This window comes from Streptomyces sp. NPDC031479, from assembly GCF_055581065.1.
On sequence record NZ_JBVIKC010000006.1, the window covers coordinates 112,676 to 219,464 of the forward strand.

Here is a 106,789-nt window from a genome sequence, read left to right on the forward strand (position 1 = left end):
CGGGATCAAGCTCAGCGCCTACCTGCTGGAGCGGGACCAGGCGGAACGCATCGCGGCCGCTTCCTCCGGCGTGGCCGCCACGATGAAGGCGATATCCCGGGAGATCGACGGCGGCCGGGTCATCCGCCAGCTGGTGGAGATGGACGACCGGTACCTCTGCGTCGTCGGGTGCGGTGAAGGCAGCACTCTCATCGTGGTGACCTCCCGCAAGGCACGGCTCGGCGAACTGGGCGGCGAGGCCGTACGGACCGCCCAGGCGCTCGGCGAGTGGCTGGGAACACCCGAGCGCACGTCCGCACCGACGTCGTAATGCCGGACGAGCCGCAGCGCCGGAGCCCGCGCAGGACACGGCTGTACGCGCTGACCGACGGCCGCACGGCCGCCGCTCCGCAGACCGTCCTCACCATGGACACCACCATCGTGGCGGCGGTCGCCGGGGACGACGCCCACACCGGCCTGGCCACCGAATGGCGGGCCGTCCTCACCATGTGCGCGCCGCCGGGCGGACTGGCGGTCGCCGAGATCGCGGCCCGCATGCACATGCGCCTCACGCCGATGAAACTCCTGCTGGGCGAACTCGCGGAACGCGGGCTGATCCACCACCGGCCGCCGCTGGACGGCGCCGGGACCACCAATGTCCACCTGCTCATGAAAATCAGGGACAACCTTGCCCGGATATGACACCCCCGACGCCCCCGCCGCCCAGGGAGCGTCCCCCGTCAAGATCCTCATCGCGGGGGGATTCGGAGTCGGCAAGACGACCCTGGTCGAGGCGGTCTCCGAGATCGAGCCGCTGCGTACGGAGGAGCGGCTCACGTCCGCGGGAATCGGTGTGGACGACCTCGACGGGATCGAGTCCAAGACGCTGACCACCGTCGCGATGGACTTCGGCCGGATCACCCTCGCCGACGCCGGAGTCGTCCTCTACCTGTTCGGCACACCGGGCCAGGAACGCTTCTGGTTCATGTGGGACGACCTGCTGAACGGCGCCCTGGGGGCGCTCGTGCTCGTCGACACGCGCCGCCTGGACCGGGGCTTCCCGGCGATCGACTTCTTCGAGAGCCGCGGTCTGCCCTTCGTGGTCGGCGCGAACTGCTTCCACGGCGAACAGTCCTACACCGCCGAGGAGATCGCCGCGGCGCTGCGGCTGAGGGACCCCGCCACCCCCGTGCTCCTGCTGGACGCCCGCTCCCGCAGGGAAGCGCGCGACTGCCTGCTGGCCCTGCTCGACGTGGTCATCGCACAGGCGGGAGCCCCGGCCGGACGCGCCCGCGCCTGAGGCGACGCCGGAGCCGTCAGCTCCGCCGGAACACCACCTCGGGGTCGGCGGCCGTCGGCCCGTCCAGGCGCGGCGCGGGCAGGCCCTTGAGGTGCCGGCCGAAGAAGTCGCCCGTGCAGGCGCGGGTGATCTGCCAGGGCGTCCCGGCGGCTCGGGTCACCCGCGGCGGCGCAGCACACCGGGGAGCCGGCCGCCGCGCCCTCGCCGGAGCCGGGAGTGGCGGTCCAGTTCCTCCATGAGCCGGTGGGACCGCTTGTCCACGTCGAGTTCGTCCAGCACGCGGTCCACATCGGCGAGCAGGGCGCCGTGCAGCTGCCATTGCGCGGGCGCGGTGCGCAGCTGCTCCAGCAGCAGGCTCGCCAGCAGGTCCCGGGATTCCCGTGCCATGCCCAGCTCCCGCGTGAGCCGTTCCTCCTGCTCCTCGGCGTTCGTGGTGACCTGTGCGGTGATCAGCCGGGAGAAGCTGTGGACGGCCAGCGCCATGTGCCCGAACAGGTCCTGAAGGGACCGGGTCACCGCGGGTGAGAACAGCGGCTCGTCCTCGCGCGCCTTCGCCAGGTCCGTGAGTGCCCGGGCCGAGACGCGCAGCACGACGGCGCAGATCTCCAGGGTGTCCAGGCCCGTGCGCAGGACCAGCCGGAACATCAGCCCTTCCCGTACGCGGGGGTTCATGCGCAGGCTGTCCTCCGCCTGGCGCAGTGCGGCGTCGACCCCGGCGATGTCGTTGTCGAGCCGGCGTGCCTCGTGCAGCTGGGTCACGGCTCCCGCGACGGTGGCGTGCCCGGTGAGCCCGTCGGCCATGCCGGTCATCAGCGTGGCCATGCGGGCCGCGAGGTCGTCGATCGCCCGGCTGGCGGGTTCCACCCAGACGGGCGGGGCGAACAGCAGGTTGAAGGCCAGTCCGACCACCGCGCCGATCAGCGTCTCCAGCACTCTGTCCCAGGCGGTGTCGGCCACCCGGGTGACGCCGAGGACCAGCATCGCGCTGATGGCCACCTCCGGGACGAACTCGTCCACCCGGACCAGGTGCCCGACCACCAGTGAGGCCAGGATGACGAGCCCCAGGCTCCACCAGGTCAGGCCCACGAGCGCGCTGAAGCCGATCGCGACCAGGACCCCGGCCACGACCGAGTTCACCCGGCGCACCCCGGTGGTGAGCGTGGAGTACAGGGTGACCTGGACCACCAGGAGGGCCGTGAGCGGGGCCGTCAGCGGAGCGGGCTCGTCGCTGAGCCGGAGCGCGATGACGTACGACACCACCGCGGCTCCGGTGGACCGTACGCTCTGCACTACTACGGGGTCCCGCCGCCTGGACAGCAGCTGACGCAGGAGGCGGGGGAGGAGAGGGGCGGGGGGATGTGCGACGTGCGGCATACCCTCGCCTGTTCCCCGTCGGCCGCCGCGATCACACCCCGAGGGCGCCGACTCCCCGCCCGGGCGGGGTGCCCCCGTATCAGGCGGCCGGGTTGCCCGGGGCGCGGTCGCGGACCTCGACCAGACGGGCAACGGCGTCGACCACGGCCGCACGATGGCCGGAGCGGTGCTCTTCGGCGCCCCCGCCACCACTGGTCGTGGTGTACCAGGCCTGGGCCAGGCCGAGGACCAGGATGAGCAGGTCGGCCGGGTCGTGTGTGGGGTCGACCCGCCCGTCGCGCTGGGCCGCGGCCAGGGAGGCCGCCTTGCGTGCGTACGCCTCCGCCTCCAGGGCGGTGGCCTCCGGGCGCTCCAGCCGCTTCCACATCACCAGCCGCACGAGCCGCGGGTCGGCCGTGAGGTGGTCGAAAATGGCGCCGGCGTAGCGGGGCAGGTTCCCCGCGTCGAAGGGGACCGATTCCGCGCCCTGCTCCACGGCCTGCAGGAGCACCTGGTCGAACAGGCCTTCCTTGTTGCCGTAGTAGACGTAGATCATCCGCTTGTTCGCCCCGGCCGTGTCGGCGATGCGGTCGACCCGGGCCCCGGCGATACCGTACGCGGCGAACTCGTCGAAGGCGGCCGCGAGGATACGGGCCTTCGTTGCGCTGGAATCACGTGCCATGACCCCCAGGCTAGCAAGTAACTATCTGGTTATTGACATGTGGGCCAGGGTTCGTGCATCGTGTAGATAACCAGTTAGTTACTTCCTGGCTGGACCAGTCACTTCCCCTCAAGGAGAACACCATGGAACTGCGCGCACTCGGCTCCCAGGGTCTGCAGGTCGGCGCCGAAGGCCTCGGCTGCATGGGCATGAGCGCCTTCTACGGGGCCACCGACGAAACCGAATCGCTCGCCACCATCGACCGGGCGCTGGAGCTGGGCGTCACCCTGCTGGACACCGCCGAGGGCTACGGCCCCTTCGTCAACGAGCAGCTGGTCGGCAAGGCCATCGCCGGTCGCCGCGACCAGGTGGTCATCGCCACCAAGACCGGCATCGAGATCGACGACGACGGCGCCGTCCGGGGCCACAACGGCCGCCGCTCCTACATCCACCGTGCCGCCGACCGCTCGCTGCGCCACCTGGGCACCGACCACATCGACCTGTACTACCTGCACCGCGTCGACCCGGACGTGCCGATCGAGGAGAGCATCGGCGCCATGGCGGAGCTGGTCACGGCGGGCAAGGTCCGCTACCTCGGCATCAGCGAGGCCGCCGCCGCCACCATCCGGCGCGCGCACGCCGTCCACCCCCTGACGGCCGTGCAGACCGAGTACTCCCTGTTCGAGCGGGGCCTGGAGGACAACGGGGTGCAGGCCACCCTCGACGAACTCGGCATCGGCCTGGTCGCCTACTCCCCGCTGGGCCGCGGCTTCCTGTCCGGCGCCATCACCAGCCCCGACGACTTCGCCGAGGACGACTTCCGCCGGACGGACCCCCGCTTCCAGGGGGAGAACTTCGCCCGCAACCTCGCGGTCGTCGACGCCGTACGGCGCCTCGCGGAGGCCAAGAAGGTCACCCCCTCCCAGCTGGCCCTCGCCTGGGTGCTGCGCCGGGGCGCGGTGCCGATCCCGGGGACGAAGCGGCGCGGCTACCTGGAGGAGAACATCGCCGCCACCGGCGTGACGATCACCGATGAGGACATCGCCGCGATCGAAGCCGTCGCCCCCCGGGGCATCGCCTCCGGCGACCGCTACGCCGCGGAGTACATGCACAACCTCAACGGCTGATGGACACCCCGGCCCTGCCGCGCCGTACGGAGGCGCCCTCAGGGACCCGGCCGCCCCGTGCGGCGGGGCGTGCGGCGGGGCCCGCGGCCGGGCAGTGCGGGCATCCGTAGCGACAGGGGAGGGGCCGGGGAGGGGAGCCGGGGCGCACTCCACGGCACGCGGCCCTCTGGCGCAACGGCGGCGCGGTCGGGCACCATCGCGGTGCCCGACCCGCACGGGCACGGCCCCCACCGCTCGTGTTCACCCAGCAGGAGGCTTCCCACGTGAAGACCCGATCCGTCGTCACCGCACTCCTACTCGTCCTCGGCGCGCTGTTCGTACCGGGCTTCGGAGCATTGGCAGGTACGACACAGGCCCACGCGGCGACCAAGATCAGCCATGCGACGGCGACCTCGATGTTCCGCCAGGCCGGGATCGCATGGTCCTCGTCGGGCAACTGCTCGGACCGCAACAACCCGACCTGCACGTCCTTCGACCAGCTCAACCTCGCCACGGCCCAGGGCGCCCAGACGCTGAAGAGCGCCACCGGCTGCGCCCTGACCATCACCGGCGGCACGGAGACGGGCCACGCGAGCGGCACGTACTCCCACTGGAACGGCTACAAGCTCGACTACGCGAAGGCCTCGTGCCTCACCAACTACGTCAAGAACACGTTCTCCTACATCGGCCTGCGCGGCGACGGAGCTCCCATGTGGCAGTCCGGCTCGGGCAACGTCTACGCGGACGAGGGCAACCACTGGGACGTCCTCTACTACAACTGCGGAGGCTGCTGAGCCGGGACGCAACGGTGGCCGACGGGCGGGCGTCGGCCACCCCCGGGCCCCGGGGCATATCCACCAAGCTCCGCTCGGGGCCCGGCCCGACCCCAGCCGATTCCGTGTCGCCGGCAGCCCGAATCACCGGGCCCTTCCGGCGCGGCAGCTGTGCGTGTCCACACCGCGTGGCCGAGGCCGACCAGGACCCCCGGTCAGACGAAGCGGTGACGTACTGCGTGCCCGGTGCACGGCCCTCACGCACCCGTGTCCGGATCGCACCCCACATCCGTACGTCGCGGACCCGCGTTCCGGCGAGGCGCGCGGACAGGGTCGTCCACAACGGTGTGCGCGATGACCGCGCGGGCGATCGTCTCCCAGTCGGCCCGGTCGACCCCGTGGCCCGCACCTTCCAGGGCCAACAGCCCGGCGCCGGGGATCGCTTCGGCGAGCGCCTCGCCGTGCCCGAAGGGGAACATCGGGTCCGCCGTCCCGTGGATCACCAGCGTGGGCACGGAGATCGACGACAGGGGCCGCCGCGGTCGCTCGCCCTCGGGCAGCGAGTCGTGGTTCCGCACGGCGGCGAAGTGGTGTGCACGCTCGACGTCCCGACGGACGAGGTCGCGGACGGCGGTCTCGTCGAACCGGCGCCGGCTTCCCGCGAGCACGCGCGCGTACTCGACCAGGTAATCGATCACCGAAGCGGTGTGCGACCAATCGGCCTCTGCGGACGATACGAAGCGCAGGAACTCCCCGGTCGGCGGGGGCAGCTCTCGGCCGCCGGGCACGGCGCGGGACGTGCTGATCAGAACGAGCGAGAGGACCCGGTCGGGGCGGTCGAGTGCGATCAGCTGGGCGAGCGCGCCACCGGCGGAGACGCCCACCACGTGTGCGGCCGGGATCCCGTAGGCGTCGAGCACTCCGACGGCGTCGCCGGCCAGATCCGCGCCGGTGTACCCGGACCTGCCGCGCTCGCGGGTGACCGATCGACCGGTGTCGCGATGGTCGTAGCGGATCACGAACCGCCCGCCCCCGGCGAGCATCCGGCAGAAGCCCTCCTCCCACCAGAGCATCGAAGCGCCGGTGCCCATGACGAGCAGGACCGGAGGGTCCGACCGGTCTCCGAAGGGCTCGGTGCACAGTTCGACACCATCCACGTCAACCATGCGTTCAGCCATCGTCACCTCGCCTCACCGGGCCCATTGTGCATCCGCCCGGCCCCGGGCGAAGGCCGCCCCGGCGCGCCGGGGCCATCGGGACGCCGGCACCCCCCGCAGGGGCGGAATCCCCGGGCAGGCGGCCGGACGTCGGCTTGAGGTGGGCCGGTCCGGGTACCCGGGGGGCGACCGTTCCCTGAAGACAGGAGGAACCCCCGGTGCTCTTCCTCGTAGGCGCACTGCTCGTCCTGGGTGTCGTACTCGGAGCCGTGGCCCATGTGCCGGTGCCGGTCAGTGTGGCCGGCGGCTTCGCGATCGCCTTCTGGCTGCTGCTCTTCGCCGCGCGCGAACGGCTGTCGCGGCACCGTCCCGAACGGCGTCGGGAGGGTCTGTGATGCGCCCCCGGACCGGCGTGAGGGCTCCGGCCCGTACGCGTACCCGCACCCGCGACGCCGACGCGATGGCCGTCGTCGCGTTCGTCCTCGGCCTGGTCGGGCTGCTGGTGATGAACCTGCTGCTCGGCCCCATCGCCATCGGCCTCGGCACCCTCGCCCTGTGGCAGCGCACGGCCCGGCCCGGCCGAGCCCGCCTCGCCATCGCCCTGGGCGTGGCCGACATCGTGGTCCTCGCCTGCCTCGTCACCGCCGACGGCACGTGGTCGTGGGGACTGACCTGAGCCGAGGCCGACGCGGACCCCGCGCACGGGGGCCGGATGGACCCGGTCGCCGGAGAGGTGGTGCGTTGAGGAGGTGGACGGGCTGACGACGCCCCGGGCCCGTCATGTGCCGATGCGCCGACCAGGGCCGCCCCCGGTATGGCGCCCGGTCAAGCACTTGTCCATGAGGAAGCCGTGGAGGTGGTCCACGCTGGGCGCGGAGACGTGCACGATCATGTCGTCGCCTCCGGTGACGACGTACACCGTGCTGACCTCGGGCAGGCCGGCGGCGTAGGTCTTGAACGCCTCGATGACCGCCCGGCTCAGGGGCCGGATCTGGAAGTGGATGAGCGCTTGGACGCGGCGGTTCAGGGCGGCCGGGTCGACCGCCGCGTGGTAGCCGGTGATGACTCCGCGGGCGCGCAACGAGCGGACGCGTTCGAGACAGGTCGACGGGGCGATGCCGAGGGTGCGGGCGAGGTCGCGGTTGGTCTGCCGCGCATCGCGCTGCAGATGGCCGACTATCGCCGAATCAAGTTCGTCCATGCGGCGATTGTGGCCTCCGCCCCGAATTCTGTTCGGCCAACGCTCGCAACCTCCGCCGGAGCACCTAGCTTCACGGCATGACATCCGTACTCAACGACGCCATGGCCCTCAACGCCCCCGATCCCGCACATGAGTTGGTACAGATCGTGCGCGGCCGCCGCAGCGGCCTCGTGATCACCATCGCGATCCACTCGACCGCTCTCGGCCCGGCCGCCGGCGGGTGCCGGATCGCCCACTACCCCGACCCCGCCGCCGCGAACGCGGACGCGCTGCGCCTGGCGGCGGCGATGACCGCGAAGAACGCGCTGGCCGTTCTGCCGCACGGCGGCGCCAAGGCGGTCGTCGCCCTCCCCACCGCCGCCCGGCCGGCCGGTGCCGAGCGCACGGCGCTGCTCCACGACCTCGGCGACGTGATCGAAACGCTCGGTGGCCGCTACACCGTGGGCCCGGACGTGGGAAGCAGCCCGGCCGACATTCCGTGATCGCCGAACGCACCACGCACGTGTGCTGCCGGCCCGTCGAGGACGGTGGCAGTGGCGACTCCTCCTTCCACACCGCGCGCGGCACCTCGCGGCACTGGGCGCCGTGGCCGAGGAGAGCTTCGGGTCACCGGAGCTCGCCGGCCGGACCTTCGGCGTGATCGGGCTGGGTGCGGTCGGCAGCCATGTGGCCCGGCTCCGGAGGGTGTGATCGTGGCCGGCCCCATCGCGGAACACCGGGAAGGCAGCCGGTGCGGGTCACTCGTTTGATATCCGCACATACGTTTCTTCCTAGACCGGACGAGTGGGTCACCGCATCACCGCAGAGGAGCAGGGGAGTCCAGGAGTGTCCCGAACTCCGTTGCCCCAAGGAAGGCCGTCATGAAGCCGATCCGCCCCCTTGCCCTGGCTGTCGTAGCCACCGCTGTGCTCGTCGTCACGGGTTCGACCACCGCGACGGCGGGGGCCTCCAGTGACGATCCGCCGAAGCCTGCTCCGCCCGCCGGGCCCGGAGTCGCGGCGCCGTTGTCCCAGCACTTCCAGATTTCCGGCCCGCGGGTGACGATCCCCGCAGGTGGCTTCGCTTTCGCCACGGCGAACTGTCCCTCCGGTTTGGTACCGACCGGAGGAGGGGGCCGGACCAGCAGCACGTCCACGTTCATCACCGACTCGGCCCCGACGGCGGCGGGTTGGGAGGTCGGAGTGAGGAACACCTCCGCCGGCGAGGCCTCGGCGTACGCCTACGTCGTGTGCACCGCCCCCTAGCGGCATCGAAGCGTCACGATCCATCACAAGCGTGACGTGAAGGTGACGGCTGCCCTGTAGGACCGGGCGGTCCTGCCGTACCTGTGGGGGATCCCGCCCCACTGGTCGGGGCCGGGGCGAATCGCCACGATCCGGCCCCGACCCTTCGCGAACGCGGAACGCGAAACGCGTAGCGCACTCAGCGCTTGCGCCGCCCGACGGGAGGCGGCCGTCCGCCGTACTGCTCTCAGCGAGCGAACTTCTCGATGGCGGCCGGCGTGACCGGGGTGAAGAAGTTGACGAGGTTGCCGTCGGGGTCGCGGAAGAGGAGGGAGCGGTTGCCCCAGGGCATCGTGGTGGGCTCGTTGACGAAGTCCTCCACGAAACCGCTCAGGTTCTCGTGCACGCCGTCCACGTCGTCGACGAGGAATTCGAGGATGACGCTGTGGTTGTCGGCCGGGCGGGCGGAGCCGGGGGCGAAGAGGGGGACCGTACGGGTGCTGCCGATCGCGAGAGTGGCCGAGGCGGTCCTGAGCTCCGCGAAGTCTTCGTTGGCCCAGGTGGCGGACACCTTGGTGGCGCGCTCGTAGAAGTCGACGAGGCGGGCGATGTCGCCCGTGATGATGCGGATGGAGGCGAAGTCCACGGATGTTCTCCTCTGGCTGGTCGGTGCTGATGACCGCACGCTACGACCAATACCGGACGGAACCCGCCCGGTATCTGCGGGAGACTTCTCGGTATGCCCCGCCCCCTCGCCCGTGTCCTGACCTTGCTGGAGCTTCTCCAGTCGGGCGGTATCCGTACCGTGCCCGAACTCGCCGATCGGCTGGCCGTCGACGAACGCACCGTACGGCGCTACGCACAGCAGCTCGTCGACCTCGACGTGCCCGTCGAGTCGGTGCGCGGCCGTTACGGCGGCTACCGGCTCGCCCCCGGATACCGCATGCCCCCGCTCATGCTGAGCGACGACGAAGCGCTCGCCGTGCTGCTCGGCCTGGTCGCCGCTCGCCGATCGGGCCTGACGACGGCCACGGACACGGCGAGCGAGACGGCTGCGGCGAAGATCCGGCGAGTACTGCCCGAACGGCTGCGCCGCAGGCTCGATGCCGTGCTCGCCTCGCTCGCCTTCGCGGATCCGCCCGGCAGGGCGGGCGCGGCCCCGGAACCCGCCGTCCTCCTCCCGGTGGCCGATGCCGTGCACCACCACCGGCCGGTCTCGATCCGGTACACCGCGGGCGACGGCCGGCGCAGCGAGCGCACCCTGCACCCGTACGGGGTCGTCGCCCACTCGGGCCGGTGGTACGTGACGGCAGCGGACCTCTCGGCGGGTGAGGACCGGACCTTCAGGCTGGATCGCATCACCAGCGCGAGGATCTTGCCCGGTTCGTTCGAACCGCCCGCCGGAATCGATCCGGCCGAGCGCGTCCTGACAGCGCTCGCCACGGTTCCGTACCGGCATGAGGTGATCCTGCGCGTCCAGGGGACGAACGCGCAGGTCCACCCCCGACTGCCCGTCGGCATCGCCCTCGTGACGGAACTCCCTTCCCCGGCCGGCGCAGGCCCGGGGACCGAGGCCTGGTGCCGTGTCGAACTGCGCGTGGAACGGCTCGACTGGCTGCCCGCCGTACTCTCCTCGATGGACCGGCCCTTCGTCATCGAACGCCCGCAGGAGCTCCGCGGCCTCGTCGAGGCCTTCGCCGAACGGCTCGCGGACTCCGCCCGGCGAAACCCGGGGTGATGCACGGCAGAGCCCGTGGGGCGTCAGCAGGAAGGCCGCCGAACCGAAATCGCGGTGCCGGGACGTCGGTGCCTGGTCATACTGGGCCGATGATCAAACTGCCTGCCGCCGCGCTCGACTCGTTGTCCGGTCTCGCCTTCGGTGATGCCTTCGGCGACCGCTGGTTCGGGATCCTGCGCCGCGAGGGCCTGGCGGCCCTGGAGGCACGGATCCTGCCCCCGGAGGCGCTGTGGGAGTGGACTGACGACACCGCCCAGGCGCTCGTACTCCTGCGGGAACTCGCCGGGGGCGGCGGGGCCGTCGACCAGGACCGCTTCGCCCTGCGGCTCGCCGAGGCTTACACCGACGACACGCACCGCGGCTACGGAGCCTCGATGCACGACGTGCTCCGCCGGATCGGCGCGGGCGAAGCCTGGCAGGAAGTGGTCGCCGGTCAGTTCGGCGGCCAGGGCTCCTGGGGCAACGGTTCCGCCATGCGCGTGGCCCCCCTCGGTGCCTGGCTCGCCGAAGACCTGGAGGCCGTTGCCGAGCAGGCGGCCCGGCAGAGCGAGGTCTCACACCACCACCCGGAAGCCGTCGCCGGCGCGGTGGCGGTCGCCGTGGCCGCGGCGCTGGCCACCCGCAGCCGGGGCGGGGCCGCCCCGGCGAGGCCGGACTTCCTCTGGTCCGTCGCCGAACGGATCCCCGTCGGTGACGTCCGCTCCGGGGTCCGGACGGCGGCCCGGATGCCGCAGCACACATCGGTCCGGCACGCGGCGGAGGTTCTCGGCTCCGGTTACCGGATGTCCGCTCCCGACACCGTCCCCTACGCCCTCTGGTGCGCGGCGGGCCACCTCGACGACCTGCACGAGGGCCTGTGGTCCACCGTCACCGGACGCGGCGACATCGACACCACCTGCGCCATCGCGGGCGGGGTCATCGCGGCGCGCACGGGCGTCGCGTCCCTTCCGGCGGCCTGGCACGAAGCCCGCGAACCGCTGCCCCCGATCGTGTACGCATAGCAACTCGTCCGGTGGGACCGGCGCCGTGTGCACTGGGCCCCACACCGCCCACCGGGCCCACACCCCGATCAAGACCCCTTCTCCCCGCGCGCCGACGCCCCTCTGAGGGCCGCGCCCTCGCGGGGGCGGTGGCTGGTGTCGCACCAGGGGTAGGCACGGCTGCGGCGGCAGGTGCACACGGCGACCATGAACCGGTCCGACCGGGCGATGGTTCCGTCGTCCAGGACGATCTCGACCGGGCCCTCCACCAACACCGGTCCGGCGCGGTCCACGGACACCCGCCGGGCGCATGGAGCGCTGTCGGCGGGCACCCGAGGTGCGCGGCCGGGTTCAGAGGTACCGGGTTCAGAGATGCCGGGTTCAGAGATGCCGGGTTCAGAGGTGCCGGGCACGGACGACCACCAGCTCTTCCCGTTCGTCGCCGTCGTCCCGTGTCAGGCCCTGCTCCCGGAGCCAGGCCCGGCGGGAACGCAGCACGGGCCCCCAGGGCACCCATGCCCGCTCCGTGACCTCGGCGGACAGTCCCTGCCGTGCCAGGAGCTCAAGGGTCTCCCACACCCCGCACATCCCCGAGTGCACCATCAGGAGGACCCCTCCGGGGCGCAGCAGGGCCGGTGCCGCGGTGCAGATCCGGTCGATGACAGCCCGTCCGTCCCTGCCCGCGTCCCAGGCGCGCCGGGCCCCGCCGGTCGGCACCCGCGCGTCCGGGCAGGGGACGTAGGGCGGGTTGGCCAGGACCAGGTCGAAACGCCGGCCCCGGGTCCGGGCGGCGAAGTCGCCGTGCAGGACGCGCAGCCGCAGCCGCCAGCGCCATCCGTTCAGCCGGGCGGCCAGCACGGCGGGCCATGCCACGTCGACCGCGGTGACCTCGGCGCCCCTGACCGCCGCGTGCAGGGCGATCGCGCCGGTTCCCGTACCGATCTCGATGACTTCCGCACCCGAGCGCAGCGGCTCCCGAGCGAGGGCGCCGGCGAGCAGCGCGGTGTCGGCCTGCGGCCGGTACACGCCCGGAAGCGCGATCAGGCGGGGCAGGGGATCGCTGTACGTCAAGGCAGTGCTCGGCACGGGGTTCCTCCTGACCGGCCCCGGAAACGGCGGGCCGCGAGGGGCTGAGAGGCGATCACGGGCGGCGCCTACCCACGATCCCGTCGGCGTGAACATCGGGGTCCGCGGGCCGCCCCCGCGGCAAAAGGCCCTCCGTTCCCGGTTCGGCCGCACCGAGGGGGGCAGGCGCCGAAGGGAACGCAGGACCTCGGCGGCGACAGACGGTGAGGAGACGTGATGAGGGCACTTACCTGGCACGGCAAGCGGGACGTACGCGTCGACACCGTCCCGGACCCCGCCGTCCGCGCTGCCGACGACGTGGTCATCAGGGTGACGACCACCGGCCTGTGCGGCTCCGACCTGCATCTCTACGAGGTACTCGGCGCCTTCCTCGACGCCGGTGACATCCTCGGCCACGAACCGATGGGCGTCGTGGTGGAGGCCGGCCCCGCCGTCACGGGCCTCGGACCGGGCGACCGCGTCGTGATCCCCTTCAACATCTCGTGCGGAACGTGCTTCATGTGCGAACGGGGCCTGCACTCGCAGTGCGAGACCACGCAGGTCCACGAGCACGGCACCGGCGCCTCGCTCTTCGGCTACACGAAGCTCTACGGCCAAGTGCCGGGCGGCCAGGCCCAGTACCTGCGCGTCCCGTTCGGGAACACCCTCCCCATCCCGGTGCCGGAAGGGCCGTCCGACGACCGCTTCGTCTACCTGTCCGACGTCCTGCCCACCGCGTGGCAGGCGGTCGAGTACGCGGACGTCCCGCCCGGCGGCAGCGTCGCCGTACTGGGCCTCGGCCCCATCGGGGACATGAGCTGCCGCATCGCCGCCCACCGCGGCGCGGGAACCGTCATCGGCGTCGACCTCGTCCCCGAACGACTGGAGCGGGCCCGTGGACGCGGCGTCCACACCCTCGACGTCCAGGAGTGCGGCGACGACCTGACCGACGCGGTGCGCGCGCTCACCTGCGGACGGGGCCCCGACGCCGTCATCGACGCCGTGGGGATGGAAGCGCACGGCAGCCGCTTCGCCGCCGTGGCGCAGGGAATGACCACGTTCCTGCCGGACAGGCTCGCCGCCGCGCTGACGATGCGCGTCGGAGTCGACCGGCTCGCCGCGCTCCACACCGCGATCGGCCTCGTCCGGCGCGGCGGCACCGTCTCCGTGTCGGGCGTGTACGGCGGCGCGGCCGACCCCCTGCCCCTGCTCACCATGTTCGACAAGCAGCTCCGACTGCGCATGGGCCAGGCCAACGTCCACCGCTGGGTCGGCGACATCCTCCCCCTCCTCACCGACGGGGACCCCCTCGGCGTGGACGACTTCGCCACGCACCGCATGCCGCTCGAAGAGGCGCCGGCCGCCTACGAGATGTTCCAGAAGAAGCACGACGGCGTCGTCAAGGTGCTCTTCACCCCCTGATGGACACGCCACCCCCCGATGGACACGGCGCGTGAACGAACACGGCGCCCACCCGGACTGCCCCTGGGAGGAACGATGACGACAGGAAACTCCGAAGCGACGCCCGAAACGCCCGACGGCGGCCCCCCGGCGCGGGGCGGCGGCCACCTGACGACGGCGCAGGGGGCTCGGCTGTACGAGAGCGACCACGCGCTGAAGGCCGGTGCACGCGGACCGGTGCTGATCCAGGACCACCATCTGCGCGAGAAGATCACCCACTTCGACCACGAACGGATCCCGGAACGGGTGGTGCACGCGCGTGGCGCCGCCGCCCACGGCGTCTTCCAGGGGTACGGAACCGCCGGCGAGGTCTGCAAGGCCGCCTTCCTGGCGAAGGACGCCGAGACACCGGTGTTCGTCCGCTTCTCCACCGTCCTCGGATCCCGGGGCTCGGCGGACACCGTACGCGACACCCGCGGGTTCGCCACCAAGTTCTACACCGGCGAGGGCACCTTCGACCTGGTGGGCAACAACATCCCGGTGTTCTTCATCCAGGACGCGCTCAAGTTCCCCGACGTCGTCCACGCGGCCAAGCCGCACCCGGACCGGGAGGTCCCGCAGGCGCAGAGCGCCCACGACACCTTCTGGGACTTCGTGTCCCTGCACACCGAGGCCACCCACCACACCCTGTGGAACATGTCCGACCGCGGCATCCCCCGTTCCTACCGGATGATGGAGGGCTTCGGCGTCCACACCTTCCGCCTGGTCAACACCGCCGGTGAGACCGCGCTGGTGAAGTTCCACTGGAAGCCCAGGCTGGGCGTGCACTCGCTGGTCTGGGAGGAGGCCCAGCTGATCTGCGGCATGGACCCGGACTTCCACCGCCGGGACCTCGCCGAGGCCATCGACGCGGGCGCCTTCCCGCAGTGGGAGCTGGGCATCCAGGTCTTCCCCGACACCCCGGACCAGACGTTCGAAGGCGTGGACCTCCTGGACCCCACCAAGATCGTTCCGGAGGAACGGGCCCCGGTGCAGCCCATCGGCCTGCTGACCCTGAACGCCAACCCGGACAACTACTTCGCGGAGACCGAGCAGGTGGCCTTCCACCCCGGCCACCTCGTTCCGGGCATCGACGTCACTGACGACCCGCTGCTCGCGGGGCGGCTCTTCTCCTACCTCGACACCCAGATCAGCCGGCTCGGCGGCCCGAACTTCGGTCAGCTCCCGGTCAACCGGCCGCACGCCCCCGTCGACGACATGCTCCGTGACGGCATGCACCAGAGCGCCGTGCACACCGGAGTGGCACCGTACCGGCCCAACAGCCTGGACGGCGGCTGCCCCTTCCTGGCCGGAGCCGACACGGGTGCGTACATCGAGGCGCCCGTCCGGGTGCCCGAGGCGAGCAAGGTCCGTGAGGCGTCCGCCTCCTTCTCGGACCACTTCACACAGCCGCGGCTCTTCTGGCTGAGCATGACCCCGACGGAGCGCGAACACATCATCGCCGCGTACACCTTCGAACTGAACAAGTGCGTCGAGCAGCCGGTCAAGGAGCGCGCTCTCGCCGTGCTGGCGAACATCGATCCCCGGTTGTGCCGGCACGTCGCCGAGGGCCTCGGCCTGCCGGTGCCGGAGGCGACCGTTCCACTCGTCGCCGCGGACGCCAGTCCGGCGCTGTCGCAGATGGGCGGAAGCTGGCCGACGGACGGCCGTGTGGTCGGGATCGTCGCCGACGGGAGCACCGACCCGGACGGGGTACGCGCCGCCCGGCAGGCCGTCCTGGACGCGGACATGGTGCCGCTGATCATCGCACCGGCGGGTGGCACGCTCGACGCGGACGGCGATCCCGTCGAGGTCCAGCGGACCTTCGCCACGGCCCGGTCCGTCGAGTTCGACGCCGTCCTGACCGCCGGGGCACCCGCACCGGCCGCCGACGCCCACGGGGCCCGGGACGCCAAGGCCGGGAACACCGGCAACACGGGCGGCGCCGGGAAGGCGGCCCCCGACCCGAGGGTCGTGCTCCTGCTCGCCGAGGCCTACCGGCACGGCAAGGCGGTCGGCGGATGGAGCGGCGCGGAGACCGTACTCGAAGCCGCGGGCATCGCACCGCCGGAGGGGCCGGGCGTCATCGTGAGCGACAGCGCTACGGAGGCGGTGCGGGAGGCCGCCGAGGCCCTGGCGGGACACCGGGCCTGGGACAGGTTCCCGCCCGCGCCCTGACGGCCCACGCCCGGCCGGGCGGGCCTGCGCCGACGGCCCGAACAGCGGCCCGCACACCTGACCCGTACGGCGAAGGCCCCGGCTCGCGGGGCCTTCGCCGTCGATCGCCCACCAGTGGCGCCCGTGAGCTTGAGGACCGGCCGGTCGGCCGGTCCTCAGTCGGGCTCGCTCGCGATGCGCAGGGCCAGCTCCTGCAGGACCTCCTCGGTGGACGTCTCGGGGCCCATCTCCTCATAGGCGTCCGCCAGCACCTCGAACGCCAGGATGAAGCCGTTGATCAGCGAATTGACAGGTCCCGACACCTGTTGCAGCACGGACAGGCCGATCTCCGCCGCGTCCGCCTCGACGGGCACCGTGAACCGGTCGGGCGTGACCTCGCCCAGCAGCTCGGAGACGTAGTCCGCCCCGACGCCGCCGCGCAGGCCCACCAGCGCCGCGATCGCCTTCAACCTCGCGTCGTCCCCCGTCATGGCGCGGACCCGTTTCGCCCGGCCGGTCGGTCGTCAGTCATGGGTGGGCACCTGCCCGGCTTCCCCGGTTTCATGCCGTCCCCAGGGAACCCGCCCGATCCCCGGGTTTGTACCGGGTGTCCGGGGGCACGCGCCAACCGAACCCCGGAGGACCCAGGGCAGGGCCCCCAAGGGCGGTCCGGCCTGACGTCCACGCGGCCATCCGGCCGACAGTCCCCCCGGGCGGCACACGAGGTCACGACGGAGCGGCACACGAGGTCACGACGGAAGAGCCCCGCGGGGCCATGGCGCACGACCCAGCGCTGCACGACCGGGCCTGCACGAGCGGGCCCGGTCCGAGCAGGACACCGTTCCCGCCGCGCAACCGCTGCCGGCCACCTAGCGGATCGGACATGCCATGAACACCCACACCATCGGCTCGCGAGTACGAGCGCGCACCCTTTCCCCGCCGGACCCGCACCGCCTCGTGGCGATCTATCTCAACGACCACCTCGCGGGCGCCGGAAGCGGTGTCTCTCTGATCCGCCGCATGGCCAGGACGCACCGACGCACGCCCGCGGGGCCGCCCCTGGCCGAGCTCGCCCAGGAGATCGCCGAGGACCGGGAGAGCCTGCGCGAGTTCATGACCGCCCTCGACGTGCCCGCGCAGTGGCCGAGGGTCGCAGCGGGCCGCATGGGAGAGAAGGCGGCCAGGCTCAAGCTCAACGGGAGACTGGTGAAGCGGTCACCCCTGAGCGACGTCCTCGAACTGGAAGCCATGCGTCTCGGGGTGGAAGGCAAGGCGTCGATGTGGCGCTCGCTCAGGGTCCTCGCGGTCACGGACCCCCGTCTGGACCTGGCCGCCTTCGACCGGCTCCTGGCTCGCGCGGGGCGGCAGTCGTCCGTACTGGAGGCCCTGCGGGTCGAGGCGGCCGGGCGCACCTTCACCACCCCGGACCCGGCCCCCGCCCGGGGGAGGTCATTCCGCCACGGCGTGGGCGGAAGGGCCCGGTGGGCGTCATGAGGGTCGTCGTCACCGGAGCCACCGGCAACGCGGGCATCAGCGTGGTCCGCGCCCTGGCCGCCGACCGTACGGTCACCGACGTGCTCGGCGTCGCCCGCCGGCTGCCGCACCTCCGCATCCCCGGCGTGCGCTGGGCCGCCGCGGACGTCGACCCCGGCCACGACGGGCTGACCGAGCTCTTCGCGGGCGCGGACGCCCTCGTCCACCTCGCCTGGAAGTTCCAGCCCACCCACGATCCCGTCGCGACCTGGCAGACCAACGTGCTCGGCAGCATCAGGGTCTTCGAGGCCTGCGCCCGGGCCGGGGTGCGGGTGCTGGTGCACGCCTCGTCGGTGGGCGCGTACTCGCCGGGCCCCGCCGACGGACGCCCCGTCGACGAGTCCTGGCCCACCCACGGCTGGCCGGGCGCCGCCTACACCCGCGAGAAGGCCTACCTGGAGCGCTACCTGGACGGTTTCCAGCTCGCCCACCCCGGCATGCGGCTGGTGCGGATGCGGCCGGCGTTCCTCTTCCAGGAGGAGTCGGCGAGCGAGCAGCGCCGGATCTTCGCCGGGCCGCTCCTGCCGTGGCGCCTCATCCGGCCGGGCCTGCTGCCCGCGCTCCCCGCCGTGTCCGGCCTGCGTTTCCAGGCCCTGCACACCGACGACGCCGCCGAGGCCTACCGCGCAGCCGTCGTACGCCCGGTCCACGGCCCGTTCAACCTGGTGGCCGACCCCGTGCTGGACACCGCCGCCATCGCCGACATCCTGCACACCCGCACGGTGCCGCTGCCCGCGGGCGCCGCCCGCGCCGCACTCGCCGCGGCCTGGCGCATGCACCTGGTACCGGCCGCCCCCGGACTCCTCGACGCCGTGCTGCGGCTGCCCCTGCTCGACGCCGGGCGGGCCCGCGAGGAACTGGGCTGGGCTCCGGCGGCGACCGCCACCGAGGCCGTCGCGGAGTTCTTCGAAGGCCTCCACCGGGGAGCCGGGACCGGCACCCCGCCCCTGGCCCCCGCGGGAGCGGGCGCGGGCGGAGGCGGGGGAGCGGGCGGAGGCGGCAGATCCGCCCCTCCGGGGAGGTGAGCCGTGAGTCATCGACGCCCCCGAGGACTGGCTGATCAAGGGCCGTGACGGCGAGGAGGAGATCGACCTCATCCTGGACCTCGCCGGCAGACCCGTCGCCCGGGAGCTCCTCCAGCGCGCGGACGTCCGCGCCGTGGACTCCGTACACATGCCGGTCCTCGCCCCGACCGACCTCATGGACAGCCGCCTGACCGCCCTGTGCGAGCACTACTGCGACTTCGCCGAACTGCTCCCCATGGCCCGTATGCTCCGCGAACGCATCGACTGGGGCCTCCTCGACCGCCGCCACCGCGACCAGCCCCTGCCCGACGCCTTCCTCTACCTCCTCGAACGCCTGCGGGTGATCGAGCCCCGAAAGCAGGCACGCCATGACGACGCACCACCCCACGCAGCCCGAGTACCGGGCCCAGCACCTACGTGACCGGCTCGCGCACGAGGACATCGCCGAACTCGGGGTCCGCGTCGAGCTGCGCGGCCACACGGTCCTCGTCTGGGGACCGGTCTCCACCCCGGACTGCCGCGAGACGGTCCTGCGGATGGCCGCCGAGGCCCTGCACCCGCTGGCGTGGCGCCATGACCTGACCGTCGTCAGCGCACGTCCGCCCGACCGCGAGGAGGACCTGCCGTGATCCGCGTGGCGGCCGTGGGGGACATCCACCTGGCGCCGGGCGGCGAGGGGACCCTGCGACCCGCCTTCGAGACCCTCGGTGACCACGCGGACCTGCTCCTCCTCGCCGGTGACCTCACCCGCCACGGGTCCCCGCAGGAGGCCGCTGTCGTCGCCGGTGAGGTCTGCGGCCTGCCCGTGCCCGTCCTGGCCGTCCTCGGCAACCACGACCACCACGGCGACCGGCCGCGGGAGGTCACCGCCGTCCTCGCCGCGGCCGGGGTCACCGTCCTCGAAGGCGAAGCTGCCATCCTCGACCTCCACGGCACCACCGTGGGCGTGGCGGGGGCCAAGGGGTTCGGCGGAGGGTACGCCGGCCGCTGCGGCAGCGACTTCGGCGAACCGGAGATGAAGGCCTTCATGAGGCACTCCCGTACGTGTGCCGACGGGCTGCGCCGCGCGCTCACCGACCTGGCCCAGGCCGGCACCGCCCTGCGGATCGCCCTGACCCACTACTCGCCGGTCCCGGACACCCTGGCCGGAGAGCCCCCCGAGATCCACCCGTTCCTCGGCAGCTACCTCCTGGCCGAGGCCATCGACGAGATCGGCGCCGACCTCGCCGTCCACGGACACGCCCACCTGGGCACCGAGCACGGGATGACGGCCGGCGGGGTCAGGGTCCGCAACGTGGCCATGCCCGTCATCGACCGGGCGTACGCCGTGTACCACCTCACTCCCCGGCCGCCCGGGCCGCAGGGAGCCCCGTTCCACGAGATCCGTGAGGAGCAGTTGCCATGAAGGGTATGGAACACAAGCGCCAGGAGCCCGGCATCGGCCGCGAGGAGCAGGTGCAGGAGCACCCCGGCCCGGACCCGGTACACCCCGAGGCCGGCAAGCCGGTGCCCGGCAGGACCCCCGAGGAGCTGCGGCGGAGGCAGGAGCGGGCCATGACCCACGAGGACGACGTCGACGCGGAATGACGGCCGAGCCCCCCCCGCACCAACGGGCCTACGCCTACATGGGATCCATGGTCCCGCTGCCCGGGCCGTTCTGCTGCTCGCTCTTCTCACGGATGCGCAGGGCCTTGTCCCTCAGCCGCTGCCGCTCCGCGGGATCCGTCGCGCGCTGGGCCGCCTGCTCCAGTTCCTGGGCCTTGTCGCGCATCTCCCGGGCTCGTTCGCTCGGCATGCTGTCCTTGCTCATGACCGTCCTCGGGTGGGGTGGGGGAAAGGGTGGACCCCCCAAGCCAAACAGCGCAGGGCCGCGCCCGCCACCGTAGCCGGACCGGTCAGGGAGGCCTCAGCCGTCCTGGTCCGCGGGGCTCGCCCGGCGCAGCAGCTCCTCGTGCAGCAGCCTGCCGACGAGTGCGCCGCCGAACACGACCACGCCGACGCCGAGGAGCCAGGACTGGACCACGAGGACGGTGCCGAACGGGCCGTAGGTGACGGCGCTGGACGCGATCAGCGGGGAGAAGACGAGACGGGAGAAGATCCGCAGACCGAGCAGTCCGAGCATGGTGGCCACCGCGCCGGGCAGCAGGGCCGCCCAGGGAATCCGGCCGGCCAGCAGCAGGCGCTGGGACCACCAGAAGAACAGGATGCCGATCGCGACGGTGACGAACCCGCGGGCGGGGGAGTCGCGCCAGGGCGGGGAGATCGCCGACAGGTAGAGCACCCCGATCAGGACGCCGAGCCACAGCACGTGCCGCCATCTGGCCCACCAACGTGACGGGGGCAGGTCCCAGATGCTCTCGTAGCCGCTCTGCAGAACGGTGCCGAAGGACAGGCCGAACACGGTCAGCAGCGCCAGCCCGAACGCCGTCGTGGTCCGCCAGACCTGCCCGGGCTGGGCGAAGAGCCGCTCGATCTCCAGCCGGGCGGCCGCCGACACGCCGAGCCCGTCCCCGAGCCACTGCGCGAATCCCTGCCCGTTGGCTGTGTCCGCCGCCGAGACGACGATCAGCAGCGGCACCAGCGTCAGGAAGCCGAGGGCGGCGAACCCGAGGGAGCGCTGCCACAGTGCCAGTTCCCGCACGCGCACCCAGCGGCGCCCCGCCCGCGTACGACGGACCACGCTGCGTGCCCGCCCGACGGGTGCCGGCCACCGGTGACCCCCGTGGCCGCTGGAGCTGCTCATGCCTGGCGGCTGTCCCGCACCGGCCGCCCCAAACCCCCGCGGACCCGCGAGCCCCGCGTCGCGCCGAACGAGCGGCGGCCCGGCGGCTGCCCGCCGAGCCCGCCCCTCGCCCGCACCGGCATGGAGCCCGCAGGACCCGGCAGGCGCGGGTCCGGAGGTGGAAACCATGATTGCTCTGCTGCTCGTCCTTCTCCTCGTGCTGCTGCTGTTCGGCGCCGGCTTCGCCATCAAGATCCTGTGGTGGGTCGCCATCGCCGTTCTGGTCATCTGGCTGATCGGGTTCGTCGCGCGCCCCAGCGGCGGCGGTGGCCACTGGTACCGCTGGTAGCGGGACTCCGGGGTCCTACGACCCCGGGTGAGCCCCTCCGCGCAGCCGCGGAGCCCACCCGGATCCTCCCGACACGAAGGACGTGAGTACGGTGCGCATCGCATTCCTGACGGCGATCGAAGGCGTCGAGGAAGTCGAACTGACCGGGCCTTGGAAGGCGGTCCTCGGGGCCGGCTGGACCCCGCGGCTGGTCTCGACGGAGCCGGGTGAGGTCCAGACGATGCGCCACCTGGACAAAGCCGGTACGTACCCGGTCGATCGGGTCCTCACCGGCCGTACGGACGAGAGCTTCGACGCCCTCGTCCTGCCGGGGGGAGTGGCGAATCCCGACGCGCTGCGGATGAACGGCGCCGCCGTCGGCTTCACGCGCGGCTTCTTCGAGGCGGGCCGGCCGGTGGCGGCGATCTGCCATGCGCCCTGGCTGCTGGTGGAGGCCGACGCCGTCCGGGGCCGCACGCTCACGTCCTGGCCCAGCCTGGCCACCGACATCCGCAACGCGGGCGGCACCTGGGTGGACGAGCCGGTCCACGTCTGCCGGGCGGGCGCCGGCACCCTGGTCACCAGCCGCAAGCCGGACGATCTGGAAGCGTTCTGCGAGGCGTTCATGAACGTCTTCGGCGGCTGAAACCGCGCTACCGCGCCACGAGGCCACGCGTGCCGCCCGCCGCCACACGTGACCCGTCACATCGGGGGCGTGCGCAGGGCCGACCGGCCCTCGTCCCAGGCCGTGCGGATGTGGGCGGCCAGCCGGTCCTCCAGCAGGAGCGTCGCCGCGCAGCCGAAGGCGATGTCCGGCTCCAGCGCGGGCTCGTCGGCCAGCAACCCGCCGATGACCTCGTGGCGCACGACCTGTTCGTGGACGGCGTCCGCCTCCACGTGCTCGGCGTAGAAATGTTCGGCGGCCGGGCCCGCCCCGCACCGGCGCATGGCCTTGGCCAGGCGGCGGGACCCGGGGGAGGAGGTGACCTCGACGCACGCGAAGTGACCGACGAGAGCCCCGCGCAACGCACGGTGCAGCCCCAGCAGAGACATCAGGTTGACCGTGGCGAGCAGGGGCGCCGGAGCCCGGTCGAGATAGTGGCCGTAGCCGGGGTCCAGACCGAGGTCGCCCATCAGGTCGGCGAAGAGCCGGGCGTGGATCCGGTCGGCGTGGCCCGCGCCGAACTCGTCGTACTCGATGGCGACCATCGCGGCCTTGGCGCGCCCGGTCAGGCGGGGGATGACCCATGCGTGCGGGTCGGCCTCCCGGAGGTGGTACAGCGACCGCAGGGCCGCGTACTCGCGCAACTGCCACAGCTCGCCCTCCGTCTCCAGGCGGTGACTCAGGCTGCCGCTCGGGTCCACGGGCTCCACGAGGAGCGGGGCGAAGGCCTCCTCCACCGAGCGGGGGGCGTCGGCCAGCTCGCCGCGCAGGGCGTGGAGGAACCGGGTCTCCAGGGCGTTGCGCAGGCGGAGCAGGTCCGGGTCCCATTCGAGGTCGTCGGCGACGCCCTCGAAGCCCCGGTAGTGCAGTTCGTACAAGAGGTGGAGGCCCAGCTGCAGATCCTCGCCCCACGGATCGGCCCGCAGGACGGCGGCGGGCGCGTAGACGGGCGCCCGGCCGGTGCGCAGGGCCTTGACCACGGCCGAGGAAAGCACGCCGCGGCCCTCTACGAGAGCGGGCCCGGATGCCGTGTCTTGCGGACTGCGCAGTGAAGGGATCATGCGCTGCGCCTACCCCGTACCGGAAGCCGTGCACACGCCATTGCCCACCGACATCCGCCCGGTTCGCGTCCCGCCGGCGCCTGGACGACGTCTACGCCTGTGTCAGCCGCGCGATGGACTGCGCACCCGCGACGCGCTGCGACGCCTGCCCGTCGGGTCGGGGGGATCTCAAGCGGTTCCGGGGCCCGCAGGGGTCCGTGTTTCACGGACACGAACGCGGCAAGACGCTACACATGGTGCGAATCGGATGCGCGGTGATGACCGGGCAGCACACCCGGCCCCAGGACGCCGCCGAAGCCGCCCGCCGCGCCGACGACGTGGACGCCGCCGCCGTACAGGCCGTACGCACCCACCCGCAGGCCGGATCCACCGAGGCCGCCCGTCCGGATCGGCGGCGGCCACCAGGGGGAGGGCCCTTCCCCGACCCGCCACCCACGGAGGAGCCGCCGCCATGAACCGCGCCGCACTTTTCGACGTCGACGGTACCCTCACGGACACCAACCACCTCCACATCGCATCCTGGTGGGAAGCGCTGCGCCAGTCCGGGCACCGGGTGGCCACGCACGACATCCACCGGGCGATCGGCCTGCCCGGCGAGGACCTCCTCGACCACCTCCTCGGAGAGGACCGCGACCGCTCGGGCGACGACCGCCTGACCGCCGCCCACGACACGCTGTACGCCACCTACTTCGATCGGCTGCCCGCCCTGGACTCGGCGGCCGACCTGCTGCGGGCGCTGTCGCGGGCCGGCTGGAAGGTGCTGCTGGTCACCTCCGCGAAGGACAGCGAACTGGGCGCCCTGCGCCGGGCCGTCGACGCCGAGGACGCCATCACCGACACCGCCACCTCCGACGACGTGGAACGGGGCAAGCCCGCGCCCGATCCCGTACACCACGCCCTCGAACTGGCCGGGACGCCGTCCGGGCGCGCGGTGTTCGTCGGCGACACGGTATGGGACATGAAGGCTGCCGTCCGGGCCGGTGTGACCGCGGTCGGCCTGCTGTGCGGCGGGATCCCCCGCGGCGACCTGGAGGACGCGGGGGCCGCCGCCGTCTACCGTGACCCGGCCGACCTCCTGGCCGGTCTGGACGACAGCCCGTTCTCCGCGATACGCGCCGCGTGAACGCCTCCGGCAAGGTGCCGCAGAGGGGTTGAGGAGGGAAATGCGGGTCCGGGGCGCGTCGCCGGGTCAGACGGGGGTGTCGGCGAGTTGCGTGAACCCGGGCGCACAGGCGGCGGCGAGGTTGGCGGGGGTGAAGGGGGCACCGCTGGAGGAGGTGCAGACGGCCTGGTGCAGGGTGCCGTTACTGGCGAGGACGGTGACGAAGAGATGGCCGGGGTTTTCCTCGGTTACGGACACGGCGGTGTCGTAGACGCACTGGGGTGCGCCGGGGAGCAGGGCGAGGTTGATCCAGACACCGGGGTTGCGGCTGTCGTTGAGGAAGGCGTGCCCCCGATCGTCGGTCGCGGAGCGGAACACCGTCTCGAACAGCCCGGAGCCGGAGTAGTCGACAACGGTGGAGCTGACGTCGCGGCTCGTGACGCATTTCCCGCCCGCCAGCTGCCCGCTCTGCGGCTCCTTGAGGACTGGCTTGGCCGGGGCCTGCTTGGCCGGGGCCTTCTTCACAGGTGTCTTCTTCTTCCCGGCGTTGTGCTTGGCCGGCACCTTCGGATCGGGCCCGCCGTACGCGACCGCGGACGGGGCCAGGAGCGTTCCGGCCAGCACCACGCCCGATACTGCTGCCACGCCCCGTGCTGCCCAGGGGAGGGTCTTCATGCGGTTCCTCCAACGTCGGTGGGGGCCCGCCCCTGGCGGGCGGGCCTGCCTCCAGAGATGCCGCACCCGCCCATGGCCGGGCACCTGCGCCGTGCTCCCGCGGGGGAGTCGCGGAAGGTGCCGGGAACGGTCGGATCCGGTGGCTGTCCGGCAGCCGTCACCGAACCTGGCACACCAGACCGGTTTCGGATCGCACGCCGGTCCGGGCGTTCACCCGCGCGGGGTCGATCCCGGAACCGAATGGCGGCGACCGGCCGGGCCCGGCCCCCGGCGGTACGCAGCCTGTGCCCCGGCGGCGGCTCGACTGCGGCTCGATTGCCGCCACCCATGACGATGGTCCCGGCACCCATGAAGGTGCCGGGACCATCGTCATCGTGCGGAAGGCGATCAGGCGGGGCGGCCACCGAAGGGGGCGCCGGTGCCGTAGTACGTGCCCAGCTCCTCCCGGTACCCGGCGTCGCCGAGGTGCTTGTCGCGGTGGAACTCGGGAGCGTCCTTGATCTGTTCCTTGGCGCGTTCGACGAAGACCGTCTTCTCCTCGTGGTCGATCCTGACGACCGTGCTCGCCGGCAGCAGGACCTCCTTTCCGAAGATCCACACACCGGTGTCGACGACCAGATAGGCGTCACCGACCTCATCGGAGTGCTTGTCCACCTTGCCGATCCTGCCGTCGGTCGCCTCGACCTTGTATCCGGTCAGGTCCGTACCGGACAGGTGGCCCGAGGCCGGCTGGTAATTCCACACATTCTCAGTCACGCGAAAGACAACTCCTCCGGTCAATGGAGGTCGACGGAGAAAGGAACATCCGCCGGTCCTCCTTGTTCCGTACGTCGTGCTCGGCGGGTTGTGCCGCATCCCGCCTGGGCTTCGTTTGCCCCGTCTTTCAGGCTTCACGCACCCGGGTTGAATACCGGAAGGGTGCGGCCGCCGGTCATGGCAGGTGAGCAGGTCGCCTCCTACCAGCGGTACCAGCGGCCGCTGCCACCTTTCGGACGTGCGACGAAACCGATCAGCCACAAGACCAGGACTGCGATGGCCACCCACCAGAGAATCTTCAGCGCGAAACCCGCACCGAAGAGAATCAGGACCAGCAGCAGAACGAGAAGCAGGGGAACCATGGTTATCAACCTCCGAAGCGCAATCTGCCCGGCGGAACGCAGGACATTCGTGTGGCTCTCGTTTGTTCTCCTCCGTGGAAATCGATCGCGCGCCGGACCGGGCACCGAGTGCAGAACGGCGCCGACGAGGAGCGCGGCCCGGACCGCGAGGAGCAGGCGGTCCGGGTCGGGGAACGCGCCGCGTTCCTCAGGGCGTGGCGTGTGCTCCGACGGCCTGTCGGTAGGCCACGTGCCCGCCGAGCGCACCGCTGACGGCTACGGCAGCCAGCCCACCCAGCGACCACATCCGCCCCTTCGCCCAGCGGCCGCGGAACCGTGCGGTCAGTGACGCGGTATAGCAGGCCACCGCCGCCACGTTGGAGACGGCGTGGGCCAGGCCCACCCTCGCCTGTTCGGGCGGCATGTCCGCCCAGTCCGCCCAGCCGGCCACCGCCGCCGGAGCGACCCCGGCCAGTCCGACGGCGGTCAGGGTGGCCGTCGCGCGCTGTGACCCGGGTACGAAGTCGAGCACCGCGGCCGAGAGCCAGCAGCCGACGGGCACCTGCACCAGCACGGGATGCACGGGATGGCCCAGAGGCCTGCCACGCAGCAGATCACGCATCGAGCCCAGAGGAAGGGAACGGACTCCCCGCTGGAGCGCCCTGATGGCCGGATCGGCCACCGTCGTCCGTTCCAGCCGGTCCAAGGCCGTCAGCCACCATGCCGATGCGGTGTCGACGACCGCCGCCTGTCCGGCCGTGGAAAAGGTATCGGAGGTGTGCGAGTCCATACACGACGCCTACCCGGAACTCCGCCGCCGTCCCGCCCCGCCGTTGAATACGCCCGAACGAACGAACCGATAGGAGAGTTACGGGGCTCCCCTCCGGTGCTTCACGCCCTCCGCGTCGTTGACGCAGCATCATCGCCAGGAGCGTACGTACCGAGGACGGGGCGGGCCGATGTGGGCGACCGGTGAGGCGTATGAGCCGTACGTCGGGCGATGGAGCCGCCTGGTCGCCGACCGGTTCGTCCGCTGGATGGGCGCGTCTCCGGGAGGGAGCTGGCGGGACATCGGGTGCGGCACGGGTGCGGTGACCCGCGTGGTGCTGGACGTCGCCGACCCGGTGTCGGTGGTCGGGGTGGACCCGTCGGAGGGCTACGTGGACTACGCCCGCAGGCACATCGCCGACCGGCGGGCGCGGTTCGTCCTGGCCGATGCGGTGGAGCTGCCGTTCGCGGACTCCACGGCGTCGGTCGCGGTGAGCGGGCTCGTACTCAACTTCGTCCCGGACCCGGCACGGGCGGCTGCCGAGATGGCCAGGGTCGTCGTCCCCGGGGGGCGGGTCGGGGTGTACGTGTGGGACTACGGTGAGGGCGGCATGGAGGCCATCCGCGCCTTCTGGGATGCCGCGGTCGCCCTGGACGGGCAGGCGCGGGCACTGGACGAGGCCGTCAGGTTCCCTTTGTGTGCCCGGGGCCCGCTGGTCGAACTGCTCGTCGGAGCAGGACTGGAGGACGTGGAGGTCGAGGAGATCCGGATCCCGACCGGGTTTGCGGACTTCGACGACTACTGGACGCCGTTCCTGGGAGGGCAGGGCCCGGCCCCCGCCTACCTGTCGGGCCTCTCTGAGGGTCGCCGCCTCCAACTCCGCGACCTGCTCCGCACGGCCCTCCCGCGGGCGGCGGACGGCTCGATCCCCCTCCACGCGCGGGCTTGGGCGGCACGGGGGCGCCGAGGCGGGTAGGGGAGCAGTGTTCCGGTGGGCCTGTCGAGGCTGTTGCTGAAGCGGAGGAGTTGCGGGACCAGTTCTCGGCGTTGCCGCCCGAGCGGCCGGTCTGCCATCCGGACCGTCCGCTGCGCTGCCACCGTCAGTGCGTCTACGGCCGGATCGTGTTCGACAAGCTCCTGCAGGTGCTGCGGTTCGGCGCTCGCGATGACGCGCGCCCGTCCGTCCGTAGCCGGGACCGGACACAGCATCGGGGCTCCCGCACCCTGTTCCCGGCAGCTCCGTTCCCTATCGGGCGGCCCGATGGCCACTCGGAACCGCCGGTTTCGGAATCTTCAATTCCGGGGACGGTGTCCCAGCATCGCCGTGATGGTCCGCGCGCCATGACGGCGCCCGACACGACAGCCGAGGGAGACCATGGGTTGGCAAGGCGCACGTCGGACGGCCATGTCGGCCGCTCTTGCCGGACTGGCCGCCCTCGGCCTGGCGGCTCCGCCCCCGGTCGCCGCCGCGCCCCGGACCGGAACCGCGCTGTCGTCCGGGAAGGTGGTCGCGGGGCAGGCCGACTCCCCGACGCCGCCTCCGCCCCGCCTTCCCCGCGACTTCCGCGGCAAGGGCAAGTGGATCGTCCGTGACCTGGACATCACGGTGCCGTTCACCTGGGAGGGGAGGGACGGCGACAGCCAGATGACCGCGGGGGGCCCGCAGTACCCGATCTGGTTCACCAACCTGATCTACCACGACACGCTCTACACGCTCACGTACAAGTGGCCGGGTCTGAACGAGCATCCCTGCTCACGCATCCCGGGCTTCAACCTGGAGGCGCTGAACAAGGGATTCGAGAACGCCAGGTTCGTCGGGCCGGAGACCCTGCGGCGCTCTCCCCGACGGCACGTGAACCACTGGAGGGTGGGCGTGGTCCTCCCGCAACTGCCTCCCGGGAACTACCCCCGCCTGCCGCTCGCGCTGGGCGACATCTACGTCGACGAGGGCGACCGCGGCACCTTCTGGCAGGTGCTGCAGTTCGGTGTCCAGAACCTCTACGACCCCGAGCTGGACGAGTGGCTGGTCATGGACACCTTCGAGCACCGGCCCGGCACCGTGACCCTTCCCCGGCGTTGCGAGCCGCCCCGCTGAGCCTATTTTTGTATTTAGCTAATGTGCTAAGTTCTGCTGCATGAGCACATCAAGCGAAGACGAGGCGGGCGCGTTCCGGGCTCTGGCCGATCCCACGAGGCGTCAGATCCTCGAAGACCTGCGCGGCGGTGAGCTCGCGGCCGGGGAGATCGCGAGCCGGTTCGCGATCAGCGCGCCCTCCATCTCCCGGCACCTCGGGGTGCTCAAGGGGGCGGGCCTGGTCACCGAACGGCGCGACGGCAACCGCATCCTCTACGCGCTGGCCGAGGAGCGCCTGGCCATGCACATCGGACGGTTCCTCAGCGCCGTCTGCCCCGAACAGGTGGTGCTGCGGCACACCAAGTGGCGCAAGGCCGAAGCGAACGAGCCCCCGGCCGCCCCGGCCACACCGTCCGTCGCGACCGACGAGGCGGCCGGTTCATGAGGCACCTGCTGCAACGCCACCCCCTGCCGATGCGGACGTCGTTCGCGCATTCCCTGGTGCTCACCTACGCGCTGCCGCCCGAGCTGCTCACCCCGCTGGTTCCTCCGGGACTCTCCCTCGACACCTACCGTGACGCGAACGGCACCGAGCACGGGTTCGTCGCCGCCGCGGTCGTCGACACCCGGGCCCTGCGCCCGTCGTTCCTTCCCGCCGGCCTCGGCCGGGACTTCATCCTCACCGGCTACCGGATCTTCACCAGGTTCTCCACCCCCGGCGGCCGCACCATGCGAGGCCTGCGCATCCTGCGCAGCGACACCGACCACCGGATGATGGTCCTCGGCGGAAACCTCTTCTCCCGCTACAACTACCGCCTCGCCCGCATCGGCACCCGCACGTCCGGCCGGACCCTGGAGTTCAAGGTGGTCAGCGCCGACGGCCGGGCCGACCTCCACGTCCGCGCCGACCTGGCGGACACCCCCGCCCCGCTCCCCGCGGGAAGCCCCTTCGCGAGCGCCAAGGACGCCCGCCGGTACGCGGGCCCGCTCCCGTACACCTTCGAGTACGAGCCGCAGACCGGCACGGTGATCGTGGTCAAGGCCACCCGTACGCACTGGGAACCGGTCCCGGTCGCGGTCGAGGTTCCCACCCTGACCTTCTTCGACCACGGACCGTTCGCCGGAACCGAGCCCGTCCTCGCGAACGCCTTCCACGTCGGCGACCTCGACTACGGCTGGGAGCGCGGCTACCGGCGGGCCCCGGACGGGGGCGTACTGTGAGCACCCCCACCGCCCCACCGCCCCCGCGCCCCTCCGGAGTACGCGAGGTGGTCGGGTACAACTGGCCCCTGTACGCGGGCGGGTTGTCCGCCGTCGCCGGCGGCCTCGCCCTCGCGCCGCACCTGCCGCGCGTCCCCGCCGCCCTCGCCCGCACGGGCGCGCTGGCCGCGGCCGCCCTGCTCACGGGCAGCACCGCCGCCTGCTGGTGGGTGTACGACCGCTCCGAGCTGTACTCCCTCGACTGGCTGACCGGCCTGCTGCCCGACGGCCCCGGCGACCACCTCGTCATATCGACGGGCCTCGACGAAACCAGCCACCCCCTGGCCCTGCGGTACCCCCGGGCCGCTCAGAGCGTCGTCGACCTCTACGACCCGGCGCTCACCACCGAAGGCTCCATCCGGCGCGCCCGCCGACGCGTGCCCCCGCGCCCCGGGACCCTGCCCGGCCGCCCGTCCCGACTGCCCGTCGTCTCCGGCTCCCAGGACACCGTGTTCGCGGTCTTCGCGGCCCACGAACTGCGCCTCGCACCCGACCGGGAGGCGCTGTTCGCGGAAATCACCCGCACCCTGCGCCCCGGAGGCACGCTCATCCTGGTGGAGCACCTGCGCGACCGGGTCAACACCGCCGCCTTCGGCCCGGGAGCCTGGCACTTCATGCCCCGCCGCGAATGGCTGCGGCTCGCTGACGGCGCGGGCCTGCGCTCCATCACCGAAACCCGGATCGCGAACCTCGTCACGGCCTTCGCCTTCAGCCGGAGCGCCGAGTGAACCACCTCTTCACCCTGGAGTCCCAACTCCGCCTCGTGGGCCTCGCCCTGACAGGCATGGGTGCCTTCCACATCGTCCTGCCCCGCCTGGTGGACTGGCCCACCGACCTCGCCGGCACCAGCCTGCTGACCCGCCAGGTGTCCTACGCACACCTCTTCTTCATCGGCCTGACCTGCGTCCTGCTCGGTCTGCTGCCGCTGTGCTACACCCCGGAGCTCCTGGCGGGCACCTCCCTCGGCACGGCCCTGCTGGCGGGCCAGACCCTGTTCTGGGGCGCCCGCTGGGCCTTCCAGTTCGTCTACTTCTCACCCGCCCTGTGGCGCGGAGACCGTTTCCGCACCTTCGGCCACATCGCACTCGCGGTCCTCTGGACCTGGGTGACGACCGTCTTCGCCTACGCCCTCCTCGCCGGCCCGGCCTGAGCGGCCGTCCGGTGCGTCGTGCCCGGGCCCGTCTCCCCGCCGCGCCTCTGGCGAACGGCGCTCTCGGCGGCGCTGCGGGCAGCTTCGAGCGGTGGGCGTCGCGCGGCGCCCGCTTCCTGCCGGGCCGGCCTTCGGAGGGGTGGGCCACAGGACGCGCGGGCGTTATGTTTCTGATCTTGAAAAGGGCCGTGGGCCGTCACGTCGGCCGCGAGCGCACCGAAGGAGAGCGACATGATCCGCCTGTCTGCAGAACCCATGACGTGGGTAACCACCGGGGACAGCATCACCCAGGCCGTACTGCACACCCACGGCGCACGTGGCTGGGTGGAACACCTGCAGGAACGGGTCAGATGGCAGATGGACCGGCTGACCGACATCGTCGTCAACACCGGTGTTTCCGGCTGGCGTGCCGTGGACGTGCTCGGCTCCTACGACCACCTGATCGGACGCTTCGCACCCGACGTCCTGTCCATATCGCTCGGCACCAACGACGCGCGCGCCGGCCTGGCCGGGCTGCCGGAGTTCCACGACGCCATGCATCGGCTCGTCGACCGTGCGGGCTCGCAGACCCAGATCGTCCTCCACACACCGGTGCTGGTCAGCATCGCCGGCCGCGAGGCCCGCGGCACCCTCCCGGCGTACGCCCAAGCCGTGCGGGACATCGCCAAGGAGGCCGACGTCCTGCTGGTCGACCACGAGACCCACTGGCGCTCGCACTTCGGCGACGCCGACCCCATAGCCTGGCTCGACGACCCGGCCCACCCCAATGCCGTCGGCCACCTTCAGATGGCCGAGCACACCCTCCGGGTTCTGGGACTGGGGCCCATGGAGCCCCGCACCTGAGCTCGGGACCGCGGGCGGTACGGGGAGGGGCGCCCGACAGCGAGGTTGCGCGGTTCGGTTCCTCCCCCTCAGCGCAGCTGCTCGGCCAGCCCGACGATGATGCCCTCCGGACCGCGGACGTAGCAGAGGAGGTAGCTGTCGTCGAACCTGGCGATCTCGCCGAGGAGTTCGGCGCCGTGAGGGCGCAGGCGGGCAACGGTGTCCTCGATGTCGTCGACGGCGAACATGACGCGGTGCGTGCCCAGAACGTTGTGCGGCCGGTTGCGCGGCCCGGTGCTGATCACCGCGGGGCTGTGGTATTTCGCCAGTTCGAGCCGGCTGTGACCGTCCGGGGTCCGGACCATCGCGATGTCACAGCGGACGCCGTCGAGCCCGGTGCACCGGTCGGCGAAGAGGCCCTCGACCTCCGCCCTGCCCTCCAGCTCCATACCGAGTTCCACGAAGAACGCGATGGCGGCGTCCAGGTCCTCGACGACGATGCCGACGTTGTCCATCCGCTGGATCGCCATGCCGTCTTCTCCTTCTTCCTCGTGCTGCCGCTGATGTACCCGGGACGGAGCCGGTGGCACGTTCTCGACATCCTCGGACCGCCGGACTCCGAAGTGTCCGGACCGCGCCCCAGCACCGCCACGGCAAACCGGGCTCTGGCTGTGTTCCGTGGCTGCGGTGTGGTTGCGGCTGGGTGGCACCCCTCGGGGGAGGAGGGGGTGCCACCCGACCACACCGCGGTGGGCGCCTGTCCCGAAGCGCTCACCGCCTTTGGCGCGTCTATCCGTGCCTGCCTGCTTCAAACGCTTTCCGCGCACGCTTTCCGTGGGGCCTGTGTGCGCCCGTACGGCTGTGCTGCGCTGGTGTGGAGGTGTCCCGGCGGTCCCTGTGCGGGTAGGTGTGGTGCTGCTGGGTGTGAGCAGGTTCTACGGTCAGGGCACCGGATATCGGCGCCGTGGACGGCTTGGGGAGATGACGATGGAGTCGCCGAAGGTGACGGTGCGGCCCGGTACGGACGGTGCGGCCGTGGTCGTGTGCACGGGCGAGTTCGACCTCGATACAGCGGGCCGCGTGGCGGAGGCCTGCAGGACGCGGGCCGCGGACGCGGAGCTGCTGCTCCTGGACGTGTCGGGGGTTGCGTTCGCGGACTCGTCGTTCCTGAACGAGCTGATCCGCCTGCGCAACGCCCGGCCGACGGCGTTGGTCGGACCGTTGCCGAAGCAGCTCCTGCGGCTGCTGGAGATGACGGGCGCGCTGACCCTTTTCGACATCCGCGACGGTACGGGGTCGGCCTGATCCGCCCCGGCCGCGAGTCAGCGGCTTCTCGCGACGGGCTGCGCGCCGGGGAAACCGAGTCTTTCTCCGGTGAAGGTTGCAGTGACGGTTTTGCCGCCGCCGCAGCCGTTACGGCTGTGGGCGCTGATGCGGACGGTGTCGGTGAGGTCCTGGACCAGCCGCCATCCGAATCCGCCCGGTCGTCCGGGTGCCGGGGTGCGGAGCTCCGGCACCCGGGACACGCGGTCGGACACTTCGACGGTAACGGTCCCGGTGCCGGGGCGGGCGGTGATGGCGAAGCCGGTGGCGCCACCGGCGTGACGTCTGGCATTGGTGACCAGCTCGGTCACCACGATGACGACGTCGTCCACCCCGGCGGCGGGCACGCCGAGGCGGGCGAGGAGGGTCCGGGTGGCGGTGCGGGCTCGTGCGGAGCTGACGCCGGCCCGTTCGCCGGCCGGCAGGAGACGAGACGTAAGGGTCCGTTCTTCCATACTTCGCACCTTCCCCGCCGTTTCATCCCGTATGCGCCGTCGGGGACTCGGCCGCCCGCTGACCGCGCCCTCCCGCCGGACTTCTCGGGGGTGGGCGTCGTCGGTCAGGTGTGCGTGCGGCGCGCGGCGGCCTCGTGCGCGATGCCGGTTGTGTCGCTGAACCAGTAGTCGCCTGCGGCGAGGTAGCCGGCGGATCGGCTGCCTGCGGTGTGGGTGCCGGACTGCCCTTCACCGCCGGGGCTGTTGGCGGGCATGGCGGGCATGGCGGGCATGGCGGAGCTGGTGATGTGGCGCTGGTACGGGCTGGGTACGGGCACGGAAGGCTCCCGGTGGGTGGGCCGGTGGGGTATGAGTTCATGGTGGACGCCAGATCCGGGCTGCGCCTGCCGGGGCCTGCGCCGTGGTGGGAGGTCACCCGTCTGGCCGCGCCTGGTGACGTAAATGGTGCGTTGTGTCACTGCGTGTGCAAGGGTGCGGGCGGGAGCCGACGGCGACGGCGGCGGATGTCCCACGTGTGCAGGACCCGGCCGGTGCCCAGCCCTGGCCGGGTCCTGTCGCGAGCCGGCCCGCAGGGCCCTTGGGCGGGTCGCGAGGAGCCCTTGTGCCGCGGCATGGCCAATGACCTGAAGGGAGCCGGGGTACGCGTCTGTGGCGGCCGTGCGACGGCTCCACGAGGTGGGGCCGGGTGTCGTGTCGGCGCGCACCACATCGGGATCCGGGAGTCTGCGCGCTGTCGGATCCGCCGGTTCGGCGGGGGCCTACTCCACGACCGTGACAGGGAGGCTGGAGTAGTCCGGTCCGGCCGGGTCGGTGCCGGTCGCGGCGGCGTCCTCCCGTTCCTGCCAGACGCGCACGTACGCCGACCGCGCCGCCCAGGTGCCGAGATCACCCGTATCGGCGCTGTACTGCTGCCATGCCGTCCCGCGCTCTTCGGGGTCGAGCCGGCGGGCGACCGGCCTGGAGGCCCAGACGGTGACGCGGGTGACCAAGCCGAGGCGCTGGTGGAGGGGGCTGTCGGACGGGGCGGGCTCGACCGGCGCCCGAAGGGACCCCAGGCGGCTGAGTCCGAGGTGCGCGAGCGAGTAGACGAACGCGCCCTCGCCCGCCTCCCACCTGTCCGGCGAGAGCGTGACAGCGGCGCCCCGGTAGTGGGCTGCCTCGTACAGCGTGGCCTTGACCGGCGCATCGGCGTTCCGTGCCATGTCGTCCTCCCGTGGCATCAGGGCAGACCGAGGCTCAGAGTCGCGAGCCGTGTCGAAGGCCATCTCCAGGAGTTCTGCGGGGTCCCTCGGGGGACGTCGCGCAAGGCGGTCCGCTCGCCGTCCATGCCTGCTCACCGTCCATGCTTGGTCACCGTCGGTTCCGACCGGATGGAAGCGGATTCAGAGTGCTGTGATCGTCCTCGTACGTACGGCGTCTGCCCCAGCCGGTGCGCCGCATGCCGGACGGACGGAAGCCGGGCGCCGCCCCGGCCGGCCGCCCGTGCGCTGGGCCCACACCCTGCTCAAGACCCTGTCCGCCCGGACTCCGGCGGCGGCAGGAGGGGCCCCAGAGGGCCGAGGTCGAGGTTGAGGTCGTCCAGCGTGTAGCCATGCTGCGCGCACAGATCGGTCATCCGGTCGTGGAGGGCCATGAGGGTGGCGCCGAGTTCCTCCTCCTGTTCATCGCTCAGGTCTCCGGCGTCGGCGCGGCGCAAGGCCTGGCGTTCGATCAGCTGGCGGACGAGTTCGACGAGGGTGAGGACGAGTTTGAGGAGGTCCTCCCCGACACTGTCCGGATCTGCGTGGATACGCCGCGCGGGCGCGGAGGGTCCGGTGACCGGACCCGGCGGCGGGGCCTGCAGGAGGCGGAAGGCCTGGGCCATGGTGTCGCCGGCCGAGCGCGGGCCGGAGCCGGGCACCGGGGCGGACGACGGACCGGGCCGGGGTGTGGCGCTCATGGGTGCTCACCTCCCGGGGGCGGGAGCGCGGCGCTGTCGCCGAGGCTGCTGACCGAGGTGATCAGGGCGCGCAGGGAGATGCGGACGAGGTCGATGTCGGCGATGGACAGGACGATGTCACCGGTGATGACTACGCCGCCGGCCAGCAGGCGGTCCAGGAGGTCGACGAGAGCCACCTGGCGGCCGGGTAGGGGTGTGTCCGCGGGAGTGAGGCTCATGTCGCCGCCCCGAGGTCTCCGCCGTCGGGCGGTCCGGGCGGGGGAGTGGCGAAGGAGTAGGGCGCCCAGGGGCCGGTGACGTCGACGCGTATGCCGGGCAGGTGAGCGGCCTCCTGTTCGATCGCAGCGCGGAAGTCGTCGGCCCGGTCGTCGGGGACGAGGTAGGCGTCGTTCAGGACGTTCTCGCCGTCCCGGTCACCGGCGAGCGGCCCGCTCTGCACGGGATGGCGGACGCGGGCCGAGGCGTAGCGGGCGGCGGTGTCGGTGAGGTGCTGCGCCGCGCCGGCGGCCTGCCGGTACTGGTCGTCCCTGGCGTGCTGCTGGGCCCTGCGGCTGCGCAGGTAGGCCTTGCCCGGGCTGGTCATGTCGGCCGGGGGAGGGTCGGGTCCGGTCGTCGCGGGGGCGATGTAGGCCTTGACGCCGAATTCGGTGTGGCCGGCCAGGAGGGCGAGCCGGTCGGCGAAGAGGTCGTGCTGTTCGTGCAGGGCCGTCAGGGCGCGGGCGGTGTCCTCGTAGAGGGTGGCCAGGCGCAGGGGCAGGACGGTGGTGCGGGCGGCCAGGGCTTCGACGACCTCGTGGTGGGCGCGGGCGGTGGCTTCCAGCCAGCCGAGGTCTTCGAAGCGGGCTTTGAGGGCTTGCCCGTTCCAGTCTGCGGCGGGTACCCGGCTGACGGCGAAGACGGGGGAGCCCGGGCCGACGCCGGACGTGGGGAGGAGGGTGAGGGAGGTACCGGCGACGCCATGGAGGCGGCCGACGACCTCGTCGAGGCCGGGGGAGCGGGCCGCGACGGCGTAGACGTAGGTGAGGGCGGGCTCGGAGGTGTTCACCGGGTGGGCCTCCTTCGGGCGGCGGGCGGGGGCTCGCGGGCTGCGTCACTGCCTTCGCCGGAGGAGTGTTCGCGGCGCAGGGTTTCGATTTCCGCGCGCAGGCGCCGGTTCTCCTCGGCCAGGGCGCCGCCGCTGTGGCGGGAGGACAGGGCGGGGTCGTGCTCCCACCAGTCGATGCCCATCTCCTTGGCCTTGTCGACGGACGCGATGAGGATGCGCAGTTTGATGGTCAACAGCTCGATGTCGAGGAGGTTGATGCGGATGTCGCCGGCGATGACGATGCCCTTGTCGAGGACGCGTTCGAGGATGTCGGCGAGGCTGGCGGACGAGGACGCCGGGTAGCCCATCGGAGTCGCCCGAGAGGGCAGGGAGCCGAGCCGGTTGTCGAGGGGGTCGCTCACGGCCGTCCGTCCTTCCTGGTCGGGGCCGGCCTGCTCATGGCAGGTTCTGCCGGTACCTGGCTATCTCGTCGAGGCGGTCGAGGAGCGCGTCTTCGAGGGCGTCGAAGGTCTCCTGGTCGATCTCGCCGCTGACGAGGCGTTGCTCGATGTCGGCGAGGGCCGCGTAGACGGGGGCGGGGTCGTAGTACTGCTCGTCGGCACGGTCGGCGACGCGCTGTGCCACCCACAGGACGGCGCGTACCGGGGCGAGAGGTGCGGTCAGCAGCTGGGTGAACAGCCCCATGGCTCCTCCAGGTGCTGCTCGGGCCGGTCGCGCGGGGGCGGCGCGTGCGGGACGGCGGGGTTCGGATCGGCCGCTACACGAAGCTGTAGGGGGGCAGCGGCCCGGTGAACCGGAAGGTGACGTGGTCGACCTGCCGGGCGAGGCCGCCCTCCGCGTTGATGAAGGCGCCCTTCTCGTCGTCGGGCACCAGCAGGGACACATTCAGGAGGTCGCCGTCGGCCGGTGCGCGGACGGCGTGCTGGCGGGCGTAGGGCAGCAGTGCCTGGACGAGTCCCGCGGCGAGGGATTCCTGGCGGTCGCGGACCTCGGCGGCGACGACTTCCCCGAGTTGCAGCGGCAGACGGGGGTCGGTGTCGCCGGCCCGGATCCGTTCGTTGAGGAGGCGGGCGTGCTCGGACTCGCCGAGGATCTCACGCAGGAGCGCCTCCTCGTCCTGGCTCGCCTTGACGTGGTATTCGGCGCAGCCCTCAAGCCTTTCGAGCGAGTCGAGGTAGGCGGCCTCGCGCTCACGGAGGACCTCGCCGACGGCCTGGTCGTCCGCGGCGGTGTATCCGAACTGCAGGGGCAGGACGGTGCCGTCAGCCATGAGGCTCTCCTGGACGTCCTGGTGGGCGGTCAGGTCGCGGCGTTTGGCGCGGATTTCCTGTTCGACGTCGCTGACGACCGCGCACAGCCGGTCCGTTCGCACCAGCCGCAACGGGGACGGTTCGGCTCCCACTCCTGTGAGGTGGTCGAGGCGGGCGGGGTGGCCGGCGGCGATCACGGAGTACACGTAGATGGTCATGGTCTACTCCCTCTCGCGGCGGGCGCGGCGGGCGGCGGGCCTGCGGCGGCGGGGCACGGCCTCTTCTTCGGGTTCTTCCTCCGGTTCTTTCTCTGGCTCCTCCTCGGGTTCCTCTTCGGAGGCGTTCTTGCCGGTCAGGGATTCGGTGACGGCCTCCACGGCGCCGCTGAGGGCGCCCTTGGACTTGCCCTTGGCGCCGGATTCGACGGTGTCGCCGACGATGTCGGTGAGCTGAGCAGGGGCCTTGCGGCCGGATTCGAGGTCGAGGCGGTTGCAGGCTTCGGCGAACCGCAGGTAGGTGTCGACGCTCGCGACCACGATCCGGGCGTCGATCTTGAGGATTTCGATGCCGACCAGGGAGACCCGGACGAACACGTCGATGACCAGACCGCGGTCGAGGATCAGCTCAAGGACGTCGTAGAGGCTGGTGCCGGTGGCACCTCCGCCCGAGGCTGTGGTTCTGCTGAGGTTGCTTGCGCCCTGCGGCACCATGGTCATGGCGCTGTCCCTTCCCGGGCGGCCCGCCTGGCAACTCTCAGGCCGGCCGGTCGATCATGCCCCGGCTGTAGCGCCGGGTCCGTTCGTAGGAGACGAGTTCTCCTGTCTTGTCGATGGCCACCCTGTAGCTGGCCAGAATGCTGGTGGTGTCGGGAACGCGTTCGAGTTCGAGGACCTCGACCTGGGCTTCCCACCCGTCCTCGGTGGGCTTGAGGGAGGAAACCGACTCGGGCGGGCGGCCCAGGAGCTGAGCGAGCTGCTCAGCCGCGGCTCGCATGGCCGCCGCCGCTCCGCCCACGCCCCGAGAAGGAGACGACGAGGTGCGCGACGCGGCCTTACGGACGGGCCGCGCGGGCGGTTCCCGGTCGCTCTCGTCGTTGTCGGGGCGCCGACGGCGGCCCGGCTCTGCTGGTGCCATGGCCCCACTCCCCTTCACGGGCGGTCCGTAGGGCCTGCCCGCTCCCATGGGGGTGTACCCACAAACTCGTGCATGTCTTTTATTTCTACGGTATTCGAGGCATAACGGGCGCAGAGATGAGCAGGCGCTCCGGTGACCCGTGCGAGCGGTGTGTCCCGTCGCCCCGGCGTGCGTTCACAGCAGTCGTGGCGAACGACCACAGGCGGTGACGGCCGTGCGCACCACGGTGAAGGGAAAGGCTCATGGATGACACCACCAAGATCGCCTTGGCGGCCGCCGTCGCCGGCGGCTACATACTCGGGCGGGCCAAGAAGGGACGCCTGGCCTTCAGCCTCGCCACCTATGCCGCGGGGCGCCGCTTCGGCCTCGACCCCAAGGAACTCGCCACCCAGGGTCTGAAGAAGCTGAGCGAGATGCCGCAGTTCGCGGAGATCGGCGACCAGGTCAAAGGCGAGGCCCTTGACGCGGGCCGCAAGGCGTTGACCGCCACGGCCAACCGCCAGCTGACCCGGCTCGCCGAGACCCTCCATGAACGCACCCTCGAACTCGGCCGCAGCGGAAAGGACGACGAGGACTACGAGGGCGACGAGGACGAGGAGGCGCAGGAGCGCTACGACGACGAGGACTACCCGGCAGAAGAGGACGAGGAAGAGTACGAGGAAGAGGGCGAAGAACCGGCGGAAGAGGAGTTCGAAGACGAGGGGGAGGAAGCGGCGGAGGAAGAGGAGGAGGAACCAGCGGAGGAAGAATACGAGGAAGACGAAGAAGAGCCCGAACCTGAGCCTGAGCCCGAGCCCCGCCGACGCACCTCCCACCGCCGCTCGACGTCCGAGCGTACGCACGCACCCTCCCGCAGCACACCAGTCCGCAAGCCCTCCGGCGGGCGGGCTCCCGCCAAGAAGACCGCACCGGGCAGGAAGGCCGCACCCGCCAAGAAGGCCGCGCCGGCCAGGAAGCGCGCCGAACCCGACAGGACCGCACCGGCGAAGAAGGCCGCGGCACGCAAGACCGCCGCCCGCCCCGAAACGCCCCGGGCACCGGCGAAGAAGACGGCGTCGCGGCCACGGTCAGGCGCGGCTCCTGCGGCAGCGCGCAAGAGCGCCACGAAGAAGACGGCGGCGAAGAAGGCGCCCCCGGCCAAGAAGACGGCCGCGAGGAAGACAGCTGCGAAGAAGACGGCCCCGGCGAAGAAGACCGCGGCGCCGAAGAAGACCTCCGCACGCCCGCCGGCCCGCAAGACCGCCGCGAAGAAGACCGCGGCGAAGTCCACCGGCCGCAAGCCCTCCGCGAGGAGGTGACACCATGGCCACCACACAGCGCGGTGACACAACCTCCTCTTCAGGCCTGGACCGGCTGATGGAGGAACTCGGCGGCTACGTCTCGGCTCAGGCGGAACACCTCGCGGACAAGGCGGTCGACAAGGTCGGCGACGTGACCGACACCCTCCTCGACGTCGCGGAAAGCGGCGGCACGCTCCCGGACATAGGCGCCCGCATCCTCAAGGGCGACTCCCCCGTGAAAGCGGCCCTCGGCGGTGTCAAGGACAAGCTCAAGGACGTCGGAAGCAACCTCCTGGGTGGGGGCAAGGGCAAGGGGCGCAAGAGCGGCTCCAAGTCGATGAACATCATCGAGAGCATCGACGTCGGCGTCCCGCTGCGCACCGCCTACGACCACTGGACCCAGTACGAGGACTTCAGCAGCTTCACCAAGGGCGTCCGCAGCGTCTCCCAGGGCGACGACACTAGCTCCGACTGGAAGGTGAAGGTGGGTCCTTCGACCCGGAGTTGGAAGGCCACCGTCCAAGAGCAGATCCCCGACGAGCGGATCGTGTGGACTTCCGAAGGCGCCAAGGGGACCACACGCGGCTGCGTGAGTTTCCACGAGCTGGCGCCCGCCCTGACGCGGATCGTCCTGGTAGTCGAGTACTACCCCGCCGGGCTCTTCGAGAAGACCGGCAACATCTGGCGGGCCCAGGGTCGGCGCATGCGGCTGGACCTGAAGAACTTCAGCCGTTACGTCACCCTTGGCAACGACGAGGCAGAGGGATGGCGCGGAGAGATCCAGGACGGCGAGGTCGTCGTCACGCACGAGGAGGCCCTCGAAGCGGAAGAGGCAGAGGAAGAGGACTCCGCGGCCGAGGAGCCGGGCGAGGAGATGGAGGAAGGAGCCGAGGAGGGAGGTCAGGATCAGGACGAAGAGGACTATCCCGAGGACGAGGACGAGGAGTATCCCGAGGGCGAGGAGGAGGACGAGGACGAGGCGTACGGCGAGGAGGAAGCGGCCTACGAGGACGCGGACCAGGAGCAGGATGAGGACGCGGAGGACGAGGAGGAAGCGGCCTACGAGGACGCGGACCAGGAGCAGGATGAGGACGCGGAGGACGAGGAGGAAGAGGAGCCCCGCCGGACACGCCGCCGGCGGTGATGCGCAGAGGGCTGTGGCCGTCTCGGACGAGGCGCGGCCACAGCCCCCGCCACAGCCCCTGCATCTCCCCGGTGGGCCTGGGCGCGGGAAAGGCCGGCGGCAACACGCCGCCGGCCTTTCCCGTCACGCCCGGTCAGTGCTTGAGCGTGTCCTTGGCCTTCTGGACGGTCTGCTTGGCATCTCCCGCGGCCTGCTCGGCCCGGCCCTTCATCTCAAGGCTCTCGTTGCCCACCGCTTTGCCGGTGACCTCCTTCGTCTTCCCCTTGAGCGTCTTGCCGACGTTCTTGGCCTTCTTCCCAGCGGCCATTACCGCCACCTCCATACCGGAACCGGGAATATACCCAATATCCTGACCAAATTCGTCTACCCACAAAAAAGGGCTTGAAAGATCTGGCGGCCATCGGAACACTCAGCGTCGTACGCCAAACGACAGCGGCTCTTGTCGTCCCGCCGGTACTACCGCTCCACATCTGCCGGCGGCCACATCAGGCAGCGCGTCTGCACACGCCCCCGATGCGTCCGGAACGCCTTGGACGGCCGGAGCCCTCCCTTTCCGCAGAAACAGGGAAAGAAGTATGCGGCCATTCGACGGCCGCACGATTGAGGAGGTCCGAACCCGAGGCGTCCTCCCCGAGAAGGACGCAGCGGCGCGGGTATCATCAACGGCTACTTGGGCCCTACCCGCGAAACGACACAACAGTCTTCGAGGATGCTACGGAGCCGGGCAGGCGCACGCAGCGACGGACGGGCCGTCTTCGGACTTCATCCCGTACCTCGTGCGCACACCGCCCACCCGGACGAGCGGCGGTTCGCCGAGAAGACCGCCCACCGCCAGCTGAAGGGTGTCTTCCGGCTTCTGCCGCGAAGCCCGGTGCGTCTGGGCCGAGTCGCCTCCTGCGTTGGTGTGTGCGTGAGTGCGGCGGCGTCCGGCGTCGCCGCCACTGGACGGCCCGGCCCGTCGTACGGGATTGAAGCACGGCGGGCCGGGCAGGCGCCGACGTAGCCGGCTTCCCCGGGGCGGCACAGACCGCCCCGGAGGAGAAGCGGACCGCATACCAGGGGATTCTCCCCGCACGTGCGACAGGAAGGAAGCGCGTTCATGCCGGTACGCATCGGATACACGATGATGACCGAGCAGGCCGGACCGCTCGAACTGGTCTCCCACGTGGTGGGAGCGGAGCAGGCGGGTTTCGACTTCTCCGTCATTTCCGACCACTCGTTCCCCTGGCTGGAGTCGCAGGGCCACGCCCCCTACGCATGGAGCGTGCTCGGGGCGGCCGCCCAGGCCACCACCCGGATCCCGCTCATGACGTACGTGACCTGCCCGACGTTCCGCTACCACCCCGCGGTCGTCGCGCAGAAGGCCGCGACCGTGCAGATCCTGTCCCGGGGCCGCTTCCGGCTGGGACTGGGCTCCGGGGAGAACCTCAACGAGCACATCGTCGGCGCCGGATGGCCCGCCGCGCACGTGCGCCTGGAGATGCTGGAGGAAGCCGTCGGCATCATCCGGAAGATGTTCGGCGGCGTGTGCGTGAGCTGCCACGGCGCCCACTACGACGTCGAGAACGCCAAGCTCTGGGACCTCCCCGAGGAACTGCCCCCGATCGGCATCGCCGTCTCCGGGCCCCGCTCGTGCGCACTCGCCGGCCGGCTCGGAGACCTGTTGATCGCGACGGAACCGAAGGCGGAACTCCTGCGGCAGTTCGACGCCCATGGTGGCGCGGGCAAACCCCGTATCGGACAGTTGCCCGTCTGCTACGACCCCGACCGCGCCGCAGCGGTGGCGCGCGCCCACGACCAGTTCCGCTGGGCGCTGGGCGGCTGGCGGGTCAATGGCGAGCTCCCCGGCCCCGCGGGCTTCGAGCAGGCTTCGCGGCACACCCGGCCCGAAGACGTGGCCGAGTCCATTCCGTGCGGTGACGACGTGGACGAGTTCGTCGCGGCGGTACGTCCTTACGTCGAGGCGGGATTCACCGAGGTCGCCCTCGTCCAGATCGGCGGCGACCGGCAGGTGGCCTTCCTGGAATGGGCCGAGGCGAAGCTCCTGCCCGCGCTCCGGAACCTGTGAGCAAGCCGAAGCTCCGTCACGGACTCCGCGGAAGGTCCATCGTGGACCGGGTCTCGGGTGTCCCCGGGCAGCGAGAGCTGCCGGAACCGTGCCCCGAACCGCTCCGCGCCCGCCGGCCGGCACCAGCGATCAGGAGGACAGAGATGAAGGTTGCGGACTACCTGTTGCAGCGGCTGCGGGAGTGGGAGGTCGAGTTCGTCTTCGCCTACCCCGGCGACGGCATCAACGGCCTGCTCGCCGCCTGGGGCCGCGCCGAGGACCAGCCCCGCTTCATCCAGGCCCGGCACGAGGAGATGGCCGCCTTCCCGGCACGAGGAGATGGCCGCCTTCCAGGCCGTCGGGTACGCCAAGTTCTCCGGACGCACCGGGGTCTGCGCTGCCACCTCCGGGCCCGGAGCGATTCACCTGCTCAACGGCCTGTACGACGCCAAGCTCGACCACGTGCCGGTGGTGGCGATCGTGGGGCAGACCGACCGCACCGCGATGGGCGGCTCCTACCAGCAGGAAGTGGACCTCCTTTCGCTCTACAAGGACGTCGCCCCGAGTTCTGCGAGATGGTCACCGTCCCCGGACAACTGCCCAACGTGCTCGACCGGGCGATGCGCATCGCCGCCACGCGCCGCACGGTTACCGCGCTGATCGTCCCGGCGGACGTGCAGGAGCTCGACTACGAGCCGCCTGCCCACGCCTTCAAGCACGTCCCCTCCAGCCTCGGCGTCCCCCACTACGCACCCGTCCCCACGGGCGAGGACCTCGCCCGGGCCGCAGAGATCATCAACGCCGGCGAGAGGGTCGCCGTACTGATCGGCCAGGGTGCCCGCCACGCCCGCGCCGAGGTCGAGCAGGTCGCGGATCTGCTCGGTGCCGGCGTCGCCAAGGCCCTGATGGGCAAGGACGCGCTCCCGGACACCCTGCCCTATGTCACCGGCTCGATCGGGCTGCTCGGCACCCGGCCCTCCTACGAGATGATGCGCGACTGCGACACCCTTCTCGTCGTCGGCTCCAGCTTCCCCTACAGCAACTTCCTGCCCGACTTCGACCAAGCCCGCGCGGTGCAGATCGACCTCGACCCGTCCATGATCGGGCTGCGCTACCCGTTCGAAGCGAACCTCGTCGGCGACGCCGCCCAGACACTGCGCAGCCTGCTTCCGCTGCTGGAACGCAAGGCCCACGGCGCGTGGCGCAAGACGATCGAAGACAACACCGCCCGGTGGTGGGACGTCATGACGCGCCGCGCCGAGGTCTCCGCGGAGCCGGTCAACCCGGAGTACGTCGTCCACGCACTCGACGCCCTGTTGCCCGAGGACGTCATGCTGGCCGCGGACTCCGGCTCGGCGGCGAACTGGTACGCCCGCCACCTGCGGATGCGCGGCACCATGCGCGGCTCGCTCTCGGGCACCCTGGCCACGATGGGCCCCGGCGTGCCGTACGCCATCGGCGCCAAGTTCGCCCACCCCGACCGCCCGGCCATCGCCATCGTCGGCGACGGCGCCATGCAGATGAACGGCCTCGCGGAGCTGATCACCGCCGCGAAGTACTACCGCGAATGGACCGACCCCCGCCTGGTCGTCGCCGTCTTGAACAATCACGACCTGAACCAGGTCACCTGGGAGATGCGCGCCATGCAAGGCGCACCGCAGTTCGAACCCTCCCAGCACCTGCCCGACGTGCGCTATGCCGACATCGCCCGGTCCTTCGGCCTGGACGGCGTTCGGGTCGAGCGGCCCGAGGACGTCGGCCCCGCCTGGACCCGGGCGCTGGCAGCGCAGCGTCCGTTCGTCCTCGACTTCCGTACCGATCCCGCGGTGCCACCGATCCCGCCGCACGCCACCTGGGACCAGATCAAGGCCGCCGCCTCCGCCGTCCTGCGTGGCGACAGCGACCGCGGCAACTTCATCCGCCAAGGAGCAAAGGCCAAGGTCCAGGAGTTCCTGCCCGGCGACGGGAACTGACCATGGCCGCGGAAAGCAGGGGCGAGCAAGAGGACCTCGCGGCCCTGGAACGCGCGCTGCGCGCCGAGGCCGACGGCGAGGTCCGCTTCGACACCGGCAGCCGGGCCGCCCATGCGACCGACGGTTCCAACAACCGGCAGGTCCCGCTCGGCGTGGTGCTGCCGCGCACGGTCGAGGCCGGCGCCGCGGCCGTGGCGGTGTGCTCGCGGTTCGCCGCGCCCGTGCTCTCGCGCGGCGGCGGCACCAGCCTGGGCGGGCAGTGCACCAACACCGCGGTGATCATCGACTGGACCAAGTACTGCAACCGACTGCTGTCGGTCGACGCCGAGGCGCGGACCTGCGTGGTGGAGCCGGGGATCGTGCTGGACGAGCTGAACCGGAAACTCGCCCCGCATTCCCTGGTGTTCGGCCCCAAGCCGTCCACACACACCCACTGCGCGCTGGGCGGGATGATCGGAAACAACAGCTGTGGTGCCTCCGCCCAGGCATACGGCAAGACGGCCGACAACGTCGTGCGCCTGGAGGTGCTCACCTACGACGGCGTCCGCTTCTGGGCCGGCCCGACCAGCGACGACGAGTATGCGCGGGTCGTTGCCGAGGGTGGGCCCCAGTCCCGCCTGTACCAGGGGCTGAAGGACATGACCGGGCGCAACCTGGCGGCGATCCGGCGCGGCCATCCGAAGATCCCCCGCCGCGTGTCCGGCTACAACCTGGACTCCCTGCTGCCTGAGAACGGCTTCGATGTGGCGAAAGCCCTGGTCGGCAGCGAAGGAACCCTGGCCACCGTCCTGCGCGCCGAGCTGAAGCTGGTCGAAGTCCCCGCCGCCGAGGCGCTGCTGGTGCTCGGCTTCGGCGACATCTACCAGGCTGCCGACGCCGTGCCCGACCTGCTCAAGCACAGCCGGTGGCCCGCCCAGCTGGAGGCGACCGACGGGCGCATGGCCCGGCTGATGCGCGAGGAACACGCCTACCTCGACTCCCTGGAGCAGCTGCCCGAGGGCGACAGCTGGCTGCTGCTCCAGAGCTCGCGCGACCTGGCGACGATGCGGTCCGTCGCCGTCGGCCAGTCGCTCTCCACGAGGCGCCCGCTCTCGCGGACGAGCGGCCGGGTCAGGCGGTCCGCGGAGCCGTTGGCCTGCCACGCGTACAGGTCCTTCGGTTCCAGCCGGCCCCGGTTGACGCGGTCGCCGGCCCTGTCCCGTATCCCCGCGATCCGTCCGCCGCGGACGGCGATGTCCATCGCGTCGCCGTCGGAATGCAGGAGCGAAGCCGCCCGCACCCACGCGTCGACCTGCTCCTCGGTCACCCCCTCGGCCAGGCAGTGTCCGTGCGTACGGGCCACTGCCCGCCCCTGCCGTAGGGGGTGCGGCGGCCCCACGGGTCGTCGATCCGGTCGCCGGACACGTGTACGGGATCCCGTCTCACAGCCGCTCCTCTCCGGCCGCAGCGCCGACGGCGCCGAACCTTCGATGAGCGGCGCCTACGCGCAGCGCCCCGCCTGACACGACCCGCGCGGCGGGCATGTCGGGTGCCGAGCCCTGGCCGCGCCAACTCCTCAGAGCCATGCCAGCGCGACCTTCAGGCGGCGCTGTTCCTGCCGGTCACCGCAGTGAGCCCGGTCGTACCGCTCACAGTCCCCGTGGGGTGTACGAAGGCATCAGGGGCGGGGAGGGCGTCGGCTCAGGCGCTGCGCACCCGCCGCCGTGCTTGTCGGATCTGGGGTCGCGGCATCACGCCGCATGCCGCGATCAGGCATGCATGGGTGCGCAGGCCAGTGGCAAGAATGCCCGTATGCCTCAGGATCCGGCGCAGCTTGTCGATGCCATCACGGTGGCCGTGCGGGAAGGGGACGATCAGCGGATCGGCCTCCTTCTCGACCGGCTCAAGTACGTGGCCGAGCTTCCCGACCTGATACGGCTGCGGTACCGGCTGGGCGGTGCTTCCCTTCCGATGCGCGCCCGCCGGGAGTCCTTGAGTTGATCACCTGCCGGTCGGCCTGCCCCGTCTCGGGGGACACGCCCGCATCCCGTGGGCCCGTCGGGCCGGGACCGTGGAGCTGGTCCCGGCCCGACGGGCGCAACCGCGTGTGGTTGCGGGTGTCAGCGCCCTGCGGTGTTGCTCGCCCACAGCGGAACACCGTTGCGGTAGATCACCACGTTCGCGTCGTTCTGCATCTGCAGGTACGCCCCCGACCCCGACGTGCCCGTGGCCCAGATCGGCCGGTTGCCCGGCGCCACCAGCACCAGGTTGCCGTCACCTTGCATCCACAGCACGGTGCCGGGGGTTCGGGTACCGGTCGCCCAGACCGGGCGCCCCGGCACGTAGGCGACCAGGTTGCCGTCCGCCTGCATGACCAGGGTGTTCCGGCCACTGGGCGAGGTCAGGTATTCCCCTACCCCCAGCATGCGGCCGGCACCGAGCCGGCCCGGGAAGAACCAGGGCGTGCAGACCGTGTTGGACACGCGTCCCAGGACGACTGAATCCCCGCAGGCCCGCACGGCGTCGTACCCATTGACGTTCCAGGTACCCGTGTACGTGCTGCTCTGGCCCACTCCCGTGGTGACGGTTCCCAGCGGTCCGGCCCAGCCGGACCCGCTGTTCGAGGAACGGTCGATCCACACGTGCCCGACTCCGGCGAGGGGCTCGCCATTCAGCAGACCCCAGGCGCAGTTGTAGTTCGGGGCATACCGAAGCGTGATGTGCACCCCGTCCCAGGTGGTGACGGTACCCGGCTCCTTGAACGCTCCACTCGCCGCGATGGAGGCGGCAAGGCCGCGGTCTCCGTCGCCGCAACCCGCACCGGAGGCGGACGCGGTGCCGCCGCTCCCTCCGACCGCCAGGAGCGTGCATACCGCCACGGTCAACGCCGCACCTCGTGCGCCCCACCTTTTTCCGATGACCAAGACCATCCCCCTGCCCGGTTCCCCCAGCCGACGACTGGATGCACAAGGCTGCGCGCCGCCCGGCACAGCCGGAAGGGCGCACGCGGAGGCGCTCGCAGTACAGACTGCCCCTATTCGTCCCGCGCAGGCCGTTGGCGTCACAGCAACGCTGTGCTACGACAGCGACGACTGGCACGACACCGCATGGTGAGTGGGGTCGGGCAGGACGGGCCGGGGCGATCCGGGGGTGGCCTGGAGCGCGGCGGCGAGACTTCGTAGCCCGGACTGTTTGCCGGGGGCTTCTTCGTCGTCGTGCGGCGGACCCACGGGGAGGGTGGACAGCAGCATCCATCCCAGGAGCGCCTCGGCGGCGCGGACGTGCCCACGGACGGTGGCCGGGTAGAGACCGAGGCGTCGGGCGGTGGCGTCCACCCGGAAGTCCTCGGCGGCCCACGTGCGGAGGGTCTGAGCGAGGGCGTCGCCGGTGGTGGTGCGCCGGTCGGTGCATTCCTGGCCGAGTGGGGCGAGCGCGGTAGTGGCCCAGTCGGTGACCGGTGGCTGCGCCAGCAGGTGGGCGAGGGTGGGCGTGGGGTGGGGGGGCCGGGTCGGCCGCGGGGCCGTGGAGGGAGTGGATCTGCAGAGCCAGGGACAAGGTGATGCGATCGGCGGTGCGGTCGGTGTCGAGGCCGGTGGCCTGGAGCATGCCGCGTATGCGGCGGCTGAGGGTGTTGCGGTGGATGCCGAGTATCCGGGAGGCGGCCGAGACGTCGAATTCGAGGCCGAGGGTGACGGTGGGCAGTTGCCGGTCGGCGCCAGGCCGGCTGAGGACCGGGTGGAGCAGGGCGGTGGCCCACTGCTGTGCGGTGGCCGGGTCGAGTGCGTCGAGCAGACCGGGGGTGCGGGAGGCGACCGCGGTGCGGCCGGGGCTGATCCGGGCGGTGGCGATGGCGTCGTAGGCCAGGCTGAAGCAGGTGGCGGTGTCCTCGACGGGCAGTGAGGGGCTGATGCCCAGACTCAGTCGGCGGCCGCGGTCGGCGACGAGCGGGCGCAGGGCGGTGACGGCCGGTGCTTCTCGCAGGTCGGGATCGGGGTGGGGGGCGACGACGACGATGTGCTCGTCGAAGGCGGGGCACCGTACTGCCAGGCCGGTGTCGGACAAGAGCGTCTCGACTCGGGCGAACGTTTCCTCGCGGGAGGTGCCGGCGCACTCCATGATGGCGATCTGGACGTCGTCCGTGTCGAGCATGTGGGGGGAGAGGGGCTCCAGGATGCGCCGGGCCGGTTCGATGTGACCGACCATCAAGGCCTGGAACGCCGCCAGGCGTACGGCGTGCAGGGTCTCGGCGAGCGCCGTGTCACCCCCGCGCCCGCACGCGTGCCCGCGGACGGCGAGGACAGTGGCGGAGCGGGCCAACAGGTCCCGGTCAGGGGTGCTGAAGGCATGGTGGCGGCGGGCGGTGATGAAGCGGTCACCATCCCCGACGGGATGCGTCGAGGTGAAGGTGCGTTCCGCTGCGGGCAGTCGGCGTTCGGTGAAGGGGGCAGGTCTGGAGCTGACGCGCTGAAGGCTCACCTCCGCATCCAGCTGGTGGGCCAGCCAGTCCAGGAGGTCGTCCGGGTGGTCGTCACCGCTGAGGTGGTCCAGGAGGTGGGCGAGACGCGCCGCGTGCCGGTCGCCCGCCTGCCGCCGGTGTTCGGTGATCCGCGGGATCAGGGTGTGCCGCCAGGCCGCCACGGGTGCGCCAGAAGCGAGCAGCGGGAGAGCCGCGTGGGACGCGGCCTCGATCAGCGGGCCTCGCGTATGGGCCGGAGTGTCCGCGGCGAGGACCAAGCCGACGGCGCCTTGGCCGGCGAGCTTCCGCAGCCAGGCGCGTGCCTGCCCCGAGTCGATCGCGTCGGGTGAACAGATCAGGAGCGTGCCGGAAAGCCTGCCGGGGCAGTCGCAGGGCGCGACCAGCGCGGCACGGTCCACGACCCGGTCGTGGGGGACAGCGGGGTGCAGGGGGTGCAGGACGTACTCGGGCCGGCGGGCCAGGGCCGCGAGGGTGAGCATCACGTCTCCTCCGACGAGGGTGAGGTGTGAGGCTATCCGGGGAGCCGAGGCCGCGAGACGGCAGGTACGGCCGATGACGGCGGACGCGATGCATCACGCATCGGAGCCGAAGGCCGCCTGCCGGGCCGCCGGCCCTCACCTCGGCCCCGGTCGTCAAGGCCTGCGGCGCCGAGGTGTGCACGCGTGCTGTGCATCATGCGGCAATCGGTGCATCTGTGGCGTAGTAAGCGCCGTCGAGGATCCCTACGCTGATCGACATCCGGTGGACGACAACAGGTCTTCACCGCACAGCAGTTGAAGTGGAGACAGCTATGCTTCCGGGTTTCGTGGGCGTTCGTCCGGACCAGGCCTCGATATCGGACATGCGGATCAACGAGCACATCACCGCGCGTCTCCTCAAGGAGGGCACACCCCACGACCCGAGTGTCATCATGCTGCTGGAGTTCGCGCCGGGCGCACGATTCGGCGAGGACCGGCACACGGTCCGCGAGTTCGTTCACGTCGTCGAGGGCGAGTTCGGCGACGGCACGGACACCTGGCAGGCAGGCACGGTGCTCTGCGCCGAGCCTGGCTCCGTGCACCACCCGCAGTCCGCGACCGGCTGCACGCTCCTCGTCGTCTACCCCGACGGACAGGACGCACAGGACGCGTAGCGCACGGGCTGCGGGCGGGTTCAGCGGTGATCGGGAGGGTAGGCGACGGCCACGATACGGATCCGCTGGCGAAAGGCAATCACCCATGTTGATGGCTCACCCGGCCGTGCTCCCCGGCCTCGTCAGCCGTTACTGGGCGTTGTCCGTGCTCGACGCCGCGGACGGCGAATCGCCCGTGCGCCGGGAGATCGAGGACGTCGAGCGAGCGCTCTGCGTGTCCACCGGTACGACGGACGTGCACGCCGCCCTCATCGCCACCCGCCACCGCCTGCCTGGCACGGGTACCCTCGATGACTCCGTGCTCGTCTCCGGCTGATCGGTTCAGCCGTCAGCGGGCGATACCGGCCCTCGGGGGCGGACGGTTCGGGCGTGACCGACCGCGGACGGCTCCCATGGTCCCAGCTGCCCGGTGAAGGTCACCCGTTCGGACGCGAAGGGATGCCGATGCGCTGGGTGCGGCAGAGGCTGGGCCCATGGCCGCCAAGCTGGTGACGGAGACGGGCCCGATCGTCGTGTTCGCGAACTTCCTCTCCGACCTGGCGGTGGATCTCGACGCGGGCCAGATCCTGGCGCAGTGGGCCCAGCAAGCGCCGCGGAAGGCGTGGTTGCTTCGGCCGGGGGACGTGTTCGTCACTCCCGTATCACTCGGCCCGGAGTTCTTGCGGTACGTGTACGACCTGACGGGGGTGCCCCCGGAATCGGTGGCGGTCGTCGAGGTGCCGCCCGCGGGCGCCGTCCCGCTCGCGCGGGCAGTGCGCGAGGCCGGCCTCGTCGAGCACGTACGGGATCTCGTGGGCGACCGGGGTGCGGCGCTGCTGCCGACGGCGTTGGACGCGTCGGCGATCGCCTTCGCCCGGGACGTCGGCATCGCGGTGCACCCGTACCCCACGGTCGAGGCCGCCGAGGCCGCTGTGGATGTGACCATGCTGCTCAACACCAAAGCCGGGTTCCGCGAGACGGCCGGACGACTGGGCATGCGGCTGCCGACGGGGCGTATGTGCCGGCGCCCGGAGGCCGAGGGTGTGGCGCGCGAGCTGCTGCGGGACCACGAGGCCGTCGTGGTGAAGCCCGACCGTTCGGCGGGCGGGCATGGGATGCGCTTCGTGTCCCGTGACGACCTGAGGGGCGGGGCGAGCCTGCTGCTCGATCCGGTCGGCGGGCCCGAGGGCCTGTGGGTGGTGGAGGAGCGCCTCGATGTGGCCGATTCGGTCAGTATCCAGCTGGAGGTGACCGCCACCGGGGCACGCGCGCTCTTCAGCGGTGCGATGCGCACGGTTCAGGGATCCTTCACGGGATACGCCTCTCCGCTGCCGCCGTCCTGCGCGCACGTGGCCGGCGAAATGGAGGAGTGGGGGATGACCCTGGGCCGTCACCTCGCCGACCACGGCTACAGCGGGCCCTTCGGGCTCGACGGGCTGGTCGACGCGGACGGCACCGCGTACGCGAGTGAGAGCAACATCCGTCGTACGGCCACCACCACTCCCCACGCCATGGTCACCCGGCTGACGGCGGGAACGACCGGACCCCACCCGGCCTGGTCGGTGTCGAAGGGGTGGACGCGGAGCCCCATGGACTTCGCAACGGCTCTCTCGCGGCTGCGCGCATCCCGCCTCGCGTTCGACCCGGATCGCGGCGAGGGCGTGGTTCTCTACGCGGACGCGCCGCCCGACGGCCGTTCCTGGCGGTACGCGGTGATCGCCAGGAGTGCTGGAGACGTGAAGGAGCAGGAAGCCGCGCTGATGGAGGTCTTCGCATTCGAGGGTGAGTGACCGCCCGCCCATGGGGCCGGTGCATCCGGGGAGCCTTCTTACGCCGCTTGGCCCCATCCCCCAAGAAATGAAGCGGCGTACGGGCAGAACACCCTCCATGGACAGCAATCACGAGATGGATCCGGCACACCAGGTTCCGGAAGGTGTCGACGTCAAGACGGTGCGTGCCCTGGGTGCGCTTTCGAAGGCGCTGGAAACCACCGAGCGGGCCCGCGGTCACCTCTACGGGTTCCACCAGCTGACCGGGACAGCGGACTTCGAGCTCGGCGACGCGGTCCGGCTCCTGCGCGTGGCGGGGCACGAGGAGCAGGCCGATCGGGTAGAGCGCGAGATCGTGGGCCGCAATGTCATCCCGGGCCACTGGACGTTCCAGATCATCGAGGCGTACAACTCCACCTACTACCAGCCCTTCGCGGCAGTGGAACGGGACATCGTCGACGAGGTGGCCGGCGGGCGGGGCCACCTCCTGGAGGCCCGCCTCAAAACGATCCGCCGCACTCACCACCATCCTGACCACACCGCAACGCCCCCCTCCTGAAGTCCCGCCCTTGCGGGCGCGGGTGGCCACGGGTGGGGCTACTCCTGGTCCTACTCGTCACGCGCATGCCCGTCCGGGGTCTGCCAGGAGTCCTGGCGGCGCTGTGCGACAGGGTTCTGCGCGGCCGGCGGTGCCTCCCGGCGCCTGCGCTTGCTCCCGTACCAGAATGCACCGACCAGGAGGACGACAAGGACCACTCCGGCGAACATGAGGAAGAGCGACGGCTGGCCCTCGGCGGCGAGTGTTTCGATAGGAGTCATGCGCGGCCCCTACCCGCGATCCACTGACATATCAGACGCCGAACGGGTTTATGGCGGGGTGTGCGGGGCGCGGCGAGCCGAAGCGGACGGCGTAGACGAGTCGCCCATTCTGGCCAAATTCTTGTTTCGACGAGCGGTCCGAGTGCGGGCCGGGTACACGGGCGTGGGGTGACCGGCCGCGTCGCCCGGTGACGCGACCTCTGGAGGCTGTGGTGGACGGGATCGTGCTGCTCAAGGAAGACCACAAGACGGTCGAGAAGCTTTTCAAGCAGTTCGAGAAGGCCGGTGAAGATGCTCACGCGGAGAAGCGGAGGATTGCCGACAAGGTGATCGACGAGCTGACCACGCACACCTGGATCGAGGAGAAGATCTTTTACCCGGCCGTGCGGGAGGCGGCCCCCGACACCAAGGACCATGTCCTGGAGAGCATCGAGGAGCACCACGTCGTGCTGTGGATGCTTTCCGAGCTGAAGGACCTGGACCCCGCCGACGAGCGGTTCGACGCCAAGATGAGCGTGCTGATGGAGAACGTCCGCCACCACGTCGAGGAAGAGGAGAAGGAATGGTTCCCCGACGTCCGCAAGGCCATGGGCCGTAACCGCCTCACCGAACTCGGCGAGCGGATGGAGACGGCGAAGAAGAAGGCTCCGGGCGAGCCCCTCGCCGTCCCGAGCGCCAAGCACTGACCGAGGCTGACCATCTCTCCCGTACGTCCGCGTCCCTTGTTGCCGCCCGCGCGGCAAGGCCGGGCGCTCAAGCCTTGAGCGCCCGTTCCAGTTGCTGCTTGTTCATGTGGGAGCGGCCTTCGATTTCGGACGGTTCCTGTTCAGCGGTGTTGATCGGGACGGCGCCGATCTCCTCGGCGAGACGGAGCCGATCGGGCTGGTGGTCGGCGACCCAGACGCGGCCCGCGCCCTTGAGGATCGCGGAGTAGGCGGCCATGAGCCCGACAGGGCCCGCGCCGTAGACGATGGTCTGGTCGCCGGGCTTGACGCCCGCCATCTCGGTGGCGTGGTAGCCGGTGGGGAAGATGTCGGCCAGCATCACGTAGTCGAGCTGCCGCTCGGCGGCGTCCTCACCCAGGCGCAGGGCGTTGAAGTCGCCGTACGGGACGCGCAGGAGTTCCGCCTGGCCGCCCTGGTACGGGCCCATCTCGGCGAAGCCGTACGCGGCGCCGGCCATGTCCGGCTTCGGCTGCATCGTGAGGCAGTAGTTGGTCAGACCTCGCTCACACTGCTTGCAGAAGCCGCAGGCGATGTTGAAGGGCAGGACCACCCAGTCGTCCACTTTGACCTTGCTGACGGCCTTGCCCACCTCGACGACCTGCCCGAGGTTTTCGTGGCCCAGCGTCCGGCCCGTCTCGAATGAGGTCCGACCTTCGTACATGCGCAGGTCGGAGCCACAGATGTTCGTGGTGGTGATCTTCACCAGGATGTCGCAGGGGTGCTCGATCTTCGCGTCGGCGACGTCCTTGACGGTCACCGTCCGCGGTCCTTCGTACACAGCGGCTTCCATGGGTTCGTCCTTGCCGACGCCACGCCTCACCGGACGGTCCACAGCGGGCGGTGGCATCTTTGCGGGTGTTGGCACGGTCGGCCTCCTGAGCGACTTGACCGTGGGGCGACGTCCGGCTGTCGACGGCTGACGTCTCTCCCAGCCCGTCTACCCCGCTCCTGCTCACCCACCACGCGGGGCCGGGCTCGATCTGGGATCCTCACGTACCGGCGACGCTCGGCCCGCGCGACCGGAGATCGGCCAAGAGGCTCGGCCGGCGACCGTTCTTGGCGCGGAGCGGGGCGTCGGCCCGGCGGCGGCATGGTCGCGGTGGGGTAGGGAAGGCGCGGGGCATCTGACGGTTCGATCCACAGGCGGCGACATGCGAAGCGTAGGCGTGGAAGAAGAGCTGCTGCTCGTGGACGCGGACAGTGGTGCCCCGCTCGCCGTGTCGGGGGCGGTGCTGGCGGCCGCGGAGCGCTCGGCGTGGCAGCGCCCCGGCACGGACGGTCGACGGGACCACGAGTTCGAGAAGGAGCTGCAGAAGGAGCAGCTGGAGTTCGCCACGAAACCGGTCACCGAAATGGGCGAGCTCCAGGAGGAGATCGTCCGCATCCGCCGGGAGGCGGCCCGGCACGCGGCGAGTGCCGGGGCGGTGGTGGCGGCGGTCGCGACATCCCCGCTGCCCGTCAAGCCGTCGTTGAACGTCGGGCGGCGCTACCGGTGGCTGGGCGAGCAGTTCGCACTGACGGCGCAGGAGCAGCTGACCTGCGGGTGCCACGTCCACGTGTCGGTCGCGTCGGACGAGGAGGGCGTCGCGGTCCTTGACCGCATCAGGCCCTGGCTGGCCGTCCTGACGGCGATGAGCGCGAATTCGCCCTTCTGGCAGGGTGAGGACAGCGGATACGGAAGCTACCGCAGCAGAGTGTGGAACCGGTGGCCGTCCGCCGGCCCGGTGGACATCTTCGGCTCCGCCGACCGCTACCACGAGCAGGTCCGCACGATGATCGAAACCGGAGTCCTGCGCGACGAGGGCATGATCTACTTCGATGCCCGCCTGTCGGCGACCTACCCCACCGTGGAGGTGCGGGTCGCCGACGTCTGCCTGGACGCCTCCACGCCGGTCCTGCTCGCCGCCCTCATCCGCGGCCTGGTCGAGACGGCGGCCCGCGCCTGGCAGGAGGGGCGGCCTCCGGCCAGGATCGGTACGGGCCTGCTGCGCCTGGCCTCCTGGCGGGCCGGCCGGTCAGGTCTGGACGGGCCCCTGCTCCATCCCGAGAGCATGCGGGAGACGTCTGCCGAGGACGCGGTCGATGCCCTCTACCAGCACGTGCGCGAAGCGTTGAAGGACCACGGCGATGACGAGCGGGTCCGGGAAGGCATTGCCCACCTGCACGAACGGGGGAACGGCGCCCGCGCGCAGCGTCGGCTGCACGCCGACGGGCAGGGGCTCGCTTCCGTCATCACCCGGTGTGCGGAGATGACGATCGAGGCGTGAGGCGCCGGGGCGGCCGCGCGAACGGCCCGGGAGTCACCCGGCGCCGCGCGTTCGAGCGGATCCTGCGGGTCGATCGGCAGCCGCAAAGCCGGCCAGGCCGACGCAGGTGTCCTGCACCCGGCCCTCCAGTCCCGCGCACCGGCGGTCCGGCACCCCGTCGGGGCCCGAGCCGATCACCACCGCGTCAGGGACGGAGCACCCCCCAGGGTCGGCGAGTGCGGCCCACACACTGCGAGGGGGCGCCGGATGAGCCGATGACGGACGGCCAAGCGGACTCACGCCACTCGGACTCAGTGGCCGAGGGCGTTCTTGAGCTGCTGCTTGGTCATCGTGGAGCGACCCTCGACGCCGCGCTTCTTCGCCTCCTGGTAGAGGTCGTCCTTGGTGCGTTCGGATGAACCGCCGCCACGGGACTTCTCGCCGCCGCGTTGCGAGGCGGACTTGCCCTGGGTGGAGCTGCGGCTCGCCGTCTTGCTCTCCCCGGAACGGGCGCGTTCCTTGTTCACGGTGCGGGAGGCCATTTCCTTCGCACGCTCCTCCGACATGCCGCGCTTCTCGCCTGACTCCTTGATGTGCTCGTACTGACGCTCGCGCTTGGGACTGGAACCTCGGGGCATGGCGGAACCCTTCGTCGACGGTGTGATGTCACGGTCATGGTGCTCGTACCCCGACCACGCCGCATCTCGCGCAATTCGGACCAGCGGCTACGGGTGCGAGGGCGGGCCGTTCCGTGCGTCGAGGCACTTGGGGAGGCCGGGTTGCGACCCTCCGAGGCGAGGTGTGCGGGCGCGATGCTCCGCCGCCCATGCCAGGCTCGGGGGCCGCCGTTCACGGCGCCCCGTCCGTCTCCCCGGCGGCGCCCCTGCCACCGCCCCCGTAAGGGCACCCGGGCACGGCACTCAGCGCCGCGACCCGGAAATCAGAGGCCGGCCGCAGCCGGGTCACCTCCACCGTGGTGCCGGTCGCGGCCGCCACGCCCTCGGCCCAGCTGCCGATTTCGGCCACCAGCGCGTCAAGTGCGGTGCTCGTGGCCGCGCGCAGGCCGAACAGGCCTTCGGCGAAGGCCGGCACGATGTTGGTTGCGCTGTCCCCATCGGTTTGACGATTCCCTGGACGTGTGAGCCGGACGGCAACCGTCTGCTCATCACGGCGGCGGTGTTGAACAACTGGATGAGGGAGGTCAGGGCATCGATCCCGCGGGTGGGATCGCCCGTCGGATGCGCTGCCCGGTCGTGAAAGCCCACGCGCACCTGGGTCTGCCCGGTCAGCGGCGCCCATGACCAGTCATGAACGCCGGGGTGGAACATCAGCGCAGCGTCGACACCGTCGAACACGCCGGCTTCGGCCAGGGTGACCTTGCCCCCGCCTCACTCCTCCGCGGGTGTCCCCACGGCGAGCACCGCGCCCTCGAACTCCTCCTCCAGCACGCCGCGCAACGCCAGTGCGGCCAGGCATCGCCCTCGCCCGCGTCCCGCGCGGGCGACGAAAGCGGTGTCGAGTCCGGCGGTCCCCGACTCGACGGCGAACCCCGCCCGCCGGAGTTCGCCGGTGAGCAGCCGGGCCGCACGGCGCTCCGCGTATGCGAGCTCGGGATCCGCGTGGAGGGCGCGGCTGACGGCCCACAGATCGTCCGCTCGCCGGTCGCGCTCCCGACGCAGTCGCGCGTACGGCTCATCCGATGGATCGCGCACGTCGCTCATGTCGCCCCCTCACCGGACGACGGGCCGGCGAACGCGCGGAGGCGCCTCGTGGGCATGCGGAGGCACAGCCGGCCGCGACCGGTGAGGACCGCGGTCGCCATCAGGCATGCCGGTGAGAGTGCCGGCTCCCGATCGTCAGGCGGTAGAGGGCCAGGAGGATGACGGAGCCGATGATCGCGGCGATCCAGGTCGAGAGGTCGAAGAAGCCGTCGATGGAGTCGACACCGAAGATGACCTTGCCGAGCCAGCCGCCGAGCAGGCCTCCCGCGATGCCGATGAGTATGGTGATGATGATGCCGCCGGGGTCCTTGCCCGGCATGATCGCCTTGGCGATGAGGCCGGCAAACAGACCGATGAGAATCCACGCGATGATGCCCACGATGCGCCTCCTGCTTCCTGAGGTAAGGCCACGGTCAAGTCGCTTCTTCACACGTCTCGCGCTTTCAAACGTGTGCAGCGCGCCGTGGGGGCGCGTGCGGGCCTCAGCGGCCGACCGGCGCCCACGACGGTGGTGGACCTCGTGAGCACGTCGCACGGGCCGCACCGCCCTGGATGACGGAGACTGGAATCAGCAGACGGGCCGGACCGCGCGAGCCCGGGCCCACGGCGGTCCGCCGCCGACGGGCGGTCACGGGCTGGATGGACGGGTCGAGAGGCGGCGGCTTCCATGCCTCGTACAGCGCTCATCGTGATCGACATGCTCAACACCTACGCACACGAGGACGCCGACGCCCTGGTGCCGTCCGTTCGTGAGGCGCTGCACGGGGTCACGGCCCTGTTGAAGCACGCCCGGACCAGCGACTCGCCCGTCATCTACGTGAACGACAATTTCGGGGAGTGGCGTTCGCACCACGGGGAGATCCTGCGGGCTGCCCTCGACGGCCACCACAGCGATCTGGTGGAGCCGGTCGCGCCCGACGAGAACTCGCTCTTCGTCGTCAAGGCGAGGCACTCGATCTTCTACGAAACCCCACTGGCCCACCTGTTGGGCCAACTGGCGACCGAGCGCCTGGTCCTGTGCGGGCAGGTGACCGAACAGTGCGTGATGTACTCGGCTCTGGATGCCCACATCCGGCACTTCGATGTCGTCGTAGCGGCCGACGCGGTCGCCCACATCGACGCCGACCTGGCTGCGGCGGCCCTGCGCATGATGCGTCGCAACATGTCCGCGGACATCTGCGCGGTGGACGACGTCACCTTCGATGCCCGGCGTGCGGAGTGAACAGGGCCGGCGAAGGTCCCCCCGACGGTTTCGGCCCGCCTGTCTCACGGAGCCGTGGAGGAGGAGAGTGGGAGTGAGGGCACCTGCGCACCGGTATCGGCAGTGTGCCTGCTCGAAGTGAGGACCAGAGGATCAGAGGGCCAGGGTGCTGCGGTGAACGACCGGGACCGGGACGCACAGGGGCGGCGCATGCTGGGGAGCCTGCTGCTGGCGAGCCACCTGATGCCGCTGGAGCTCCTGCCGGCGAAGGCGGCCGAGTATGCGGCCGGTGCCGGCTTCACCCAGGTACTGATCTACGTGGTCGATCTGCGGGGTGACGTGCTGCGTCTGCTCACCGGCGTGGGGCCGGACGCCGGACTGGGGGCGGTGGGGGAGGAGACCGAGCTGAAGATCGAGGGCACGGTGGCCGGGCGTGCCTTCCAGTACGGTCAGCTCGTGGCCGGTGGCGAGGCGAGCGGGGCGGGGAGTCACTGGTGGGTGCCGCTGCTGGACGGTACCGAACGCCTGGGCGTCCTGCGGATCACCACCGCCAACGCCGACCCGCGGGCTCTGGAGGACATGGAACTGCTGTCCGCCCTGCTTGCTCTGCTCATCGACAGCAAGCGGCGCAGCAGCGACTCGTACGCCCGCCTGACGCGTGTCAAGCCGCTCCACGTCGCGGCGGAGATGCAGTGGCACCTGATGCCGCCGCCCACGTACGCGGACGGCCGCGTGATGATTTCAGCGGCCATGGAGCCCGCCTACACGATCAGCGGGGACGCGTACGACTACGCGATCGCCGGGCACGTGGTGCACCTGTCGCTGTTCGACGCCATGGGGCACGATACGGCCGCCGGGCTGACCGCCAACCTGGCGATGGGTGCCTGCCGCAATGCGCGCCGCCAAGGCGCCGGGTTGGTGGAGACGAGCGACAGGATCGAGGAGGTTCTGATCGAACAGTACGGTCAGTCCCGCTACGTCACTGGCATCCTTGCCGACCTCGATACCCGGACCGGGGTCCTGACCTGGGTCAATCGTGGCCATCACCCACCGGTGATCATCCGCGGTGGCCGCTGGAGCACCCTGCTGGACTGCCCGCCCGCCCACCCCATGGGCACCGCTCTCGGCCTTCCCGCCATTCTGTGCCGGGACCAGTTGGAGCCCGGTGACCGGTTGGTGCTCTACACCGACGGCATCACCGAAGCCCGCCGGGCCGGCAACGAGGAATTCGGCCTGGCCCGCTTCACCGACTTCCTCATCCGTCACCACGCCGCCGGCCTGCCGGTCCCCGAAACCCTGCGCCGCCTCATCCACGCCGTTCTCGAACACCACGACGGCCGCCTTCAGGACGACGCCACCGTGCTGTTCTGCGAATGGCTCGGTGCCGTCCCGCGGCCGACCCGGCGGGCCGCAGCCCTGGCCGGACTCCCGCCGGCCGATATTGGCGCGGACGGAGCGACAGCGTAAGGAGCGCCGGGGGCGGCACTCACCCCACTCACCCACCGCGGCCGTGTCGGTCGCGGGGCCATTGCAGCGACGCCCGTGGCGCATGGGATGCCCGTGCCCGGGCAGGCGACGCGTCGGGGGCAGCCGGCCGCCCCCGACGGCGACGCTTGTGAAGGAGCGAGATCGTGATGATGACTCACCCCACGTTGCTGGCACGTCTGGTGGAGGAGTACGAGACGGAGTCGCAGCTCCGGGCCGCAGGCCCCCACGGGCCGGTGCGGCAGCAGATGGAGGATGTGGTCTACACGCTGTGCGTGTCGACCGGGACGCGTGACATCGAAGCCGCGCTGGCCGCGGCGCGGGAGCGGCTGCGTACCGCATGGCCCGGTGAACCGGGTGACGCGGCGACGGCACGGGACGGCCGGACCTTGAATGGCGCGGCGGGATAGTCCACCCGTGCCGTACCGGCCCCGGTCGGGCCGGCGGCCGAAGGTCAGGTGTGCAGGCGGCTGTTGACGCCGTCGTGGCTGTCGGCCTGTTCGTCGTCGAACCAGTAGTCGCCGACCGCGAGGTAGCGGAAGGAATGAGCGCTCTTCGCGGGGAGGACGACGGTTGCGGCGCGGGTTCCGTCCCCGCGGGGTGCCAAGGGGTGGGCGGCGGGGTCCCATTGGTTGAAGTCTCCGACGACGCTGACGGGTCCGCCCGGAGCGTCCTCGGGAAGGATGAAAGTGACCTGGGTACGGCCCTTGAGCTGCTTGCGTTCGAGCACTGAAAGACTCCAGCCACGAAAAAGGGGGGAACCGGCCTGTGCATCCTTGCGTTGCCGCGCGTGTGCACGGCGGTACGGGGCCGCGAGCCGGGCGGAGGTCACCCGGGTGGCCGCGCCCTGCCCGCCGCCAGGCCTGCGGTCGGTGTCCTGATGGCGCGGCCCCGGAGCCCTGCCCGCTCGATCCCTGCCCAACCGGCCCCGAGCCGGCCCGGGTGCTGCGGCTCCCCTGCGGGGTGGGGGCCGCAGGGGCAGCCGTCGGCCGGGGTCAGCTGTGGTCTTGGCCGTAGTACTGGCCGAGCCGACCGCGGTAGGCGGCGTCGCCGCGGTGCTTCTCCCTGTCGTATTCGGGGGAGTCCTTGATCTGGTCCTTGGTGAGGTTGATGTGGATCTTCTCGTCGTCCCTGTCGACGCGGACGACCGTGCCGGCAGGGATCAGGACGTGCTTACCGAAGATCCACGGTCCGGTGTCCACGACGATGTACGAGGCGTCGACGTCCTCGGTGTGCTCGTCGACCTTGCCGATGTGGCCGTCACTGGATTCGACCTTGAAGCCGATCAGGCGGGTGCCCGGCGTGTAGTTCGACCCGGGGTTGTAGCTCCACATGTCTGCGCTCACGGGATGCTCCATTGTGCTGCAGGGACCGGACGGGAAGCGCACCATCCCTGCCCGTCCCCGCCCGCTCGGGCAGCCCTGTGACGGGTTCTCCGTCGGGCGCCACACGACTGTCACCCCAACGGCCCCGCGGGTGCCGTGTCCCGGCCGGCCGGCCGGGTCTGCGGGCAGGCGCGTGTCATGGACCACTCGAAGGCACCAGTACTCGACGCGTTGGCCGCCTACCGAGAAAGCGGCCAGACCCCGTTCACGCCTCCGGGGCACAAACAGGGACGGGGCGCCGACCCCAGGGTGCGGGCCGTGCTCGGCGAAGCGGTTGTCGGTGAAGTCGGCGATGCTGTCCGTCGCGGGACCGCACGAGAAGCTGCTGGTAGGCCGGGACGCGCACAAATCCGTGGTGTCCGGCCTGATCCTCTCGGGCATCCAGCCCGTCTGGGTGGAGCCGCAGTGGGATGCCAAGCGTCACCTCGCCCACCCGCCGACCGCCGAGGCCGTCGAGGCGGCTTTCGCCGAGCACCCCGACGCCCGCGGGGCGCTGGTGACCACGCCCACGCCCTACGGCACCTGCTCGGACCTGGCCGCCATCGCCGAGGTCTGCCACCGCCGGCACCGGCCCCTGATCGTCGACGAGGCATGGGGCGCCCACCTGCCCTTCCACCCGGACCTGCCGACCTGGGCCATGGACGCCGGGGCCGACGTGTGCGTCACCTCCGTGCACAAGATGGGCTCCGGCCTGGAGCAGAGCTCCGTGTTCCACCTCCAGGGGGACCTGGTCCGACCGGAGGTGCTCAAGAGCCGTGAGGACCGCTGGGACGGCTGGCGCCGCCAGATGGTCGAGCAGGCGGGGCCCTCTACGACCACGCACTCGCCCTCGCTCAGAAGACCCGCGAGCGGATCTCCCGTATCAACGGCATGCGCGTGCACGGCCGCGACGACTTCTGCGGGCCGGGCCGGGCGGCGGACATGGACCCCCTCCAGATCATCATCGACATCAGCGCGTGGGAGGTCACCGGCTACCGCGCCGCCGACCGGCTTCGGGACGAGCACCGCATCAACCTCCACATCGCCGACCACCGCCGCATCAGCGCCCAGCTCACCCACGCCGACGACAGCGACACGGCCGAGGTGCTTCTGACGGCCCTGACCTACCTGGCCGCGCATGCCGCGGAGCTTCGTACGGGACAGCCCGTGGAAGCCCCGCCGCCGTCGAGGTTGAGGTTGGAGCAGGCGGCGCTGCCCCGTGATGCCTTCTTCGGCCGAACGGAGCAGGTGCCCTGGCAGAAGGCGGACGGCCGGATCGCAGCCGAAATGCTGACCCGGTACCCGCCGGGTATCCCGGCGGCCCTGCCCGGCGAGCGCCTCACCAAGGATGTTCTGCGGTACCTGCGAACAGGTGTGGAGGCCGGGATGGTCGTGCTCCTTCGGCTCTGCTGCGTCCCAACGGCGTTCTGCTGGTGGTGCACTCCGGCATGGGCGGGGCGGAGGCGACCGTGGGCCGGCTGGCCGGGGCGGCAAGGCCCGCCCGGCCGCCGGCCGTTTTCGGCCGTCTTGAGCCTCGCCGCCCACAGGAGGCAAGCCCGCGCGTTTCGGGGGAAGGCGAGAGGCGTCGATCTACTCGATGCGCCGCCTTCCCCACCCGTACGGGAGGGGCGCACTTCACCAGGAGGTCCCACCATGCTGATCGTCATCACCCGGACCGGCGGGTTCGCCGGCAGGGAGCGCACAGGGTCCGCCGACACGCACTGCCGACCCGACGGAGCCGAGCTGGAGAGCCTGGCCGAACGCGCGCTGAGCGCCGAAGCGCCGTCGGCGGGGCGCCCCGTGGCCGACGGCTTCGTCTACTCCATCCACATCGACGGCAAGGTGATCGAGTTACGCGATCCCGACCTGACCGATGAACAGCGCCGGCTGATCGAGGCGGTGCTCGGCGAAGGGGCCTGACCCCTGCGCGCACCGCGCACCCTCCGACGACGCCCGGTGCGGGGCCGTTTCCCGAAGCGGCCCCGCACCGCCGTGTCCGCCCACCCGCAAGCCCGGTGAGACCACGGGGGACAGGGGGCCGGAACCGGCCCGCATCGAAGGGCGGTTCACGGGCATACGCCCCGTCATGGAACCGATTCGGCACGTCGAAACGCACTTACCCCTCGCAACCCCCACCGGCGCCCCGCCCGGCCCGGTCTGGCTGCACCTGCTCCTGATCGCGTTCGCGGTCGGCATCCTCATCACGAGCCTCAGGCGACACCACTAGACACATCCGCGCAGGGGCAGTTCTCCGCGCCCGGTGCGATCGCCGATGCGCCGTCGGCCCTGAGGGTGGACCCTCGCTCCCAGGGCGGTGAGTACGCGCCCGATGCCGCACGGACCGACTGCTGTTCCCCGGCCTCCGCAGACTGGACGAAGGCACACGGTTCCCCAGAGGAAGCCGACACCGCCGAATACGCGGGTAGGACTCCGGCATGCGCACCCACGATCTCGTCATCATCGGAGCCGGCTCCGGCAACGCCGTCATCGACGAGCGCTTCTCCCACCTCGACGTCGCCGTCATCGACCAGGGCCCCTTCGGCGGCACCTGCCTGAACCGGGGATGCATTCCGAGCAAGATGCTCGGGCACGCCGCCGACGTTCACGCCGCCGTCCGCGAGGCCTCCCGATTCGGTGTGGAGACGGGCCCGGCCCGGGTGCGCTGGGCCGACCTGCGGGAGCGGGTCTTCACGCGCCTGGACCGGGAAGCCGCCGAGGGGGAGGACGGACGGCGTCGTTCCGGGGTCACGGTCCACCGAGGACGGGCCCGCTTCACCGGGGAGCGGACCCTCCACGTCGACACCGACCGAGGCCCCGTTTCCCTCGGGGGCCGCCAGGTCGTCGTCGCCGGGGGCAGCCGCCCGACCGTCCCGCTGCCGGTGTCCGACTCCGGGGTGCCGTACGAGACGTCCGACACCGTCATGCGCCTGGACCGTCCCCCGCACCGGCTGGCCGTGCTGGGCGGGGGCTACGTCGCGGCCGAACTCGCCCACGTCTTCCACGAGGCCGGCAGCCGTGTCACCGTCATCGAGCAGGCGGACACCCTGCTCCCCGCCCAGGACGAGACCGTGGCCCGGGCCTACACCGCGCTGGCCGCCACCCGCCACGGCGTACGCACGGGCACCGCGCTCACCCGTCTCGAAGGCGAGCCGGGACGACTGCGCCTGATCCTGGACGACGGCCCCGACGTCGAGGCGGACACCCTGCTCGTGGCCGTCGGCCGCACCCCCGGCAGCGACCGGATCGACGCGGCCCGCGCCGGCATCGAACTGCACGACGACGGACGGATCGTGGTGGACGACCGGCAGCGGACCAGCGCCCCAGGCGTCTTCGCCCTCGGCGACGTGTGCACGCCCTTCCCCCTCAAACACGTGGCGAACCGGGAGGCGCACGTCGTGGCGCACAAAGGACGTCGACATCCGTGCGGACCCGCGCTGTTCGGCGCCGTGCGCCGAGGGAACGTACACCGGGGGACGTCGTGGTGTCCGCGGCGGCTGCCGTCCGGGCCCCTCGCCCGAGGACCGCGGTCCGAGCGCCGTCGTCGGGGGAGTGCCGGGCAGGGCCTCGGCCGCCGGCCGTTCGAACGGGTCGGGGCCGGGAGGTGTCCGGTTTCCGTGCGGATCCCGGACAGCAGGCCGTCGGTGCCGGTGATCCGGCCGCGCCGTCGGAGGAACGGCGTGCCCGAACCGGACCACTGTCCCCGCGTATGGCCCGGTCCCGACCGGCCAAACCTTGCTCGGGAAACCTTGTTCGAGACATGCCACTCACCGAGCCGCCGGACGGCCACCGGCGCCACGGGCCCCGCCGACCCCTCGCAGCGGCGCCGCACACGGATGGCCCACCCCGCTGCGGGAACACACCCACCCACCCCGTGTCGGCCCTGCCCATCGGGGCAGGCGGGTGGGGTCCGTGCCGTCTGCATTCACCGAGGAGATATGAACAGCGCCCTTCGCCTGCTGACCGTACTCGGGGGCTCGATCCTGCTCACCGCCGTCGTCGGATGGGTCATCGACGTGCTGCTGCGCCGCGCCGACGCGCGGCACCCCGAAACACCCCTGTGGAACTCCCTGCGCCGCTGCCGGACCGCCCTGCAGATCGTGCTGCTCGCGGCGCTGCTCAGGGCGGCGTACCGGCAGACGGTGTGGAGGCCCCTCCAGGACCACGAGGAGGCTGTGGGCCGCGCCCTGTCCCTGGCCCTGATCGGCGCGGGAGCCTGGCTCATCGTGGGCATGACCTCCGCCACCGTCGAATCCGGCTACGCCCGCTACGCGACCGGCACCCGGGACCCGGCCCGGGTCCGCAGGGTCCGCACCCAGGTGACCCTGATCATGCGGGTCGTGACCGCCGTCGTCGGCGTCGTCGCGGTCGCGGCGATGCTCCTGACCTTCCCCAGCTTCCGGGCGCTCGGCACCTCCGTGCTGGCCTCCGCCGGCATCATCGGCATCGTCGCCGGCGTCGCCGCCCAGTCGACGCTGGGCAACCTCTTCGCCGGGTTCCAGATCGCCTTCGGCGACATGGTGCGCATCGGGGACACCGTCGTGGTCGCCAATGAATGGGGAGTGGTCGAGGAGATCACCCTGACCTTCCTCGCGGTGCGGACCTGGGACGAGCGCCGCATCACGATGCCCGTCTCCTACTTCACCACCCGCCCCTTCGAGAACTGGTCGCGGGGCGGCGCGCAGATGACCGGCACGGTGTTCCTCCATTGCGACCACAGCGCCCCCGTGGACCTCATACGCGACAAGGTGCGCGAGATCCTGGACCACTGTCCGCAGTGGGACGGCCGGGGCTGGGACGTCGCCGTCACCGAGACGACGCCCTCCACCATGGTCGTGCGCGCCATCGTCACGGCCAAGGACCCCGACTGCCTGTGGACCGTGCGCTGCGCGGTACGGGAGCAGCTGATCGGCTGGCTCTCGGAGAAGCACCCGCACGCCCTCCCGCGCCTGGTCCTCGAAGGCGCCGGCGACCGGGACCGCGCCGGTGGAGGGACCTCTCCCGGAGCACGCCCCACGTACGGCGGCTGAGCGGCCCGTGATGCGCGCGGCGGGCGCCCGTGTGAGCGTGGAGACACTCGTCGCGCGGCCGGGACGCACGCTTCCCGACGGACCGTTCCCCGCCCCGGCGGACCGGACGGCGCAGCCGAACCCGGCGGTCCGACCCGCACGACCCGGTACGAGAGGAAGAGGACGACCATGGAGAGCCGGGACAATGACACCCCCGTCGCCGAGGTGGGGGTGACGGTGGCGGGCTGCTCGGAGGCGGACGCACGGGCCGTGCTCGCCCTGCTCGAACACCTCTTCCCCCAGAACCCCGGCACGGACCGCGCCACCGAGGAGGGCCACGGCGCGACCGTCTGGGTCACGACCCTCGACGCGGCCGAGCCGGCGCGTGACCGGCCGGCCGCGGTCACCCTGGCCGACACCGTCGGCCTCACCCTCCAGGGCGGTCCGCGGGCCGTGGAACGCGTACGGGTCGCCCTCGCCGGGCACTTCGCCGTCGAGGACGCGGGGAGCGTATCGGGCGATCAGGAGCAGGAGATCGGACTGCGCCTGCGCTCCGCCTGAGCCGCCGGGCATGGCCGAAACCCGACCCGTGTAGGGGCGGCGACGCCGGGCAGGCGCGCCGCATGACCGTACCCAAGACACCCGTCGTCGTCCTCGACACCGCCGAGCCCGAACGCCTGGCACGGTTCTACGCCGACCTGCTCGGCGCGACCACGCGACCGGCCCCGAACGACGTGGACCTCCTCCTCGTGACGGGGGACACCGGCACCGTACTCGGTGTTCGGCGCGACCCCGGCCACCTCCCGCCGAGCTGGCCGCTGCCCGAAGGCTCCCAACAGGCCCACCTGCGGATCCTGGTACGGCCCGAGCACCTCGACGCGACGGAACGCGAAGCCGTGGCACTCGGCGCCAGGCCCGTGGCCGCGGAGGACGACGGGACCCGGCCCGACAACCGCACCACGCTGCGCCGCTACGCGGATCCGGCGGGCCACGCGTTCGTGGTCTGCGCCGGCTGATCCCGCCCCTTCCACCGTGACCCGTCGACGGCGCCGAGCGGGGACACGGGCACGAGGAGGGCCGGGAAGACCCCGACACGGAGCAGTGGGGCAAGGCGGCCGCCGGGTCGGCCGGGTCGCGCGGCGCCCGACCGGACCGGGTCTTCCGGGAGGAGCGCGAAGTGCGCACGCCGACGCCGCGCCCCGAACGGGCTCAGCGCCGTACGGGGCCGCCGGCGACCAGCCGGGAGGTACCGATCTCGGCCCACACCACCTTGCCGGGCGCGTGGGCCTCGGAGCCCCAGCGATCGCAGAGCCGGTCGACGATACGGAGTCCGTGGTTCCCGGGAACGCCGGGCCGGGCGCCGAACCGGCGACGGGGCAGCTCGGGGGAGCCGTCGCACACCTCGACGCGCACCGCGTCCCCGCGGCTGAGCGCGAGGTGCTGGCAACCGCCGGCGTGCAGGGCCGCGTTGGCCACCAGCTCGGAGACCAGGAGCAGGGCGTCCTCGGAGGTCTCCGTCCCGTCCAGTTCCCACTCCCGTAGTGCCCGACGGGTGAAATCACGGGCCTTCGCGACCTGCCCGGGCGCTCCGGCCAGGACCAGGAGCCGCCGCCGCACCGGCGTCGAGTGCGGCCGGGTCCGCGGGTGCGGCGAACGTTCGGTCTGCGATGCACTGCTCTTGACTGAGGTCACTGTGGTCCGTTTCCACCGTTCGGGTCCCGCCCGGCTTCACTGTCCGGTACGGGGCGTTTCGTACGGTGCGTATGCCCCGGGATCGGCCGCGGACACGCGACGCAACCGCTCGGGCCGCCGGAGCCGGTGCGCGGGGGCCGTCCTCGCCCTCGACCCGGGCGCCCTCAGCCGAGGAAGGACAGCCGGACGGTGCGCCGGGGGTTGTCCCGGTTCGTGTCCACCAGGACGACGGACTGCCAGGTGCCGAGCGCCAGCTCGCCGTCGACGACCGGCAGGGTGGCGTGCGGGGGTACGAGTGCCGGGAGCACGTGGTCGCGGCCGTGTCCGGGCGAGCCGTGCCGATGGCGCCAGCGGTCGTCGGCCGGCAGCAGTGTGGTGAGGAGGTCCAGCAGGTCGTCGTCGCTGCCCGCGCCCGTCTCGATGACGGCGAGGCCGGCCGTCGCGTGCGGCGTGAAGACGTTGAGGAGCCCGTCGCGGCCGTCGGCCACCTCGCGCAGGAAGCGGGCGCAGGCGGCCGTGAGGTCGTGGACGGTCTCGTCGGAGCCGGTGGTGATGTCCAGGGTCCGGGTGGTGAAGGCGCTTGTCATGCCGCCATCCTCGCGCCCCGTCGCCCGACGGGCCTCCATGCGCGCGGCGCCGCCCGTCGGGGAGGAGGCCGCCCCGGAGGGCCCGCGCGGTCGCCCCGTACAGTTCTGCTCGGCAACGGCCTTCGGAACGGGGTGGCTTGGTGGAATCGCTGAGACCCGGTGATCCGCTGGAGATCGGCGGGTACCGTCTGCTCGCGCGGCTCGGCGAGGGCGGCATGGGCGAGGTGTTCCTCGCCCGAACCGCCTCGGGGCGGGCGCTGGCGCTGAAGACGGTCCACCGGGAGCTGGGCCGGGAACCCGGCTTCGCCGAACGGTTCGATCGGGAGATCCGCACCAGCGACCGCGTGCGCTCGCCGTGGACCGTCTCGGTGGTGGACTTCAGCCCTGCCGGCTCCTCGCCGCAGTGGCTCGCGACGGAGTACGTCCCCGCTCCCTCCCTCGGCGACTGGGTGCGCGGGCACGGCCCGCTGCCGGAGGCGGCCGTGCTGTCACTGGCCCGGGAGCTGTCGGCCGCGCTGGTGGCGGTACGCGCGGCCGGCGTGGTCCACCGGGACATCAAGCCGGCCAACGTGCTGCTGGGCCCGGAGCGGCCGTTCCTCATCGACTTCGGGATCGCCCGCACCGTCCGCGACCCGCGCCGCACCCGGACGGGCGCGGTCATCGGCACCCCCGGCTACCTCGCGCCCGAGCAGGCCGTCGGCGCCACGGCTGGGCATCCGGCGGACGTCTTCTCCCTCGCAGCCGTCCTCGTCCACGCCGTCACCGGCCGGGGCCCCTTCCTCGACCACGCCGAGGAGACGAGCCTGCCGGCCCTCCTGTACCGGATCGTCCACGACGAGCCCTTCCTCGACGGTGTCCCGGCCGCGCTCGTGGCGCTCCTGCGGGACTGCCTGGCGAAGGATCCGGACCGGCGTCCCACCGCCGAGGAGGTGCGGGACCGGCTCGGGGCCGGCCGCGAGGGGGACTGGACCGCTTCGGTCCCGTCCGCCCTGCCGGCCGACAGCGCCCGCCGCGAGGCCGCACTGCGCCCGCTGCTCGACGCGACGACGGAAACGGCCCCCGAGGCACCGGCCCCCGTCCCGCAGGCGCCCGTCCCGCAGGTTTCCGTCCCGCCTGCTCCCGCCCTGCCTGCCCCCTTCCCTCCGCTTCCGGACCAGCCGCCGTCGGCCGACCAGGCCCCGATCCCGGTCCCGATCCCGGTCCCGGTCCCGGTCCCGGCCGCGCCATCCGCCGCGTCGGGCACGCGTCGGGTGCTCGTCGGCGTCGCCGGTGTCGTCGGCGTGGCGGCCCTGGCCGTCCTCCTGACGCAGTTGCGCGGCGGCGCGACGGGCGAGGACAAGGCGGCCGTCGCGCCGTCCTCCTCTCCGCCCGGCCGGGCGTCCGCCGCCCCGTCCCCCTCCGGATCCACCCTGCCCGCCCCCTGGGTCGGCACCTGGACCGGCGTCGGCCCCGGCACCCCCGACGCGGACGGCATCACCCACGCCCGCACCCGGGACTTCGCGGTCACGGTCACCTTCCAGGCCGGCGCGGTCGGGGAGGTCATGGGACGCCAGGTCAGCGACGTCCGGGAAGTGGTCGGCGGACGGAACCTGGGCTGCACGGAAGCCCTGGAACTGCGCGGACTGAGAGCCGACACCGCCGTACTCGCCGCCGTGACCAGCCGGCCCACCGATCGCACGGCCACCTTCGACTGCCCCAAGGGCAACATCTACGTGGTCTCCCTGACCGCTCCCGACACCCTGACCATCGAGCTGGAAGGCGCCCAGTCCGCGGGTGCCCCCAGCACCCTGACCCGTCGGCCCTGACGGCGGCCCCCTGGGCTGGGACCACTGACCGGGCACCCCGACGCATGATCACGCGCGGACGGGCCAAACGATCCGCATGATGCGAAGGTACGGTTCGACGGCGCGCGGCGCCTGGCTCCTGCTGTTCCTTCCGGTCCAGGCCGCCTTGATGGTCGCCCTGGGCCGGTTCGTGACCGGCCCGGCCGCGCGGCACTGGCCGTTGTCCGAAGAGGCGGGCGCCGTCCGTGAGTCGGGCGCGCACCGCGACGGGGCGACCATCACGCTCTCCAAGTGGCTCTCGGTGCTCGCCGGGACGGAGGTCGTCATCGGCGTGACCCTGGTCTGCGTGATCGCCCTGCTCGTGCTGCCGCGCGTCGCGCACCGCGTCGAGGCCATGTTCCTCGCCGTCTCCGTGGCCGCGCAGTCGGCGGTCTTCGTCGTGGTCACGGCGTTCGTGGAGCGACCGCGCCCCGCCGTCACCCAACTGGACGCGGCCCCACCGACGTCGAGCTTCCCCTCCGGCCACGTCGGCGCCTCCGTCGCCCTGTACGCGGGGCTGGCCGTGATCGCCGCCCTGCGCATGCGAGGGCCCTGGCGCTGGGTCGTCACGACCCTCCTGCTGCTGATCCCCCCGGCCGTCGGGCTCTCCCGCGTCCACCGCGGCATGCACTACCCCAGCGACGTGGCCGCCGGTCTGCTCAACGGCGTGGTGACCCTCGTCATCACGGGCTTCGCGCTGCTGTACGGACACACCGCCGCGAAGGGCTCCGGCGCCCGGCCCGACGTGGGGACGGACGCGCCGTCCGCGGGGCGGTCCGCCCCCCGGCCCGGCACCCCGCCGACCGCCGAACCCACCCCGCCGCCGGGCGACCGACCCGAACCGGCACCCGCGACCGGGCCCGTCGGCAGGCCCGTCCTCGTCGTGCGCCACCCGCACGGCTGCCCGGACGAACTCGCCGACCGCATCAGGGCCGTCCTGCGCGACCACGGCCATCAGGAGCCGGACCAGCGGTGGATCACGACCTCGGCCGCACGGCCCTGCGGCGAGCTGGAGCCGCGGATCGCCGCCGAGCGGCCCGCCCTGGTCGTGGTGTGCGGGGGAGACGGCACGGTGCGCGCCTGCGCCGAGGTCCTGGCCGGAACCGGGATCCCGCTCGCCGTCGCGCCCTGCGGCACCGGCAACCTGCTCGCCCGCAACCTCGGCCTCCCCACCGATCCGGCCACCGCCCTCTCCGAGTCCCTGACCGGAGACAGTTTCGGCATCGATGTCGGCCGGACCGGGGGCGACGGCCTCCGGCCGAGCCGGTTCACGGTCATGGCCGGCGTCGGCTTCGACGCGGCGATGGTCCGCGACGCCTCACCGCGGCTCAAGTCGCGGATGGGGTGGGCCGCGTACGTCCTGTCGGCGGTGCGCCACCTGGGCGACCCCAGCGTACGGCTCACCGTGAGCATCGACGGAGGCCGCCCCCTGAAGCGCCGGGCCCGCATGGCCGTCATCGGGAACGTCGGCGCCCTGCAGGGCGGGCTGCCCCTCCTGCCCGGTGCGCGACCGGACAGCGGCCGCCTGGAGGTGGTGCTCTTCGCCCCCCGTGGCCCCTCGGGCTGGCTCGCCGCGGCCGGACACCTGACGGCCCGCCTCCTCGGCCACCGGCCGCCCCCGCCGGCCCGCACCCGTGGCGGGCACAGCGAGGCCGGCGGCGCGCTGGAGTACTTCAGCGCCACCCGGGTCGACATCCGCTGCGCGACGGCGCAGCCACGTGAACTCGACGGGGACGCGGTGCCCGACGGCCCCCGCCTGACCGCCGAGATCGAACCGGGCGCCCTGCGCGTCCACCTGCCCCGCGCCCCCGGTGCGCCCCACGAACCGCCGCGGGCCGCGGTGACGGCCGACCGGTCCCGCTGAAGACGTCGAAGAGGAGGCAGGACACCGATGGGCACCGCACGACGGGTACCGCAACGGCACGACGTCGACGGCGACGAACTGTCCGCCGACGAGGCATGGGCCGCGTTGCGCCGCTACGGCGGCTGGCGCCTGGCCCGCGATTCGTTCATCCGGTTCCGCTACGCCGACGGGTTCAGCCACGCCCGCGCGCTCGCCCTCCAGACGGTCCTGTCGATCGTCCCGCTGGCCATCGCCGCCGTCGGCCTCTCCGGCGTCCTGCACACCGAGGACATCGGCCGCGTCACCGAACTCACCATCCGCAGCCTCACCAGCGGCCCCGGACACGCCGTGGTCGACGACGCGCTCGACGAGAGCCGGCGCCACGCCGGGGACGGCGGCCAGGCGGCGCTGTGGTTGGGGCTGCTGTTCTCCCTCGTCAACGTCACCACCGGCCTGTGCCAGGTGGAACGGGGAGCCAACCGCATATACGGCAACGAACGCGACCGCCCCTTCCTCGCCAAGTACACCCGCGGCCTGGTGATGTCGGCCCTCGCCGGGTTCCCCCTCGGCCTCAGCTTCACCGTCACCGTCCTCGGCACCCACCTGACGGGGGCGCTCGCCGAGGTGTACCGGCTCGACGAGGGCACCGTACGGGCCTGGGAGCTGCTGCGCTGGCCCGTCGGCGTCCTGCTCGCCGTCCTCGCCACCAGCGCGATCTTCCGGCTCTCCCCACGCCGGAGCCAGCCCGGCTACACCTGGCTGGCCTTCGGCGCCGTCGTCCACCTGGTGCTGTGGAACCTGGCGACCTGGGGCCTGAGCCTGTACGTCGGCGCCAGCGGCTCCTTCACCAACGTGTACGGCCCGCTCAGCGCGATCGTGTCCCTGCTCCTGTGGTCCTACCTCACCTCGACCGCGCTCTTCCTCGGCCTCTCCTTCGCCGCCCAACTGGAAGCCGTCCGGGCGGGGGTGAAGGAACCGATCCGGCCCGACCCCGGAGTCTGACCCGCCCGCCCCCGACCGCACACGAAAGAGGCTCCACGAAGATGGCACGGCGCACCGCACCCCTCTCACGCCGACCGCTGCACGGCCTGCTGTCACGGCACGCCGGACCCGATGCGACGTTCGGCAGGAGACTCGTGCTGACCACCGCCGTCACCGCCGTGGCGGCCGTGCCCTTCGCCCTCGCCCTGGTGCTCGTCGAAGCCCGATGGCCACCCCTGTACCGCCTGGACCGGGCGACGGCCGAACGCCTCCACGCCACCGCCCTCGAACATCCAGGCCGGGTCCGGGTCCTCGAAGTCCTCAGCGACCTCGTCTGGGACCCCGTCAGCCTGCGCCTGCTCGTGGCCCTGCTCGTGATCTGGCTCGCGGTGCGCCGCGCCTGGCGGCTCGCCGCCTGGGCCTGCGTCACGGCGGTGGCGGGCGGGCTCATCGGGCTGCTGGTCAAGATCGCGGTGGAACGGGCACGGCCCAGCCTGCCGGACCCCGTCGCCCACGCCCCCGGGTTCTCCTTCCCCTCGGGGCACGCGATGACGGCCACGACCTCCTGCGCCGTCCTGCTGCTCACCCTGCTGCCCCTGGTACCGCGCGCCTGGCGCCCGCTGCCGTGGGCGCTCGCGCTGCTCACGGTCGTGGGCGTCGGATACACACGGGTCGCGCTCGGCGTCCACTGGGTCAGCGACGTGGTGGGGGGCTGGCTGCTGGGCCTCGCCCTCGTCACGGCGACGACCCTGGTCTTCGAAGCCTGGCGGGCCGACACCGGCCGCCGGCGGACGCCGGTGACCGAAGGCCTGGAACCGGAACTCACCACCCCCGACCCCGAAGCGCCCCCGGCCGCCACCGCCCGCCGCGCAGCCCCCTGACCATCCGGCCGCCCCACGGCGGGGGCGGGCTGTCACCGCAAAACCCGAAGATGATCAGCGACCGTTTTCCGCCGCTATGTCGGACGCCGGCCCGTCAAGAACAACCGGCCCCACCACGCCGGCCACCTGTGGGCCTTCGCCTCCCCGAGATGGTCGCGCCGGCAGTCGGAGCCACCGGCGACGAACGGGCCGGCGGCGGTGCGCGGGGTACATGTACTGACCTTGTCGTTCACCGTCAGGCGGGCAGCACCAGACGGGACAGGACCAGGACCCAGGTCCCGGTCCGGCAGAGGAACAGTCCCACGGCCCCATGCGACTTCTCATCCCACACTCGGACGATCTCCGTGAAATCCGATGATTCGCTGTAAGGGCACTGTCGGAGCGAGAACCACGATTCGGTGGTGCTCGGTCGGCCACGCGATTGGCGGGTCTCGTGCACCCCCCCGGAGGAGGGCAGGCCCGGGGAAGGGACCTGCGGCTTCCTCAGCGGGCGGCCAATGGGATCGCGGGCATTGATTTTTCTCAGAGATTCACACGCAAGTGATCGAAGGGCAAGAACACATGGCTATTCACATGAGGCCCATCAGCCGCCGGCGGCTGATGGCCATGGTGGCGATCGCGGCGGGGGCGGCCCTTACCCCGGTGGCGGTCCATGCGGTCACCGTCAATGAGGTCCCCGCGGCCGGTGGTAAGCAGAACCCGGTACGCGTACTGGAGCAGGCGGCCCACCCGCTGCGGGCGACCGAGCCCGGCGGAAACACGGCCGACCTGCGAGCCCTGTCCGGGATGATCGGCGACACCAAGGTGGTCGGCCTCGGCGAGGCCACCCACGGCTCCCACGAGTTCTTCACCATGAAAGAGCGGGTCTTTCGCCACCTCGTCGAAGAGAAGGGCTTCACCACCTTCGCCTTGGAACTGAGCTGGTCCGCGGGACTCCAGATCGACGACTACGTCCAGACCGGCAAGGGCGATGCCCGCGAGATCGCCGCACAGACGCTGGCCAACTCTCCCTGGGAACGCGAGGAATTCGTAAGTCTCATCGAGTGGATGCGCGACTACAACAGCAACCACCCCGACCGCCCCGTGCACTTCATGGGCGACGACATCGGCGCCCCCTCGTTGAATGACGCGTTTTTCGCACGCGTGACCGGCTACGTGGAGAAGAACCACCCCGAGGCGCTCCCGCGGCTGAACGAGCTCTACGCCGGCCTGCGGCCCATCGACGACGTTTTCGCCTACCTGGCCAAGCCGCTCGCGGAGCGGCAGCAGCTCGCCGCCAAGGCGCAACAGGGCCTGGAACTGATCAGCAGCCAGAAGGGCTCCGGCACGGACGCCTTCGAGTGGGCCGAGCAGAACGCCCGCTCGATCGCCCAGACCGCCAAGTTCCTTACCTTGAACCCCGCCGACCGGGAGTCCCTGAACAGCCATCAGCGGTTCCGCGACGAGGTGATGGCGCAAAACGTCGCATGGTGGCAGAAGCACACCGGCGACAAGATCCTGGTGTCGGCGCACAACAACCACGTCGGCTACGTCTCCGACAACCCCGAGCTGTACCCGAAGACGCAGGGGTCATTCCTGCGGGACACCATGGGAAGGAACTACCTGCCCATCGGCTTCACCTTCAACCAGGGCTCGTTCCTGTCGAAGGACGCCGCCCTCGGCGGCGACTGGAAGAAATTCACCGTGGGCGCCGCCGAGCCCGGCAGGAACGAGCACACCCTCGACCAGGTCCGCTACCAGGATTTCTACCTCGACGTCCGCAAGGCCCCCGCCGCCGCGCGCGCCTGGCTGAACGTCGCCCGGCCCACCCTCGACATCGGCACGCAGTTCCCGGAGGAGCCCCGCGACGTCGCGATCGCCAAGTCCTTCGATCTCCTCATCCACCTCCACGAAATCAGGGAGGCCGACAAGCTGAAGCCATGACGAACCGGCGGAGCCGCGCCCCGGTGTGTTACCTCGGGAGGTTGTGCTCCGACTGGTGCAGGCCGCGGCCCGTGCCGTCCGCCGGGACCGACCAGATGTCGTCGGCGCGTCCCTCCCGTCCCGGGAGGGCATGTCCGACGGTCCGACGGTCCCGGCGTCCAGCCAGGCCGCTTGGCCGTCGACGGTGCGCGTTTCCGCGAGCCGGTGTTCGCTCATGTCCGCCAGGTCCAGCAGCCGGCCCGCCGCCATGACCGGTCCCACCGGGCCCCGCAACGCCGCCCGCACCTGCTCCGGGTCAGCGGACGCGGCCGTACATGTTCGGCTCGTAGTAGTCGAACGAGGAAATCCTGACGTTCTTCCCCGGGCGGGGGGCCTCCAGGTACTGGCCGCCGCCGAGGTATAGGGCAACGTGATGGATGCCGGAGGCCCGGCCGTTGTCCGACCAGAACACCAGGTCTCCCCGGCGGAGTTCGGACCGGGTGAGCGGGGAGGTCATCCGGTACTGGTCGTCCGCCACCCTGGGCAGGCTGATGCCGGCGCTTCGGTAGGCCGCCTGCATCAGCCCCGAGCAGTCCCAGGCGTGCGGCCCGTTGCCGCCCCAGACGTAGGGGTCACCGATGTGGTTCATCGCGAAGGCGACAGCCGCTTCGGTGCCGTGGCGGACGGGCGTCCCGGACCCGGAGGTGCCCGAGCCCGAGCCCGAGCCGCCCGTCGCGGCACCGCCGCCGCCGGTGTAGCGCTGGTACTTGTCCTTGTGGCTGGTCCACCACCAGGCTCCGCCGCGCTCGTACCAGTACACGCGGTCGGTGGGGTCCCAGCCCTGCCGACCCCTGAACGCCGGCTCTGAGGTGCGCGGACCGCCGGAACCGGAGGCGGTCCGCCGGCTCTCAACGCCGTCCGGCTGACCCGTCTTGGCCAGGTACTTGTCGTAGTGCGAGGTCCAGCGCCACCAGCCGGTGGCGTCCTTGTACCAGTACTTCGATCCGTCCCAGCCTGCATGGGAGGGCGCGGGTTCGGCCGATGCGGTGCCCGCACCGGTACCGACGAGTACAGCTGCCCCGACCGCCGCCACGACGGCGCTGCGGACAGTACAGCGTCGGCGGACGGCGGGGCCGTCGAAGCCTCCGGGCGTCATGGGCGCACAGCCGACGCAGTCGCACTGCTCGGGTACCACGTCGGTGAATTCGGGTGTACGCAAGGGTGCTTTCCTTCCAGGGATGAACAGCACGGCGGCGGGTCAGCAACCGGTGTCGGCTGCGGTGCCACGGGCTGTGTAGAAGGCCACGGTCAAGTCCTTGACCAGGGCCTTTCGTTCGTAGTCGTCAAGGTCGACCAGTTGGCGGTCGGTCATTCGGCGGACGGTGTCGTCGACCGCGTCGAGGACGGAGGTGAGGACCGCGTCCCGGTGGCGGGCGTCGATCGCCGCGTTGCGCAGGCGCTGCATGGCCTCCGCCACCTCGGGGGCGTACTCCACGCGCAGGGGGCGGGCGATGCACACCTCGATTCCAACGGCCCGGCACTCGGCCGCCAGCAGCCGGGTGCACTCGTCCCCGAGCCTGTCGGCGTCGCGGAGGGTGGCCGGGGGTACTCGCGACCCGGCTCCGGACGGGCTGCCGCCGGCGCCGTCGAAGCAGTCCACCGGCATTCGGGAGAACACCCGCGCGACGCTGGACTCGACCTGCGCGCGCAGGATGGAGATGTGGTCGTCGACGGCGAGGGATGCCCGGGCGGTGTCCCGTACGCGCCAGACCACCAGCACCACGGTGCGGAGTGCGGTGCCCTCGGCATCGACGACGGCCAGGGGTTCGCTGCGCCAGTGGCGCAGCCGGACGTCGATCCGCTCGTGCCGGCGAAACGGAGAGGACCACAGCAGGCCCGTACGGCGGATCGTGCCGCGGTAGCGGCCGAAGAGGGTGATGACCCAGGCCTGACCGTCCCGCCCGCGGCGCAGTCCGGCCACCGCGAGGAGGGCGGCCAGGGCACAGCCCGCCACCACGGCGGTGGGCCAGGAACCCGGCTCCAGCCGGGTGGGGAGCCCATGGCTGCGGACCGTCCACGCGGCACCGGCCGCGGAGAGACACAGGATCAGCACGGCCCACCAGCCGGAGCAGACAAGGGCCCGGCTCTCGGTGAGGCCCGGGCCGAGGCGGGGTGGCAGGGCCCCGCTGCGGCCGGGCACCGGTGCCCCGGCGGGGACGGAGGCGCGATGTGCGCCCGGCGCGGGGCCGGGGGGCGCGACCGAGCGACCCTGGGGCGGCCGGAGAACCTCCCAGCCGGGCATGCGGGCTGCCGCGGCCTTGCCGAGCCCGTCCCCGGCGACTGCAACGGATACCGAGGGCTGCTCGATGGTGTCGGGTTCGGGTTCCGAGAGGGCGGGCTCACGGTGCAGGCCCATGAGCGGACGGACCCGCGCGACGGGTATGGAACCGGCACGATCCGCGGATGCGCGCACCCGGTCCGGGCCCGGCCGCGCGGCTCCCCGGCCTCCTGGCGTGGAACCACCGGGCAGGCGCTCACCGGTGTTGTTCGTCGACTGGGACAAGTCCACCCCAAACGGCAGAAGATGATCATCGATGGATCGATCTTCGTGGACCACGACGAGCCCTGCGCTTCGCGAAGGTCCTTACAGCCCGGGACTTTCGTACCTATCTCGCACGTATATCCCTGTCAGCCGCCGTTGCCGCCCGCGACGAGGGCGGCATGCCCCTGACGGGGAAGCCGACGCGCACCGGGCCGGGTCGGTACGTACGGCGGCCTGAACCGCGGCCGGATCGACACCGGCACTCGCTCAGTGCCCCGTGTACGTGAAGCCCGCCCAGAAGTACGGGTGTGCGTAGGGCCTCGTCCCCAGCCACAGCAACCGGGGGACGGTCCCCGAAGGACCGGGGCCCACCGCCTCCGGGAAACGTTCCTGAAGCTCCTGGTTCGTGCTGTCCCTCAGCCACAACTGCGCCCGGCGCAGTGCTTCCGATGGCTCCGTGTCCTCCTCCCAGCACCCGTAGAAGGCCGCCATGAGCAGATTGGTCGCCTCGTCCGGGACCTGCCACTGGGACGCGATGACACCGGCGGCGCCGATGACCAGGAACGCCGAGGACAGATTGACCGACTCGTACGACGAATTGATCCCGGATACGTTGGTGGAACAGGCCGAGAGCACGGACAGTCTGGCGTCGATCCGGGTGTCCATGAGGGTGCCGATCCTGAGGCGTTCCCCGCCGGACAGGCGCAGTGAGCTGTCCAGGGGGCGGAGGAGGGACACGTCTCCGTGGCAGGCGAAGTGGAGCACGTCGCACGAGGGCAGGTGCTCCAGCGCGCCGGCCACGGTGGCCTCGCCGCCCCGGAGACGGATGTGGTCGGGGAAGCGCCGGAGCGCGGCGGTCATCTCGGCATCGGTGCGCAGCGACGCCGCGCCCGGTTCCGGATCGTCGACGGCGAGGAGTCGCGTGGGCAGCCGCGAGGCCGGGCCCCGCTGCCCGCGGGCGCGGTGGGCGGCCTGGGACAGTGTGCGGGCGTTGGGCGCGTAGGTGACGCGCATCAGGTCCAGCGCGTACGTGTCGTCCAGCGCGGGCTGCAGGTTCGCGGACCCCCGCGCCGCGTGGAAGGGCAGGAACGACAGCGACCCCGCGGGGACGAGCGTGATGGCCCGGTGGCCGGCCATCGCCAGCAGCACCGGCCTCATCACGGCCGTCCAGAGGACGGCCGTGATGACGCTGATGGCGGGCAGGACGGCCGGTCCCTTCGCGCTGAGCAGATACGCCGCGAGGAGGTCGGCCTTGTCGCGTTCCAGGGGCAGTTCGACATGACCGGGGCGGTCCCCGCCCCGCTCGACGGTGAGGGCCAGCCCGCCCCAGGGCGTGGCGAGCACGTACACGAGGGGCTGTTCCTCGGCTGCGGCGTAGATGTCCTGCAGGCCCGGCGGTTTGAGGAAGTCGCCGAATCCGTCGACCTCGCGGATCTCGTCGATGAGGCTCTTCAGGTCCTCGTGCCGCCTTTTGAGCGGTTCCGCCCACTGCCCGGCCGCGCCGCCCGGGGCGCCGGGCCGGCGCACGCCCCTGTTCGAAGGATCGAGGAGCGTCTCGAGCTCCGCGATGGCATGGGTGTGGTCGTGGTAGCGGCGGACGAGATCGCCGCGTCCGGCGTCCTGGAGCCCGCCCAGGTCGGCCGGTTCGCGTTCCAGGGCATCGGACAGCATCGCCGCCAGTCCGCGCTCGACGATGACGGCGGCCGCCGCCGTGTCGCCGAGCTGCGCGTATGCGTACCCGCCCAGGCAGCTGAGCCAGCCCAGCTCGGCGACGACGGCCTCCTTGTGGTCGCGCACCAACTGGGCGCGTACGGAGGTCTCGTGGTGGGCCAGCCCGAGCTCGGCCGCCTCGACCGCTTCGGCCCACGCACCGCGGTCACCGGCCCACCGGGCCCAGATCCGGGCCCCCCGTCGGAGGGGGAAGCCCTGTTCGACCGCTGTCGTGCAGGCCGCTCGCAGGGTCGCCGTCGCGCGGGCGGCGTCCTCCTCCGAGCCGTCCCGGGCGTGCCTGAGGGTCAGCGCCTCACCGAGGGTGGCCAGGTGCATGGGCAGCAGCGCGGAGGCCGCGCTCTCGTGGGACACGCACCGTTCGAGCAGGGGGATGGCTTCGTCGAGGACCCCCGGAGCGCGGGTCTGCTCGTACCGGCGCATCAGTACGGACGCCAGGTTGTGCAGGGGGCGTGTCCCGACCTGCGCGGTGGGTCGGCCGTCGACGGCGTCGCGCAGTGAGGTGATCGCCTCGTCGAGCATGGCCGGATCGGGTGCCAGGTCGTCGAGCCGGAGCTGTGCGGTCGCCAGATCGGCCGCGTGGCGCCACCGCAGGGCCGACTGAGGGTCGGTCGCCTCGTACAGCTCGCGGTGGAGGGAGACCGCTTCGCTGAGATCGCCGATGTCGTTGAGACGGTGGCCCCGGTTCTCCAGGGCGATGGCGAGCTGCCTGACGAACTCGGGTTCGGCCCGTTCCCCGTATCCGGCCCTGAGGACGTCGATCGCCTGGTCGAAGTAGAAGAGTTCCCCCGTCGCGATCCCCAGGGTGTAGAGCGCGGTGCCGTACTGCTGGATGCGTTCGGGATCCGGAGGATTGCCGGTCGCCAGCGCCTGCAGGAGCGTTGCCGACCGGTGCAGAGCGTCCACGTCACCGGTCGCCTCGTAGAGGATGCCGAGGGTGAGCCCGTGGACCTGGGCCGCCAGGGCCGCGTCCTCCCCGTCGACCCCGGCGTCGAGTGTCGCCTCCAGGATCTGCACGGCCTTCTGCACGAGGGCGACCTGCCCGGTGTGCTCGAAAAGGCGGACGAGCAGGATGGCCGTGCGGCAGCGGCTCCTGGTCGTGGCGCTGTCGATCTCCATGAGCCTGCGGTCGATGAGCGCGTGTACACGGCGTGCGGGGAGGGCGTCGGCTCCCGCGGCGTAGCCGTCTTCCAGGAGCATCTCGCACAGCCGGTACACGATGTGCTCATGGAGCTCGCTGCCGCCGGGGGCGAGCTCGGCGGCCTCGCCGAGCAGGGTGACGGCAGCCGCCGTGTCTCCGACGTTGCGCCGGTCCAGAAGCAGTCCGGAGAGTTTGTAGACGGCTGCCAGCCGGTGTGCCGGGCCGCAGTCGTCGGCCACTTCGCGGCTCAGTGCGATGGCCCGGTCGAGGGAGTTGCGCTCGCGGGTCAGGTCGTAATGGAGTTCGAGCACCCGGCTCACCCTGCCGCGGACCTGGGAGCGCTCGCCGCGGCCCAGTTGCCGCGCCGCGGCGAGGTGCCGGACCGAGGCTTCCGCGAGGGCGAGGGCACGCTCGAAATCCTCGGCCCTCGTCTCGACGCTCACGCCGGCGCGGTACGCGAGGGCCTCCGCCAGCAGGCTGTGGATCAGGGCCTGCCCGTCGGGGGCCGCGTCCCGTGCGAACTCGATGGCGTCCAGCAGCTTGACCGCCTCGTCGGCGTTCGCCAGGGAAACGCCGCCCGTACGGTACGTGAGCAGCGCGGCGGCGAGGTTGTGGGGCAGCAGACCCATGAACCGGGGCCGGCAGCGCCGCCACAGTTCGCGCATCTCCCCGATGATCCGCCGGCGGAGCTCGTGCGGGAGATCGAGTCCACCGATGTCCGTCGCCTCGCCGGCCAGCACCAGGGCCCGGGCCCTGAACTCCTCCGAGGAACGCCGCCATCGGGGATCATCCAGGAGTGCGGCGGCTGCCCGTGCGGCGCTCTCGGCGCGCGTACCGGCGGCACGGTGGCTTGCGATCGCATCCGTCAGGGCCAGGTACCGTACGGCGAGTCCGTCGTCCGCCATGCCCGCGACGCCGGACTTCTCGGCGAAGGCCGCGTCGATGCCGATCTCCACGCACCGTTCCACGAGCCGCTGATGCTGGCGCCATGCGTACGCGTCGCCGTCGTGCCCCTGCGCCTCGGCCGTCGCCGCGTTCCGGGCGAGGGCCTCCGCGATGGCCCGCGTGTTCTCCGGGGGGGCCAGCAACAGGGCCCGCGCATCGGTCCACGTGTCCGTGTTGCACAGCTGCTGCGCGAGTGACTCGGCGAGCTGCCCGGGCTCGGGCGCTTCCGGGTGCGTCTCGTCGGACGGCCGGGTCGGTAGCACGCCACGGTCCAGATCGGCCAGACAGGCGCGGGCCGTGTCCGCCACCCGGGGCACGGGGGAGGTCAGGCAGATCTCCCAGTGGCGCCGCGCCTCCCGACGCCGCCCGAGGTTGGCCAGTGCCGAGCCGAGATCGAACCGTGCGCGCCAGGAATGCTCGGGGTGGCCCGTGGCGAGAGCCTCCTGGAGGGCTTGCTCGGCCTCTTCCAAGCGCCCGGCCGCGAGGAACAGTTCACCGATGTTGGTCAGGGCCCGCGCCTGCTGATCGGGATCGGGCATGGCCACGGCCGTACGGTAGGCGGCGAGCGCGTCGTCGTCCCTGCCGAGCTCGGCGAACATCAGACCGAGATTGACCGCCGAGTCGGCCAGGCCCTCGGCGATCGCGATCCGGAAGGCCGCTTCGGCGGATTCCGGCCTGCCGGCCCTCTTGAGCAGATTGCCCAGGTTGTTGGCGGCCCAGGTCCTGGCGGTGGGGGTCCCTTCCTCGATCGCCTGCCGGTACGCCCGTTCCGCTCCGTCCCGATCACCCCGTTCGGCGAGGAGCACGGCCAGGTTGAAGGCCGCCTGACCGCCCGCGGTACCCCCCTGGCGAGCCGCGAACGCCAGCAGCTCCACGGCCCGGTCCGGCTCGTCGTGCGCCACCACCATCGCGAGCGCCTGGGCGGCGAAGCCCGATTCCCGGGTGCCGGAGCCCACCGCGCGTTCCAGGGCCGAGACCGCCGCCGCGTCGTCACCCAGGGCCTGGTACGCGGACCCGAGGTAGATGTCGGCGACGGTCCGCTCCTCCGGGTCGCCCAGGGAGCGCGCGGTGTCGAGCACCCGGACCGCCTGCTCGACCTCACCCCGGTAGAGGTGGAGCAGGCCCATGTTGGTCCGCTGCCGTGCGGTCAGCGCATCCAGGGCGGCACCGGGTCCGAGCCCGCAGGCCAGCCGGACCGCCGCGGCCATGTCGTAGCGGTCGAGGAGCAAGGTGTGGCCGGCGACGAACGCGCCGACGTCGTACGGACCCTGTACCAGCATCTCCGCGAGTACGGCGGCGACGGCCGCGGGCTCGTACTGCACCGGCACGCGACGGCTGGGAGCGTTCAAGGTTCCCCCCCCGGTGGACGACCCCGCATACGACGTCGTCATTGTCCCTCAACTCCACTTGTCCGAAACGGGATTGTGGTAGAAATGTCCGGGGGTGGGTGAGCGTGGGTGAAGAACTCCTGATGACCGCCAGGACAGTCCGCGGATACCTCAAGGAACTCCTCGGGGCCGACGAAGCCGTCCGGATGGACCAGCTCCTCGACTCGCTGCTGGTCCGCGCCGCGCGGGGCGAAGACGTCGACGAGGAGCTCGCGACCGCCTTCTCGGCCGACGCGACACTGCGCGCCTTCGCGTCGGCCGTTCTCGCCGATCCGGAACACCGACCGCCCCGCGTCCGGGAGGTGCGGCTCTCCGGCGACGGCGAGATCGTCGACGTCGACCGGTTCCACTGCCCCGGGGGCGACCTCGTCTGGTACCGCTTCGACGTCGGGGAAGAGATCCCCGAATGCCCCAGGCACGGTGGGCGGCTGACGCGCTCGGAAGCCGGCCCCGCGTGATCGGCAAGTTCTGGGAGTCGGTCGGCGGCAAACTCGCCGACCGGTGGGCGTCCGCGGCCGGACCGGCCCTGGTGTTCTGGGCGGGCGGGCTGCTCGCCTGGCTGCTCGCCCACGGCGGCTGGCACCGGCTCTCCGACCTCGGCACCTGGCTCCAGCGCCAGTCCGCCGCGGGTCAGATCGCGACGCTCCTCGCCCTGCTCCTCGGCGTCGCCACGAGCAGCGTGGTGGTGGGCTGGGCGATCGAGGGCACGCTGCGGCTGATCGAGGGCTATCTGCCCCGGCCGGTCGCCTTCCTGCGGCCGCTGCTGCTGCGGGGGACCGGGGGATCGGCACGACGTGTCCTCACCGAGCTCCACGAGCTCGCGGACGAGGTCGCGGAAGGGCGGGCAACGCCGGAACAGCTGGCCCGCTTCCAGCACCTGGACCGCCGGCGCCGGGACTGGCCCAGCCGGCCGGACCGCTACATGCCGACCCGGGTGGGCAACATCCTCCGCGCCGGGGAGAGCCGCCCGGTGGACAAGTACGGCCTGGACCCGGTGGCAGTCTGGCCCCACATGTGGCTGCTCCTCCCCGGCCAGGCGAGGACGGACCTCATCGCGGCACGGACGGCCCTGGACGGCGCGGTCGCCGGGTTCCTGTGGGGCCTGCTGTTCTCGGCCTTCACCGTCTGGACCCCATGGGCCCTGCCGGTCAGCCTCGCGGTCGTCACGAGCACCTGCCTCGTCCTCCTCCCCGCCCGGGCCCGTACCTTCGCGGACTTGGTCGAGGCGACCATAGACCTGTACCGGATCGACCTGTACGAGCAGCTCCGATGGCCGCTGCCCGCCGACCCCGTGGCGGAGAGGGCGAGCGGGCGCCTCCTGACGAAGTACCTGGTGCGCGGGCTCGATGCCCCGGCCCCGGTCTTCACGCCCCCGAGCGCCCCCTGAACGGCCGCGCCGGTGCGCGTTCGTCGTGCTACGCGGTCTTGGGGCCGCAGCGCATGCCGATGTAGACGCAGCCCGTGCCGTCGGGCAGCGTGGAGAAGACCACGGGCATGTAGTCCTCGCTGAACGCCGCGCCCACCCCCGTACCGGCGAAGACCGTCTCCGTCACCGGCAGCAGGTCGATCCGGAGCGGTTCGGAGAAGTCCTTCATGCCGTCGACGAATTCGTACAGCGCGTGGCCCGCGCCGTCCCGCTCCGTCACGGTGATGACCACGCCCTCGCGCCGGTAGGTGCCGACCAGCGGCGCGAAGTCGACCGAGGGCGGCTGGGCCGGCGGGGCGAAGGGCTCGGGCATGGTCACCCCGGCCAGTTCGGCGAGGAGTTCGCGGTAGAGCGCCGCGTACACCTCCCGCGCGCCACCGCCGTTGGTGAGCAGCGCCACCGCGACGCCCGCCGCCGGCACCACGCGCAGGTAGCCGTACTGCCCGATGGAGGCGCCGTCGTGCCCGTAGCCCTGGACGCCGTTCCAGTCGTACAGGGTCCAGCCCAGGCCCCAGCCGTCCGAGCTGACCGTCCATTTGTCGGGACAGTCCACCACCCGGCGCTGCATCAGCGCGACCGCCTGCTCGGAGAGGATGCGCGTGCCGTCCTCGGCCACGCCGCCGGCCAGGTGCATCCGGGCGAGCCGGGCGAGGTCCCCCGCGGTGGCGATGACCCTGCCGTAGGGGCCCGCCGAACGGGGCATCATGTCCCATTGCGGTGCCGGGTCCGGTTCCTGGCCCGCCTCGCCCAGGTGCCCCATGGCCGCGCGGAACCGCAGCGCCTCCTCGGGCAGCGTCATGGTGTGCGTGAGGCCGAGGGGGGTCAGGAGCAGGTCCTTCAGCGCCTGGTCCCAGACCTTGCCGGTCACCACCTCGATGATCCGGCCCAGCACGTTGTAGCCGACGCTGCTGTAGGAGATCGCGGTGCCGGGCGGGCCATCGAGCGCCACGCCCTTCGCCGCCTCGACGTACTTGGCGAGGCAGTCGTCACCGCGCCCGCTGTCGTGGGTGAAGTCGCAGGTGAGACCGCCGGTGTGGCTGAGCAGCTGACGTGTGGTGATCGCCCCGGTCGCCTCGGGGTCGGCGACCGAGAACTCCGGAAGTACGTCGACGACCGGGGCGTCCAGGTCCAGTTCACCCGATTCTGCGAGCTGCATGACCAGGGTGGCGGTGTAGACCTTGGCTATCGAGCCCATCTGGAAGACCGTGTCGGTCGTCGCCTCCACGCCCGTTCCGCGGTGCAGCACGCCGCTGGCCAGTTCGTGGACGGTCCCGTCGACGAGCAGCGCGAGGGATGCGCCCGGGACGTGGTGCTTGGCGCGCAGTGCGTCGAGGCGCGCCTGCCAGTGGGCGAGGTCCAGGTTCCGGCCCGCGGAATCCCGGGAACCCCACGCGCCCTTGGCATCCCGGCTGCCCTGCTCGTCCCGGCTCACGTTCTTCGGCATGTCTGCTCCCCCTCGATGCGTACAGCGTCCTCTCGGTGTGAACACTGTACGCATGGGGGACGGTGTACGCAAGAGGCGTACATCGTCCCCCATCAGTCCTGCGTCCCTGGGAACGCCCCGTCCGCCACCCCCTTTCCACCACCGAGGCACGCCCGGACCGCATCACGCCACAGACGCTGCCGCGCCTTGGCGCAGGCAACGGCGGGAAGGCCCGGCGCTGGGTCAAACGAAGTCGGTTCCGTCGCGGCGATGAGTTTGCGGGCGCCCGCTGGTCTATCTCTTGACGGAGACAACCCACTCACCAGGAGCAAGCCATGGGCCTCATCGACATCGAGATGTTCGCGACCCTCGACCTCGTCGGGCAGGCGCCCGGCGGCCCCGACGAGGACCCGGTGGGGTTCCCGTTCGGCGGCTGGCAGGCGCCCCTGCTGGACGAGGTCGCCGGGGCGCAGGTCGATGCCGCGTACGAGGGCACGGACGCCCTCCTGCTCGGCCGGCGCACGTACGACATCTTCGCCGCCTACTGGCCGCACCAGGAGGGCGGCGAGGACAACGAGTTCGCCACGCTCTTCAACAGCGTCCCCAAGTACGTGGCCTCGCGCGGCAAGCCCGACCTCTCATGGGCCGGATCCACGCAGCTCGGGCCGGACCTCGCCGACGCGGTGCGAGAGATCCGTGACCGGCACCAGCACGTGAAGGTCGTAGGGAGCCTGGACCTCGTGCAGACCCTCCTGCGCGAGAAGCTCTTCGACCGCCTCGACCTCTGGCTGCACCCGATCGTGCTCGGCGTCGGCAAGAAGGTCTTCGACGGCGGCGCGGTACCCACCAACCTCACGCTCCTCGCACCCCCGGCAGCCGGCCCCAAGGGCACCGTCCATCTGCGCTACGGGCTCGCCGACGGCATCCCCGCGACGGGGGACATGAGCGCACCCGACCGCGGCCTCGGAAGCGACGGCTGAGCCACCCGGCCCGCGCCTGGTGGGCCTTTACACCGGGAAGCGGGCACCGCAAAAATAGGGCGGCGAACCGGAGCCCCGGAGCCGGACGTACTCCCGGGCCCTGTCACGGGTGCCGCCCCTCCTGGGCGTAGCGCAGCAGGAGCAGGGCGATGTCGTCGGTACGGGGGGCTCCGCCGAGGGCCTGGCCGATGAGCTCGTCCGCCAGCGTGCTCAGCGGGTGGCGTTGGTGGGTCGCGGTGATGCGGGCGGCGACGGCCGCGATGCCGTCTTCCAGGTCCTCGCCGGGAACCTCTACCAGCCCGTCGGTGTACAGGGCGAGCAGGGTGCCCGGCTCGAACGGGATCTCGACGGCCGTGTAAGAAGCGTCCGGATCGATGCCGAGGAGCAGTCCGGGCGGCAGGTGCAGCATCTTCGCCGGGGCGCCGGCGTGGCGCAGCAGCGGGGGCGGGTGGCCGGCGGTGGCGAGGTGGGCGGTGCGGGCCGCGAGGTCGATGTGGGCGTACACGCAGCTGGTGAACAGCCCGGGTTCGAGGTCGGTCAGGAGGCGGTTGGTGCGGGCGAGGACCTCCGCCGGATGTGCTCCGGCGGTGGCGTGGACGGCTGTGCGGACCTGGCCCATGAGGGCGGCGGCGTTCACGTTGTGGCCCTGGACGTCGCCGACGGCGGCGGCGACGGTGGTGTCGTCGATCCGGATGAGGTCGTAGAAGTCGCCGCCGATGTCGAGCCCGTGCGCCGCAGGCAGGTAGCTGGCGGCCACTTCGAGGTGCGGGACGCCGGGCAGGGCGTGCGGCAGCAGGCCGGTCTGCAGGCTGTGGGCGAGCTGGTGGGTGGAGTCGTAGAGCCGGGCGCGGTCCAGGGCCTGGGCGATGAGTCCGGCGAGGGAGGTCAGGATCGCCCGTTCACCGGGGACGAACGGATGGGGACGGGCGTAGGCCAGGATCAGGGTGCCGATGGGCCGGCCGGACGCGGTGAGGGGCAGGAAGGCCCACGCCGCCATGTCGTCCCCGATCAGGACGTTCGGGAAGGCGGCTGCCAGTTCGTCGGCGGTCGCGAAGAACAGGGGCTCGCCCGTGCGCAGGCCATGGGTGCTGGCCGTGTGGATGCTGAGCGGGATGCCGTCGTAGCGGGCCATGAGCTCGGCCGTGTAGCCGCGGAAGCCGACGATGCGCAGGCGCTGCTCCTCGGCCACCAAAAGGGCCAGGGCCTGGGCGCCGAGCGCGGGGACGAGCATATCGGCGGCCTGGTCGACGACGTCGCGGGCGTGGACGGCCTCCGTGAGGGCGGCCGCCAGGTGCATGAGCTGGTAGAGGGCGGTGGCCCGGCTCGGTGAGGGCTCCGCGGGGACGGCACTCGGCGCGGTGGGCGGCGGGACGGGCTCATCGGCGGTGACCGGGGTGATGCGCACGCTGATCCCGGTGTCGTCCGGGTAGAGGTCGAAGCGCAGGTAGCGGCCGATCGGGGGCGCGGCGGTGAAGCTGCGTGGCAGCCGGCTGATCGCTGCGGCCCGGTAGTGGTCCTCGATGACGGGGGTGTCCATCCAGGGCAGTGCTTCCCAGGGGAGGGCTCCGCGGAGCCGGGAGACGGGTGCGCCCAGCATCTCTGCCGCCTCGGCGGTGATGAAGGTGATGGTGCCGTTCAGATCGAGTGCGCAGTTGCCTCCGGGCAGCCGGCGGATGAAGGCCATGGCGGCGGCGGCCTCGGCCGGTCCGGGCGTGGGAGGGGGAAGCGGTCGCAGCATGACCGGGTGCGCCGGCGGACGGACGGGGTGTCCGGCGTCGGCGGCCCGGCGCAGGTGGTTCGCGAGACGGCCGCAGGCCGAGTCCACGGCGTCGCGTTCCCGGGCGGTCAGGTAGGGCGCGTGGGAGCCGGGCCACATGAGGACGAGACCGGCCCCCGTGGGCTCCGCGGCCTCGGGCACCGGGTCGGGGACGAGCGGGGCGGCGGCGAGGGCGAAGTCGTACGGCAGGACCAGGCCGAGGCGCGGGTAGCGCCGGGCGGTCTCCTCCTGGCCGCCCAGCCAGACGAACCGTCCTTCGCGGACCGCGTCGGCCACCGGGATGGCATCGTCCACGACCACCCGGGACCAGGGCAGCGCGAACTCACGGGCCAGGCCCAGGGTCATCGCCAGATGCAGGACGCGCCGGGCGGGGTCGGGCAGGTAGAGCATGCCGATGGACGCCCCCGCAGTCGCGCAGACCCGGATCAGGGCCTCGCCGAGTGCCCGCTGACCGGCCCCCGCGATGCCCTCGGCGGGTCCGGAGGGCTCGGGCGGTTCGTCCCCCTGGTCACGCCCTGGAAGGTTTCGCACCCATCCATGATCCCCCCACACCCCGCCCGCGCTTCGTCACCGGCCCGCCCCGGCGAGCCCGTGCCCGCCCGCCTCCGGCTCCGGCGGTGGCGTAGGAACTGTTCCTCCCGCGACGGGCGCGGCTCACCACGGGGCGGCTGGGAAGCCGGAACGACTTGCCGAAACCGGTGAACGGTACACCGGCCTCGCCATCGCCCACGTCCTCTCCTCCGGCGACGCGCTGATGGCCTACACGGCCTCCGGCTGAGGTCGACCACAACGGATTCGAAGGCGTGGGGCCCGGTCCGGGCGCCATCGTCCCGTCCGCGGCCCCTCGTACCCCACCGGCGCCCGTCGGGCCCGCCGCCCGACCCGCCGCGGGACACGGCGGGCGAGCGGCGAGCGCGGCGAGCACGAGCGGCGCCTGGAAGCCGCCCGGCAGGCCGGAGCCGGAGCCGACGCCGAACGGATCGGGCCCGGGCAGAACCGGCTGGGCGCCATCGGGACCCCGGCCACGGTCTCCGCGCCCCGCGCCGGGACATCCTGGGCCGGAAGGAACGGCCGGGCCGTCCAGGGCCCCCGCCACCGTCTCCCGTGCGATGACCAGCTGCATGCCGGGCGCCGCCGCCCCCGCCCGGTGACGTCGAGGCGCCGGGGCGTCTCGACGTCCACCCGGTCGGGAAGGGGCGGTGCTTGCTCGTCAGGTGCGGTTCAGGGACAGGTCGAGGCGGGCGATGGTCATCGTCTGGTCGGTGACGGTGACGTCGGTGTCAGTGAACCGGGCGGACTTGAGCCGGTCGCGGACGAGGTCACGCAGGGCGGGGCGGTAGGAGTCGAGGTTGTCGAGGACGGCCTGCGGAACCTCGACGGAGCCGTTGAAGCTTCTCGGCTGGGAGGTGAGCCCCGGAGCCTGGGGGGTCTGGCGCAGACCGTCGACCGTGTGGAGCGTGAGCTGGAGCTCCTGGCCGTCCGCCTCCAGGATCAGGGGCGTGCCCTCGACCGCGACGTCGAACTCGCGGACGCGGGCGTTTGCCTGCCCCAGCGCGCCGGCGAAGTGGTAGGGGGAGGGCGCCGCGAGGGTGTCCGTGGAGCGGTCGGCGGGGGTGTTCTGAAGGACATGGCCTTCGAGGGGCTCGTCGGTGGGGGTGAAGGTCCACTGGGATGCGGTGAGGGTCTTGCTCCAGTAGCCGGCGTGACCCTGGTCGCTGCCCTCTACCCGGAGTTCCCGGGCGTCCGATCCGACGCCGGTCTTGTGGATCGAGATCCGGTCCGTGACCTGTCCGGGGATCTTGGGCTGGCGCATCCAGTCCGGAGCGGGCAGTTGGATCTTCGGGAAGGTCGCGCCGCGCTGGTCCTCGTAGGAGTAGCTGAAGAAGACCTTGTCGGATCCGGCGATGTCGAAGTCGTACAGGCGCGTGTACATGTCGCCGTAGCGGTTGATGACGAACGAGGTGGAGGCGGCGGTGGACAGCGCCTGGGCCTGGAAGCGTCCGCGCAGCGGGGTGGACATCTCGTAGCTGTGGTCGGCGGGGAGCCAGGGGTCGACATAGGTGATGCGGCTGCCGTCATCGCTGAGCGCGAAGACGTGGGAGACCTTGGCGCCGCCCGCCGGGTGATCGTTGCCCGCGGTGTCGCGCCACACCTTGTCCTCGCCGGGTGACAGGACGGACCAGGTCCAGCGGGCCGACCGGTACGGGACGGTGTTGCCGCCGCCCAACCACAGCGGGGCCCCGTAGCGGTGTGTCCAGTTCCACGTCCAAGGCGCGTTGAGGGCATGGTCCATCGTGTAGATGTTGCCGCCCTCGTCGAGCGCCACCAGCTCGTCGTCGTCCACGGAGATCCCGGTGACGTGGCCGGCCAGGCAGGCGGGCAGCGCCATCGTGCGCCAACCACCGGTCGTGGAGGCTTCCTTGACGTACATCCGGCCCTCACGCAGGGCGAAGGACCACCGTCGGTTGAAGGTGCCCGTGGTTCCCCGCAGGTTGATCTGCGACGGCAGTTCGACGGCCGCCGGCTGCAGCGCGGAGAGCCCCAGGGTGCTGTTGCCCGGTATGAGGTCGGCCAGGCCCGCGGTTCCGGCCAGTTGGCACGGACCAGTGGTGGCTGCGGCTGGGGTGGCCGGGGCGAGGGTCACCGCCGTGAGGAGGGAGGCGGCCAGTAAGGAGCGAAGCATGTCAGATCCATTCGAGAGAGATGAAGACGACCAGTGCGACGGCGTCCAGAGTGAGCAGTGAACCCACGGCGATGGCCTTGGACTTGACCTTGGGCAGGTCGTGGACCCAGTAGCTGACGAGGAAGAAAGGCATGTAGCCGATCAGCCAGATCAGCAGGGGCATGCCGGCTCGCCACCATGACCACTCCCAGGTGAGCGCGCCCACCTGGTTGAGGGCGACCTCCACACCGACCGCCGCGGCGGCTCCGGCGCCCGCAAGTACCCACCGGTTGGGCAGGCCGAGCACGCGCAATGACTTGTCGGCCGGCAGCAACTTGGCCGCGACCACGCCGAACACCGCGAACATGAAGCAGATCTCGATGTTCAGGCCGATCAGGATCAGGTAGGCCGAATCACCGCCCGGCGCGCCCCATACCGGGGCCCGTCCGGTGAAGTGGAAGACCAGGGCGTTCCAGATCTCGTTGAACCAGTCCATGCCCCAGAAGGCCAGGCCGGCGAAGAAGACGTTCCAGTTACGCCGCTCCGCCTCGGTGGCGTAGACGTACAGAACGATCAGAAGTAGCGGTATGACGTACCACTGGAAGGCATGTACGTCACGCAGATGCTGCAGGGCGGTGCTGGCGGCGTCGGTCACTGAAGTGGGCTCCTTGCGTGCTGAGAGCAGGAGTCTGGCAGCGAAGCGACAGGCAGTTGAATAGCCGTCATATTACTTTTAAGTAACTGAAGGTGGGTGGTGTGCCGGGTGCGAGGGGGGCGTTCGTCGCTGCGGGAGGCCTGAGGTGGAGGCTGGGCGAGGGTTTCCGTTGTGTTGCAGCCTTCGATGAACTGATTTCGTTGAATGCTGGCAAAACAATGGCGATATCGGTAGCGTCGGGTCCATCGCACCGACGGGTCCGCGGGTTCCTGCCGCATGCCCCGGCCCGTCCGCCATGCGTGAAGTCCCCTGATGCATAACGCACTTGTGAAAGAGGCGTACGTGAACTACAGCCAACTTCCCTCCACGCTGCCGGAGGTGGACCGAACCCGTCACCGTCGCCTGAGGGCTCAGGGAAGTCTCGACCGTGCCGTGCTCAACGCGATCCTGGACGCGGGCTTCATGTGCCACCTCGGGGTGGTCGTCGACGGGTACCCCATGGTCGTCCCCACCGTCTACGGCAGCGACGGCCGCAACCTCTACTTCCACGGGTCCGTGGCCAGCCGAAGCCTGGTCGCCTCACCCGGGGCGACGGTGTGCGTGACCGTGACGCACGTGGACGGCCTCGTGCTCGCACGGTCGGTGTTCGAGCACGGCGTCAATTACCGCAGCGCGATGATCTACGGCGTCCCGCGTCTGGTCACGGACACGGAGGAGAAGCTGGAGGGTCTGCGCTGCCTGACCGAGCAGGCCACACCCGGGCAGTGGGACTACGCGCGGCAGCCCAGCGCCAAGGAGATGGCGGCGACCGCGCTGCTCTGCATCTCGCTCGAGGAGGCGTCGGTCAAGACGAGCACCGGCGGCCCGGAGGACGGCGACGGCCCCGACGCCGCCCTCGGAATCTGGGCGGGAGTCCTCCCACTGGTCGCGACCTGGGGCGAACCGGAGGCCGACACCCTGCTCGCGGACGGCATCGAGCCGCCCCCGCACGTCACCGCCCGGAGCAACACCCGCGCATTCGTGGCGCAGGCGACCGGGTGACGTTGGCTGAAGACCGTCAGCGCAGCGGAGGTGCGACGGTCGGGCCGGCCGTGGCGGTGTTCCGGCAAGTGGGGCTTTTTCGGGGCTGTGGGCCTGTTCCGGTCCGCGGGTCTTTGAGCGTTGGCGCTGTTGACCGTTCCGCCCCTGCTCTGTTTGTGGCTGAATAGGGGTGAAGGGTTTCGCGCAGCTCGGAGCTGCCGGTGCCTGTCAGGATGATGGATCGGACGTTGCCCACGCTGTGTGGTCCTTCAAGGGAGATTCCGATGCGGGACGAGCGGTCGATGGAAGGTAATGGGACCGACCGGGGGCATTATGTGCGCTCGGAGGGCGAGGTTCCTGCCTCGCCGGTCCCGGCCGTCTACACGCGATGGGAACGCTTCCTCAGGTTCCTTGGGCGCTTGGTGGCCGACCGGACCCCTGCTGACGGGAACCCGTTGGTTCCCCGCGGCTATGACGGGAAGCGGACCCGCCCGTTCTTCTTCAACGGTAACGGCCAGGGTCGTTGAGTGAGCTCTGGTCCACTTCTTGTGGCGTCCCACGAAGACTGATGTCAGTGGCGTGTCGTGGGATGACCTGCCTCTGCCGTTGATCTTCTGAGAGGCCGGTTCGTGAGGCTTGGGGTGGTTCTGGCATCGACTGATGGTGTGGGTGTGGCTCCCGCACGACCTGCCGCCGAAGAGCGCGACGTGTTACTACTTCGCCGCCTGGCGGGATGACGGCACCGACCAGGCTATCCACGAACTCCTGCGCTGCCAGGTCCGTGAGAGGGCCCGCCGATTGGAGGACCCGACCCTGGTGGGCCCGGACACCCAGAGTGTCCACGCCGCCGCCGGGGTCCCCGCCTCCACGAGCTGCACCGGGCGTCTGCTCCGCGCCTACGAGCACCACCCGGCCCCGTCCGTCTTCCGCATCCACTGGGCCATGACCCAGGTCATGGCCCGCCGCCTCACCGGCGAGAGCACCCCACCTGGCGCGAACCGCAGATGGTGAGCGTGTGAACCTCCAACCCCTGCTCGACGCGCGCGGCATCCAGAAAGACGCCGCGCGGGCCTCGGCCGACGACCTCCGCACCCGGATCGGCGACCTGCTGGCCCGGCTGCGGGAGGCCGAGACCCACCTCGAACACCTCGCGATCCCACGGAAGGCTGTCACCGCTCTCGCCGACCGGCTCCCGGCCACCCCGCCGGACCTGCCCGAACACCCGGACTACCCCCCGCATCCTCGCCGTCTTCAACGACGTGATCAGCCTCCTGCGAGCCCGGGACGTCTGCGAAGCCCTCAACCACCAACTGGTGCCGAAGAACATCGAGGGCACCCGCGCCAAACTGAAACGCCTGGTCAAGTTGGGCATCCTCACCGAAGCCGACACCGGCAGCTTCACCAGGAAGCAGTAGCCGGCCGAGCACCTGATCCTCCGCCCTGGTCTTCCCTCGGGGCGAGCCTCACCTCTGACCAGTACCGCGAGCCGTAGCTTGTGGTCCATGACACGGACTCAGGGGACCGGGCGTCGAGTGGGCGTGGCCCTGGCGGTGGCACTCGCGGCGCTGGCGAGCGCACCGGGGACGCTCGCGGCGCCGGCACCGAACGCCTCCGCACGGCCGGGCGCCTTCGCCTTCGTCGCGAACCTCCGCTCCGACACGGTCTCGGTGATCGACACACGCACCGACGCGGTGGTGGACGGTGTTCGCGTGGGTGACGGGCCCGACAGCGTGGCCGTGACTCCCGACGGCTCGCACGTCTACGTCACGAACTCCGCGGCGGACACCGTGTCGGTGATCGAGGCCCGCACCAGGACGGTCATCGACACCATTGCCGTGGGGAACGAGCCCAGCAGGGTCGCGATCTCACCGGACGGAAGGCACGCGTACGTGGCCAACGTGAGGTCGGACGACGTCTCGGTGATCAGCACCCGCACGCGGAAGGTCACGGACACCGTCAAGGTGGGGGACTCGCCCCTGGGCCTGGCCGTACTGCCGGACGGCTCCCGCCTCTACGTCGCCAACGCGGCTTCGGACGACGTCTCAGTGGTCCGGACCGACACCGACACGGTCGTGGACACGGTCCCCGTGGGCAACGGTCCCACCGCATTGGCCCTCACCCCGAACGGCCGTCAGCTCTACGTCTCGGACCTGATCTCGGACGACCTGACGGTGATCGAGACCCGCGGCAACACGGTCACGGCCCGCATCCCGGTCGGAGTGCAGCCCGCCGGCATCGGCGCCGGCTCTGACGGACGCCACGTCTACGTGGCCAATATCGGGTCGAACAGCGTGTCGGTGATCAGCACCCGTACCCTCGGCGTCACGGACACCATCGAGGTGGGTGCCGGCCCCAACGGACTTGCCGTCGGCCCCGACGGCTCCCACGTCTATGTCAGTGAATTCGAAGCGGACACGGTGTCGGTCATCGACACGGCAGCCGCGCGGGTTACCGGCACGGTGCCCGTCGGCGACGGGCCGACCGGTGTCGCGGTCACGCCGCGCAAGCGCGGTCCGGGAACTACGGGATGGTGATCCTCCAGCCTTGCCGGCCCTCGGTGTTGCCGTGAGCAGCGGGCCCTTGACAGGTGTCAGGGTGGTCAAGCCGGGCATCCTCACCGAAGCCGACACCGGCAGCTTCACCAGGAAGCAGTAGCAGGCCGAGCACTCTGGATAGCAGCCCTGTCCCAGCCTCACCCGGAAACAGACATCAGCTCACGCACCGCCCCCTGAGCGCCCCTCGTGCAGCCGGGGCTTTGGTCGATGTGCTGTGGTTCGTCGAGGGTCGCGAAGACGGGCAGATGGATGCGGACGACGCCGTCGAGGTCCTGGACGACAACGGGGGCTCCTGTTGAAAGGGGCCTGGCCAATGCCGAGGTCCACGTGATGGTGTGCGCCCTCGGCGGGCTGCGGCACCGAGTCTGACGGTCTCGTCGGCACGTATCAGGTCGTCGAGGCGATTGCGCGGGTGACGGCCGTGATCGCTGGGGGGGCGGCCGGGGAGTCGCGCCACGAGAACCCGGCGGATCTCGGGAGGTGCGCCTTCGACGTGCAGCAGGCTCACCCCGGGCGGCAGCACCGGCGAGAGTCGCGAGGGCACGGTCGTCACCCCGAACCCACCGGCGACCAGCTGAAGCTTCGTCAGCCAGTCGCGCGCGCAATGGACGATGTGCGGCCGTCCGGGCAGGCCGGGCCAGACGCCGAGCAGCGGCTCGGCGTTTGACACCGGGGTGGTGATCCACGGGGTGTCGACCAGTTCGTCGACGTGCACCGCGGTGCGGCCGGCGAACCCTCCGGTCGAAGGCACCGCCACGACCAGTTCGGTGTCGGCGACGGTAGGGCGGGACGTGAGCACGGCGAGGTCGATCGAGCCCGCGCGCAGTGCCCGGATCAGGGAGGGCGTGGTGCCCTCGGTAGTCGTGACCATCATCTGCGGGTCGGTCGCCGCGAGGCGGGTGAGTGAGGGGGACAGGATGGCCGCGCCCGCGCTCAGGAACAGCCCGAGCCGCACCAGTTCGGTACGCGAGACGGTGCCGGTGAGGTCGCGCTCCGCCGCCGTCAGACAGTCCAGGATCGTGCGAGCGTGGCGCAGCAGAGTCAAACCCGCGGGGGTGTGCCGCACCCCGTCGGGGCGGCGTTCGAACAGGGTGGTGCCCGCGCTTCGTTCGAGGGAGGCGGCCTGGCGCCATACGCGGCCGAGGTCTTCAGCGGCGAGCGGAACTACCCCCTGCCCTCCCGTCGTGCCCGGGATCGGCGGGATGGGACGGGTCGTCCACGTGGGCCCGGACGCCACCCGGCTGCGCCCCGGCGACCTGGTGTGGTGCGACTCGACCGTGCGCTCGCGGGACGACGCCCTGACGCCCGACATCACCCTCCAGGGCTGGAGCTCCCGCGGCGAGGGCGGCGCGCGCCTCGCCCGGTCCCTGCACGACGGATCGTTCGCCGAGCTCATGCGGATCCCGACGAAGAACGTTTTCCCGCTCCCCGCAGCGGCGGGGGACGACCCGGCCCGCTGGGCCGCGCGCGGCGTGCACGTCATCCCTTACGGCGGGCTGCCGGCCGGCGGACTTGCAGCCGGTGAGACGCTGCTCGTCAACGGGGCCACCGGCAACCTCGGCAGCAGTGCGGTCGCGGTCGCGCTCGCCATGGGGGCGGGCCGCGTGATCGCCCCAGGCCGCAACCAGGCCGCGCTCGACCTGCTCGCCGAGAGGTTCGGTGCACGCGTGCGCCCGGTCCCGCTCACCGGGGACGAGGCCGGCGACCGCGCCGCGATGTCCGCGGCGGCCGACGGCCCGATCGACATGGTGATCGACCTGCTACCGCCGAGCGCCCCCAGCTCGGCAGCGCGCACGGCAGCCATGACCGTGCGCGAATACGGCGTGAACAACCATGAGCCTCAAGCTCACCAACTGCTGCCCTGGCGGACGAACAATCGCTGCCATGTGAAGGTTCTGGTCCAGGCTTGACGTAGACAAGCTCTGTCGCGGTCTCGTGAACTTTCACCTCGTCGTGAAGATCTGATCTTGACAGCCGCCTCGCCAAGTCAGTGAGCGGAGAGAGCGACCACGAGAACCGCTATGACGGTGACGAGCGTGAGCAGGCCTGCCGCCCCGAGGACGATCAGCACGGTGAGGTTGGTGATCAAGCTGCCTGCGGCTCGCCAGCCAAGTGGCGTCAGGCCTGCGATGCGCTGTGTTTGCTTGGTGCCGGGAGCAGGCCGACCGGCGGCGTACTCGTCCCTGAGGTCCAATCCGCCGTCCTGGTAGTCGGCTATCAGCGCGGCCCAACTGTCGGGCGGCGCTGCTGCAGCCGAATGGAGCCACCGGCGCGGGGTTTCATACCGCTCGGCCAGCGCGCGCAATGCTGCCGCGGTGGGCCGGTTGGCCGGGTTTGCGGCCAGGCACGCTTCTGCAAGGTGACGTACGGGGGCGGGGACGTGGGTGAGATCGACTGATGCCCGGGACACGAGTGCCAGAAGGCGCACCGGGTCACCGGTATCGGGGTACGGGGGTTTGCCGGAGGCCAGGGTGCAGAGCGTGGCGCCCAGTGCCCAGATGTCGCACGCGGCTGTGGCCGGTTCACCGCGTGCCTGTTCGGGAGCGATGTAGGCGGTGGTGCCGAGCGTGACATGGGTGCGGGTCACGTCGGTGGCATGGGAGATGCCGAAGTCGATGAGCCGTATCCCCTGGGAGGTCAGCAGGATGTTGTGCGGCTTCAGGTCGCGGTGGACCACGCCGGCGGAATGCAGCGATTCCAAAGCGGTGGCGCAGTCGGCGACGATGTCGGCGACGGCGGCGGGATGAGCGATGCCGCAGCGTGTCACGAGCTCGCCCAGGGAAGGCGCTGCGACGTACTCCGTCGCGAGCCAAGGCAGAGGGGCGTCCGGATCGGCGTCGAACACCCGGGCCGTTCGGAGTCCGGCCGCCCGTCTCGCGATCTTGACTTCGCGGGCGAACCGGGCCCGGTCCACGTCGGTCGTCAGGCCTTCGACCAGAAGGGTCTTGACGGCGTACAGCCCCTCGCTCCCGCTGCGGGTCGCGAGGTAGACGCGCCCCATGCCGCCCGCGCCGATGCGTCCGAGAAGCCGGTACGGGCCCAGTGAGGCGGGGTCTGCCCGGTGGAGCGGCCGCAGGATCACACCGTCGTCAGGCACAGCATCCTCCCCCGGTCAGGAAACCTGTAGCGGACCCGTGTTTGCGGGGGGCAGGCCGCATCGGACAGCCCGTACTTCAGCACGCGCAGAATGGCGAGGCCGGCCGGGGCGGTATCCGAACACGTGACGGTCGTGGCGAAGACGGGCGCGTTCGTCAGCGGCGTGACCTCGGTGAGGACTGCGGGGTCGGGCTGAGGACCGATCACGCACTCGTCCGAATAAAACATGCGTTCGAGACAAAGGCTGACGGTGCCTGCCCGACTGGACCGGTTCCAGGACACCGCGGCGTAGGGAGCCCCGCAGCGATCCGCTGTTCCCTTGTCGCTGGAGGAGATGACGCGCCAGCGCGCACCGGGAGCGCCGCAATCCGTAATCTCGGGTGAGGGGGCGAGCCACCGGCCCGCAGGATCGAGGCCGGTCAGGGTGCAGTCGCCGGCCTTGATCCCGGCGAACGCCCGGTCGATCGGCCCGGGCTGTTCGGCCTGCCGGTTCTGGTAATAGCCGTAGGCCAATACGCCGCCGAGCAACAACAGCGCGGTAGCCATCAGCCCTTGTACGGACCGCACGAAGACACTCTCACCCCGGCTCCGCGCCCCTGCGAGGCGCTTGTCGGGTTGCGGCCTCTCATCCTCGGGGGCGGTGGTCAGGTGTGCCGTCGGGACCGGGGCGGCCTCCGCGGCAGGCGCTGCCGCGCCGGGCGGGGGTGGCAGGTTTCCTCCCGACCTCGCGAGCCGCTCGGGCGAGGCGTCGGCTGCACGGAGGGCCGCCCGGGGATCGACTGCGAGCTCGCGGCCCTGGCGCGCGTACGCTTCGATGATCACGTTCCACGAACTGGGCAGCCAGCCTTCACCACTTGCCAGGGTGGGCATTTCGGCCAGTTCGGCCGTGAGGGTGTTCACCAGCTCCTCGGCCGCCGGCCGGTCGCCGGGTCGCAACGCGAGGCAGTCCCTTACCAGCGGTGCGAGTTCACCGGGCAGCCCCGTCAGGTCGACATCCGCCTCCGCCACATACCTCAGCAGTGCCGGCATCTCCATACCGGCCGGGTAAGGGGGGCGGCCGACGAGAAGGTGGAAGAGCGTCGCACCCAGTGAGTAGATGTCCGACGCTGCTGTCGAAGGCTCACCACGTGCCTGCTCCGGAGAGGTGAAGGCCACCGTGCCCAACGTCAGTTGCGTACGTGTCAGATCGGCTGCGTGGGAGATGCCGAAGTCGATCAGCCGCGGACCGCTCAGGGGCAGCAGCAGATTCTGGGGCTTCACGTCCCGATGCACAATGCCGTGCCGATGGAGCTCACAGACCGCTTCCACAGCGCCACGCGTCACCCACCGGGCCGCAGGGCCGGCCAGGATCCCGGCCTTCATGACGAGCTCCGCCAACGAGGGCGCCGGAATGTATTCGAAGGCGAGCCACGGCCACTCGGCTTCGGCATCCGCTCCCAGTACCCGCGCGGTACGCGAGCCTTCCGCCCGCCGGGCCACCTTCACCTCACGCGCGAAGCGTCTGCGGTCCACGGTGCTGATTCCGGCCTCCGCCAGCGGAGACTTGATGGCCACCAGCATGCCGTCAGTAAGTGATCTGCCCAGGTAGACCCGACCCATGCCCCCGGCTGCGAGCCGACCGATCAACGGGAAGCGGCCGAGCCTGACCGGATCACCCTCTTCCAGGGGCTGAACGTCCGCTGCGCTCGATAAGTCCCCCACCCCGGGTTCCCTTCGATAGTCGCGTGTCATGAGCACGGAGGTGAAATCCTATGCCCTGACAGGCCGGGAGCGCTTGCGTTCAGCGTACGAATGGGAATCGCCGCACCAACGCCGAGAAGGACGAAGGGGCTCGGGCATGACCTGCTGGCGCCGCCTGGCCGAGTGGACCGAGGCCGGAGTCCGGCCCCGGCTGCACGAGGTCCTTCTGGCCAAGCTTCGCAGCGTGAACGCCCTGGACTGTCGCCTCGTCCGGGACTCGGCGTGAAGCCGCTGATCGCCCGCCGGGGCACCGAGCACGGCTCGGGCCCGGGCACGCAACGCTGGGTCGTGGAGCGAGCATTCGCCCACCCGCACTGGTCCCGCCGCCTGCGGATCCGCTGGGAGATCCGCGACGACATCCACGAAGCCTTCCTCGCCCTCGGATGCGCACTGATCTGCTGGCGCCGCCTGAACTCCCGGTAGAAGTTCAAGACAGGCACGGCCGCCGACGTCTATGGCCCGGTGGCCGGCCTCAGGCCGGCTTGCGCCACACGGAGACGTGCTTCGCGGAGTCCTGGGTGAATGGGGACCCGTCCCAGTCCGCAACGCGACGCTCCAGTTCGAGCCCAGCGATCCGCGCCATCAGGTCGAGCTCGGCCGGCCAGGCGTACCGGTGCCGGGAGTTCTCGCGGCGGTAGTGGCCGTCGTCGCCGTCGCGGGTGAAGTGGTGCGAGACGAGCATCTGCTCGACCAGGTCGAAGGTGTCGAAGCCGAGATGCTGCTGAGAGACGTCGAACGGCACCGCGACCTGGCCGGGCGGCAGGAGCCGCAGCGGCGGCACACCCAGCTCGATGACGAAGCGGCCGCCGGGCTCCAGATGCCGTGCGGCGTTGTGGAAGCACTCGACCTGCTCGTCCTGCGTGAGCAGGTTCGTGATGGTGTTGTAGACGAGATAGACCAGGGTGAACCCGCCGGGAACGACGGCGGTGGCCATATCCCCGATGACTACCGGGAGGGTGCCCTCGTCGACCTTGCGCCGCAGCACCGCTGCCATGTGCTCGGACAGTTCGACGCCCACCACCGGCACGCCGCGTTCCCGGAGCGGGACTCCCACCCGTCCGGTTCCGATGGCGAACTCCAGCGCCCGGCCGTCTCCGGCGAGCTCGGCCAGGAAGGCGAGGGTCGGTCCGAGAACGGCGGCCGAGGACGCTTCGGCCTCCTCGGCGTCGTAGCGGCCGGCGGTCGCACGGGTCCACAGTTCACTGCTCGTCACGGGTGGCCACTGTGCCGGGTGCCGAGGGGTGCTGTCGACGCATTTAGGTTCTCCGCGGCCTCGCGGAGTCTTAGCGCCCATTCCACCCCGAGCCCGGCGAGCGCTTCGAGCGGAGACCTGCGTCGGATACTGCTCAACCCGCTGCCCGACGAGATGATCCAGTGGGGGCACAAGGTCACCAGTGTCCGCCCCCGCGGAGACGTAAGGCATGAGGTGACCTTCGCCGACAGGCCAACCGTGAGGACCGGCCTCCTCGTCGGCGCGGACGGCGCCTGGTCGAGGATCCGGCCGCTGCTCTCCGACGCGAAGCCCGAATACGTCGGCACGTCGTCCATCGAGACCTACCTGTACGACGCCGACCAACGCCACCCCGCAACGGCCGAGGCCGCCGGCGACGGTTCCCTGTTTGCCGTCGCAGTCGGCAAGAGGACTTGGCCATCGAGAGGCCGACGCCGTTCTCCACACCTACGTCGCGCTCAACGAACCGCAGGAATCGAGCGCCGCCATCCTCGCCAGTCCCGAGACGGCGGCGGCCCAGGTCGCGGCAGAATTCTCGGATGGGCGTCTGAACTCGCCGCACGCGTCTTCGGCGACAACGCCCCGCCGGCCTGCTCGACCTGCTCATCGGCCAGGAGTCGACCGAGTGAGCGAGATCGACTATGACGCTCCGCATGCGGTCAGTGCGGTTCGCGCCAGTGCGCGCAGCCAGGTGTGGGCGTGGTCGGTGTCGTAGCGCTGGTGCCAGGACAGGTACACCGGTGCCGAGGGGAGTTCGAGCGGCAGGGGGAGTACGGCCAGGCCGAGGTCGGCGGCCGCGGTGCGTGTGGTGATTTCGGGGACGCTGATCAGGAGGTCGGTGCCGCGCGCGAACTCCAGCGCGGCTGCTTCCGTGGGGGCGGCCGCCACCACGCGGCGGGTGAGGCCGAGCGGCACGAGGGCCTCGTCCAGGGCGTTGCTGAGGTTTCCGCGCCGCGAGACGGTGACGTGCTCAGCGGCGGCGTACTGCTGTGCGGTGACGGTTTTGACGCGGGTAAGGGGGTGTCCTTGCCGCACGACGATGACGAGGCGGGTTTCGCCCACGTGCTCGGCGCGGATGTCTGGCGCGCTCGGGCGGTTGGCGTTCGCCTCCAGGTCGACCTCCCCGCGCCGCAACTCTGGGGTGTCGGTGCTCGATTCCGCGACGAAGCGCAGTCGCACGCCCGGCGCCTGTCCGCGTACGGCCGCGAGCAGTGCGGGACCGCTCAGGGCGACCAGGGAATCGTGCCAGCGGAGTGTGAAGGTGCGTTCCAGCGTTGCCGGATCGAGTTCACGGCTCGGTGCCAGCACACCCCGGACCTGGTGCAGCAGCTCGTGCACCTGTTCCCGGACCGCGATCGCATAGGGCGTCGGGGTCATGGTGCGGCCGGTGCGCACCAGGATCTGGTCCCCGGTCGTGCGCCGGATCCGGCCCAGACTCCGGCTCATCGCGGGGGCGGTGACGTGCAGGCGTGCGGCCGCCCCGGCCACGCTGCCCTCCTCCAGCAGCGCGTCGAGCGCGGTGAGCAGGTTCAAATCCAGTTGCATGGGAGTAATCCCAGACGTGCTTGACATGCATTTGATGTTAATGCAGGGGGTGTATAGCGTCGTCACCACGGCGCAGGACGGCACGCACGGCCTGGCCCGGAATCCCCTTCATCACCCCTTGCTCAGACGGGAGTACCACCATGTCCGGAACGCTTCAGACCACTGACCTCACCATCTCCGACGCCGACCTGCTCGACCAGACCTCGGTCGCGGTGCAGGCGGCCGGTTCGGCGCTCCGCGAACGGTTCGGCGAGGTGGTCCGCTACCAGAACCGCGAAGAGCTGATGCGCGCGCTCGCCGCCAACGACGACACGGCCCTCGGCATACTGCGCCCCCGCCTCACGCGCCTTCGCCCCGACGCCGGCTGGGTGGAGGACGAGCTGGACGGCGGGGCGCTGCCGCCCGGCGAGTGGTGGGTCGTGGATCCTGCCGAGGGCAACGTCAACCACCTGCACGCCCTGCCGGAGTGGGCGGTCACAGCCACCCTCGTGCGCGAGAACCAGCCGGTGCTCACCGTGGTCCACCTGCCGTTGACCGGCGAGACCTACACCGCGCTCACCGGCGCGGGCGCCCACCTCGACGGTCGGCCGCTGCGCGTCTCCGAGACCGCGGACCTCGGCCTGAGCATCGTGGCCACCAGCCAGGCCCGGCCGGACGAGGACGAGAAGGTCGTGCGGCGCGTCGGCTCCTCGATCACCGCGATGCTCTTCGACGCGCTCGTCGTCCGCACGTCCGTGCCCGCGACCCTGCACCTGACGAACGTGGCCGCCGGCCGGATCGACGCCTTCTGGCAGTTCGCCGGTGCCCGCGCGGACCTGCTGCCCGGGGCGCTCCTGGTCACCGAGGCCGGCGGACGGATCTCCGACGCCGAGGGCCGTCCCTGGACCCCGCAGAGCGAGAGCTTCCTGGCCGCCGCGCCCGGTATCCATGCCGAAGCCGTCACCACGCTCTCCCGTTGACCATCTGCAAGAACCGGAAAAAAGAAAACAGAAGAGGACCACATCAGCATGAACAAGATCGCAGTACTCGGAAACGGCCGCGTCGGCGGCAACCTGGCCGCAGCCCTCACCCGGGCCGGGCACGAGGTGACCGTGGCAGATCGCACGCCGGGCGCCGCCGCCAACGCCGCCCGGACAGCCCGGATCGTCATCAACGCCACCCCGGGCGCCGGCTCCCTGGACCGGCTCACCGCCCTGCGCGAAGAACTGCGGGACAAGATCCTCGTCGACGTCTCCAACGCCACCACCGACGGACCGGACGGCCTGCCCGCCGACCTGCTCTACCCCGGCTCGAGCCTCGCCGAACAACTCCAGGAAGC

Annotated in this window: 112 protein-coding genes and 11 pseudogenes (2 of these 123 cut by a window edge); 68 read left to right on the forward strand and 55 right to left on the reverse strand. The window is 71.5% G+C overall.

Going from position 1 to position 106,789, the window contains the following annotated elements; translation table 11 throughout:
- The 3 genes in view from ACZ5D2_RS09570 to ACZ5D2_RS09580 are tightly spaced (each overlapping or abutting the next) and all read left to right on the forward strand, a layout consistent with a single transcriptional unit that may run on beyond the window.
- A protein-coding gene (locus ACZ5D2_RS09570; protein WP_371680877.1) for a roadblock/LC7 domain-containing protein crosses the window boundary here: on the forward strand, positions 1-310 show its 3' portion. It extends 95 nt beyond the left edge of the window; 310 of the gene's 405 nt are visible here — the last part of the coding sequence; its start codon lies off the left edge, out of view; it ends in the stop codon at positions 308-310.
- Positions 310-681, forward strand: coding sequence for a DUF742 domain-containing protein (locus ACZ5D2_RS09575; protein WP_371680878.1), 372 nt, complete (start codon positions 310-312; stop codon positions 679-681). Before ACZ5D2_RS09570 ends, ACZ5D2_RS09575 begins: the two co-directional genes overlap by 1 nt.
- The gene (locus ACZ5D2_RS09580) at positions 668-1,279 is read left to right on the forward strand and encodes a GTP-binding protein (protein ID WP_371680879.1); all 612 of its coding nucleotides are present in this window, start codon (positions 668-670) and stop codon (positions 1,277-1,279) included. The genes ACZ5D2_RS09575 and ACZ5D2_RS09580 overlap by 14 nt, the downstream gene beginning before the upstream one ends.
- A 16-nt stretch (positions 1,280-1,295) precedes the next feature.
- Here the strand turns inward: ACZ5D2_RS09580 and ACZ5D2_RS09585 are convergent, their stop codons facing one another.
- The 3 genes from ACZ5D2_RS09585 to ACZ5D2_RS09595 form a co-directional block, all read right to left on the reverse strand.
- Positions 1,296-1,439, reverse strand: a complete 144-nt coding sequence (locus tag ACZ5D2_RS09585; RefSeq protein WP_468928411.1) for a hypothetical protein — start codon at positions 1,437-1,439, stop codon at positions 1,296-1,298.
- Positions 1,436-2,653, reverse strand: a complete 1,218-nt coding sequence (locus ACZ5D2_RS09590; RefSeq protein WP_371680881.1) for an FUSC family protein — start codon at positions 2,651-2,653, stop codon at positions 1,436-1,438. Before ACZ5D2_RS09590 ends, ACZ5D2_RS09585 begins: the two co-directional genes overlap by 4 nt.
- 79 nt (positions 2,654-2,732) lie before the next feature.
- On the reverse strand, positions 2,733-3,314 hold the full coding sequence (locus ACZ5D2_RS09595) for a TetR family transcriptional regulator (protein ID WP_371680882.1): 582 nt from the start codon (positions 3,312-3,314) through the stop codon (positions 2,733-2,735).
- A 122-nt stretch (positions 3,315-3,436) separates the two neighbouring features.
- Between ACZ5D2_RS09595 and ACZ5D2_RS09600 the strand changes: the two genes are divergently transcribed.
- Together ACZ5D2_RS09600 and ACZ5D2_RS09605 are read left to right on the forward strand one after the other, a co-directional pair.
- A complete protein-coding gene (locus tag ACZ5D2_RS09600) occupies positions 3,437-4,420 on the forward strand; it encodes an aldo/keto reductase (RefSeq protein WP_345196776.1) in 984 nt (327 codons plus the stop codon).
- 263 nt (positions 4,421-4,683) lie between these two features.
- On the forward strand, positions 4,684-5,193 hold the full coding sequence (locus tag ACZ5D2_RS09605; RefSeq protein ID WP_371680883.1) for a hypothetical protein: 510 nt from the start codon (positions 4,684-4,686) through the stop codon (positions 5,191-5,193).
- Positions 5,194-5,429: 236 nt separating this feature from the next.
- Here the strand turns inward: ACZ5D2_RS09605 and ACZ5D2_RS09610 are convergent, their stop codons facing one another.
- Complete coding sequence (locus tag ACZ5D2_RS09610; protein ID WP_468928415.1) at positions 5,430-6,338, reverse strand: alpha/beta fold hydrolase; 909 nt, start codon at positions 6,336-6,338, stop codon at positions 5,430-5,432.
- Positions 6,339-6,547: 209 nt separating this feature from the next.
- Between ACZ5D2_RS09610 and ACZ5D2_RS09615 the strand changes: the two genes are divergently transcribed.
- Together ACZ5D2_RS09615 and ACZ5D2_RS09620 are read left to right on the forward strand one after the other, a co-directional pair.
- On the forward strand, positions 6,548-6,724 hold the full coding sequence (locus tag ACZ5D2_RS09615) for a hypothetical protein (RefSeq protein WP_371680885.1): 177 nt from the start codon (positions 6,548-6,550) through the stop codon (positions 6,722-6,724).
- A complete protein-coding gene (locus ACZ5D2_RS09620; RefSeq protein WP_371680886.1) occupies positions 6,724-7,005 on the forward strand; it encodes a DUF4190 domain-containing protein in 282 nt (93 codons plus the stop codon). Before ACZ5D2_RS09615 ends, ACZ5D2_RS09620 begins: the two co-directional genes overlap by 1 nt.
- Before the next feature lie 102 nt (positions 7,006-7,107).
- Here the strand turns inward: ACZ5D2_RS09620 and ACZ5D2_RS09625 are convergent, their stop codons facing one another.
- Positions 7,108-7,530: an Lrp/AsnC family transcriptional regulator gene (locus tag ACZ5D2_RS09625; RefSeq protein ID WP_371680887.1), complete on the reverse strand. Its 423-nt coding sequence runs from the start codon at positions 7,528-7,530 to the stop codon at positions 7,108-7,110.
- A 77-nt stretch (positions 7,531-7,607) separates the two neighbouring features.
- Here ACZ5D2_RS09625 and ACZ5D2_RS09630 point away from each other — a divergent pair, with 77 nt between their 5' ends.
- A complete protein-coding gene (locus ACZ5D2_RS09630) occupies positions 7,608-8,012 on the forward strand; it encodes a Glu/Leu/Phe/Val dehydrogenase dimerization domain-containing protein (RefSeq protein ID WP_468928418.1) in 405 nt (134 codons plus the stop codon).
- Between the two features lie 988 nt (positions 8,013-9,000).
- On the opposite strand, the gene ACZ5D2_RS09635 is transcribed toward ACZ5D2_RS09630, so the two are convergent.
- Positions 9,001-9,399 carry a VOC family protein gene (locus tag ACZ5D2_RS09635; RefSeq protein ID WP_371680890.1) on the reverse strand — a complete coding sequence of 133 codons (399 nt, stop codon included), beginning with the start codon at positions 9,397-9,399 and terminating at the stop codon, positions 9,001-9,003.
- Between the two features lie 93 nt (positions 9,400-9,492).
- On the opposite strand from ACZ5D2_RS09635, the gene ACZ5D2_RS09640 reads away from it, so the two are divergent.
- Together ACZ5D2_RS09640 and ACZ5D2_RS09645 are read left to right on the forward strand one after the other, a co-directional pair.
- On the forward strand, positions 9,493-10,491 hold the full coding sequence (locus tag ACZ5D2_RS09640) for a helix-turn-helix transcriptional regulator (protein WP_468928421.1): 999 nt from the start codon (positions 9,493-9,495) through the stop codon (positions 10,489-10,491).
- 89 nt (positions 10,492-10,580) lie between these two features.
- On the forward strand, positions 10,581-11,492 hold the full coding sequence (locus ACZ5D2_RS09645) for an ADP-ribosylglycohydrolase family protein (RefSeq protein WP_371680892.1): 912 nt from the start codon (positions 10,581-10,583) through the stop codon (positions 11,490-11,492).
- A gap of 68 nt (positions 11,493-11,560) precedes the next feature.
- Here the strand turns inward: ACZ5D2_RS09645 and ACZ5D2_RS09650 are convergent, their stop codons facing one another.
- The gene (locus ACZ5D2_RS09650) at positions 11,561-11,770 is read right to left on the reverse strand and encodes a CDGSH iron-sulfur domain-containing protein (protein ID WP_371680893.1); all 210 of its coding nucleotides are present in this window, start codon (positions 11,768-11,770) and stop codon (positions 11,561-11,563) included.
- A gap of 97 nt (positions 11,771-11,867) precedes the next feature.
- Positions 11,868-12,542: a HemK2/MTQ2 family protein methyltransferase gene (locus ACZ5D2_RS09655; protein WP_371681412.1), complete on the reverse strand. Its 675-nt coding sequence runs from the start codon at positions 12,540-12,542 to the stop codon at positions 11,868-11,870.
- A gap of 231 nt (positions 12,543-12,773) precedes the next feature.
- On the opposite strand from ACZ5D2_RS09655, the gene ACZ5D2_RS09660 reads away from it, so the two are divergent.
- Together ACZ5D2_RS09660 and ACZ5D2_RS09665 are read left to right on the forward strand one after the other, a co-directional pair.
- Positions 12,774-13,958, forward strand: a complete 1,185-nt coding sequence (locus tag ACZ5D2_RS09660; protein WP_371680894.1) for a zinc-dependent alcohol dehydrogenase — start codon at positions 12,774-12,776, stop codon at positions 13,956-13,958.
- Positions 13,959-13,976: 18 nt separating this feature from the next.
- Positions 13,977-16,154: a catalase gene (locus ACZ5D2_RS09665; protein WP_468928424.1), complete on the forward strand. Its 2,178-nt coding sequence runs from the start codon at positions 13,977-13,979 to the stop codon at positions 16,152-16,154.
- A 155-nt stretch (positions 16,155-16,309) separates the two neighbouring features.
- Here the strand turns inward: ACZ5D2_RS09665 and ACZ5D2_RS09670 are convergent, their stop codons facing one another.
- A complete protein-coding gene (locus ACZ5D2_RS09670; protein WP_468928426.1) occupies positions 16,310-16,624 on the reverse strand; it encodes a hypothetical protein in 315 nt (104 codons plus the stop codon).
- 397 nt (positions 16,625-17,021) lie between these two features.
- On the opposite strand from ACZ5D2_RS09670, the gene ACZ5D2_RS09675 reads away from it, so the two are divergent.
- The 6 genes from ACZ5D2_RS09675 to ACZ5D2_RS09700 all read left to right on the forward strand — a co-directional run bounded on the left by ACZ5D2_RS09675 (position 17,022) and on the right by ACZ5D2_RS09700 (position 20,278).
- On the forward strand, positions 17,022-17,627 hold the full coding sequence (locus ACZ5D2_RS09675) for a hypothetical protein (protein ID WP_468928428.1): 606 nt from the start codon (positions 17,022-17,024) through the stop codon (positions 17,625-17,627).
- Positions 17,624-18,691: an NAD-dependent epimerase/dehydratase family protein gene (locus ACZ5D2_RS09680; protein ID WP_468928568.1), complete on the forward strand. Its 1,068-nt coding sequence runs from the start codon at positions 17,624-17,626 to the stop codon at positions 18,689-18,691. Before ACZ5D2_RS09675 ends, ACZ5D2_RS09680 begins: the two co-directional genes overlap by 4 nt.
- Before the next feature lie 133 nt (positions 18,692-18,824).
- On the forward strand, positions 18,825-19,112 hold the full coding sequence (locus tag ACZ5D2_RS09685) for a hypothetical protein (protein ID WP_371680899.1): 288 nt from the start codon (positions 18,825-18,827) through the stop codon (positions 19,110-19,112).
- A complete protein-coding gene (locus ACZ5D2_RS09690; RefSeq protein WP_371680900.1) occupies positions 19,060-19,320 on the forward strand; it encodes a hypothetical protein in 261 nt (86 codons plus the stop codon). The genes ACZ5D2_RS09685 and ACZ5D2_RS09690 overlap by 53 nt, the downstream gene beginning before the upstream one ends.
- The gene (locus ACZ5D2_RS09695; protein WP_468928431.1) at positions 19,317-20,096 is read left to right on the forward strand and encodes a metallophosphoesterase family protein; all 780 of its coding nucleotides are present in this window, start codon (positions 19,317-19,319) and stop codon (positions 20,094-20,096) included. Before ACZ5D2_RS09690 ends, ACZ5D2_RS09695 begins: the two co-directional genes overlap by 4 nt.
- Positions 20,093-20,278 carry a hypothetical protein gene (locus tag ACZ5D2_RS09700; RefSeq protein WP_371680902.1) on the forward strand — a complete coding sequence of 62 codons (186 nt, stop codon included), beginning with the start codon at positions 20,093-20,095 and terminating at the stop codon, positions 20,276-20,278. Before ACZ5D2_RS09695 ends, ACZ5D2_RS09700 begins: the two co-directional genes overlap by 4 nt.
- A 34-nt stretch (positions 20,279-20,312) precedes the next feature.
- On the opposite strand, the gene ACZ5D2_RS09705 is transcribed toward ACZ5D2_RS09700, so the two are convergent.
- Positions 20,313-20,501 (reverse strand): DUF6381 family protein, encoded by a 189-nt coding sequence (locus ACZ5D2_RS09705; RefSeq protein WP_371680903.1) that lies wholly within the window; start codon positions 20,499-20,501, stop codon positions 20,313-20,315.
- A 96-nt stretch (positions 20,502-20,597) separates the two neighbouring features.
- Positions 20,598-21,434, reverse strand: coding sequence for a ribonuclease BN (locus ACZ5D2_RS09710; RefSeq protein ID WP_371680904.1), 837 nt, complete (start codon positions 21,432-21,434; stop codon positions 20,598-20,600).
- 166 nt (positions 21,435-21,600) lie between these two features.
- Here ACZ5D2_RS09710 and ACZ5D2_RS09715 point away from each other — a divergent pair, with 166 nt between their 5' ends.
- Together ACZ5D2_RS09715 and ACZ5D2_RS09720 are read left to right on the forward strand one after the other, a co-directional pair.
- The gene (locus ACZ5D2_RS09715) at positions 21,601-21,762 is read left to right on the forward strand and encodes a hydrophobic protein (protein ID WP_285543404.1); all 162 of its coding nucleotides are present in this window, start codon (positions 21,601-21,603) and stop codon (positions 21,760-21,762) included.
- Between the two features lie 91 nt (positions 21,763-21,853).
- Entirely contained in the window at positions 21,854-22,387 is a 534-nt protein-coding gene (locus ACZ5D2_RS09720) for a type 1 glutamine amidotransferase domain-containing protein (protein ID WP_371680905.1), read from the forward strand.
- 56 nt (positions 22,388-22,443) lie between these two features.
- Here ACZ5D2_RS09720 and ACZ5D2_RS09725 read toward each other — a convergent pair whose 3' ends face one another.
- On the reverse strand, positions 22,444-23,466 hold the full coding sequence (locus ACZ5D2_RS09725) for an iron-containing redox enzyme family protein (protein ID WP_371680906.1): 1,023 nt from the start codon (positions 23,464-23,466) through the stop codon (positions 22,444-22,446).
- A 233-nt stretch (positions 23,467-23,699) separates the two neighbouring features.
- Here ACZ5D2_RS09725 and ACZ5D2_RS09730 point away from each other — a divergent pair, with 233 nt between their 5' ends.
- Together ACZ5D2_RS09730 and ACZ5D2_RS09735 are read left to right on the forward strand one after the other, a co-directional pair.
- A complete protein-coding gene (locus ACZ5D2_RS09730; protein ID WP_371680907.1) occupies positions 23,700-23,921 on the forward strand; it encodes a hypothetical protein in 222 nt (73 codons plus the stop codon).
- The gene (locus tag ACZ5D2_RS09735) at positions 23,918-24,589 is read left to right on the forward strand and encodes an HAD family hydrolase (protein ID WP_371680908.1); all 672 of its coding nucleotides are present in this window, start codon (positions 23,918-23,920) and stop codon (positions 24,587-24,589) included. The genes ACZ5D2_RS09730 and ACZ5D2_RS09735 overlap by 4 nt, the downstream gene beginning before the upstream one ends.
- Positions 24,590-24,655: 66 nt before the next feature.
- Here ACZ5D2_RS09735 and ACZ5D2_RS09740 read toward each other — a convergent pair whose 3' ends face one another.
- From ACZ5D2_RS09740 to ACZ5D2_RS09755, 4 genes are all read right to left on the reverse strand, one after another.
- Positions 24,656-25,243, reverse strand: a complete 588-nt coding sequence (locus ACZ5D2_RS09740; protein WP_371680909.1) for a hypothetical protein — start codon at positions 25,241-25,243, stop codon at positions 24,656-24,658.
- A 387-nt stretch (positions 25,244-25,630) separates the two neighbouring features.
- Positions 25,631-25,999 (reverse strand): PRC-barrel domain-containing protein, encoded by a 369-nt coding sequence (locus ACZ5D2_RS09745; protein WP_371680911.1) that lies wholly within the window; start codon positions 25,997-25,999, stop codon positions 25,631-25,633.
- Positions 26,000-26,199: 200 nt separating this feature from the next.
- Positions 26,200-26,361, reverse strand: coding sequence for a hydrophobic protein (locus tag ACZ5D2_RS09750; protein ID WP_283450316.1), 162 nt, complete (start codon positions 26,359-26,361; stop codon positions 26,200-26,202).
- 187 nt (positions 26,362-26,548) lie between these two features.
- Entirely contained in the window at positions 26,549-27,130 is a 582-nt protein-coding gene (locus ACZ5D2_RS09755) for a DUF2231 domain-containing protein (RefSeq protein ID WP_371680912.1), read from the reverse strand.
- A gap of 169 nt (positions 27,131-27,299) precedes the next feature.
- On the opposite strand from ACZ5D2_RS09755, the gene ACZ5D2_RS09760 reads away from it, so the two are divergent.
- The 7 genes from ACZ5D2_RS09760 to ACZ5D2_RS09790 all read left to right on the forward strand — a co-directional run bounded on the left by ACZ5D2_RS09760 (position 27,300) and on the right by ACZ5D2_RS09790 (position 32,436).
- The gene (locus tag ACZ5D2_RS09760; RefSeq protein ID WP_468928437.1) at positions 27,300-28,085 is read left to right on the forward strand and encodes a class I SAM-dependent methyltransferase; all 786 of its coding nucleotides are present in this window, start codon (positions 27,300-27,302) and stop codon (positions 28,083-28,085) included.
- Between the two features lie 429 nt (positions 28,086-28,514).
- Entirely contained in the window at positions 28,515-29,204 is a 690-nt protein-coding gene (locus tag ACZ5D2_RS09765) for a hypothetical protein (protein ID WP_468928439.1), read from the forward strand.
- Positions 29,205-29,244: 40 nt separating this feature from the next.
- The gene (locus tag ACZ5D2_RS09770) at positions 29,245-29,628 is read left to right on the forward strand and encodes a metalloregulator ArsR/SmtB family transcription factor (protein ID WP_468928441.1); all 384 of its coding nucleotides are present in this window, start codon (positions 29,245-29,247) and stop codon (positions 29,626-29,628) included.
- Positions 29,625-30,404 (forward strand): DUF2071 domain-containing protein, encoded by a 780-nt coding sequence (locus ACZ5D2_RS09775; RefSeq protein ID WP_371680915.1) that lies wholly within the window; start codon positions 29,625-29,627, stop codon positions 30,402-30,404. The genes ACZ5D2_RS09770 and ACZ5D2_RS09775 overlap by 4 nt, the downstream gene beginning before the upstream one ends.
- A complete protein-coding gene (locus tag ACZ5D2_RS09780; protein WP_468928443.1) occupies positions 30,401-31,171 on the forward strand; it encodes a methyltransferase domain-containing protein in 771 nt (256 codons plus the stop codon). The genes ACZ5D2_RS09775 and ACZ5D2_RS09780 overlap by 4 nt, the downstream gene beginning before the upstream one ends.
- Positions 31,168-31,593, forward strand: coding sequence for a hypothetical protein (locus ACZ5D2_RS09785; protein WP_371680917.1), 426 nt, complete (start codon positions 31,168-31,170; stop codon positions 31,591-31,593). The genes ACZ5D2_RS09780 and ACZ5D2_RS09785 overlap by 4 nt, the downstream gene beginning before the upstream one ends.
- 231 nt (positions 31,594-31,824) lie before the next feature.
- Positions 31,825-32,436 (forward strand): SGNH/GDSL hydrolase family protein, encoded by a 612-nt coding sequence (locus ACZ5D2_RS09790; RefSeq protein ID WP_371680918.1) that lies wholly within the window; start codon positions 31,825-31,827, stop codon positions 32,434-32,436.
- A 68-nt stretch (positions 32,437-32,504) separates the two neighbouring features.
- On the opposite strand, the gene ACZ5D2_RS09795 is transcribed toward ACZ5D2_RS09790, so the two are convergent.
- Entirely contained in the window at positions 32,505-32,945 is a 441-nt protein-coding gene (locus ACZ5D2_RS09795; protein WP_371680919.1) for a VOC family protein, read from the reverse strand.
- Between the two features lie 457 nt (positions 32,946-33,402).
- On the opposite strand from ACZ5D2_RS09795, the gene ACZ5D2_RS09800 reads away from it, so the two are divergent.
- A complete protein-coding gene (locus ACZ5D2_RS09800; RefSeq protein ID WP_371680920.1) occupies positions 33,403-33,720 on the forward strand; it encodes an STAS domain-containing protein in 318 nt (105 codons plus the stop codon).
- Positions 33,721-33,737: 17 nt separating this feature from the next.
- Here the strand turns inward: ACZ5D2_RS09800 and ACZ5D2_RS09805 are convergent, their stop codons facing one another.
- The 11 genes from ACZ5D2_RS09805 to ACZ5D2_RS09855 all read right to left on the reverse strand — a co-directional run bounded on the left by ACZ5D2_RS09805 (position 33,738) and on the right by ACZ5D2_RS09855 (position 39,561).
- Complete coding sequence (locus tag ACZ5D2_RS09805) at positions 33,738-34,193, reverse strand: ATP-binding protein (RefSeq protein WP_371680921.1); 456 nt, start codon at positions 34,191-34,193, stop codon at positions 33,738-33,740.
- A 104-nt stretch (positions 34,194-34,297) separates the two neighbouring features.
- On the reverse strand, positions 34,298-34,510 hold the full coding sequence (locus ACZ5D2_RS09810) for a hypothetical protein (RefSeq protein WP_371680922.1): 213 nt from the start codon (positions 34,508-34,510) through the stop codon (positions 34,298-34,300).
- Positions 34,511-34,951: 441 nt separating this feature from the next.
- Positions 34,952-35,395, reverse strand: a complete 444-nt coding sequence (locus ACZ5D2_RS09815; RefSeq protein WP_468928446.1) for a hypothetical protein — start codon at positions 35,393-35,395, stop codon at positions 34,952-34,954.
- Positions 35,396-35,697: 302 nt separating this feature from the next.
- Entirely contained in the window at positions 35,698-36,132 is a 435-nt protein-coding gene (locus ACZ5D2_RS09820; protein WP_371680924.1) for a gas vesicle protein K, read from the reverse strand.
- Positions 36,129-36,350 carry a gas vesicle protein gene (locus ACZ5D2_RS09825; protein WP_371680925.1) on the reverse strand — a complete coding sequence of 74 codons (222 nt, stop codon included), beginning with the start codon at positions 36,348-36,350 and terminating at the stop codon, positions 36,129-36,131. Before ACZ5D2_RS09825 ends, ACZ5D2_RS09820 begins: the two co-directional genes overlap by 4 nt.
- A complete protein-coding gene (locus ACZ5D2_RS09830) occupies positions 36,347-37,177 on the reverse strand; it encodes a GvpL/GvpF family gas vesicle protein (RefSeq protein WP_468928449.1) in 831 nt (276 codons plus the stop codon). Before ACZ5D2_RS09830 ends, ACZ5D2_RS09825 begins: the two co-directional genes overlap by 4 nt.
- Positions 37,174-37,578, reverse strand: a complete 405-nt coding sequence (locus tag ACZ5D2_RS09835) for a gas vesicle protein (RefSeq protein ID WP_468928450.1) — start codon at positions 37,576-37,578, stop codon at positions 37,174-37,176. The genes ACZ5D2_RS09830 and ACZ5D2_RS09835 overlap by 4 nt, the downstream gene beginning before the upstream one ends.
- A gap of 34 nt (positions 37,579-37,612) precedes the next feature.
- Complete coding sequence (locus ACZ5D2_RS09840; protein ID WP_371680928.1) at positions 37,613-37,861, reverse strand: gas vesicle protein GvpG; 249 nt, start codon at positions 37,859-37,861, stop codon at positions 37,613-37,615.
- A gap of 73 nt (positions 37,862-37,934) precedes the next feature.
- Positions 37,935-38,645 carry a GvpL/GvpF family gas vesicle protein gene (locus ACZ5D2_RS09845; protein ID WP_468928451.1) on the reverse strand — a complete coding sequence of 237 codons (711 nt, stop codon included), beginning with the start codon at positions 38,643-38,645 and terminating at the stop codon, positions 37,935-37,937.
- A 3-nt stretch (positions 38,646-38,648) separates the two neighbouring features.
- Positions 38,649-39,143 (reverse strand): gas vesicle structural protein GvpA, encoded by a 495-nt coding sequence (locus ACZ5D2_RS09850; protein ID WP_468928452.1) that lies wholly within the window; start codon positions 39,141-39,143, stop codon positions 38,649-38,651.
- A gap of 37 nt (positions 39,144-39,180) precedes the next feature.
- A complete protein-coding gene (locus ACZ5D2_RS09855; RefSeq protein WP_371680931.1) occupies positions 39,181-39,561 on the reverse strand; it encodes a gas vesicle protein GvpO in 381 nt (126 codons plus the stop codon).
- 242 nt (positions 39,562-39,803) lie between these two features.
- Here ACZ5D2_RS09855 and ACZ5D2_RS09860 point away from each other — a divergent pair, with 242 nt between their 5' ends.
- Both ACZ5D2_RS09860 and ACZ5D2_RS09865 read left to right on the forward strand, forming a co-directional pair.
- Positions 39,804-40,859: a histone protein gene (locus tag ACZ5D2_RS09860; RefSeq protein WP_468928455.1), complete on the forward strand. Its 1,056-nt coding sequence runs from the start codon at positions 39,804-39,806 to the stop codon at positions 40,857-40,859.
- A gap of 4 nt (positions 40,860-40,863) precedes the next feature.
- Positions 40,864-41,985 (forward strand): SRPBCC family protein, encoded by a 1,122-nt coding sequence (locus ACZ5D2_RS09865; RefSeq protein ID WP_371680933.1) that lies wholly within the window; start codon positions 40,864-40,866, stop codon positions 41,983-41,985.
- 133 nt (positions 41,986-42,118) lie between these two features.
- Here ACZ5D2_RS09865 and ACZ5D2_RS09870 read toward each other — a convergent pair whose 3' ends face one another.
- On the reverse strand, positions 42,119-42,292 hold the full coding sequence (locus ACZ5D2_RS09870) for a CsbD family protein (protein WP_468928457.1): 174 nt from the start codon (positions 42,290-42,292) through the stop codon (positions 42,119-42,121).
- An 816-nt stretch (positions 42,293-43,108) separates the two neighbouring features.
- Here ACZ5D2_RS09870 and ACZ5D2_RS09875 point away from each other — a divergent pair.
- From ACZ5D2_RS09875 to ACZ5D2_RS09885, 3 genes and pseudogenes are all read left to right on the forward strand, one after another.
- Positions 43,109-44,053: an LLM class F420-dependent oxidoreductase gene (locus ACZ5D2_RS09875; RefSeq protein ID WP_468928570.1), complete on the forward strand. Its 945-nt coding sequence runs from the start codon at positions 43,109-43,111 to the stop codon at positions 44,051-44,053.
- 143 nt (positions 44,054-44,196) lie between these two features.
- Positions 44,197-46,005, forward strand: a pseudogene (locus ACZ5D2_RS09880) (thiamine pyrophosphate-requiring protein).
- A 2-nt stretch (positions 46,006-46,007) separates the two neighbouring features.
- Positions 46,008-47,039 (forward strand): annotated as a pseudogene (locus ACZ5D2_RS09885) (FAD-binding oxidoreductase); the annotation flags it as partial.
- Here the strand turns inward: ACZ5D2_RS09885 and ACZ5D2_RS09890 are convergent.
- A pseudogene (locus ACZ5D2_RS09890) lies at positions 47,027-47,409 on the reverse strand (nitrate reductase); the annotation flags it as partial. The pseudogenes ACZ5D2_RS09885 and ACZ5D2_RS09890 sit on opposite strands and share 13 nt — an antisense overlap.
- 354 nt (positions 47,410-47,763) lie before the next feature.
- Here ACZ5D2_RS09890 and ACZ5D2_RS09895 point away from each other — a divergent pair.
- Entirely contained in the window at positions 47,764-47,985 is a 222-nt protein-coding gene (locus ACZ5D2_RS09895; protein ID WP_371680936.1) for a hypothetical protein, read from the forward strand.
- Positions 47,986-48,104: 119 nt separating this feature from the next.
- Here the strand turns inward: ACZ5D2_RS09895 and ACZ5D2_RS09900 are convergent, their stop codons facing one another.
- The 3 genes and pseudogenes from ACZ5D2_RS09900 to ACZ5D2_RS09910 form a co-directional block, all read right to left on the reverse strand.
- Positions 48,105-48,869: a hypothetical protein gene (locus ACZ5D2_RS09900; protein WP_371680937.1), complete on the reverse strand. Its 765-nt coding sequence runs from the start codon at positions 48,867-48,869 to the stop codon at positions 48,105-48,107.
- A 192-nt stretch (positions 48,870-49,061) separates the two neighbouring features.
- Positions 49,062-49,550, reverse strand: coding sequence for a helix-turn-helix domain-containing protein (locus ACZ5D2_RS09905; protein WP_468928572.1), 489 nt, complete (start codon positions 49,548-49,550; stop codon positions 49,062-49,064).
- A gap of 28 nt (positions 49,551-49,578) precedes the next feature.
- Positions 49,579-50,046, reverse strand: a pseudogene (locus ACZ5D2_RS09910) (CdaR family protein); the annotation flags it as partial.
- On the opposite strand from ACZ5D2_RS09910, the gene ACZ5D2_RS09915 reads away from it, so the two are divergent.
- The 5 genes from ACZ5D2_RS09915 to ACZ5D2_RS09935 all read left to right on the forward strand — a co-directional run bounded on the left by ACZ5D2_RS09915 (position 49,978) and on the right by ACZ5D2_RS09935 (position 53,900).
- Entirely contained in the window at positions 49,978-50,790 is an 813-nt protein-coding gene (locus tag ACZ5D2_RS09915; RefSeq protein ID WP_468928459.1) for a hypothetical protein, read from the forward strand. The pseudogene ACZ5D2_RS09910 and the gene ACZ5D2_RS09915 overlap by 69 nt on opposite strands.
- 476 nt (positions 50,791-51,266) lie before the next feature.
- Complete coding sequence (locus ACZ5D2_RS09920; RefSeq protein WP_468928461.1) at positions 51,267-51,593, forward strand: cupin domain-containing protein; 327 nt, start codon at positions 51,267-51,269, stop codon at positions 51,591-51,593.
- Between the two features lie 85 nt (positions 51,594-51,678).
- On the forward strand, positions 51,679-51,909 hold the full coding sequence (locus tag ACZ5D2_RS09925; protein WP_468928463.1) for a DUF5133 domain-containing protein: 231 nt from the start codon (positions 51,679-51,681) through the stop codon (positions 51,907-51,909).
- A gap of 157 nt (positions 51,910-52,066) precedes the next feature.
- Positions 52,067-53,362, forward strand: coding sequence for a preATP grasp domain-containing protein (locus ACZ5D2_RS09930; RefSeq protein WP_468928465.1), 1,296 nt, complete (start codon positions 52,067-52,069; stop codon positions 53,360-53,362).
- 97 nt (positions 53,363-53,459) lie between these two features.
- Positions 53,460-53,900 carry a hypothetical protein gene (locus ACZ5D2_RS09935; protein ID WP_371680942.1) on the forward strand — a complete coding sequence of 147 codons (441 nt, stop codon included), beginning with the start codon at positions 53,460-53,462 and terminating at the stop codon, positions 53,898-53,900.
- A gap of 50 nt (positions 53,901-53,950) precedes the next feature.
- On the opposite strand, the gene ACZ5D2_RS09940 is transcribed toward ACZ5D2_RS09935, so the two are convergent.
- Complete coding sequence (locus tag ACZ5D2_RS09940; RefSeq protein WP_468928467.1) at positions 53,951-54,160, reverse strand: DUF6479 family protein; 210 nt, start codon at positions 54,158-54,160, stop codon at positions 53,951-53,953.
- A 212-nt stretch (positions 54,161-54,372) separates the two neighbouring features.
- On the opposite strand from ACZ5D2_RS09940, the gene ACZ5D2_RS09945 reads away from it, so the two are divergent.
- Positions 54,373-54,846: a hemerythrin domain-containing protein gene (locus tag ACZ5D2_RS09945; protein ID WP_371680944.1), complete on the forward strand. Its 474-nt coding sequence runs from the start codon at positions 54,373-54,375 to the stop codon at positions 54,844-54,846.
- A 121-nt stretch (positions 54,847-54,967) separates the two neighbouring features.
- Here the strand turns inward: ACZ5D2_RS09945 and ACZ5D2_RS09950 are convergent.
- A pseudogene (locus tag ACZ5D2_RS09950) lies at positions 54,968-55,675 on the reverse strand (alcohol dehydrogenase catalytic domain-containing protein); the annotation flags it as partial.
- Between the two features lie 361 nt (positions 55,676-56,036).
- Here ACZ5D2_RS09950 and ACZ5D2_RS09955 point away from each other — a divergent pair.
- Positions 56,037-57,152, forward strand: coding sequence for a glutamate--cysteine ligase (locus ACZ5D2_RS09955; RefSeq protein ID WP_468928470.1), 1,116 nt, complete (start codon positions 56,037-56,039; stop codon positions 57,150-57,152).
- 290 nt (positions 57,153-57,442) lie between these two features.
- Here the strand turns inward: ACZ5D2_RS09955 and ACZ5D2_RS09960 are convergent, their stop codons facing one another.
- From ACZ5D2_RS09960 to ACZ5D2_RS09975, 4 genes are all read right to left on the reverse strand, one after another.
- A complete protein-coding gene (locus ACZ5D2_RS09960; RefSeq protein WP_468928472.1) occupies positions 57,443-57,769 on the reverse strand; it encodes a plasmid stabilization protein in 327 nt (108 codons plus the stop codon).
- A 211-nt stretch (positions 57,770-57,980) separates the two neighbouring features.
- Positions 57,981-58,223: a hypothetical protein gene (locus ACZ5D2_RS09965; protein ID WP_371680948.1), complete on the reverse strand. Its 243-nt coding sequence runs from the start codon at positions 58,221-58,223 to the stop codon at positions 57,981-57,983.
- 296 nt (positions 58,224-58,519) lie between these two features.
- A complete protein-coding gene (locus tag ACZ5D2_RS09970) occupies positions 58,520-58,852 on the reverse strand; it encodes a zinc-binding metallopeptidase family protein (protein WP_371680949.1) in 333 nt (110 codons plus the stop codon).
- Between the two features lie 100 nt (positions 58,853-58,952).
- On the reverse strand, positions 58,953-59,231 hold the full coding sequence (locus ACZ5D2_RS09975) for a GlsB/YeaQ/YmgE family stress response membrane protein (RefSeq protein ID WP_371680950.1): 279 nt from the start codon (positions 59,229-59,231) through the stop codon (positions 58,953-58,955).
- A gap of 288 nt (positions 59,232-59,519) precedes the next feature.
- On the opposite strand from ACZ5D2_RS09975, the gene ACZ5D2_RS09980 reads away from it, so the two are divergent.
- From ACZ5D2_RS09980 to ACZ5D2_RS09990, 3 genes are all read left to right on the forward strand, one after another.
- A complete protein-coding gene (locus ACZ5D2_RS09980) occupies positions 59,520-60,074 on the forward strand; it encodes a cysteine hydrolase family protein (RefSeq protein WP_468928474.1) in 555 nt (184 codons plus the stop codon).
- Between the two features lie 189 nt (positions 60,075-60,263).
- Positions 60,264-61,520, forward strand: a complete 1,257-nt coding sequence (locus ACZ5D2_RS09985) for a PP2C family protein-serine/threonine phosphatase (RefSeq protein ID WP_371681414.1) — start codon at positions 60,264-60,266, stop codon at positions 61,518-61,520.
- 167 nt (positions 61,521-61,687) lie between these two features.
- Complete coding sequence (locus ACZ5D2_RS09990) at positions 61,688-61,948, forward strand: DUF5133 domain-containing protein (RefSeq protein WP_371681415.1); 261 nt, start codon at positions 61,688-61,690, stop codon at positions 61,946-61,948.
- Positions 61,949-61,992: 44 nt separating this feature from the next.
- Here the strand turns inward: ACZ5D2_RS09990 and ACZ5D2_RS09995 are convergent, their stop codons facing one another.
- The gene (locus ACZ5D2_RS09995; protein WP_371680952.1) at positions 61,993-62,268 is read right to left on the reverse strand and encodes an isoamylase early set domain-containing protein; all 276 of its coding nucleotides are present in this window, start codon (positions 62,266-62,268) and stop codon (positions 61,993-61,995) included.
- Between the two features lie 265 nt (positions 62,269-62,533).
- Complete coding sequence (locus ACZ5D2_RS10000; RefSeq protein WP_371680953.1) at positions 62,534-62,884, reverse strand: PRC-barrel domain-containing protein; 351 nt, start codon at positions 62,882-62,884, stop codon at positions 62,534-62,536.
- Between the two features lie 177 nt (positions 62,885-63,061).
- On the opposite strand from ACZ5D2_RS10000, the pseudogene ACZ5D2_RS10005 reads away from it, so the two are divergent.
- The 6 genes and pseudogenes from ACZ5D2_RS10005 to ACZ5D2_RS10030 all read left to right on the forward strand — a co-directional run.
- Positions 63,062-64,297: pseudogene (locus ACZ5D2_RS10005) on the forward strand (aminotransferase class I/II-fold pyridoxal phosphate-dependent enzyme); the annotation flags it as partial.
- Positions 64,289-64,822: a protealysin inhibitor emfourin gene (locus ACZ5D2_RS10010; protein ID WP_371681416.1), complete on the forward strand. Its 534-nt coding sequence runs from the start codon at positions 64,289-64,291 to the stop codon at positions 64,820-64,822. The pseudogene ACZ5D2_RS10005 and the gene ACZ5D2_RS10010, both read left to right, overlap by 9 nt.
- Before the next feature lie 515 nt (positions 64,823-65,337).
- Positions 65,338-66,276 (forward strand): annotated as a pseudogene (locus ACZ5D2_RS10015) (FAD-dependent oxidoreductase); the annotation flags it as partial.
- 561 nt (positions 66,277-66,837) lie between these two features.
- On the forward strand, positions 66,838-67,929 hold the full coding sequence (locus ACZ5D2_RS10020; RefSeq protein WP_371681417.1) for a mechanosensitive ion channel family protein: 1,092 nt from the start codon (positions 66,838-66,840) through the stop codon (positions 67,927-67,929).
- A 168-nt stretch (positions 67,930-68,097) separates the two neighbouring features.
- Entirely contained in the window at positions 68,098-68,469 is a 372-nt protein-coding gene (locus ACZ5D2_RS10025; protein ID WP_371680954.1) for a hypothetical protein, read from the forward strand.
- Between the two features lie 62 nt (positions 68,470-68,531).
- Positions 68,532-68,924: a VOC family protein gene (locus ACZ5D2_RS10030; protein ID WP_371680955.1), complete on the forward strand. Its 393-nt coding sequence runs from the start codon at positions 68,532-68,534 to the stop codon at positions 68,922-68,924.
- A 193-nt stretch (positions 68,925-69,117) separates the two neighbouring features.
- On the opposite strand, the gene ACZ5D2_RS10035 is transcribed toward ACZ5D2_RS10030, so the two are convergent.
- Both ACZ5D2_RS10035 and ACZ5D2_RS10040 read right to left on the reverse strand, forming a co-directional pair.
- Positions 69,118-69,600, reverse strand: a complete 483-nt coding sequence (locus ACZ5D2_RS10035; RefSeq protein ID WP_468928477.1) for an ATP-binding protein — start codon at positions 69,598-69,600, stop codon at positions 69,118-69,120.
- Between the two features lie 164 nt (positions 69,601-69,764).
- A complete protein-coding gene (locus ACZ5D2_RS10040) occupies positions 69,765-70,187 on the reverse strand; it encodes a secondary thiamine-phosphate synthase enzyme YjbQ (protein WP_371680957.1) in 423 nt (140 codons plus the stop codon).
- Between the two features lie 140 nt (positions 70,188-70,327).
- On the opposite strand from ACZ5D2_RS10040, the gene ACZ5D2_RS10045 reads away from it, so the two are divergent.
- The 5 genes from ACZ5D2_RS10045 (at position 70,328) to ACZ5D2_RS10065 (ending at position 77,638) form a co-directional block, all read left to right on the forward strand.
- Positions 70,328-71,992 (forward strand): serine/threonine-protein kinase, encoded by a 1,665-nt coding sequence (locus tag ACZ5D2_RS10045; RefSeq protein ID WP_468928479.1) that lies wholly within the window; start codon positions 70,328-70,330, stop codon positions 71,990-71,992.
- A 76-nt stretch (positions 71,993-72,068) separates the two neighbouring features.
- Complete coding sequence (locus ACZ5D2_RS10050; protein WP_468928481.1) at positions 72,069-73,874, forward strand: bifunctional phosphatase PAP2/diacylglycerol kinase family protein; 1,806 nt, start codon at positions 72,069-72,071, stop codon at positions 73,872-73,874.
- A gap of 27 nt (positions 73,875-73,901) precedes the next feature.
- Complete coding sequence (locus tag ACZ5D2_RS10055) at positions 73,902-74,855, forward strand: YihY/virulence factor BrkB family protein (RefSeq protein WP_371680961.1); 954 nt, start codon at positions 73,902-73,904, stop codon at positions 74,853-74,855.
- A 41-nt stretch (positions 74,856-74,896) separates the two neighbouring features.
- Positions 74,897-75,715: a phosphatase PAP2 family protein gene (locus tag ACZ5D2_RS10060; RefSeq protein WP_468928484.1), complete on the forward strand. Its 819-nt coding sequence runs from the start codon at positions 74,897-74,899 to the stop codon at positions 75,713-75,715.
- 573 nt (positions 75,716-76,288) lie between these two features.
- Positions 76,289-77,638, forward strand: a complete 1,350-nt coding sequence (locus ACZ5D2_RS10065) for an erythromycin esterase family protein (protein WP_468928485.1) — start codon at positions 76,289-76,291, stop codon at positions 77,636-77,638.
- A gap of 295 nt (positions 77,639-77,933) precedes the next feature.
- Here ACZ5D2_RS10065 and ACZ5D2_RS10070 read toward each other — a convergent pair whose 3' ends face one another.
- The 3 genes from ACZ5D2_RS10070 to ACZ5D2_RS10080 form a co-directional block, all read right to left on the reverse strand.
- Complete coding sequence (locus tag ACZ5D2_RS10070) at positions 77,934-78,836, reverse strand: C40 family peptidase (protein ID WP_468928487.1); 903 nt, start codon at positions 78,834-78,836, stop codon at positions 77,934-77,936.
- Positions 78,837-78,875: 39 nt separating this feature from the next.
- Positions 78,876-80,033, reverse strand: a complete 1,158-nt coding sequence (locus tag ACZ5D2_RS10075) for an SPFH domain-containing protein (RefSeq protein WP_371680965.1) — start codon at positions 80,031-80,033, stop codon at positions 78,876-78,878.
- A gap of 393 nt (positions 80,034-80,426) precedes the next feature.
- Positions 80,427-85,322, reverse strand: coding sequence for a CHAT domain-containing protein (locus tag ACZ5D2_RS10080; protein ID WP_468928489.1), 4,896 nt, complete (start codon positions 85,320-85,322; stop codon positions 80,427-80,429).
- Positions 85,323-85,444: 122 nt separating this feature from the next.
- Here ACZ5D2_RS10080 and ACZ5D2_RS10085 point away from each other — a divergent pair, with 122 nt between their 5' ends.
- Positions 85,445-85,819 carry a hypothetical protein gene (locus ACZ5D2_RS10085; protein ID WP_371680967.1) on the forward strand — a complete coding sequence of 125 codons (375 nt, stop codon included), beginning with the start codon at positions 85,445-85,447 and terminating at the stop codon, positions 85,817-85,819.
- A complete protein-coding gene (locus tag ACZ5D2_RS10090; protein WP_468928492.1) occupies positions 85,816-86,748 on the forward strand; it encodes a hypothetical protein in 933 nt (310 codons plus the stop codon). Before ACZ5D2_RS10085 ends, ACZ5D2_RS10090 begins: the two co-directional genes overlap by 4 nt.
- A 28-nt stretch (positions 86,749-86,776) precedes the next feature.
- Here the strand turns inward: ACZ5D2_RS10090 and ACZ5D2_RS10095 are convergent, their stop codons facing one another.
- Positions 86,777-88,231, reverse strand: coding sequence for a serine hydrolase domain-containing protein (locus tag ACZ5D2_RS10095; protein ID WP_468928494.1), 1,455 nt, complete (start codon positions 88,229-88,231; stop codon positions 86,777-86,779).
- A gap of 314 nt (positions 88,232-88,545) precedes the next feature.
- Between ACZ5D2_RS10095 and ACZ5D2_RS10100 the strand changes: the two genes are divergently transcribed.
- Positions 88,546-89,190: a dihydrofolate reductase family protein gene (locus tag ACZ5D2_RS10100; RefSeq protein WP_371680972.1), complete on the forward strand. Its 645-nt coding sequence runs from the start codon at positions 88,546-88,548 to the stop codon at positions 89,188-89,190.
- Positions 89,191-89,293: 103 nt separating this feature from the next.
- On the opposite strand, the gene ACZ5D2_RS10105 is transcribed toward ACZ5D2_RS10100, so the two are convergent.
- From ACZ5D2_RS10105 to ACZ5D2_RS10115, 3 genes are all read right to left on the reverse strand, one after another.
- The gene (locus ACZ5D2_RS10105; protein WP_468928496.1) at positions 89,294-91,498 is read right to left on the reverse strand and encodes a SpoIIE family protein phosphatase; all 2,205 of its coding nucleotides are present in this window, start codon (positions 91,496-91,498) and stop codon (positions 89,294-89,296) included.
- Positions 91,499-92,177: 679 nt separating this feature from the next.
- Positions 92,178-93,650 (reverse strand): hypothetical protein, encoded by a 1,473-nt coding sequence (locus tag ACZ5D2_RS10110; RefSeq protein WP_468928498.1) that lies wholly within the window; start codon positions 93,648-93,650, stop codon positions 92,178-92,180.
- A gap of 1 nt (position 93,651) precedes the next feature.
- Positions 93,652-94,284, reverse strand: coding sequence for a hypothetical protein (locus ACZ5D2_RS10115; protein WP_468928500.1), 633 nt, complete (start codon positions 94,282-94,284; stop codon positions 93,652-93,654).
- Positions 94,285-94,596: 312 nt separating this feature from the next.
- Here ACZ5D2_RS10115 and ACZ5D2_RS10120 point away from each other — a divergent pair, with 312 nt between their 5' ends.
- The 4 genes and pseudogenes from ACZ5D2_RS10120 (at position 94,597) to ACZ5D2_RS10135 (ending at position 97,838) form a co-directional block, all read left to right on the forward strand.
- Positions 94,597-95,325, forward strand: coding sequence for a pyridoxamine 5'-phosphate oxidase family protein (locus tag ACZ5D2_RS10120; RefSeq protein WP_371680976.1), 729 nt, complete (start codon positions 94,597-94,599; stop codon positions 95,323-95,325).
- A 645-nt stretch (positions 95,326-95,970) separates the two neighbouring features.
- Positions 95,971-96,177 (forward strand): annotated as a pseudogene (locus ACZ5D2_RS10125) (IS5/IS1182 family transposase); the annotation flags it as partial.
- 386 nt (positions 96,178-96,563) lie between these two features.
- The gene (locus ACZ5D2_RS10130; RefSeq protein ID WP_468928502.1) at positions 96,564-96,719 is read left to right on the forward strand and encodes a hypothetical protein; all 156 of its coding nucleotides are present in this window, start codon (positions 96,564-96,566) and stop codon (positions 96,717-96,719) included.
- An 87-nt stretch (positions 96,720-96,806) separates the two neighbouring features.
- Complete coding sequence (locus tag ACZ5D2_RS10135) at positions 96,807-97,838, forward strand: YVTN family beta-propeller repeat protein (protein WP_468928504.1); 1,032 nt, start codon at positions 96,807-96,809, stop codon at positions 97,836-97,838.
- Between the two features lie 408 nt (positions 97,839-98,246).
- On the opposite strand, the pseudogene ACZ5D2_RS10140 reads toward ACZ5D2_RS10135, so the two are convergent.
- Positions 98,247-98,994, reverse strand: a pseudogene (locus ACZ5D2_RS10140) (LysR family substrate-binding domain-containing protein); the annotation flags it as partial.
- Between ACZ5D2_RS10140 and ACZ5D2_RS10145 the strand changes: the two are divergent.
- A pseudogene (locus ACZ5D2_RS10145) lies at positions 98,887-99,682 on the forward strand (alcohol dehydrogenase catalytic domain-containing protein); the annotation flags it as partial. The pseudogenes ACZ5D2_RS10140 and ACZ5D2_RS10145 sit on opposite strands and share 108 nt — an antisense overlap.
- 164 nt (positions 99,683-99,846) lie before the next feature.
- Here ACZ5D2_RS10145 and ACZ5D2_RS10150 read toward each other — a convergent pair.
- Both ACZ5D2_RS10150 and ACZ5D2_RS10155 read right to left on the reverse strand, forming a co-directional pair.
- Positions 99,847-100,956: a serine/threonine-protein kinase gene (locus ACZ5D2_RS10150; protein ID WP_468928506.1), complete on the reverse strand. Its 1,110-nt coding sequence runs from the start codon at positions 100,954-100,956 to the stop codon at positions 99,847-99,849.
- Entirely contained in the window at positions 100,938-102,686 is a 1,749-nt protein-coding gene (locus ACZ5D2_RS10155; protein WP_468928577.1) for a serine/threonine protein kinase, read from the reverse strand. The genes ACZ5D2_RS10150 and ACZ5D2_RS10155 overlap by 19 nt, the downstream gene beginning before the upstream one ends.
- 97 nt (positions 102,687-102,783) lie before the next feature.
- Between ACZ5D2_RS10155 and ACZ5D2_RS10160 the strand changes: the two are divergent.
- Positions 102,784-103,118: pseudogene (locus ACZ5D2_RS10160) on the forward strand (hypothetical protein); the annotation flags it as partial.
- Positions 103,119-103,167: 49 nt separating this feature from the next.
- Here the strand turns inward: ACZ5D2_RS10160 and ACZ5D2_RS10165 are convergent.
- Positions 103,168-103,908: a class I SAM-dependent DNA methyltransferase gene (locus tag ACZ5D2_RS10165; protein WP_468928508.1), complete on the reverse strand. Its 741-nt coding sequence runs from the start codon at positions 103,906-103,908 to the stop codon at positions 103,168-103,170.
- Positions 103,909-104,565: 657 nt separating this feature from the next.
- Positions 104,566-105,471, reverse strand: coding sequence for a LysR family transcriptional regulator (locus ACZ5D2_RS10170; RefSeq protein ID WP_371680983.1), 906 nt, complete (start codon positions 105,469-105,471; stop codon positions 104,566-104,568).
- Between the two features lie 140 nt (positions 105,472-105,611).
- Here ACZ5D2_RS10170 and ACZ5D2_RS10175 point away from each other — a divergent pair, with 140 nt between their 5' ends.
- Together ACZ5D2_RS10175 and ACZ5D2_RS10180 are read left to right on the forward strand one after the other, a co-directional pair.
- A complete protein-coding gene (locus tag ACZ5D2_RS10175; protein ID WP_371680984.1) occupies positions 105,612-106,430 on the forward strand; it encodes a 3'(2'),5'-bisphosphate nucleotidase CysQ in 819 nt (272 codons plus the stop codon).
- A 48-nt stretch (positions 106,431-106,478) separates the two neighbouring features.
- Positions 106,479-106,789, forward strand: partial view of an NADPH-dependent F420 reductase gene (locus ACZ5D2_RS10180; protein WP_468928511.1) — the 5' portion only. 286 nt of this gene lie beyond the right edge of the window; only the first 311 of its 597 coding nucleotides appear in the window; the start codon lies at positions 106,479-106,481; the stop codon falls past the right edge of the window.

What these genes read in the sequence shown, in the direction of transcription:
- ACZ5D2_RS09865 (WP_371680933.1), top strand. Translation starts at nt 40,864, where the DNA reads ATGGCCACCACACAGCGCGGTGACACAACCTCCTCTTCAGGCCTGGAC.
- ACZ5D2_RS09765 (WP_468928439.1), top strand. Translation starts at nt 28,515, where the DNA reads ATGTCGGCCGCTCTTGCCGGACTGGCCGCCCTCGGCCTGGCGGCTCCG.
- ACZ5D2_RS10110 (WP_468928498.1), bottom strand. Translation starts at nt 93,650, where the DNA reads ATGCTTCGCTCCTTACTGGCCGCCTCCCTCCTCACGGCGGTGACCCTC.
- ACZ5D2_RS10100 (WP_371680972.1), top strand. Translation starts at nt 88,546, where the DNA reads ATGGGCCTCATCGACATCGAGATGTTCGCGACCCTCGACCTCGTCGGG.
- ACZ5D2_RS09625 (WP_371680887.1), bottom strand. Translation starts at nt 7,530, where the DNA reads ATGGACGAACTTGATTCGGCGATAGTCGGCCATCTGCAGCGCGATGCG.
- ACZ5D2_RS09680 (WP_468928568.1), top strand. Translation starts at nt 17,624, where the DNA reads ATGAGGGTCGTCGTCACCGGAGCCACCGGCAACGCGGGCATCAGCGTG.
- ACZ5D2_RS09575 (WP_371680878.1), top strand. Translation starts at nt 310, where the DNA reads ATGCCGGACGAGCCGCAGCGCCGGAGCCCGCGCAGGACACGGCTGTAC.
- ACZ5D2_RS09895 (WP_371680936.1), top strand. Translation starts at nt 47,764, where the DNA reads ATGGGTGCGCAGGCCAGTGGCAAGAATGCCCGTATGCCTCAGGATCCG.
- ACZ5D2_RS10040 (WP_371680957.1), bottom strand. Translation starts at nt 70,187, where the DNA reads ATGACAAGCGCCTTCACCACCCGGACCCTGGACATCACCACCGGCTCC.
- ACZ5D2_RS09705 (WP_371680903.1), bottom strand. Translation starts at nt 20,501, where the DNA reads ATGAGCAAGGACAGCATGCCGAGCGAACGAGCCCGGGAGATGCGCGAC.
- ACZ5D2_RS09665 (WP_468928424.1), top strand. Translation starts at nt 13,977, where the DNA reads ATGGACACGGCGCGTGAACGAACACGGCGCCCACCCGGACTGCCCCTG.
- ACZ5D2_RS09840 (WP_371680928.1), bottom strand. Translation starts at nt 37,861, where the DNA reads ATGGGGCTGTTCACCCAGCTGCTGACCGCACCTCTCGCCCCGGTACGC.
- ACZ5D2_RS09760 (WP_468928437.1), top strand. Translation starts at nt 27,300, where the DNA reads ATGTGGGCGACCGGTGAGGCGTATGAGCCGTACGTCGGGCGATGGAGC.
- ACZ5D2_RS10060 (WP_468928484.1), top strand. Translation starts at nt 74,897, where the DNA reads ATGGCACGGCGCACCGCACCCCTCTCACGCCGACCGCTGCACGGCCTG.
- ACZ5D2_RS09980 (WP_468928474.1), top strand. Translation starts at nt 59,520, where the DNA reads ATGCCTCGTACAGCGCTCATCGTGATCGACATGCTCAACACCTACGCA.
- ACZ5D2_RS10010 (WP_371681416.1), top strand. Translation starts at nt 64,289, where the DNA reads ATGGTCGTGCTCCTTCGGCTCTGCTGCGTCCCAACGGCGTTCTGCTGG.
- ACZ5D2_RS09940 (WP_468928467.1), bottom strand. Translation starts at nt 54,160, where the DNA reads ATGACTCCTATCGAAACACTCGCCGCCGAGGGCCAGCCGTCGCTCTTC.
- ACZ5D2_RS09870 (WP_468928457.1), bottom strand. Translation starts at nt 42,292, where the DNA reads ATGGCCGCTGGGAAGAAGGCCAAGAACGTCGGCAAGACGCTCAAGGGG.
- ACZ5D2_RS09590 (WP_371680881.1), bottom strand. Translation starts at nt 2,653, where the DNA reads ATGCCGCACGTCGCACATCCCCCCGCCCCTCTCCTCCCCCGCCTCCTG.
- ACZ5D2_RS09730 (WP_371680907.1), top strand. Translation starts at nt 23,700, where the DNA reads ATGGTGCGAATCGGATGCGCGGTGATGACCGGGCAGCACACCCGGCCC.
- ACZ5D2_RS09855 (WP_371680931.1), bottom strand. Translation starts at nt 39,561, where the DNA reads ATGGCACCAGCAGAGCCGGGCCGCCGTCGGCGCCCCGACAACGACGAG.
- ACZ5D2_RS09725 (WP_371680906.1), bottom strand. Translation starts at nt 23,466, where the DNA reads ATGATCCCTTCACTGCGCAGTCCGCAAGACACGGCATCCGGGCCCGCT.
- ACZ5D2_RS09640 (WP_468928421.1), top strand. Translation starts at nt 9,493, where the DNA reads ATGCCCCGCCCCCTCGCCCGTGTCCTGACCTTGCTGGAGCTTCTCCAG.
- ACZ5D2_RS10175 (WP_371680984.1), top strand. Translation starts at nt 105,612, where the DNA reads ATGTCCGGAACGCTTCAGACCACTGACCTCACCATCTCCGACGCCGAC.
- ACZ5D2_RS10020 (WP_371681417.1), top strand. Translation starts at nt 66,838, where the DNA reads ATGAACAGCGCCCTTCGCCTGCTGACCGTACTCGGGGGCTCGATCCTG.
- ACZ5D2_RS10085 (WP_371680967.1), top strand. Translation starts at nt 85,445, where the DNA reads ATGACCGCCAGGACAGTCCGCGGATACCTCAAGGAACTCCTCGGGGCC.
- ACZ5D2_RS09750 (WP_283450316.1), bottom strand. Translation starts at nt 26,361, where the DNA reads ATGGTTCCCCTGCTTCTCGTTCTGCTGCTGGTCCTGATTCTCTTCGGT.
- ACZ5D2_RS09645 (WP_371680892.1), top strand. Translation starts at nt 10,581, where the DNA reads ATGATCAAACTGCCTGCCGCCGCGCTCGACTCGTTGTCCGGTCTCGCC.
- ACZ5D2_RS09690 (WP_371680900.1), top strand. Translation starts at nt 19,060, where the DNA reads ATGACGACGCACCACCCCACGCAGCCCGAGTACCGGGCCCAGCACCTA.
- ACZ5D2_RS10025 (WP_371680954.1), top strand. Translation starts at nt 68,098, where the DNA reads ATGGAGAGCCGGGACAATGACACCCCCGTCGCCGAGGTGGGGGTGACG.
- ACZ5D2_RS09935 (WP_371680942.1), top strand. Translation starts at nt 53,460, where the DNA reads ATGGACAGCAATCACGAGATGGATCCGGCACACCAGGTTCCGGAAGGT.
- ACZ5D2_RS09990 (WP_371681415.1), top strand. Translation starts at nt 61,688, where the DNA reads ATGATGACTCACCCCACGTTGCTGGCACGTCTGGTGGAGGAGTACGAG.
- ACZ5D2_RS10075 (WP_371680965.1), bottom strand. Translation starts at nt 80,033, where the DNA reads ATGGGCCTGCACCGTGAGCCCGCCCTCTCGGAACCCGAACCCGACACC.
- ACZ5D2_RS09610 (WP_468928415.1), bottom strand. Translation starts at nt 6,338, where the DNA reads ATGGTTGACGTGGATGGTGTCGAACTGTGCACCGAGCCCTTCGGAGAC.
- ACZ5D2_RS10055 (WP_371680961.1), top strand. Translation starts at nt 73,902, where the DNA reads ATGGGCACCGCACGACGGGTACCGCAACGGCACGACGTCGACGGCGAC.
- ACZ5D2_RS09755 (WP_371680912.1), bottom strand. Translation starts at nt 27,130, where the DNA reads ATGGACTCGCACACCTCCGATACCTTTTCCACGGCCGGACAGGCGGCG.
- ACZ5D2_RS09790 (WP_371680918.1), top strand. Translation starts at nt 31,825, where the DNA reads ATGATCCGCCTGTCTGCAGAACCCATGACGTGGGTAACCACCGGGGAC.
- ACZ5D2_RS09630 (WP_468928418.1), top strand. Translation starts at nt 7,608, where the DNA reads ATGACATCCGTACTCAACGACGCCATGGCCCTCAACGCCCCCGATCCC.
- ACZ5D2_RS09595 (WP_371680882.1), bottom strand. Translation starts at nt 3,314, where the DNA reads ATGGCACGTGATTCCAGCGCAACGAAGGCCCGTATCCTCGCGGCCGCC.
- ACZ5D2_RS09715 (WP_285543404.1), top strand. Translation starts at nt 21,601, where the DNA reads ATGATTGCTCTGCTGCTCGTCCTTCTCCTCGTGCTGCTGCTGTTCGGC.
- ACZ5D2_RS09800 (WP_371680920.1), top strand. Translation starts at nt 33,403, where the DNA reads ATGGAGTCGCCGAAGGTGACGGTGCGGCCCGGTACGGACGGTGCGGCC.
- ACZ5D2_RS09735 (WP_371680908.1), top strand. Translation starts at nt 23,918, where the DNA reads ATGAACCGCGCCGCACTTTTCGACGTCGACGGTACCCTCACGGACACC.
- ACZ5D2_RS10095 (WP_468928494.1), bottom strand. Translation starts at nt 88,231, where the DNA reads ATGCCGAAGAACGTGAGCCGGGACGAGCAGGGCAGCCGGGATGCCAAG.
- ACZ5D2_RS09805 (WP_371680921.1), bottom strand. Translation starts at nt 34,193, where the DNA reads ATGGAAGAACGGACCCTTACGTCTCGTCTCCTGCCGGCCGGCGAACGG.
- ACZ5D2_RS10050 (WP_468928481.1), top strand. Translation starts at nt 72,069, where the DNA reads ATGATGCGAAGGTACGGTTCGACGGCGCGCGGCGCCTGGCTCCTGCTG.
- ACZ5D2_RS10155 (WP_468928577.1), bottom strand. Translation starts at nt 102,686, where the DNA reads ATGACACGCGACTATCGAAGGGAACCCGGGGTGGGGGACTTATCGAGC.
- ACZ5D2_RS09960 (WP_468928472.1), bottom strand. Translation starts at nt 57,769, where the DNA reads ATGCCCCGAGGTTCCAGTCCCAAGCGCGAGCGTCAGTACGAGCACATC.
- ACZ5D2_RS09620 (WP_371680886.1), top strand. Translation starts at nt 6,724, where the DNA reads ATGCGCCCCCGGACCGGCGTGAGGGCTCCGGCCCGTACGCGTACCCGC.
- ACZ5D2_RS09860 (WP_468928455.1), top strand. Translation starts at nt 39,804, where the DNA reads ATGGATGACACCACCAAGATCGCCTTGGCGGCCGCCGTCGCCGGCGGC.
- ACZ5D2_RS09600 (WP_345196776.1), top strand. Translation starts at nt 3,437, where the DNA reads ATGGAACTGCGCGCACTCGGCTCCCAGGGTCTGCAGGTCGGCGCCGAA.
- ACZ5D2_RS09795 (WP_371680919.1), bottom strand. Translation starts at nt 32,945, where the DNA reads ATGGCGATCCAGCGGATGGACAACGTCGGCATCGTCGTCGAGGACCTG.
- ACZ5D2_RS09850 (WP_468928452.1), bottom strand. Translation starts at nt 39,143, where the DNA reads ATGACCATGGTGCCGCAGGGCGCAAGCAACCTCAGCAGAACCACAGCC.
- ACZ5D2_RS10135 (WP_468928504.1), top strand. Translation starts at nt 96,807, where the DNA reads ATGACACGGACTCAGGGGACCGGGCGTCGAGTGGGCGTGGCCCTGGCG.
- ACZ5D2_RS09770 (WP_468928441.1), top strand. Translation starts at nt 29,245, where the DNA reads ATGAGCACATCAAGCGAAGACGAGGCGGGCGCGTTCCGGGCTCTGGCC.
- ACZ5D2_RS09970 (WP_371680949.1), bottom strand. Translation starts at nt 58,852, where the DNA reads ATGAGCGACGTGCGCGATCCATCGGATGAGCCGTACGCGCGACTGCGT.
- ACZ5D2_RS09820 (WP_371680924.1), bottom strand. Translation starts at nt 36,132, where the DNA reads ATGAGCGCCACACCCCGGCCCGGTCCGTCGTCCGCCCCGGTGCCCGGC.
- ACZ5D2_RS09775 (WP_371680915.1), top strand. Translation starts at nt 29,625, where the DNA reads ATGAGGCACCTGCTGCAACGCCACCCCCTGCCGATGCGGACGTCGTTC.
- ACZ5D2_RS09875 (WP_468928570.1), top strand. Translation starts at nt 43,109, where the DNA reads ATGATGACCGAGCAGGCCGGACCGCTCGAACTGGTCTCCCACGTGGTG.
- ACZ5D2_RS09985 (WP_371681414.1), top strand. Translation starts at nt 60,264, where the DNA reads ATGCTGGGGAGCCTGCTGCTGGCGAGCCACCTGATGCCGCTGGAGCTC.
- ACZ5D2_RS09670 (WP_468928426.1), bottom strand. Translation starts at nt 16,624, where the DNA reads ATGACGGGGGACGACGCGAGGTTGAAGGCGATCGCGGCGCTGGTGGGC.
- ACZ5D2_RS09710 (WP_371680904.1), bottom strand. Translation starts at nt 21,434, where the DNA reads ATGAGCAGCTCCAGCGGCCACGGGGGTCACCGGTGGCCGGCACCCGTC.
- ACZ5D2_RS10030 (WP_371680955.1), top strand. Translation starts at nt 68,532, where the DNA reads ATGACCGTACCCAAGACACCCGTCGTCGTCCTCGACACCGCCGAGCCC.
- ACZ5D2_RS09955 (WP_468928470.1), top strand. Translation starts at nt 56,037, where the DNA reads ATGCGAAGCGTAGGCGTGGAAGAAGAGCTGCTGCTCGTGGACGCGGAC.
- ACZ5D2_RS09815 (WP_468928446.1), bottom strand. Translation starts at nt 35,395, where the DNA reads ATGGCACGGAACGCCGATGCGCCGGTCAAGGCCACGCTGTACGAGGCA.
- ACZ5D2_RS09700 (WP_371680902.1), top strand. Translation starts at nt 20,093, where the DNA reads ATGAAGGGTATGGAACACAAGCGCCAGGAGCCCGGCATCGGCCGCGAG.
- ACZ5D2_RS09930 (WP_468928465.1), top strand. Translation starts at nt 52,067, where the DNA reads ATGGCCGCCAAGCTGGTGACGGAGACGGGCCCGATCGTCGTGTTCGCG.
- ACZ5D2_RS10065 (WP_468928485.1), top strand. Translation starts at nt 76,289, where the DNA reads ATGAGGCCCATCAGCCGCCGGCGGCTGATGGCCATGGTGGCGATCGCG.
- ACZ5D2_RS09825 (WP_371680925.1), bottom strand. Translation starts at nt 36,350, where the DNA reads ATGAGCCTCACTCCCGCGGACACACCCCTACCCGGCCGCCAGGTGGCT.
- ACZ5D2_RS09925 (WP_468928463.1), top strand. Translation starts at nt 51,679, where the DNA reads ATGTTGATGGCTCACCCGGCCGTGCTCCCCGGCCTCGTCAGCCGTTAC.
- ACZ5D2_RS09675 (WP_468928428.1), top strand. Translation starts at nt 17,022, where the DNA reads ATGAACACCCACACCATCGGCTCGCGAGTACGAGCGCGCACCCTTTCC.
- ACZ5D2_RS10170 (WP_371680983.1), bottom strand. Translation starts at nt 105,471, where the DNA reads ATGCAACTGGATTTGAACCTGCTCACCGCGCTCGACGCGCTGCTGGAG.
- ACZ5D2_RS09740 (WP_371680909.1), bottom strand. Translation starts at nt 25,243, where the DNA reads ATGAAGACCCTCCCCTGGGCAGCACGGGGCGTGGCAGCAGTATCGGGC.
- ACZ5D2_RS10120 (WP_371680976.1), top strand. Translation starts at nt 94,597, where the DNA reads ATGCATAACGCACTTGTGAAAGAGGCGTACGTGAACTACAGCCAACTT.
- ACZ5D2_RS09660 (WP_371680894.1), top strand. Translation starts at nt 12,774, where the DNA reads ATGAGGGCACTTACCTGGCACGGCAAGCGGGACGTACGCGTCGACACC.
- ACZ5D2_RS09845 (WP_468928451.1), bottom strand. Translation starts at nt 38,645, where the DNA reads ATGACCATCTACGTGTACTCCGTGATCGCCGCCGGCCACCCCGCCCGC.